The following is a 97,933-nucleotide window of genomic DNA, read 5'->3' as shown; positions in this document are numbered from 1 at the left end:
CCGGGCGCGCCGGCGGGGGGGGGGGGGGGGGGGGGGGGGGGGGGGGCGGGCGGCGGCCGCGGGCGCCCCCCCCCCGCCCGCCCGCCGCGCGCCCGCGGGGGGGGGGGGGGCCCCCCCGGCGCCGGGGGGGGCCCCCCGCCGCTCCGAACCCGCCTGCGGGCCGGGTCAGTTCCGCGCCGCGAGTCCGTTCTCCCAGAGGGAGTCGACCTGGCCGCGCTCGTTGCCGTCGGGGTACGGGTTGGTGCAGGACGGGCCGGGGCCGCCGCCCGACATCAGCTCGCTGCACGGGCCGGAGTAGTCGTCGGGCAGGCCGAGCACGTGGCCGGTCTCGTGCGCCGTGACGCGGAGCGAGCTGTACTCCTGGTTCTGCTGGTAGTCGAGGAAGACGTAGCCGTGGCCGTGGCCGTCGGTGCTGGCGTAGGAGCCGCGGCTGTCGCTGCCCTCGTAGTACGAGAAGTCGCCGCTGCCGCCGGTCTCCTGGAGCCGCACGTTGCGCACCGAGCTGTTCCAGATCTGCGCGGCCTGGGATATCTGGCCGGTGAAGGAGGGCGCGTTCGCGGTGTCGTAGGTGACGGTGACGGTCAGCAGCCACGGGTTCGCGGCCTGCCGGGCCTTGGCCGAGGCCATCACGGCGTGGAAGAAGGCCTGGTTGTCCGCGGTCTCCGCGGCCGAGCCGGCGTACGTCGAGGGGGTGTAGCCCTGGACGGCGGCCGGGGCGGCCGGGGCCGCGGCGGCCACGGTGGCGGGCAGGGTCGCGAGGCCGGCCGCGAGGGCCAGGCCCAGGGCGGCGGACAGCACGGATCGCTTCATGCGGGGGCTCCGGTTTCGCGGTGCGCCGCCGCACCGGGGCCGGTGGGGGCCGGGCCCGGGGGCGGTGCACGGTGGGGGCCGTCCCCGGCGGTGACCGGGGCGGGTTGCTGTCCCCGAGCTTCGACCCGCCCGGGGCCCTCGCGGATGATGCCAACCGGCGATAGCTCGGCCGCATAGCGGCCGGGTCCGCCGCGCGCCGCGCCGGTCGGTCCGCCGGTCGGTCCGCGGACCGGCCCTTCGGCATGCCCTTGAATGCCTGTCATGTCCTTGGCGAGGCAGTGCGGCGGCGTCTATGCTCCGGACGTGGAGCTCGACGTGAGACACCTCCGGGTGCTGTGCGCGATCGCCGACAGCGGCAGCCTCCGCAAGGCCGCGCTCCAGCTCGGCATGACCCAGCCCTCCCTCACCACCCAGCTGCACCGGATCGAACGGGCCATCGGCGGCACCCTGTTCACCCGCGAGCAGACCGGCAGCAGACCGACCGCGCTCGGTCACTCGGTGCTCTCCCGGGCCCGGCCGGTGATCACCGAGATGGCCGCCCTGGTGACCGCCGCCCGCCAGGAGGCCCGGGACGCGGCCGGGCCCGGCCGGCAGCGACGGCTGCGGATCGGCAGCGTCGGCAGCCGGGCGGTCGCGGCCTGGCTGCGCCGGGTGCACGAGCGGCTGCCGGACACCGACACCACCATCCACGTGGACGTCTCGGCCAGCGCGCTGCTGCGGATGGTCGCCGCCGACCAGCTGGACGTGGCCTTCGTGTACGAGAGCGAGGGCTTCCCGCTGCGGGTGCCGCCGGACGCCGAGCAGCGGGTGCTGATGGCCCGGGAGCCGCAGTTCGTCGCGCTCGCGGCCGGGCACCCGGCCGCCGCCCGGCCGGTCGTCCACCTGGCCGACCTCGCCGAGGACACCTGGATGGTCGACCCGACCGCCGACCACGAGTACGCGGCGATGCGCCGGGTGTTCAGCGAGGCCGGGCTCAACCCCCGGGTGGTACAGGTACGGGACAACGCCACCGCCGCCGAGCTGGTCGCCTCCGGCGAGGCCGTCCGCCCCTGCCAGCCGACCTCGCTGCCCGGGCCCGGCACGGTGGTCCGCCCGGTGCACGGGGACCCGCTGGCCGTCCGGCTGCTGTTCACCTGGCGTCCGTGCGTGCTCAGCCCGCCCGCGCTGGACGCGCTGTACGGCGAACTGCGGGCCGCCTACCTGGATCTGGCCAAGGTCAACCCCGCCTACCTGGACTGGCTGGCCCGGCACGAGCCGGTGCTGCTGGAGCGGGTCGGCTAGCGGGCGCCCACCCCGCCGGCGCCCGCACCGCCGACACCCGGCCCGCCGACACCCGCGCCGCCAACACCCGCCCGCTTGCTCTCCCGGCCGTGGATCAGCACGCCCACCGCGACCATCAGCGCGCAGACCAGGCCCGCCGCGAGCACCCCGGAGCCGCCGAGCGCGGTGCAGGCCAGCACCAGCACGGCCCCCGTCGGCGCCACCGCCTGGGCCACCGCGCCCCGCTTGGTGTGCCGGGAGTGCAGCAACCAGACCGTGAACAGATAGAGCGCGGTGGGCACGGTGACCGTCGCGGTGGCGGCGGTCTCCGAGATGTGCGCCTTGTGCACCGCCGACTCCACCGCGACCTCCAGCCCGGTGCCGATCGCCGCCGCCGAGCCGAACACCAGGTAGTGCCCGTACCCCCAGACCAGTGCCTGCCGGTTGGACCGCAGGTGCTCGTGGACGGACCGGGCGAAGTAGATCCACCAGGCCGAGAAGCAGATCAGCAGCCCGCCGACCGCGACCGGCACCAGCCGCCCCGGGCTCTCGTGCTCGTCCACCGCCGACTGCACCGCGACGGTCGCGGCCGCCACCGTCTCGCCGAGCACGATCAGGGTGAACAGCCCGTACCGCTCGGCGATGTGGTGCGGGTGCCAGGAGGTCCGCATCCGCAGCTCGGCGATCACCGGCACGGCCAGCTCGCACAGCACCCCGACCGGGATGACGTACGACCGGACACCGGGCGGCAGGAACAGCACCACCACCCAGCCGACCTGGCAGAGCGTGATCCCCGCCGCGTAGCCCAGCGCGACCCGGCGCGCCAGGCCCTGTTCGCCGGCGGCGGCGCGCAGCCACTGGGTGACCATCGCCAGGCGCATCACCACGTAGCCGACGATCGACAGCGTCAGGTCCTGGGTGGCGAACAGCCGCGGCACCCCGGCGGCGAGGATCAGCACCCCGGCGATCTGCACCAGCGTGGTGACCCGGTACGGCACGTCGTCGACGTCGTACGCGGAGGCGAACCAGGTGAAGTTCATCCAGGCCCACCAGATCGCGAAGAAGGTCAGCGTGTAGCCGTGCAGACCCTCGCCGTAGTGCCCGGCCGCCAGGGAGTGGGCCAGTTCGCGCCCGGCCTGGCCCACCGCGACCACGAAGCAGAGGTCGAAGAAGAGCTCCAGCGGGGTGGCGACCCGGTGCGGCTCGTGCCGGTCGCGCGGGACCATCCGGCGCACCGGCGGCGGGTCGACGGGGTGGCCGGGGGGTGCCGCGGCTGCGGGGTCACTGACCATCGGAGCTGCTCCGGGAGTCGGGAGGGGGGTCGTCCCGCGCATCCTGGCAGCGCCTCCGGCCCGGTGCACGCACCGGCGCGGCAGGTGTGCACGCTCGGGCAGGGCAGTGTGCACGCTCGGGCTGGGCAGGTGTGCACGCTCGGGCGCGTAGCGAGAACCCCGCGCGCCCCGGTCACGATGGCCCTGAATGTCCCTTTTTTCCTTACCGTCAGCCCCAGTTGACGCTCCGGTGCGCGAACCGGGTGACAGCGCGGCGGGTTTCCGGGCGCGCCCCGCGCGCTGCCCCGCGGGCGACCGGCGCGCCGCTAGATTCTTCCCCGGTTGGAAGAGCCCGGGCCCTGCCGGGCCCCATGACACGGGCGGCCTGCGGGCAACGCGGAAGGTCAAGGCGGGTGGCGGGACAGCGGGGGCGGCAGAGCCGATCCTCCCGCGTCCGCGCCACCGGCCTCGTGATCACCGCGCTGCTCGCCAGCGCCTGCCGTGCGGCCCGCCTCGTCCCGGCGGCGGCTACTTCTCCCAGCCGACCCTGCTGTAGTCCTCCCCCGCCAGGCCGAAGGCCCCGTAGTTGGCCAGGCCCTTGCGGGTCGCCACCACCTCCGGCCGCTGGTAGAGCTCGACGGTGTGGCCGAGTTCCCAGATCTTCGCGTCCGCCTGGTTGTAGAGCTTCGCCGCCTCCTGCGGGTCGACCGTCCCGGCCGCCTTCTTCAGCAGGTCGTCGATCTCCTGGCTGCCCAGGCGCGAGGGGTTGCTGAAGCTGTTGTCGCCCACCGGCAGCCGGAAGTTGGTCAGGCTCTTGGACAGCGGGAAGGAGTCGGTGTTGCGCCAGCTCGCGATCTCGAACTTGCCCGGGTTCACGTACTTGGTGAAGAAGTCGTTGGCCGCCACCTTGTCCAGGCTGACCTTGACCCCGACCGCCTGCCACATCGCCACCGCCGCGGTGGCCAGGTCGATCTGGGCCTGCGGCGTGGAGTCGTTGAGCACCCAGTGCAGTTCCAGCGGCCGGCCGTCCTTGGTCCGCGGCTGGCCGCCGGACTCCTTCCAGCCCGCCTCGTCCAGCAGCTTCTTGGCCGCGGCCGGGTCGAACTTCGCCCAGTCGCCGGAGGTGTCCTGGTATCCGGTCTGGTTGGGCATGAAGATGTGGTTGCCGAGCGGCTTGAACTCCACCGGCACCCCGTTGTTGGCGATCTTGATCAGCGCCGAGCGGTCCAGCGCCCTGCCGAGCGCCTGGCGGACCTTCCGGTCCTCCAGCGCGCCGGTGCCGCCGAAGGAGATGTGCACCTCGTCCCACGGGCTGGCGGCCCGGATCACGGTGTCCTTGGCGCTCTTGAGCTGCCCGTACGCGGTGGCGGTGCCGGCCGCGGCGTAGTCGATCTCGTTGTTGAGGTACGCCTGGGTCGTCGCCGCCTGGGACATCACCCGGAAGGTCACCTTGTCGACCTTGGCCCTGGTGCCCCACCAGGCCGGGTCCGGGACGAGGGTCAGGGTCTGCGCGGTCTTGTCCGCCGTGCCGACCTTCAGCGCGCCCGCGGTGATCGGGATCTTCTCCACCCAGCCCTTGTTGAAGTCGTCCGGGGTGGAGATGCCGGCCGCCGGCATCAGCGGGCGGAACAGGTTCTGCCAGTCGGCGTACGGCTCGGCGAAGGTGACCTTGACCTCGCCCGGGTCGGCGCCCTGCTCGACCGCGGAGATCTGCTCGTAGCCGGACGGGTCGGAGAGGTTGTACGCCGGGTCCTTGCCGCTCGCGGCCTGCCAGTCGGCCTTGAAGTCCAGGTAGCTCAGCGGCTTGCCGTCCGACCACTTGGCCTTGGGGTTGAGCTTGTAGGTGACCACCTGCGGCGAGGTCGAGGTGACCTTGGCGTCCACCAGGTAGTCCGGGTCGGGCAGGAAGGTGCCGGCGGCGTCCGTGGTGAAGAGCGAAGGCTCCAGGTTGCGCATGATCGAGACCGCGGAACCGTAGTAGCCGTCCACCTGCAGCGGATTCCACTGGGTGATCCACTGGTACAGCGGGAAGCGCACCTCGCCGCCGTCCTTGATCTGGTCCAGCGGCTTGGGGTTGAGGTCGTTGGAGCCCTGTCCCGGCGGCTCGCTCTTGGCCGCGCCGTCGACGGAGCCACCCCCGCCCGAGGTGCACGCGGTGACCGCGAGCGCGACGGCGACGGCGAGGGCGGCCGCCCGGCCGAGACGGCCGGCCGTGGTGGAAGCGTCCATGAGGGTCCCCTGGGATCGATGACGGGATGTGGGGCGCGCGAGGTGTGACGAGGCTTGAGCGTGGGCAGCCAATTCGGCATCGAGCGAGCAGAACGTAACAGCGGATCAGACCGACCACCAGGGGGACGAGCGCACGTCTGATCCAAAAGTCACACACGGCAACACGGACGCAACACCAGCTCAGTGCCCCGGTGCTTCACTCTGACCTGCGCTTTCCCAACTCCCTTGCCAGACCACCCGACTGACGCCCGAACGGGCCCGGACCGAAGGCCAACCGATGCCCACCAGACGCGTCGGCCCCACCCGCACCGCAGCGGGCGGCCGTTGATGCTCCGCTACCTGGCGAAACGCCTGGGCTACTACGCGGTACTGCTGATCGCCGCCGTCTTCCTGGCGTACGCGATCTCCGCGACCGCCCTGCAGCCGCGCACCTACTTCGACGCCAAGGTCCCCCGCCCGGCCGCCGAATCGGTCGAACGCCAGCTCACCGCGCTCAACCTGAACGACCGCACCCCGGTCGTCGAGCGCTTCGGCCACTGGGCCGGCGGGCTGCTCCACGGCGACCTCGGCCGGACCATCCACGACACCCCGGTCACCGACGACTTCGGCCGCCGGGTCCGGGTCTCGCTGCGCCTGCTGCTGATCGGCAGCCTGCTCGGCATGGTCCTGGGCGTCGCGGCCGGGGCCTGGAGCGCGGTGCGCCAGTACCGGGTCTCCGACCGGCTGCTCACCGTGCTGTCCTTCGTGCTGCTCTCCACCCCGGTCTTCCTGGTCGCGTTGTTCCTCAAGAACGGCGCGATCATCGCCAAGGACGCGGTCGGCCACGAGGTGATCCCGTTCACCGGCTACGAGACCCCCGGGCTCACCGGCGGCCTCGGCACCCACCTCGCCGACTGGGCGCTGCACCTGCTGCTGCCCACGATCTCGCTGGCTCTCGGCGGCCTCGCCACGTACAGCCGCTACCAGCGCGGCACCATGCTCGACGTGCTCGGCTCGGACTACCTGCGCACCGCCGAGGCCAAGGGTCTGACCCGCGGCCGGGCGCTGCTCAAGCACGGACTGCGCACCGCGGTGATCCCGATGTCGACCATGTTCGCCTACAGCTTCCTGGGCATCTTCACCGGCGCGATCTTCACCGAGACGATCTTCGGCTGGCACGGCATGGGCGAGTGGCTGATCCAGTCGATCAACGAACAGGACGTCAACTCCGTGGTGGCCGTCAACCTGTTCACCGCCGTCGTCGTCCTCGCCTCCGGCTTCCTCGCCGACACCCTGCACGCCGCCCTCGACCCGCGCGTGCGGTCCTGACCGGAGGTGACCTGAGATGACCACCACCGTCGCCGATCCCTCCGCCCCGGCCACCGGCCCCCGGACCACCGGTCGCGGACGGCTCGTGCTCAACCGGCTGCTCGCCGCCCGCGGTGCCGTCGCCGGGACCGTCGTCGTCCTGCTGCTGTTCCTGCTCGCCTTCGGCGGCCCGTACCTCACGTCCTGGGACTACGCCACTCCCGACTTCTCCGCACTGCACCAACCCCCCTCCGCCGAGCACTGGTTCGGCACCAACGGGGTCGGTCAGGACGTCTTCGCGCAGACCGTCCGCGGCCTGCAGAAGTCGCTGGTCATCGGCCTGCTGGTGGCGCTGTTCTCCACCGTGCTGGCCTCCGTGGTCGGCGCCTGCGCCGGCTACTTCGGCGGCTGGGCGGACCGGGCGCTGATGTTCCTGGTGGACCTGCTGCTGGTCTTCCCCGCCTTCCTGATCATCACCATCGTCTCGGCCCGGCTGAAGGGCGCCGGCTGGATCGCCTTCGTCCTGCTGCTCGCCCTGTTCAACTGGATGATCACCGCCCGGGTGGTCCGCTCGATGACCATCTCGCTGCGCGAGCGCGAATTCGTCCGCGCCGCCCGCTTCATGGGGGTGCGGCCGCTGCGGATCATCAGCCGGCACATCCTGCCGAACGTCGCCTCCTTCCTCATCATCGACGCCACCATCGCGGTCGGCGGCGCCGTGATGAGCGAGACCGCGCTCTCCTACTTCGGCTTCGGGGTCAAGCCGCCGGACGTCTCGCTCGGCACCCTGCTCGCCGCCGGAACCGGTGAGGCCCCGGTGTTCCCCTGGCTGTTCTACTTCGCCGCCGCCCTGCTGGTGCTGTTCGTCCTCGCCGTCAACCTGATCGGGGACGGGCTGCGCGACGCACTCGACCCCACCTCCGGGGCCGCGCCCCGCCGTTCGCCCCGTACCCGTCGTTCCGCCGGCCGTAGGAAGCACCCGTGACCGCCACCGTCGAAACCCCGCTGCTCGCCGTCCGGGACCTGCGGGTGGACTTCGCCGGGCCCGACGGCCCGGTCCCCGCCGTCCGCGGGGTGGACCTCACCCTGCGGCGCGGCGAAACCCTCGGCATCGTCGGCGAGTCCGGCTCCGGCAAATCCGTCACCGCGCTGTCCGTGCTCGGGCTGCTGCCCGGCACGGCGAGCGTCAGCGGCTCGGTGCGGCTGGACGGACGGGAACTGGTCGGGCTGCCGGGCCGGGAGCTCGCCGCGATCCGCGGCCGCCGGATCGCCATGGTCTTCCAGGACCCGCTCTCCGCCTTCACCCCGGTCTACCGGATCGGCGACCAGATCGCCGAGGCGGTCCGCATCCACCAGCGGGTGGACAAGGCCGCCGCGCGCCGCCGGGCCGCCGAACTCCTCGACCTGGTCGGCATCCCGGCGCCCGACCGGGCCCTGGACAGCTTCCCGCACGAGTTCTCCGGCGGCATGCGCCAACGCGCGATGATCGCCATGGCGGTCGCCAACGAACCCGACATCCTGCTCGCCGACGAGCCCACCACCGCGCTCGACGTCACCATCCAGGCCCAGGTGCTGGACGTGCTGCGCACCGCCCGGCAGGAGACCGGCGCGGCCCTCGTCCTGGTCAGCCACGACCTCGGGGTGATCGCCGGAACGGCCGACCGGGTCGCGGTGATGTACGCCGGACGGGTGGTCGAGACGGCCGGGGTCGACGAACTGTTCGCGGCCCCCCGCCACCCCTACTCGCTCGGCCTGATCGGCGCGCTGCCCCGGCTGGACGGGCGCGGCGGTCCGCTCGTGCCGATCCCCGGCACCCCGGCGCCGATGGCCGAACTGCCCCCGGGCTGCCCGTTCGCGGCGCGTTGCCCGCTGGCGCAGGAGCGCTGCGCCACGGCCGAGCCCACCCTGGAGGGGGCGGACGGCCACCTGTCGGCGTGCGTGCGGTCGGCGGAACTCGCCGAGCGGCGGCCCGCGCCGGCCGAGGTCTATCCCGTCCCGGAGCTGCCCTCCACCGCCGTCGGCCCCGGCGACCGCTCCGCCCGGACGCAGGTGCTGTCGGTGAGCGGCCTCGGAAAAACGTTTCCCCTGCTCAAGGGCACCGTGTTCAAGCGCAAGGTCGGCGAGGTGTACGCGGTGGACGGCGTCGACCTGGACCTGCGGGAGGGCGAGACCCTCGGCCTGGTCGGCGAGTCCGGCTCCGGCAAGTCCACCACCCTGTTCGAACTGCTGCGGCTCGGCGCCCCGGAGACCGGCCGGATCGAACTGTTCGGCCGGGACACCGCCGCCCTCACCCGGGCCGAGGCCCACCGGCTCCGCGCCCGGGTGCAGATCGTCTTCCAGGACCCGATGGCCAGCCTGGACCCCCGGATGCCGATCGGCGACATCGTCGCCGAACCGCTGCTCGCCCAGCGCACCCCGCGCGAGGAGATCGCCCGCCGGGTGCCCGAGCTGCTGCGCCAGGTCGGCCTCGACCCGGAGCACGCCGTCCGCTACCCGCACCAGTTCTCCGGCGGCCAGCGCCAGCGCGTCTCCATCGCCCGGGCGCTCGCCGTCCGGCCCGGCCTGCTGGTGCTGGACGAACCGGTCTCCGCGCTGGACGTCTCCATCCAGGCCGGCGTGCTCAACCTGCTCCAGGCGCTCAAGGCCGAGCTGGGCCTGTCCTACCTGTTCGTCTCGCACGACCTCTCGGTGATCCGGCACCTCGCCGACCGGGTCAGCGTGATGTACCTCGGCCGGACGGTCGAGCAGGGCGAGGTGGCCGCCGTCTTCGACCGCCCCCGCCACCCGTACACCCGCGCCCTGCTCTCGGCCGTCCCGCTCCCCGACCCCGCCGCCGAACGCGCCCGCGACCGCGTCCTGCTGGCCGGCGACCCTCCCCCGCCCACCGAGCGCCGCACCGGCTGCGTCTTCCGCACCCGCTGCCCGCGCTACGCCGGGCTGACGTCCCCGGCGGACCGGGCCCGCTGCGAGCGGGAACGGCCGGCCCTGGTCGAGGGCGCGCCGGGGGCGGACCACAGTGCGGCCTGCCACCACCCGAACCCCCAAGAAAACTACACAGGGTGATCACTCGAACACGATTCGGTGAATCCGGTCGGCGCCGTGTAAAGTCTTCGACGTCAGCAGGCGCCGCTAGCTCAGTTGGTTAGAGCAGCTGACTCTTAATCAGCGGGTCCGGGGTTCGAGTCCCTGGCGGCGCACATGGCAAGGTCTCAGGCCGTCCACTCCGGTGGGCGGCCTGAGGCGTTTCCGGCCCCGGTGGACCCTCTCCCCCGGACTCCTCCGGCACCCGGCCGCCGGCCGGGGACCTGCCGCCGACCTCCCGCCGCCCCGCTGCCGTTCTGCGCCGACCCGGCCGGGCGGGCGCCTGCCCGGCCGACCGCTCAGCGGGTGTCGAGCACGGCCGAGGCCACCGCGTCCGGGCGGTCGAACATCACCAGGTGCCCGGCCGGGGCGGTGATGCGGAAGTCCGCCCCCAGCAGCGCCGCCAGCTCCCGCTGCCGCGCCAGCCACTCCTCGGTGCGGCGGGTCCGGCAGCCGTCGTCGGCGGCCAGCACGGTGATCGGCAGGTCCTCCGCCAGCGGCCGGGTGCTCCGCAGCCCCTCCAGCTCGGCGGCCGTGTCGAGGTAGCGGCCGTTCTCCCGCAGCAGCGCGCGCAGGGCCCGCCCGGTGCGGTAGCAGTGCCGCACCAGCGGCGCCGGGGCGAGGTCCTCACGGCGGACGGTGGACAGCCGGGCCGTGGCCCGGCGGACGGACGGGCCCAGCAGGTAGGGCACGGCGAGGGCGGTGGCGGCGCCGGCCACCGCCCGGGCCGCGAGGTCGCGCGCGCCGGGCGCCGGGTACGGCCGGGCCGCCGCCTCCACACTGCCGTCCACCAGCACCAGCCCGGCGGCCCGCTCGGGGTGCAGCCGGGCGAAGGCCTCCACGTGGAAGCCCGCGAGCGAGTGCCCGACCACCGTGCACGGCTCCCGCAGCCCCAGGCCGTCCAGCACCGCCCGGATGCGTCCGGCCTCGCCGGCCGCCGTCGGGGCGGGCCGCCCGGTGGCGGGCTCGGGGGCGCTCAGCCCGTAGCCGGGCCGGTCGAAGCGGACCACGGTGCGGTACGGGGCGAGGAAGGGGACGACCAGGTCCCAGTCGAACCAGCTGCTGCCGAGGCCGCCGGAGAGCAGGCAGACCGGGCCGCCGCCCTCGACGCGGACGTGCAGCGGGATCCCGTCGACGCGCAGGAAGCGCGCCCGGCCGGCGGTCCGCGTTCCGGGAGCGCTCATGCCGGCCTGCGCTCCTGGAGCGGCCCGGTCGGGGGGCACCGCTCCCCGTCCCCGGCGCCCCCGCCCGACGGATCGGGCGCGCCCGCGCGGGCGGAGCGGGCGACGTCCAGGGCCAGCAGGCCGAGCCAGAGCGCGACCAGCAGCACCTGCAGCCGCTGCCCGGCCCCGAGCGCCCAGGTGCCGCGCCCGGCCTGGAAGGCGGCGATCGAGGCGAGGCTCCAGCCGGTGGCGAGCAGTTCGGCGCCCAGCAGCCAGGGCCCGAACCGGCGCACCCCCGGCCACCAGCGGTAGCGGCGGGCCGCCACGGTGAGCGAGACCAGCGCGGTGAGCGCCCCGGCCATGGCGAGGCTGCTGGTGACGGCGTGCGCGGTGTGGGTGGCGGGGACCAGCCCGGCGGTCTCCCGGGCGGCGCACATCTCGTCGCTGGTGGGGGCGCAACTGAGCGGCAGCCGGGAGTCGGCGGCGGTCGCGGCGCCGAACAGGGCCAGCGCCGACCAGCCGGCCAGAGCCCAGCGGTGCCGACGGGAGGCCCCGACCCGCCCGGTGGCGAGGGCGGTGCCGGCGGCGGCGAGCAGGCAGAGTCCGGCGGCCAGGTCGGTGGCCCGGAACAGGCCGCCCAGCGGCTGGTCCTCGGCGGCGAGTTCGCTGATGTACGCCCGCACCGGGTCGAGCCCGGTGCTCAGCACGACCTCCAGCACCCAGGCGGTGTACGCCACGGCGCTGAGCAGCAGCAGGGTGGCGACCGCCGTCCGTGCGGTGCGGTGGCCGGGCTGGAGGCGGGGCACCGTTCCACCCTAACCAGCGGCGAACTCCGGACCAACCGGAAGGAAAGGGGCAGGTCGGGCAGCCACCGTCCGGGTGGTCCGGGGGTGACCCGCAGCGGGTTCGAGGCACCCCCCGGAAGCGTGTATTGTTTTCCAGGTCAGCAAGCGCCGCTAGCTCAGTTGGTTAGAGCAGCTGACTCTTAATCAGCGGGTCCGGGGTTCGAGTCCCTGGCGGCGCACAGACAGTTGGGGAGCCTCTCGCAGCAGCGAGGGGCTCCCCGATTTTTTGGCCTCCGACGTCCGTTTTGCGTGTGATGTCGGTCTCGATCGGCGATTCACCGGAGCCATCCGGCCCATTCTGCTCGTCCAGGGCAGTAGAACCTGAATCGGGACAAAGGTCCCCAACCGCCGATGTCCCCGTCCGTGCCGGCTGCCTCGATGCGCCCGCAGGAAAGGCCGCGCATTGTCCAGAAACGCCCAGAGCGGCCGTAGCACGCCGTCGATCAGCCTCCGCCCGGTCAAACGGTTCAAGCGCTCCACCGGCCCGGCCGGCGGGTCGGGCCGCACCGGCGGGTCCGACGGATCCGGCGGCAGGAAGTCGCGTCGCCCGAAGCGCACCGGCATCCGCCGGCTGATACCCACCTGGCGGATGACCCTGCTCGGCTTCGGCACGGCGCTGCTGCTCGGCATCGGCCTGTTCGCGCTGGGGATCACCCTGGTGAAGGTGCCGGACGCGCACGCCGCCGCGACCGCCCAGAGCAACACCTGGCTCTACTCGGACGGTTCGGTGCTCACCCGCACCGGTCAGACCAACCGGCAGAACGTCTCCCTGGACAAGGTCTCCCCCGCCGCCCAGCACGCCGCGCTGGCCGCCGAGGACCGGAACTTCTACAACGAGGGCGCGGTCAACGTCCAGGGCCTGGCCCGGGCCGCGATCAAGACCGCCAAGGGCCAGGGGACCCAGGGCGGCTCCACCATCACCCAGCAGTACGTGAAGAACACGTACCTGAACCAGAAGCAGTCGATCACCCGCAAGGTGAAGGAACTGTTCATCGCCATCAAGGTGGACGCCACCGAGAGCAAGAACGACATCCTCTCCGGCTACCTGAACACCTCCTACTACGGCCGCGGCGCCTACGGCATCCAGGCCGCCGCCCAGGCGTACTTCGGCATCGACGCGTCGGCCCTCAACGCCGCCCAGGGCGCCTACCTGGCCACCCTGCTGAACGCCCCGAGCGCGTACGACGTCGCCACCGCGACCGCGGCGGGCAAGCAGAACGCCGTCAACCGCTGGAACTACGTGCTCGACGGCATGGTCAAGGAGGGCTGGCTCTCCGCGGACGAGCGGGCCGCGACCACCTTCCCGGACGTCCGGGACCCGCAGCCCAACCCGGGCCTGTCCGGCCAGGCCGGCTACCTGGTCGACGCCGCCACCCAGTACCTCACCTCCAGCGGGGTGATCAGCGAGACCGAGCTGGCCAAGGGCGGCTACACGATCAAGCTGAGCATCGACCCGGCACGCCAGCAGGCCCTCCAGGACTCCGTCCAGGCCCAGCTGCACGACAGCCTGAACCCGGACAAGCGGAAGAAGGACGCGGCCGCCCAGGCCGGCGCCGCCTCGGTGGACCCGAAGACCGGCGCGGTCGTCGCCCTGTACGGCGGCGTCGACTACGTGAAGCACTACGTCGACAACGCCACCCGGCGCGACTACCAGGCCGGCTCGACCTTCAAGGCGATCGCGCTGGCCGCGGCATTCGAGAACGAGGCCAAGACCCAGGACGGCCGCACCATCACCCCGCGCACGGTCTACGACGGCACCAGCGGCCGGAAGGTCCGCGGCGGCAAGGGCACCCCGTACGCGCCGCCGAACGAGGGCGACAAGAGCTACGGCCAGATCAGCCTCCAGCAGGCCACCGACTGGTCGGTCAACTCGGCGTTCGCACAGCTCGCGCAGGACACCGGGCTCCAGAAGGTCAAGGACACCGCGGTCGCGATGGGCCTGCCCGGCAACATCCCGGGGCTCGACCCGGTGCCGTCCATCCCGCTGGGCGCGGCCACCCCGAGCGTGCTCGACATGGCGGGCGTGTACGCCACGCTGGACAACGGCGGCAAGCAGATCACCCCGTGGCTGGTGCAGTCGGTGGACCGCGAGGGCGAGAACGTGGCACTGCCCGCGCACAAGACCACCCAGGCGATCAGCGAGGACACCGCCAACCAGGTCACCTCGATGCTCCAGGGCGTGGTGAGCGACCCGGGCGGCACCGGCTGGCGGGCGAAGGCGCTCGGCCGCCCGGTGGCCGGCAAGACCGGCACCACCGACGACCAGAAGTCGGTCTGGTTCGTGGGCTACACCCCCGAACTGGTCACCTCGGTCGCCCTGTTCGGCCAGGATCCGGGCACCGGCGCCCAGGTCAGCCTGAGCGGCGTCGGCGGCATCGACGGCGCGGCCGGCGGCCAGTTCCCGGCCCAGATCTGGACCAGCTACATGAAGGCCGCGCTCAAGGGTCAGCCGGTCGGCGACTTCCCGACCCCGGCCGGCGGCGATTCCTCGGGCGCCATCGACCTGCCGACCGCCCCGAGCACGCCGAGCGGCACCCCGTCGACGAGCGCCCCCACCGGCGCCCCGAGCGCCGGCCCCACCACGGCGCCGGGCGACGGCTCGACCTCGCCGGGCGGCACCGACGGCGGTGCGACCACCGCACCGACGGCTCCGCCGACCAGCCAGCCGACCACCCAGCCCACCCGGCCGCCCCGGCCCACCTCGAAGCCGACGGCGCCGACCACCCAGCCGACCGCGCCCCCGACCAGCCGGCCGACCACCCAGCCCACGGGCGGGGCGGACTCGCTCACGGGGGCGGGCGCCTCGGCCGGTGACTGACGGCTGACGGCCGACGGCCGGCTGGTCGGTGACCGGTGGCTGAGGGCCGGTGACCGACGACTGACGGCCGGCGGGGGCCGGCACGGTCATGGGGCCGTGCCGGAGCCGGTGATTGCGCCATTGCGCACAGTCGGGGGCAGGACCGAATGACGGAATGGCGCCTTACCCGATCACCGGTATGACTGTCACAATGCGGCGGTGCACAGATCAACGGCCTCGCCCACCCTCCCTTCGGGCAGAACCCTCGGCCTCGGCCTCGCGCTGGTCTCCGCCGTCGCCTTCGGCGGCTCCGGCACCGCGGCCAAACCGCTGATCGAGGCCGGGCTCTCCCCGCTGCACGTGGTGTGGCTCCGGGTCACCGGGGCGGCGGTGGCGCTCCTCCCGGTCGCCTACCGGCACCGGGACGCCGTCCTGCGCCGCCCCGGCCTGCTGCTCGGCTTCGGCCTGCTCGCCGTGGCCGGCGTCCAGGCCTGCTACTTCGCGGCGATCTCCCGCATCCCGGTCGGCGTCGCCCTGCTCATCGAGTACCTCGGGCCGCCACTGCTGATCGGCTACGTCAAGTTCGTCCAGCGCAAGCCGATCACCCGCGGCGCGGCCGTCGGCGCCGGCGTCGCGGTGGCCGGGCTGGCCTGCGTGGTCGAGGTCTGGAACGGCCTGGGCTTCGACGCGCTGGGCGTGCTCTTCGCCCTCGGCGCGGCCCTCTGCCAGGTCGGCTACTTCGTGCTCGCCGACGCCGGCCGGCACGGCGAGCGCCCGGTCGACCCGCTCGCCGTCAGCGCGTTCGGGCTGCTCATCGGCGCCGTGCTGCTCACCGCCCTCACCCGGCCGTGGCAGGCCGACTGGAGCCGGCTCGGCGGGTCGGTGGTGATGAACGGGCACACCCTGCCCGCGTTCCTCCCGGCCGCGTGGATGGTCCTGATCGCGACCGTGCTCGCCTACGTCACCGGCGTGGTCTCGGTCGGCTACCTCTCGCCGCCGATAGCCGGGGTGGTCGCCAACCTGGAGGCCGTGGTCGCCACCGTGACGGCCTGGGTGCTGCTCGGCGAACACCTCGGGCTGCCGCAGATCACGGGCGGCCTGCTGGTGCTGACCGGCGCCTTCGCGGCCCAGGCGAGCAAACCCGCGGAGGCGGGCGCGGGCACGGGCACGGGTTCGAAAGCCGGGACGGCCGGGACGGTCGAGGTGTTCGCGGGTCCACGGGCCGACGGGCCCGGGGCCGCCGGATCAGAGGCCGACGGGCCCGGGGCCTCCGGGGCCGGGGCTGCCGACCGGGTGACCGCCGAGCCTGGGGTCAGCGGCCGGTCCAGCCGAACCAGTCGAGGTGATTGAGCGGCCACACGACGGCCGACACCGGGCCGACCACATTGTCCACCGGCACGGCGCCACCACCCGGGCCGTGCTGGTGGTAGCGGGAGTCCGCGGAGTCGCTGCGGTGGTCGCCCTCGACCCAGATGTAGCCCGAGGGCACCTTCACCGGCCCGAAGTCCAGCCCCGCGCAGGAGTCGTCCCCGGGGTGCAGGTACGGCTCGTCGACCTTCCGTCCGTCGACGCTCAGCGTGCTGCCCTCGCACTGCACGGTCTGCCCACCGGTCGCGATGACGCGCTTGACCAGGTAGTTGTCGTCCTTCGGCGGGACCAGGCCGACGAAGCTGAGCACCGAGCCCACGGCGTTGGTGACCGGGTTCGGATCGGTCGGCTGCGGCGGCAGCCAGCCCCCCGGGTCCTTGAACACCACCGGCTGCCCCGGCTCCGGCTCCCAGCCGGTCAGCGGCGCCAGCTTGTTCACGCCGACCCGGTCGCCGATCCGCAGGGTGTTCTCCATCGAGCCGGACGGGATGGTGAACACCTGGAACAGGCAGGTCTTGATCAGCAGTGCGACCACCAGGCCGACCGCCGCCATCACCGGCAGCTCGATCCACCACGGCCGCGGCCGCCGACCCGAACCGCCGGCCTTGCGGCCCCGCGAACCGCGGGCCCGGCGGCGGGCCTCGGCGCGACCGCCGGGCACCGCGTGGGCGTTCGACGCGGAATCGCCGGGAACTCCGGTTCCGCTCGGCGTTTCGGGCAGGTTCACCGCCATCGTCGCTGCTCCACCTCTCCGGCTGGGGAAACCTGCACGCTACGCCAACCGTGGAGCCTGACGAAATCGGTCATTTAGCCGCCGCCGACATCGCCGGAGGCCCCGGGGCCACGCGGGCCCGGGGCCGCTCGGACCCGAGGATTCAGGAGCGGGCGATGGCCTCGTGGTGGCGGATGACCTCGGCGATGATGAAGTTCAGGAACTTCTCGGCGAAGACCGGGTCCAGCTTCGCCCCCGCCGCCAGCTCCCGCAAGCGCTTGATCTGGTCCCGCTCGCGCGCCGGGTCGGCCGGCGGCAGCTTGTGCTCGGCCTTGAGCCGGCCGACCCGCTGGGTCGCCTTGAAGCGCTCGGCCAGCATGTGGACCACCGCGGCGTCGATGTTGTCGATACTCTCGCGCAGGCCGGTCAGCTCGGCCCGTACGGCGTCGTCGATCCCCTCGGTCAGGCCGGCGTCGGGGGTCGTGGAGTGGTCCGTCATCGGGGCGGCTCCCGGTGTCTGCAGTGGGCGCCCGACCGTACGGCGGCCGGGCTCGGGCCCGGGCAAATCTAACAGGGCCCCCGCTCCGGCCCCGCACCGTCGAACGGAACCGTCCACGATCCGGACGGCGGGCCGGACCGGACGGTGACCCGGACCCGGACCGAACCGGATTGGACGGTGACCCGGTGCTCCGCCCGGCCCCGGCGGCGTGACGCACCGGGCCGGGAGGGCTCTGCCCGTAGGCTGGGGCGTGCATGACCGGACGTGACCGTTCGAACACTCCCTCAGTACTGGAGGAACCGATCGTGGCAACCACCCGCACCGCCACCACCGCGTGGGAGGGCAACCTCCTCGACGGAAAGGGGTTGGTGACCTTCGCCTCCTCCGGGATCGGCGAGTACCCCGTCTCCTGGCCGTCCCGCGCCGAGGCCCCCAACGGCAAAACCAGCCCGGAGGAGCTCATCGCAGCCGCCCACTCCGCGTGCTTCTCGATGGCCCTCTCGCACGGCCTGGCCGGTGCCGGCACCCCGCCGACCAAGCTGGACACCCGGGCCGACGTGACGTTCCAGCCCGGCACGGGCATCACCGGCATCCACCTCACCGTCGTCGGCGAGGTCCCCGGGCTGGACGAGGCCGGCTTCGTGAAGGCCGCCGAGGACGCCAAGGCCAACTGCCCGGTCAGCCAGGCCCTGACCGGCACCACCATCACCCTCACGGCCTCGCTGGCCTGAGCCCGCCCGTCTTCCCTCTTCTTCCTTTCCGCCCTCTTCTCTCTTCCGCCCTCTTCTCCATCACCCCCGACAGCCCCTTCCGCCCCCGGGCTCCCGGCCCGCTCCGCTCCGCATCCGGCGCGCGACCGGCGCCCAAGGGCGCGGCTTCGGCGCACGCGCCCCTGGCGCACATCATGTGATGTGCACCGGGGGCGTCCGCACGTACCGCCATTCATGATCACAAAGCGGGCGAATCACCCTGGCGGCGGTCACCGCGTGTTGTCGTCGCGGCCTATGATCGGCCGCAGCGCCCTGTCCTTCAGGCGGGTCCCCGCGCGCCGGCGCCCCACGACGGGCAGCCCCCGCAGCGGCCGACTCCGAGGACCACGACAGAGTGCGGAGCCGACCGCCGGGTCCCGACCGGCCGGCCGGACCATCGTCAAGCGTCAGCAGCGGACGGGAGCATGCCGTGCCGGGCCGGAACGAGGGGGCCGACGCACACCACCCGGGCGTGCGGCACGAGGAATCACCGCGCCACCGCCACCTCGCCTCGCCGGTCCTGGAACCGGCCGCCGACCCCGGCGGACCGGCCATCGGACCCGGCGGACCGGCCACCGCCCCCGCCGCGGGAGCCACCACCGCCCTCGGCGCCTGCGGGACGCTCGCGGAGCCGGAGCTGCTGCTCTGCCCCACCTGCTCGGCCCCGCTCTCCGACGACGCCCACCGGGACCGGGAGCTCGCCGGCGGCAGCGGCCGGGCGGCCGAGGGCACCGACCGGGAGGGCGTCGGCACCGACCGGCTGCTGGCGGCACTGCGGGCCAGCGAGTCCCGGTTCCGGGCCGCCTTCTGCGACGCCGTCATCGGCATGGCACTGATCGACGCCGAGGACCGGATCATCGAGGTCAACCCGGCCTTCGCCACGCTGATCGGACGGGGCGTCGGCGAACTGGTCCGCACCCACCTGCACGAGATCATCGACCCGGAGGGCATGCCGGACCGGCTCTTCCCCGAGCTCGTCCACGGGGAGCGGGAACGGTTCCGCGTGGAGAAGCAGCTCAAGCACCGCGAGGGCCACACCGTCTGGAGCAAGGTCACCGTCTCGCTGATCCGGGACGGCGCCGGCGATCCGCTCTACACCCTCGCCCTGGTGGAGGACATCACCGAGCAGCGGCGGCTCGGCGACCGGCTGGAGTACCAGGCCCTGCACGACCCGCTGACCCGACTGCCCAACCGGGCCTACTTCTTCGAGCAGCTCGACGCCGCCTGCCTCGCGCCGGACGACCGACCGGGCCCGGCCGAAGCCGCGGACGAACGCCGGGTGGGGGTCTGCTACCTGGACCTCGACGGCTTCGCGGCGATCAACGAGGCGCTCGGCCACCACATCGGCGACCAGTTGCTGATCGCCGTCGCCACCCGGTTGCGGCGCGGGTTCGACGGGCGGGACACCCACCTGGTGGCCCGGATGGGCGGCGACGAGTTCGCCGTCCTGGTCACCGACAGCGTGGGCAGCGAGCAGCTGACCGAGCTGGCCGCCCGGATCCTGGAGGTGCTGGAACGTCCCTTCGACGTCTCCGGGCACCGGCTGGTGATCACCGCCAGCGTGGGCGTGGTCGAGCGGTCCGTGCACGAGACCACCCCGACCGACCTGGTCAAGGACGCCGACGCCACGCTCTACTGGTCCAAGGCCGACGGCCGCGCCCGCTGGACCCTCTACGACCCGGACCGCGGCGCCCACCAGCTCACCCGGCAGCTGCTCGCCACCGCACTGCGCCCGGCCCTGGAGCGCCGTGAGTTCACCATCGAGTACCAGCCGCTGGTCGGCCTGGCCGACGGTGCGGTGCACGGCGCGGAGGCGCTGGTCCGCTGGCGCCACCCCCGCTACGGGACGCTCTCCCCGGACCGCTTCATCCCGCTCGCCGAGGAGACCGGCGCGATCGTGCCGCTCGGAACCTGGGTGCTGGAGGAGTCCTGCCGGCAGGCCCGGCAGTGGCTCACCGAGTTCCCCGACACCGAGACCTTCGTGAGCGTCAACCTGGCCGCCCGCCAGATCTGGGACTCCGACATCGTCGCCGACGTCGCCCGGGCACTCGAACGTACCGGCCTGCCGGCCCGGCTCCTCCAGCTGGAGATCACCGAGAGCGCCCTGCTCGGCCCCGGCGGCCGTCCGCTCCAGGCCCTCCAGGCGCTCGCGGACATGGGCGTGCGGATCGCGATCGACGACTTCGGCACCGGCTACTCCAACCTGGCCTACCTCTCCAGGCTGCCGGTGCACGTGCTCAAGCTCGACGGCACCTTCATCGAGGGCTTCCGCGAGCCCGCCCCGACGGACCGTCCGGGCCGCCCGGAGCTCCGCTCCCGGCGCAGCGACGCGGACGAGCAGATCGTCGGCGCGATGGTGCAGCTCGCCCACACCCTCGGCCTGACCGTCACCGCCGAGGGCATCGAGAGCGCCGCCCAGGCCGAGCGCCTGCGGCTGACCGGCTGCGACACCGCCCAGGGCTGGTACTTCGCCCGCCCCGGCGAGGCCGAGCTGGTCGCGGCCATACTCCGTGAGGGCCGCCCCGCCCTGAACGGCCGGTAGCCGCAGGACGGGCGGGCGACTGGCGGGCGCTGCAGGGCGGGCGGCACGCCGTCCGGCCGCCTCGACGGACGCGGCCGGACGGTGGGCCGTCGGTCCGGGTGCCCGGTCACGCTGCCCGGTCACGCTGCCCGGTCACGCCGGGCGCCGACGGTCCGGGTGCCGTCAGGCCGTCGAGCTCACGGCGTCGCCGTCGAGGTCACACCGCCGCCGTCAGACCGTAGGCCTCGGCGATCAGGCCGTACGAGCGGAGCCGGGCCTCGTGGCCGTGGATGTGCGAGGTGACCATCAGCTCGTCCACCCCGGTCCGCTTGCGCAGCGCCTCCAGCCCGTCGGCGACCCGGCCCGGGTCGCCGAGCACGACGTTGTCGAGCCAGCTGTCGATGAAGTCGGCCTCGACCGGGCTGTACGGGTAGTCCTCGGCCTCCTCCGGGGTGGGGATCGGGCCGGGGTTGCCGCGCCGCAGGCGGAGCATGCCGAGGGCCGCGGAGCGGGCGAGGCGCCGGGCCGAGGGCTCGTCGTCGGCGGCGACCGCGCTCACGCCGATCAGCGCGTACGGCTCGGCGAGCACGGCGGAGGGGCGGAAGGACGAGCGGTAGAGGTCCAGCGCCGGGATGGTGTTGGCGCTGCTGAAGTGGTGGGCGAAGGCGAACGGGAGGCCGAGGCGGCCCGCCAGCTGGGCGCTGAAGCCGGAGGAGCCGAGCAGCCAGACCGGCGGTCGGCCCTCGCCCCGGGGGACGGCGGTCAGCCGGGCGTACGGGTGACCGTCCGGGAAGTCGCCGTCGAGGAAGTGGGTCAGCTCGGCGAGCTGCTGCGGGAAGTCGTCCGCGCCTTCGGCGAGGCCGCGGCGCAGCGCCCGGGCGGTGGCCGGGTCGGTGCCGGGGGCGCGGCCGAGTCCGAGGTCGATCCGCCCCGGGTGCAGGGCCTCCAGCAGGCCGAACTGCTCGGCGACGGCCAGCGGGGCGTGGTTGGGGAGCATGACGCCGCCGGAGCCCAGCCGCAGCGTCGTGGTGTTGGCCCCGAGGTGGGCGAGCAGGACGGCCGGGGTGGAGCTGGCCACTCCGGGCATGCCGTGGTGCTCGGCCACCCAGAAGCGGTGGTAGCCCCACTGCTCGGCCCGGCGGGCCAGTTCGGTGGTGGCGGCGAGGGCCTCGGCGGGCGTGTGGCCGACGCCGACGGTGGCGAGGTCGAGGATCGAGAGCGGCGCGGGCGCCGTCCCGCGGGCGGTGCCGCGGATCGCCGCGCCGGCCGCCGGTCCGGCCGCCGGTCCGGTCTCCGGCCCGGTCCCGTGCTCCTGGTGGTCCTCGGTGGTCATCCCGTCCGCCCTCCTGGCCGCCGTCCTCGGGCCGGCCGTCGTGGGTGACCGCGCGGTCCCGGATGGCCCGCCGGTCGCTGTCGCCGAGGGGGGTCAACCACGGCCGGGGCCTCGCTGTTCCCGCCTCCGGAGTGTCGTCCGGCCACGGTCCGAGCGGGTTTCGGCCATTTCGCGCGGAAGTCGACCGACCGTTCGGCTGACGCAGAGCCAGCGGGCGAACACGGCTGGCGACTTCCCGCCAGCGCCGGAAGTCGCCAGCGCCAGGACTCGCGACCGGGGGCCGGCGTCCGGCAGGCTGGGGCCGGGAGCGGGTCACCGGAGCGGGATCCGCACTCCACCAGCAAGATCGTCGGGCTGGACCAGCACCGGACGATCACTGCGAGCCCTCGGCGCGGCACCCCGCCCCGGGGGCTCGTTCGGTTTCGGCGGCGGTCAGCCACCCGGGCGCCCCGGCCCCCGGACCGGCCCGGATGCGCGGTTCCCCGTCCCGGGGCGCGGCCGGAATCAGTGGCCGTGACCCATGCCATACCGGGGTGCTTCATGGCATGAAAAGTCGAGGCGCTAGCGTTGACCCCTGCAGCCACCTGCTCCCTCGGGAGGCGTGGAGGGAGTAAAGGGCCTTGAACTTCGTGGCGGCGACCGGATCCTCGTGGATCTGCGCGCTGGCGCTCGTCGCCGTGCTCGGGGACGCCCTCCTTCCGTTCATCCCCAGCGGGACGCTGGTCATCCTGGCCGTGCTCAAGACCGCGCAGATCGACGGTGCGCCCCTGATGCTCGGGCTGGGCGTGGCGGTGGCCTCCTTCCTGGGCGACCTGCTGCTGCTCAACCTGGCCCGGCGCGGCGCCCCGGTGCTGCACCGCCGGCTCGCCCGGCGCCCCAAACTGGCGGCCAGCGTGGCCCGGGTCCAAGAGGCCCTGATCGAACGCCCCCACGGGGCGGCCGCCGCGATGGTGGTGGTCGCGCGGTTCGTCCCGGCCGGGCGGACCGTCCTCGACCTGGCCATCGGCCACTCCCCCGCCCATCCGCACCGGTTCCTGCACTGGTCGGCACTGGCGGCGCTGGTCTGGGCCGCCTACATCGTGACGCTGGGCTGGCTGAACAGCCACTGGTTCAACACCGCCTGGCTGAGCCTCGTGGTCTCCTGCGCGGCGGCCACCGCCATCAGCACCGCGATCGCGCGCATGGTGCGCCGCACCCGGCGGCTCGCCGCACTCTGACGGTCCGCCCGGCGGCCGCTCCCCGGCCGGCTCTCCGCCCCCTTGCGACGGTCCCGCTGCGGCGGACCCCTTCCCCGTGGTTCCGCGCGGCTTCCGTGGTCCCGCCCGGGCCGGCACACCTCTTTCCGCACGCCCGCCCGGGCCGACCCTCCCCCTGGCGGGCTTCGGGCCGCCCGCCCCGGCAAGGGGCAAAAGTTTTCCCAAAAGGGCGACCAATCGGGCCGAACGACGACGAACTCCGGCGGCGGGCCGACCGGCCGGCGGTAGCGTACTGACCGGGCCGCACGGGGTGGGAAGCGTCACAGGACGGCAACAGTCGGCGCATCCCCGCAGCCCAGCCGGATGCGCCAGGCGTGTTGGGAGTCGTCAGCGCTCGGCGACCTTGGAAGCCGCCGCGGCGACATGACATGCTAACGGCGGAATACTCATCAATTGCCCGATTTGACCGGTGCGGCTGCGGGCCGCCCTCACCACCGGCATCGGCACCCAGGGGAGACCATGACCAGCATCTCGCGCAGGACGGTGCTCAGTGCAACCGCCGCGACCGCGGCCCTCGGCGCGGTCGCGGCCTGCTCCAGCGGCGGATCCGGCTCGGGACAAGGCGCCACCTCCCCCGGCCCCGGCGGTACCGGAACCACCCAGGGCGGCGGCCCCGACCCCCAGGCGGCGGTGCCCAAGGGCACCCCGATCGGCGACGGCTCCAACGCGGACACCGGACCGCAGCCGAACCAGCCCAAGCCCGAGAAGCTCAAGCCGGGCGAGCGGCCGCCGCAGTTCGTGGTCTTCTCCTGGGACGGCGCCGGCGGCACCGAGGACAACCAGTTCCCCCGCTTCCTGAAGCTGGCGGAGCAGCACAAGGCCACCATGACCTTCTTCCTCTCGGGCATCTACGCCCTCCCCAAGGACAAGGCCGACCTGTACCACCCTCCGAAGCACTCGGTCGGCGCCTCCGACATCCCGTACCTGTCGGACGGCGCGGTGAAGAGCACGCTCAAGCTCATCAGCCAGGCCTGGCTGGCCGGGCACGAGATCGGCACCCACTTCAACGGGCACTTCTGCTCCAGCCGTCCGGACAAGAACGGGGTCAACATGTGGACCCCCGAGGACTGGCAGAGCGAGATCGACCAGGCGGTCGGCTTCGTCACCCAGTGGCGGACCAACACCGGCTTCACCGACGTCGACCCGCTCCCCTTCGACTACAAGAAGGAGCTCATCGGCGGCCGCACCCCGTGCCTGGAGGGCCAGAAGGCGCTGCTGCCGACCATCGCCAAGCTGGGCTGGAAGTACGACGCCAGTTCCTCGGGCGGCTTGCAGATATGGCCGCAGAAGGTGCAGGACGGCAAGGTCTGGGACTTCCCGCTGCAGTCCATCCCGTTCCCCGGGCACACCTTCCAGGTGCTGTCGATGGACTACAACATCCTGGCCAACCAGTCCAGCGGCAGCACCAAGGGCGACCCGGCCAAGTACGGCGACTGGCGCACCCAGGCCACCAACTCCTACCTGGCCGGCTTCGAGCGCGCGTACAACAGCAACCGCGCGCCGTTCTTCATCGGCAACCACTTCGAGCAGTGGAACGGCGGCATCTACATGGACGCCGTCGAGGAGACCCTCAAGACCGTCGCGGGCAAGCCCGACGTCCGACTGGTCTCCTTCAAGCAGTTGGTCGAGTGGCTGGAGGTGCAGGACCAGTCCACCCTGCGCAAGCTGCGCTCGCTCAACGTCGGCCAGGCGCCGGCGGGCGGCTGGGAGAGCTTCCTCGGCACGGCGGGCTGACGCGCCGAGGGGCGCAGGAGCGGGCCACCGGGACCGGCCGGCGGGGGTCGGAGCCCTCGCCGGCCGCTGTCGTTCCAGTCGCTGTCGTCCCGGCCGTTGTCGTTCCGGCCACTGGTGTTCCGGCCCGCTCCCGAGCCCGGCCGGCTACTCGGCGGCGAGGGCGTCCGCGAGCAGGATGCGGACGATGCGGTCCGCCCCGGCCCCGCCCCAGAGGATCGAGTAGTGGTTGGTGCCGGGCACCGGTGCGGCGGGCACCCGTTCCGTGTCCAGCCGGGCCAGTTCGAGCCGCGCGTGGTCGTAGAGGCCCTGCGGCTCGTCGAGCAGGCCGCGCTCGGCCCAGAGCAGGTCGGCCGGGCAGGGCAGCCGGTGCACGGCGCCGGCCGCTTCCTCGTCCAGCAGGACCTGGGCGCCGTCGATCTGGACGGCCTCCAGCACGCAGGAGGAGCGCAGTTCGGGCTCCGTGCCGACGAGGTCGCGCTGGGTGTAGGCGTCGATCCCCTCGGTCCACTCGCCGGCGAAGGCGGGGTGCCCGCGCCAGAACTCCCGGTAGGCGTCCCGGTCCGGGAAGGTCGTGGACAGCCGGGCCAGCGCGGGGCCGAGCACCGCGGCCAGGGCGTCCTCCTCGCGGACGCCCTGCGGCAGCGGGAAGGTCACCGCTCCGTCGACCAGCAGGACGCGGCGGACCATGCCGGGGTGCCGGACGGCGGCCAGGGCGGTGACCCATGCCCCCATCGAGTGGCCGACCACCGTGACGGGCCCCGGGCCGAGGGCGCCGATCAGCGCGGCCACGTCGTCGGCGTGCCGGGCCAGCCCGTACGGTCCGGCGACCGAGCGGCTGGCGCCGCGGCCCCGCAGGTCGGGCGCGAGCAGGGTGACCCGGCCGGCGAGCCGGCGGGCGACCTCGTACCAGGCGAGGCCGTTGGCGGTGATGCCGTGCACCGCCACGATCGTGGGGGCCCGCGGGTCGTCTGCGGGCCAGCGCAGGACGGCCAGGTCCCCACCGGGCACGGGGACGGTCAACTCCTCGGGCTTCAGCGGCGACTGGCTCACGCGGGGGTACCTCCGGTGGGGTGGGCGGTTCCGAGGCCGGCCGGCACCGAGGCGGAGCGGGCGGACCGGGCGGTGCGGATGCGGGCAGGCAGTCTAGCCAGGCCGCCGGGCAGCAGGTAGACCACGGCGACGAACAGGGCGCCCAGCAGGAACAGGGGTTGGGAGAGCGGCACCCGCAGCACCGCCGGGAGGTCGGCGACGGTCGAGGAGTTGGCGAGGTCGCCGAGCCGGTGGCTCGCCCAGGTGTACAGGACACCGCCGAGCAGCGGTCCCCAGCGGGTGCCGGAGCCGCCGAGGACGACCATCACCAGGAGCGCGAGCGTGGCGTCCGAGGTGGCGGCCTGCGGGGTGGCGCCACCGGTCAGCAGCAGGTAGACCACCCCGCCCAGCCCGGCGAGCCCGCCGGCCAGCACGAAGGCGACCAGCTTGTAGCCGTAGGGCCGCAGTCCGAGCACCTCGACCCGGCGCTCGTTCTCCTTGATGCCCTCCCAGACCCGGCCCATCGGCGACTTGACGGCCCAGTGGACCGCGGCGACGGTCAGCACCAGGTAGCCGACGGCGATCCAGTACAGGTTGGCGGTGTTCTCGATCCCGAGCAGGCCGGCGGGCAGCAGGTCGGCCGGGGCGGAGCGGCCCTCCTCGCCGCCGGTGACCCCGCCGGGGTTGCGCTGGACGAGGATCGAGCCGGCCTGGGCGAAGGCGAGGGTGACCATGGAGAACCCGATGCCCGTGACGCGCAGGCTGACCGAGCCGAGCAGCAGGGCCAGCAGCACGGAGCAGGCGACGCCGAACACCGCGGCGGCGGCGAACGGCAGTCGCAGCTCCAGCATGCCGAGATCGGTGGCGTACAGGCCGGTCGCGAAGTAGAGCGCGTGGCCGAAGGAGAGCAGTCCGGTCCGACCGAGCAGGAGGTCGTAACCGGTGGCGAGGGCCCCGTAGAGCAGGCACAGGGCGAGCAGCTGGAGGCTGCCGGGGCTGCCGAGCGGGCCGTCGAGCAGTCCCGGGACGGGAAGCGCACTGTATGGGGCGACAAGGAACGTGATCAGCAGGGCGATCGGCCACCAGCGTAGCGCTCTGTGCACGCCTGTCCAGCGGTTAGTGACTGAATCACCTGTTCGAGGGATGGCGCCGGGCCCGCTCCTGTGTTCACAATGGGTCTCGGCAGGGCCGGTGTCAGTCCCCCTTGCCACAGTGGCGGTGTCGGCGGAGCTGGTGTCAGTCCCCTCTTCCGGCACGGCGGTCACGGCAGGGCCGGTGTCAGTCCCCCCTGCCGGAGCGGCGGCGCTGCGGCTCGCCGCGGGGCCACCGGTGCTCGTGATCGGTGTTTCGGCGCTCACGCGAGCCTCCCGGTGAGTCCACGGGGTCGGACGAGAAGCAGGACGGCGAGCAGGACGACGACCGAGAGGTCGCCGAGACCGGCGCCGGTGTAGTAGTTGGCGAACTGCTGGACGAGGCCGACGCCCACCGAGGCGACGGCGGCTCCGGTCACGGAGCCCATGCCACCCATGACCACGACGACGAAGGCGAAGATGAGCAGGCCGGTCCCCTGGCCGGGATTGACCGAACCGAAATAGAGGCCGCCGAGGGCGCCGCCGAGCGCGGCGGCCGCCCCACCGAGGGCGAAGACGAGGGTGAACGCCCTCCGGACGTCGATGCCGAGCGCCGTGACCATCGCCCGGTCCTCGACGCCGGCCCGGACGATCAGCCCGTAGCGGGTGCGGGCGAGGAACAACCGAAGAGCGAGCAGCAGCAGTGCGGCGGCGGCCACCAGCACGAAGCGGTTGACCGGGACGGTCGCCCCGAGCACGTGCCAGGTGCCGGACAGCAGTTCCGGCTGAGGGAAGGGGCGGGAGTCCGCGCCCCAGACCCCCATCAGCAGGGCGGGTACGGCGAGCCCGACCCCGACGGTGGCGAGGATCTGGTCGCGCGGGCGGCTGTAGAGCGGCCGGATCAGGAAGAGCTCCAACAGGACGGCGGCGGCCGTCCCGACCAGGGTGCCGAACGGCACCGCGAGCCAGAAGGAGAAGCCGGCCTCGGCGCCGGCCCACCAGGTGGCGTAGGCGCCGATGGAGAGCAGGGCGCCGTGCGCGAAGTTGAGCACGTCCATCAGACCGAAGATCAGCGACAGACCGGAGGCGACCAGGAAGTACAGCGCACCGAGACCGAGTCCGGTACAGGAGAGGAGGACGACGGTGTCCATCAGGGCTTCACCTCGGCGGTGACGACGGGGGCGGCCGGGGAGGCGGCGGGCCGGGGCCCGCCGGCGAGCGGGTGGCGGGAGCCGACGCCGAGCAGGCGGCGGGCGGCTTCCTCATCGGCCAACAGCTCGGCGGTGTCGCCGCGGTGGGCGGTACGGCCGTCGGCCAGGACGGCGCAGGTGCCGGCCAGTCGGCGGACGAGGGCGAGGTTCTGCTCGACCAGCAGGACGGGCACGGCCTCGGCCGCGCGCGCCAGCACCTCGGCCACCTCGGCGACGATCTTCGGGGCCAGGCCCTTGGTGGGCTCGTCGGCGATGATCAGCCGGTTGCGGTTGAGCAGCGTCCGGCCGATCGCCACCATCTGCTGCTGGCCGCCGGAGAGCGTCCCGGCCAACTGACCGGCCCGCTGCTTGAGTTCGGGGAAGAGCTCGTGGACGAGTGCGTAGTCCGGTTCACCGGCCGCGCCCCCGCTCCCGGCGGCGCGCTCGGCGAGGCGGAGGTTCTCGGCGACCGTCAGGCCGGCGAAGATCCCCCGGTCCTCGGGCGCGTAGCCGATGCCGTGACGAACGACCAGATGCGTGGGAAGGGAGGAGAGCTCGGATTCGGAGAGCCGGATGCTGCCGGTGCGCGGCACCAGGCCCATGACGGCCTTGACGGTGGTGGTCTTGCCGGCGCCGTTGCGGCCCAGGAGCGCGGTCACTCCGGCGGGAGCCACGTCGAAGTCGACCCCGTGCAGGATGTGCAGCCCGTCGATGACCACCCGCAGATCGCGGACGGAGAGGAGGGGGACGGCGTCGGAGGACGGCGAGGAGGCGGAGCGCCCCGAAGGAGTGGAGCGCTGAGCGGAGAACGGAGAGGAGGTCACAACGCCTCACCCAGGTAGGCCTGTTGCACGGTCGGGTCGGCCATCACGGCCTCGGGAGTGTCCAGGGCGAGCAGCGTGCCGTGGTGCATCACCGCGAGTCGGTCGGCCAGGCCGAGCAGGACGTCCATGTGGTGCTCGACCATCAGGACGGTCCGGCCCAGGTCCCGGTGCACGGAACGGATCAGCTCGGTGAGGGCGGGCACCTCCTCCGCGCTGACACCGGCCATCGGCTCGTCCAGCAGGATCAGCCGGGGCTCGGAGACCAGCAGGACGGCCAGCTCCAGCTTGCGCTTCTCCCCGTGCGAGAGCGCACTGGCGAGGGTGTCGGCGCGGTGGGTCAGGTCGGTGCGTTCCAGGGTGTCGGCCAACTGCTGCTCGTAACGGTCGGCGCGGCGCCAGAGCCGGTACGAGGCGCGCGGCCCGGCCGCCGCCTGGGCGGCCAGGCGGACGTGGTCGGCGACCGTCATCCCCGGCCAGAGGGAGGAGGTCTGGAAGGTGCGGCCGAGCCCGCGGCGGGCCCTGGCGTGCACCGCCTCGGTGGTGACGTCCGCGCCGTCGAGGTGGAGGCTGCCGTGGGTCGCCGGGTAGATGCCCGAGATCAGGTTGAAGAGGGAGGTCTTGCCGGCGCCGTTGGGCCCGATGAAGGCGATGAACTCGCCTTCGCCGACCGAGAAGGAGACGTCCTCGACGATCGGCACGCCGCGGACGGCCCAGCCGAGCCCGTCCAGACGCAGCACCGGGGAGGAGGACGCGGAGGAACGCACGGACGAGGAGCCCTGAGCGGAGGAGGCGGAAGGAGTGGAGGCGGTACGGGCGGGCATCGGGATCAGCCCGCCATCGGGGTGACCGGGGGCGCTGCCTCGTCCGCGGTCAGGGTCTTCTCCACCGAGGGCTTGGCGGCGGCGCCACTGCCGGTCAGCCGTACCTGGAACATCGGCTGGAGCAGGGCGTGGTCCTCGGCGCGGACCGTGGTCTTCCCCTTGACCCCGTCGAAGCTCCAGCCCTCCAGGGCCTTGACCAGGGCCGAAGTGTCGTCGGCGGAGCCGTGGTTGGACTCGACGGCGTGCACGATCATCTGGGCGGCGGTGAAGCCGTCCGGGGTGAAGATGTCCGTCTTCCCTCCGGCGGCGGTGACGGCTTCGGTCATGGCCTTCTCCACCGGGGTGCCGGCGGCGCCGTCGAAGTAGTGGTTCAGGAAGGAGATCTTCTCGCCGGCCGGGCCGAACAGCGGGTAGGAGGCGGCCAGGTCGAGGCCGGTGACGACCTTGGTGTCGGCGAACACGTCCTGCTGGTTGAGCGCCGTCCACAGGGCCGAGGCGGTGTCGCCTGCCCAGGCGACGAACAGCAGGTCGGGCTTGGCGCTCCGGGCCTGGGTGGCGAAGGGGGTGAGATCGGTGGCGCTCGGCGGGGCGAGCACCTGGTCGACGGTCGCGCCCTCACCGCCGAGCACCGCCTTCACGGCGGCCACGTTGGCCTGGCCGAAGGCGTTGTCCTGAGCGAGCACGGTGACCTTCTTGCCCTTGGCGTCACCGACGAACGAGGCCGCGGTCTTGATGTCCTGGTAGGACTGGCGGCCGGAACGGAAGGTGTACTTGTTCAGACCGGTGGCCTTGTCCGCGGCGGCCGGGCCGCTGATGAAGAGCACCTTGTTCTGCGCGGCGATGGGGCCGACCTGGAGGGCCACGCCGGAGGCGGTGGAGCCGGCCAGCACCTTGTAGCCCTTGCCGATCAGGTCCTTGGCTGCGGACACCGCCTTGGCCGGGTCGCCGGCGTCGTCCTGCTCCTCGAACTCGATCTTGTGCCCGTCGACCGCGCCGGTGCCCTTGGTCGCGTAGCTCAGGCCGGCCTTGAAGCCCTCCAGGTACTGCTTGCCGTAGGCGGCCAGCGGCCCGGTCCTGGAGTACACCAGGCCGACCTTGATCGGGCCCTTGGCGCCACCGTCCGCCGCGCTCGTCCCGGCCGTTCCGGCCTTGGCGCAGCCCGAGGCGAGCAGAACGCAGGCCGCGAGGGCGGCGAGCTTCCGGGCCGGGCCGCCGGTCAGGGAGTCGCCCGGACGGGCGCCGGCGGCGGTCCGGGAGGGGGCTGTCGAGCTGCGCATGGTGACCGACTCCTGAGGTGCGGCGGGGTGAATGCGGGAACCGTAGGTGTGCGATGGGAGTGGCGACATGTGCCCAGTTGACGCATCGGCCCGTCCGGATGTGGCTCCGGCCGACATACCGCCGGGCCCCCGTCGCCCTCCGGGCACCCGGATGTGGCCCGTCGACACGACTCCGCACCCACCCATGGGGGTGGCCGCCATGGTTGCGGCGGCCCCCGCCCGGTGACGGTGGAGGGGCGCGGAGCCCGTCCGGCGGCAGCCACCCCAGCGGCGTGCCCGCCCGGTCCGGCCCAGGCAGGACCCCAGCCCGGCCTGGTACGGCCACGGGCTCCGCGCGGTTCCCGGGCCCGCCGGCCGTCCCTCCCCCGCTCCCCGTCGCCTCCTGCCCCGCTGCCCCCTCCCCTGCCCCGCCGTTCCGCCCCCTCCCCTCTTCTCCCACTCCCCTCCTACGACTCCCCTCCTACGACTCCCCTCCTCCCACTCCCTCATGAGGTGACCCCTTGGACAAGGTCCTGGACTCCCCCGCCGACGCGGTCGGGGACATCCCCGACGGCGCGGTGCTGGCCGTCGGCGGCTTCGGCCTCTGCGGCATCCCGAGCACGCTGATCGGCGCCCTGGCCGACTCCGGCACCACCGGATTGCGGGTGGTGTCGAACAACTGCGGGGTGGACGACTGGGGACTGGGCCTGCTGCTTCGGGCCGGCCGGATCGCCCGGATGACCTCCTCGTACGTCGGGGAGAACAAGGAGTTCGCCCGGCAGTACCTCTCCGGCGAGCTGGAGGTGGAGCTGACCCCTCAGGGCACGCTGGCCGAGCGGCTGCGGGCGGGTGGCGCCGGCATCCCCGCGTTCTTCACCCCGGCCGGGGTCGGCACCCAGGTCGAGGAGGGCGGGCTGCCCTGGCGCTACGCGGCCGACGGCTCGGTGGCCCTGGCCTCCCCGCCGAAGGAGGTCCGGGAGTTCGGTGGCCGCCGGTACCTGCTGGAGGAGGCGATCACGGCGGACTTCGCACTGGTCCGGGCCGAGGTGGCGGACCGGCACGGCAACTGCGTGTTCCACGCCGCCGCCCGGAACTTCAACCCGCTCTGCGCGGCGGCGGGCCGGATCACCCTGGTCGAGGCGGACCGGATCGTCGAGCCCGGCGAGCTCCCCCCGGACGCGGTGCATCTGCCCGGGGTGTACGTCGACCGGGTGGTGGCCGCCGACCCCGAGGACCGCCGCATCGAGCGCCGCACCGTCCGCCCCGCACTCCAGGAGGCCTGACCCGATGCCCACCGAGACCGCCGCCCCCACCCCGGCACCCACCTCCGCCCGCACCTCCGCACCCACCTCTGCGCCCGCCCCCGCCCCCGCGCCCGCCCTCGACCCGCGCAACGCCCTGGCCGCCCGCGCCGCCCGCGAGTTGCGCGACGGCCAGTACGTGAACCTGGGCATCGGCCTGCCCACCCTGATCCCCAACCACCTCCCGCCGGGCGTCGAGGTGGTGCTGCACTCGGAGAACGGCATCCTCGGCGTCGGCCCGTACCCGGAGGAGGGCGCCGAGCACGCCGACCTGATCAACGCCGGGAAGGAGACGGTGACAGTTGCTCCCGGCGCCTCGTACTTCGACTCCGCCTTCTCCTTCGGCATGATCCGGGCCGGGCGGATCGACGTCTCGGTGCTCGGCGCGATGCAGGTGTCGGCCACCGGGGACCTCGCCAACTGGATGATCCCCGGCAAGATGGTCAAGGGCATGGGCGGCGCGATGGACCTGGTGCACGGGGCCCGCCGGCTGATCGTGGTGATGGAGCACACCGCCCGGGACGGCTCCCCGAAGATCGTCGACGAGCTGTCACTTCCGGCGACCGGTCGCGGAGTCGTGGACCGGATCGTCACCGACCTCGCGGTGATCGACGTGACCCGGGAGGGGCTTCGGTTGGTGGAGACGGCGCCGGGCGTGGACTTCGCGGAGGTCCGGGCCGCGACCGGCGCCGCCCTGCTGCCCCCGCGCTGACCGGCCCGACCCCGGGCGCAACGGCCGGATCGCCCGTGGGGCGGTCCGGCCGTTGCGCTGTCCCCACTCCCGCCCCCGCTACCGTGACCGCCCCCACAAGCGCCCCTCTCAACAGGCCGCCGCCGCCCCCGAGTTCCACGGATCGCCGCCCGGGCCCGGGCGAATTCACCGCAATAGCACCAACGCCCGCCGGACCGGCCGGGAACCGTGGCATCTTCATGCTTGGGCGGCGGCGATCTCCCGGATTGGTTGCGATCACCGGTGCACTCGGGGAGAGTTGATGAGGCCAAGGATCCCGGAGCGCCCGGAGGGGAAGCTGGAAAGTGCATCGGGATCCCGGATTCGAAGCCCCCGTACCGACGCGCGACAGAACCGGCGGAACCCGGCGAATGTGCTGGACGGCCCGGGAACTGCCTGAGAAGCGCAGTTCACCCGGTCCCGTTCCGGCCGATTCCGGCCGGTTCCACCGAGTTCCACCCGGACGGCTCCGAGTCGAGGCAGGCCCACGCGAAGGCCGAGCGAGCCGAGCACGGAGCGAACTCCGGGGGGAGCAGCCATGACCACGCCGTTCTCGCGGCGAAAGGGCGCCGGAACGGCCGGCGGGCGAGGTGCCGGGCAGCTGGACGAGGCCGCCCTCAGTGCCGTTCCCGCACCCGAAGCCCCGTACGACTACGGCCACTTCAGTCGTCTCGCGGGCCCGGCGTACGACCCGGACGAGGACGACGACCTCGGTGGCGGCGTCTACTGGCCCGAACCGGCCGCCCCGTACGGCCCCGCGTCGGCGAGCGCCCCGTACGGCCCCGCGTCGGCGAGCGCCCCGTACGGCCCCGCGTCGGCGAGCGCCCCGTACGCCTCTCCCCCGTACGAGCCACCGCCCGCGGCCCCCTACCGCGTCCGGTACCGCAGCCTGCTGCGCCGCGAGCCGCACCGGATCCGCGCCGCGCTGCTGATGGTCGCCGCCCCGGTGGTGGAGGTGGTGCTGCTGGTCTGGCTGCTGCTGCCGGAGCACTGGCCCGAGCGGCTGGACGAGACGAACGCCCTGGTGCTGCTCGGCGACAAGGTGATGATCGGCATCATCGCCGTCGTCGAGGTGTTCCGGCTGGTCAACGTCGTCTCCAACACCCACGCCACGCTGGTCGCCCGTGACCCGGTCCCGGTGACGCCGGTGCCCGGCACCCGGGTCGCCTTCCTCACCACCTGCGTGCCGGGCAAGGAGCCGCCGGAGATGGTCCGGGCCACGCTGACCGCGGCCCGCGCCGTTCGGCACAACGGACCCTACGACGTCTGGCTGTTGGACGAGGGAAACGATCCTGCAATGCGGGAGCTCTGCGCCGAGCTGGGCGTGCGGCACTTCAGCCGCGCCGGCCGGCCGCAGTGGAACCGGCCGAAGGGCAGGTTCCGCGCCGGCACCAAGCACGGCAACTACAACGCCTGGCTCCAGGCCCACGGCGACGACTACGAGTTCTGGGTGTCCGTGGACACCGACCACGTTCCGCTGCCGGACTTCTGCGAACGGATGCTCGGCTACTTCCGCGACCCCGACGTGGCATTCGTGGTCGGCCCCCAGGTGTACGGGAACTACCGCAGTTCGGGCTCGGCCGTCACCAAATTCTCCGAGAGCCAGCAGTACCTCTTCCACGCCCTCGTCCAACGCGCCGGAAACCGTTACGGCGCACCCATGTTCGTGGGCACCAACAACGCCGTCAGAATCAGCGCGCTCCAGTCGATCGGCGGGTTGTACGACTCCATCACCGAGGACATGGCGACCGGTCTGGAGTTCCACCGCAGCCGTAACCCGGAGACCGGGGAACGCTGGAAGTCCGTGTACACCCCGGACGTGCTCGCGGTCGGCGAAGGACCGTCCTCCTGGACCGACTTCTTCTCCCAGCAACTGCGCTGGAGCCGCGGCACCTACGAGACCCTCTTCACCCAGTACTGGCGGGTGCTGTGGCAGCTGTCCCCCGGGCGGTTGCTCAACTACACGCTGATGGTGGGCTTCTACCCGATGGCGGCGCTCACCTGGCTGCTCGGCGGCCTGTCCAGCGTCCTCTACCTGGGCTTCGGCGCATCGGGCGTGCACGTCTCCTCGGAGATCTGGATGATGCTCTACAGCGACGCCGCCGCGCTCCAGCTCCTGCTCTACACCTGGAACCGCAAGCACAACGTGAGCCCGCACGAGCCGGCCGGCTCCTCCGGGGTCGCCGGGATGGTGATGTCGGCGCTCTGCGGCCCGGTCTACGCGGCCTCGCTGCTCCAGTCGCTGCTGCGGGTGCGCAGCCGCTTCGTGGTGACGCCCAAGGGCCGCTCGGCCAGCACCGACCGGCTCGGCACCTTCCGCTTCCACCTCTTCTGGACGCTGGTGTTCGGCGCCGCGATCACCGCCTCCTACCTCACCGGCTACGACCACGCCGCGATGCGCGCCTGGGCCTGGATCGCCCTGGTGCTCACCCTCCTGCCGGTCCTGATCACCGCCGGCGACGCCGTCCGCCGCCGCCGGACCCGCCCCACCGCCAACCTCACCGTCACCGGCGACCCGACGGCCACCCCGACGGTCCTCCTGGAGAAGCGCCGCCCGCGCCACGCCCGCGACCCCCGGACCTCGCCGCCCGCACGCACGGCACCGGACCCGTCGCCCACCCGACCCGCACCCGACCGCCCCGCACCCGACCGCGCCGGCAGCGGCACGTCCCCCCACTGAGAACACCCACGGACAGCACCCACGGACGCCCGCCCACCGACCCCCGCCCACCGAACAGAGCCCACCCCGAGCGGCCCCAGTCCCCAGCCCAGCCCCAGCCCAGCCCCAGCCCGGCACCCGACCGCCTCCCGAGGGGAGCACCCACCGTGAAGATCCACAAGGCCGGCCGCACCAAGCGCCTCGCCCTCGGCAGCACCGTCGCGCTGACCGTGGCCGGGATGAACGCTCCGGCCGTCCTCGGCTTCGCCTCCGAGCAGTACCACCACTACGTGATCAACCGCCCCGAGTACAAGGCGCAGTACGGCCACTGGCAGACCCTGTCGCTGCCCGCCGAGTTCCGGGTCAACGCCGTACACGCGACCCTGCTGCGCACCGGCAAGGTCCTGATCGTGGCCGGCTCCGGCAACGACGAGAAGCAGTTCAACGCGGGCACCTTCAAGAGCCTGCTCTGGGACCCGGCCGCGAACACCTACAAGCTGGTCCCCACCCCGGCCGACATGTTCTGCGGCGGCCACACCTCGCTGCCGGACGGCCGCGTCCTGGTGGCCGGCGGCACCCAGCGCTACGAGAAGCTGGCCGCCGCCGTGAAGAAGGCGGCCGGCATCATGCGGGTGCGCAACGAGAGCCCGGAGCGCGACCGGACCTTCCCCAAGGGCACCGTCTTCGTCGCCCCGAACGGCCACGAGTACGCCAGCACAGCCCCGGTGACCGTCCCGGCCGCGACCAAGACCGGCTCCGGCCGCGAGACCGTGGTCACCGCCGGCGAGCAGCGGGTGTACGTGGAGGCGGTCGGCCCGGGCCCGGACTACGTCTCCGACTCCCCCGCCCAGTACCGGATCAAGGGCCTGAGCGGCACCGACGCCCACAACCTGTACGGGCAGAACGAGAAGCTCACCCTGGACAAGCAGGAGTACCAGGGCATCCGCTCCGCCTTCGAGTTCAACCCGGACACCGAGCTCTACGAGCCGGTCACCGACATGGCCCACGCCCGCTGGTACCCGACGCTGACCGGGCTGGGCGACGGCCGGGTGGTCACCGTCTCCGGCCTGGACGACACCGGGGAGATCCTCAACGGCAACGACAACGAGGTCTACGACCCGAGGACCAAGTCCTGGTCCAAGGGCCCCGACCACTACTTCCCGACCTACCCGGCGATCTTCCTGACCGCCTCCGGCAAGCTCTTCTACTCCGGCTCCAACGGCGGCTACGGCCCCGGCGACAAGGGCCGCGAGCCCGGCTTGTGGGACGTGTCGACCGGGGCCTTCCAGCCCGTCCCCGGCCTGCGCGACCCCAATCTCACCGAGACCTCCTCCTCGGTGCTGCTGCCGCCCGCGCAGGCGCAGAAGGTGATGGTGCTCGGCGGCGGTGGCGTCGGCGAGTCCCCGCTGTCCACGGCCCGCACCGACATCGCGGACCTGTCCTCCGCCGCACCCGCTTTCACCCCGGGCCCGGACCTGCCGGCCGGCGGCACCCGCTACCTCAACAGCGTGATCCTCCCGGACGACACCGTCTTCACCACCGGCGGCTCCAGCGGCTACCGCGGCCGGGGCGACAGCGACCTGCTCAAGGCGCAGGTGTACCACCCGGACACCAACAGCTTCAGCACCGCCGCCGAGCCGGCCGTCGGCCGCGACTACCACTCCGAGGCGCTCCTGCTGCCGGACGGCCGGGTCGCCGTGCTGGGCTCCAACCCGCTCTTCGCCGACAAGGCCGAGACCAGGCCGGGCGGCTTCGAGCAGCGCATCGAGATCTACACCCCGCCGTACCTGTACCACGGCGAACGCCCGCAGGTCGGTGCCGTTCCGCAGGCGGCCGGGCTCGGCGGCACGCTGGCCGTCGGCACCGCACGGCCGGAGGCGGTCGCCGGCGCCAGGCTGATCCGGCCGAGTTCGGTCACCCACGTGACGGACGTCGAACAGCGCTCGGTGGCCCTGGACATCACCGGACGGACGGCGGACGGCGTCTCGCTGACCCTGCCCCGCAACCCCGACCTGCTGCCGCCGGGCTGGTACATGCTGTTCCTGACGGACGCCGCCGGCACCCCGTCGGTCGCCCGCTGGATCCAGGTCACCGCGTAGCCGCAACGGCCCGCGCCGTGCGGGCCCGGGCCGGCCCGGGCGGCGTCAGCGCGCCGCCTGCGCCAGCCCGAGCGCGTACGGCAGCCAGAACTCGCCCGCCCGGGGCTCGCCCCGGCCGCAGTCGCCGTCCGACTCCCCCGGGTTCTTGATCCACAGGTAGGCGTCCACCCCGGGCCGGCCGGTCTCGGTGGTCGGCCGCTCGCCGAGCGCGCGCCCGGGCGGGTTGCACCAGGAGTCGCCGCCCAGGGCCCCGTTGCCGCTGCGGCTGGTGTCGATGACGAAGTTCTTCCCGCCCAGGGCCGCGGAGAGCCTGGCGCCGTACGCCGCGTTCCGCGCGGTGTCGTAGAAGTTGGCGACGTTCACGGCGAAGCCGTCCGCCGCCGCGATGCCCGACTTGCGCAGGGCGGTGGCCAGTTCCTCCGGGTCCTGCGCCCAGCCGGGGTTGCCCGCGTCCAGGTAGACCCGCGCGTTCGGGTTCTTCTTCAGCTCCTGGACGGCGAAGGCCAGCAGGCCGTACCGCTCGGCGGCCAGGTCGCCCTTGATCCCGCAGGTGTCCAGGGTGTGCGCGACGGCGTCCGGCTCCAGCACCACCCAGGCCTTGCGGTCGCCGAGGGCCTGGGCGACGCCGGTGATCCAGGCCCGGTAGGCGGCCGCGTCGGGGGCGCCGCCGGCCGAGTACTGGCCGCAGTCGCGGTGCGGGATGTCATAGGCGACGAAGACCGCCGTCCGGCCCGCCTCGGCGGCCCGTCGGCTCACCTGCTCGGCGATCTCCCCGGCGCCCTGCTCGCCGAGCCACTGCGAGGAGGGCTGGGCGGCGATCCGCAGCAGTTCGTCGGCCTCCGCCGTCCGGCCCTGCCCGCGCAGCGCGGACACCTGGTGGGCGGCGTTGGTCCGGTCGGAGACGTAGAAGGCCTGGCCGGGAAGCTGGGCGAAGCCCGCGCCCGCCGCCGCGCCACCGGCCGCACCCGCGGCGGACGGAGCGGACCCGGTTCGCGGCTCGCCGCCGTCCGACCCGCTGCAGCCGGACACGGCCGCCAGTACCACCCCGGCCAGCAGCGCCCCCACGGCCCCGCGCAACGCCCCTGCCCGCCCCAGCCCGTGCACGTACCGCTCCTCCCCGGGACCGGTCCGGCGACCGGTCGGCACCAGCTAAGCACACCCGGCACCGGTCGACGCCCACCGTCGGTGAACGCCAAGTGGCCGTGGGCGGACGGGACATCGAACCCGTCCGGTCCACGGCCACCGGCGCCCGGAAGTGCTCAGGAACGCGCGGCGGCGCTCCGGCGGGGGCTCACGCCTCCTTCAGGTTCGGCACCTGCCAGTCGATGGCCTCGGCGCCGAAGGAGTCCAGCGCCGCGTTGATCTGCGAGAACGGACGGCTGCCGAAGAACAGCTTCGCCGACAGCGGCGACGGGTGCGCCCCCTGCACCACCACGTGCTTGGCGGTGTCGATCAGCGGCAGCTTCTTCTTCGCGTAGTTGCCCCACAGCACGAAGACCACGGGCTCCTCGCGGTCGCTCACCGCCTTGATCACCGCGTCGGTGAACTTCTCCCAGCCCTTCGCCTTGTGCGAGTTGGCCTCGTGCGCGCGGACCGTGAGCACCGCGTTGAGCAGCAGCACACCCTGCTCGGCCCAGTGCATCAGGTAGCCGTTGTCCGGGGCGGGGATGCCCAGGTCGGCGTCCAGCTCCTTGAAGATGTTGCGCAGCGACGGCGGCGTCCTGGTGCCCGGCAGCACCGAGAAGCTCATGCCGTGGGCCTGCCCGTTGTCGTGGTACGGGTCCTGGCCGAGCACGAGCACCCGGACCTTGTCGTACGCGGTGGCGTCCAGCGCGGCGAACTCCTGGCCGCTCGGCGGGAACACCTCGTGCTCCGCGCGCTGGGCCGCCACGAAGGCCGCCAGCTCCGCGAAGTACGGCTTCTCCGTCTCGGCGCCCAGCACCCCGCGCCAGGACTCGGGCAGCTCCAGCCCGCCGCCCTCGCCGGCCTCGACCACGCCCGCCTCGACCGTGTCCGTCACGACATCTACCTCCAACACCGCGGCTGCTGCGCCGCACGCCCTCTTTCACCCCGAACGCTACACAGCCCCACCGACAACTCACGCCCGCGGAGCGGGTTCCGGGCTCCGGCCGGCGCCCGCCCGCCCCCTCCCCGGGTACGCAGCGGCCCCGCCCCGGGTACGCCGCGACGCCTCCCCCGGATACGCAGCGGCCCCGCCCCGGCGACCGGCCGGAACGGGGCCCACGACAGCACCGCGGAGGTCAGACCAGCTCGACCAGGTCCGCGATCGACTGGACCACGCGGGTCGGCCGGTACGGGAACCGCTCCACGTCGGCCGCGGCGGTCAGCCCGGTGAGCACCAGGATCGTCTCCATGCCGGCCTCCATGCCCGCGACGATGTCGGTGTCCATCCGGTCGCCGATCATCACCGCCGTCTCGGAGTGGGCCCCGGCGGTGTTCAGCGCCTCGCGCATCATCAGCGGGTTGGGCTTGCCGACGAAGTACGGCTCGACGCCGGTCGCCTTGGTGATCAGCGCCGCGACCGATCCGGTGGCCGGCAGCACGCCCTCCGGGGAGGGGCCGGTCTCGTCCGGGTTGGTGCAGATGAACCGGGCGCCCTGGTTGATCAGGCGGATCGCCTTGGTGAGCGCCTCGAAGGAGTAGGTGCGGGTCTCGCCGAGCACCACGTAGTCGGGGTTGTTGTCGGTCAGCACGTAACCGGCCTGGTACAGGGCGGTGGTGAGCCCCGCCTCGCCGATCACGTACGCCGTGCCGTTCGGCCGCTGGCTCTTGAGGAACTTGGCCGTGGCCAGGGCGGAGGTCCAGATGCACTCCTCCGGCACCTCCAGCCCCATCCCGGCCAGCCGGGCGCTGAGGTCGCGCGGAGTGTAGATGGAGTTGTTGGTGAGGACCAGGAACGGCTTGCCGGACTCCCGCAGCTTGCGCAGGAACTCCTCCGCCCCGGGAATCGGCGTGCCCTCGTGGATGAGGACCCCGTCCATGTCGGTCAGCCAGGACTCGATGGGCTTGCGGTCTGCCACGTGCGTGTCTCCCGAAGTGTTGCAGCGTCTTGCGTCGTACGAGGGCCCTGACCCGGCACAGCCTAATCCGCCCGGGTGTGCGGGAACAGGACGTCCCGCCCACCGGACCGGCGCCGACCCGGCCTCCCGCACCCGCGTCACCTGCCGCTTCCACCGGCCCGGCGGGCACGCCGAGGCCCCACCCCGACGACCCTCCCCGACGACCCACCCCGAGGACCCTCCCGCCCGGGCGCCCTCCGTACTGCCCGGCGCCGTTCACCGAACCGGGAGCAATCAGGCACCTCGTGATTGAGTAGGCGCATGAACCCGAAGACGACCCCCGGCCCGTTCCGCGTCGGCCTGATCGGCTACGGCCTGGCCGGCTCCGCGTTCCACGCGCCGCTGATCGCCACCACCCCGGGGCTGCGGCTGGACGCCGTGGTCACCGCCAACCCGGACCGGCGCGCCCAGCTCGCGCGCGAGCACCCCGGCGCCCGCGCCGTGGACACGCCCGAGCAGCTGCTCGCCGACCCGGACGCGCTCGACCTGGTCGTCATCGCCTCGCCCAACCGCACCCACGCGCCGCTCGCCCGCGCCGCGCTGCGGGCCGGCCTGGCCACCGTGGTGGACAAGCCGCTGGCCGGCACCGCCGCCGAGGCACGGGAGCTGTGCCGGCTCGCCGAGGAGCGGGGCGTCCTGCTCTCCGTCTTCCACAACCGGCGCTGGGACGGCGACTTCCTCACCGCGACCCGGCTGGTGCGCGGCGGCGCGCTCGGCCGGGTGCACCGCTTCGAGTCCCGTTTCGAGCGCTTCCGCCCCAAGCCCAAGCCGGGCTGGCGGGAGCTGGCCGACCCGGCCGAGGTCGGCGGCACGCTGTACGACCTGGGCAGCCACCTGGTCGACCAGGCGCTCACCCTGTTCGGACCGGTCGAGACGGTGTACGCGGAGATCGACGTGCGGCGCGACGGCGCGGTGGTTGACGACGACGCCTTCCTCGCCCTCACCCACACCTGCGGCACCCGTTCGCACCTGTGGACCAGCGCCGTCACCCCGCTGATCGGGCCCCGGCTGAGGGTCCTCGGCGACACCGCCGGCTACGTCAAGACGGGCATGGACCCGCAGGAGGCCGACCTGCGGGCCGGCCTGCGCCCCGACGGCACCCACCCCTGGGGCGCCGACCGGCCCGCGCACTACGGCACCCTCGGCACCGACGAGTCCGCGATCTCGCTGCCCACCGACCCGGGCGACTACCCCGCCTTCTACACGGGCATCGCCGCCGCCCTGACCGACCCGGGCACCCCGCCCCCGGTCGACCCGCGCGACGCGGTGGCCGCCCTGGCCGTACTGGAGGCCGCCCGCACGTCCGCCGCGACCGGCACGGCGGTCCGTCCGGGCTGAGGAACGCCTCGCCGGAACCTGCCGCCCCCACGGACTCGCCTCCTACGATGAGCGGATGAGCAGTCAACGGGGGCGGCAGATCGGCGCCGACGAGCGTCGCGATCGCGAACGGGCGTGGACCGCCGAACAGAAGAAGCGCGAGAGCGCGTGGACCGCGGAGTTCGAGGCGCGGCAGAAGGCACAGCAGGCCGAGGCGCGGGAACGCGAGCTGGCCACCTCCATCGCCGCGAACCGGACGGCCTGGGCGGAGGGCCGCCGGACCGGAGCCGACGCCCTCGGCTACGTCGACGCCACCGGGCCCGACGCCGTGACCGTACGGATCGCGGTGGTGTGGCTCGGGCGGTTCAGGGCGACCCGGAAGCGGCTGAACGACTACAACCCGTTCCGGAACGTCGATCCGGGCAGCGGCGAAGGACTGATCGTCCTCATTCCGTACGCCGTGCTCGTGGGCCTGGACTCCGGGCTCCGCTGGCTCGTCCTGCAGCTGCTCGGCCGCCCGCTCTGGGCCGTCGCCGCCAAGGCGGGGAGCGACCGGGACAAGCGCGGGGGCAACACCGTCCTGCTGCGCACCCGGGACCGGGCGGTGGCACTGCGGCACGCGGCCGCCCTGGCCGACCGGGTCGAGCAGGAGGGAGCCGCCGCCCTCACACCCCGATGACCTCCACCGCCGAGCCCAGCCCCCGGAAGTCCGCGACGTTGCGGGTGTACAGCGGCAGCCCGTGGGCCGAGGCGACCGCGGCGATCATCAGGTCTATCCGGCGCGGGCGCGGCTGCCGCCCGGCGGCGATGGTGAGGGTGACCAGCGTCCCGTAGCGGGCGGCGGCCGCCGCGTCGAAGGGCAGCGGGTCGAAGTCCGCCATCGCCGCGCCCAGCACTTCCAGCCGGGCGGCCCGGCTGGCCGGGTCCCGGGCCATCGACACGCCCTGCTGCAGTTCGGCGAAGGTGATCGCGGTCAGCTCCGGCACCGCCGGCAGGTCGGACGCGTTGAGCAGCGCCAGGTCGATGTAGACGCAGGTGTCCAGCACCCCGGCCGGCCGCCTCCGGGACGCCCTGCGGCGCTCAGCCACGCCGCCGCTCGAACGGGTCGTCTCCCTCGTCCCCGACCAGTTCCTCGGGCCCGAAGTACTCCTCGGCCTCCTTGCGCATCTGCTGGTGGTCCACCCGCGGCAGCTTCACGTGCCGCGCCACCAGCTCCTCCGCCGTGAGCCGCCGACGCCCGGACACCGGCCGCAGCTCGGCGACCTCGACCCCGTTCCTGGTGATGTGGAAGGTCTCGCCCGCCTCCACCGCGTCCATCACCGCGGCGGAGTTGTTCCGGAACTCCCGCTGGGTAATCGTCTTCACCCTTCCAAAGTAGCCCCGCGTAGCCCCGCCGGCTACACCCCGAACGGCCCCCGCCCGTTCCCCCCGAAACCCACCCCCGCCCGCGCCCGATCGGCTAGGTTCGACCACCGATCATTCGAACAGAGGGGGGCTTCTGTCGTGTCCGGAACCAGCGAGAAGGACCTGAATCCCTGGCTCTACGGCCAGGACGCGCCACCACCACAGGATCCGTTCAGCCCGCCCCGCACGGCCGGGCCCTGGACGGGCACCGCGGGCCCGTCCGTCCTGGTCCAGCCGGCCGTGCTCCAGCAGGCCGCCGGCGAATCGCGGCGGATACGGGGTGAGCTGCAGTTCTCGGTCGGCCACGTCGAACCCGACACCGCCGCGGCGGTCCAGGCTCTGGCCGGCGGATTTGCCGGCGGACCCGCGCTGTCGCAGGCGCTCACCTGGTGGAAGGCCCGCTGGACCAGCCTCGACAACCGGCTCGGCCTGACCGCGGACCGCCTCGACGCCACCGCACGCGGCTACCGGGCGGCCGACGGCTCCGCCGCGGCCGGCTTCAAGGGGCCGTGAACCATGGTGACCTTCGCCCTGCTCCGCCACGCTTCCTTCGCCTCCCTCGACCACGCGGGCGGCACCTGGAACGGCGTCTCCGGCCACCTGGAGCACCTCGCCGGCCGGCTGCGGTCCGGTGTGCTCCATCCCCTCTCGGGAGGCGGCGGCCCGTACGCGCCTCCGGCCGCCGGAAGCCGGCCCTGGACCGGCGCGGCCGCCGATGAGGCCGTACGGGAGATCGGCTTCCTGGCCGACGAACTGCACGCGTTCCACTACGAGGCGCTGGCCGTCGCCGCCGCGCTGCACCGTGCCCGGAAGGCCTTCACCGAGGCCCAGCAGAAGCTGCTGCGAGCGATCGGCGATGCCGAGGGCCTGGGCGCCACCGTGGCCGACGACGGCACAGTCACCCTGCCCGCCCTGCCGCCCGAGGAGCACAACGACCCCGAGGCGATCGCCTACCGGAAGCGGAAGTGGGACGAACTGCAGCACCACGTCCAGGACATGACCGCGGCACTGACGGCGGCCACCGAGGCCGACAACGCCGTGGCCGCGGCCCTGCGCGCGCTCAACCCGGAGGAGGTCGACCCGGCGACGCATCCGGACGGGGCCGCCAACGCCCTGAGCGATCTGGAAACGGCCATGGGCATGCCCACCGATCCCGCGGCACGGAAGGCCTGGTGGGCCGCACTCGACCCCGCGCTACGGGCCGGGTTGCTCTCGGCCGATGCGGACAACCTGATCAAGGCCGGGATCCTGGGGCCGACGGAGTACGAGTGGTCGTCGCCGGACAAGGGGGCCGGACCGTGGGGAGTCCGGGAACCGGGCATCGCCGACCAGGTGATGCGGGTGGAGGTCGCGAGCATGGTCGGCGGCGGTGCGCTCGCCGGCTACCCCGATGCCGCCCGCAACATGGCGCACTACCTGGACGGCAACGGAAAGCCCCTGATTCTGGCCGTCGAGCCCATGCTTCGCGACGACGCCGGCTTCCGGGCGAGCGCGGATGCTCAGCTGGCCGCCAACAGGGACAAATGGCGTCAGGCCGCAGTGGAGGCGTTCGAGAAGTCGGGGGGAGTGCCGGTCGCGATCCCCGTCGAGAGTCCGGTCGGCACCCGGAGGTTCGATGATCTCAACTGGTACCGCGCAATCGGAGGCCACCAGTACCTCACGTCCGGAGTGGTGACGGCCGTCCCAGGGCCGGACGGCAAGCCCCAGGTGTCACTGCAGTACCAGGTCAATGTCTGGGACCGCTACAACTGGGACGAGGGCAAGAGCACGCCGATCGCCGGAACCACCGTCACGGACCACGACATGGCGACCTTGCACCAGACGGGACTGGCCCAGGAGTTCGACATCGTCGGCAGGACCAAGCCGATCACCGTCCGACTCGACGAACCCACCGCACCTGGGGGAAGGACGCCATGACGCGGAAGCAACGGTGGGTGGTGCTGCTGGCGATCGTGGTGCCGCTGGTGCTGGCGGGGGCCGCCGCGGGAGGGCTCCACTGGCTGCGGGAGTGGGACCGGCATCCGGCGCCGGACAGCGGGCGGCCCGGGTCGTGGATGACGGTCTCGTCGGAGTTCGTCGGGGAGTTCTCGCGCGTGCGGCCGCCCGCGTCGGCGGGCGAGGTGCGTTGGGCCTACCAGAAGGGGTTCCAGGACGACACCGCGTACCTCTCGTTCCGGCTGCCGCCGGGCGAGGAGGAGCGGTTCCTGGCCGATCTCGGGACGGCGGTGGAGCCGAGCGTCGAGAGCCCGGTCGACAGCGGTGCGCTGGAAGGGTTCCGGCACGCGGGTGCACCGGATCCGGGGGCGGCGGGCCCCTTGCGGGAGGGTTCCTTCCTCGCCGAGCCGCTGCCGGGGCACAACAAGCGGCTCGCGGCGAAGCTGTGGCTGGCGACGGAGGCGGACGGGGGCGCGCGGGTGTGGGTGTACGGGATGGATGCGCCGTAGGGGATTTCCCCGATGGAGCGGGAACCCGGTGCGCCGTAGGATCGTCCTGCTGGTACGTCAGGAAGCCGATGGGGCACCGGGAGGGGGAGCGCGCCGTGACCGTCGTCGCGATGCTGCTGGGCCTGCTCCGGGTGCTGACCGGGGAGTTGGTGGCCGACAGCGGGACGTTGGCGTCGGTGGCCGCCGTCGCGGCCGTGGCGCTGGTGGCCGGGGCGGTCGCCGGGGCGCTGGCCGGGGCGCGGCTGCTGGGGGCGCGGGCACCGGCGGCGGTGCGCAGCGGGGTGCTGCGGCGTCGGGCGTTCGGTACGGCGTTCCTTCCGCAGCGTGATCCGGACGCCCGGGGCAGGCGACGCCCGAGGGCGCCGGGGGCGGCCCTGGCGGCCGCGTGAACCCCCTTCTTCCGTAGGCAGTTCTTCGCAGCCGTCCTCCGCCGTTCACTCATTCCTGAGACCCCGGAGGGCTCGCTCCACCATGTCCGTACTCGCCGTTCTCGACCCGGCCGTCGCCCTGGCGCACGCCGTCGTCGCCGCTGTCGCCCATCTGGTGCCGACCGCGCTCGCCATCGTCCTGTTCACCGTCGCCGTCCGGCTGGCGCTGCACCCGCTGACGCGGGCGGCGGCGCGCGGGGAGAAGGCCCGGGCGCGGCTGGCGCCGAAGGTCGCCGCGCTGCAGAGGAAGCACAAGGACCGGCCGGAGCGGCTGCGGGAGGCGCTGGCCGAGATGTACCGCAAGGAGCAGGTGTCGCCGTTCGCGGGGTGTCTGCCGCTGCTGGTGCAGGTGCCGTTCTTCTCGGTGATGTACCGCTTGTTCACCACGCCGAACGATCTGCTGGACCACACCCTGTTCGGTGTGCCGCTGGGCCTGCATGTCACGGGTGCGCACGGCGCCGGGCAGTGGGCGGTGTTCGGGGTGCTGTTCGCCGGGCTGGCGGCGGTCGGGTTCGTCAACTTCCGCCGGGCCCGACGCACGGCCGCGGCCGCGAAGGCGACGGCGCAGCCCGCCCCGCAGCCGGGGGCGGGACTGCTGCCGTACCTGTCGTTCGGGTCGGTGCTGTTCGCGGCGCTGGTGCCGGCGGCCGCCGTGCTGTACCTGCTGACGGCCGGTGTCTGGTCGGCCGCCGAGCGGGCCTGGCTGTACCGGGACGGCACGCCGGTGCCGGCGGCCGCGCTGCTGGCCTGACGGGCGATGACCCGACGGGCGATGACCCGACGGCCCGGTCGTCAGAAGTGGCGCAGCAGCTCGGGGAAGGTCCCGAGCTGCAGCGTCGCCTCGTCCGGGCCGAGTTCCGCGTGCTCCAGCACCCAGGTGTGCTCGTGCGGGATGAAGACGGTGCGCAGGCCGGCCCGGCGGGCGGGGGCGATGTCGGACTTGGGCGAGTTGCCGATCATCCAGGTCCGGCCGGGGTCGAGGCCGAGGTCGGCGGTGAGCTGCCGGTAGGTGTCGACCGACTTCTCGGCGACGATGTGGATGCCGCGGAAGTGGTGGTCGATGGTGGACTCGGTCACCTTGCGCTGCTGTTCGCCCTGGTCGCCCTTGGTGAGCAGCAGCAGGTGGTGGCGGTCGGCGAGGGCGGCCAGGGTGTCGGCGACGCCGGGGATCAGTTCGACGTCGCGGCTGGTCAGCGGGGTGAGCAGGTCGTCGATCCGGGCCTGCTCGGCGCTCGTGGGGGTGCGGCTGTTGAGCTGCTCCAGGCAGTCGGCGAGGCTCTGCCGGAAGACGGTGGCGCCGTAGCCGAGGGTGGCGGAGTTGGCGGCCTCGATCCGGTTCAGCAGGGCCCTGGTGTGCTCCTGCTCGGCCGGGGTGGCGGTGACCCAGTCCAGGAAGCCGTCGATGACCCGCTCGAAGAGGACGTTGTTCTCCCAGAGCGTGTCGTCGGCGTCGAAGATCAGGGTCTGGTCGGTGTGCATCATCCGGTGGTCTCCAGGGGAAGTCGGTCGGGCGGCAGGGAACGGCGGCAGGGAACGGCGGCACGGAACGGCTGCAGGGAACGGCGGCGGGAAAGGGCGGCGGTGGAGGCCGGTCAGGCGGCGGGCGGCAGCAGGCGGGCCGCGCGGTGGAGGGTCTCGCGGAGGTTCTCCTCGGTGGTCCGCCGCCCGGCCTCCTCGACGGTGAGCCACTCCAGTGGGGACGCCGGGTTCTCCGGCCGGGCCTGCTCCGGGGTGTCGGTGGCCAGCAGGAAGCGCAGGTCGGCGTGCTCGTGCGCGGGTTCGGCGGGCGAGGCCGGGACGGGCACCACGGCGAGGTGGACGAGGGCGGGGCCGGGCCAGGGGGTGAGGTCGGTCAGGCCGGTCTCCTCCAGGCCTTCGCGCAGGGCGATGTCCAGCGGCCGGGTCTCCCCCGGGTCGCCGTGCCCGCCGACGTGCAGCCAGGCCTGCTGGCGGACGTGCCAGCGCAGCAGGACGCGGCGGGTCGGCGGGTGGACGATCAGGGCGGAGGCGGTGAAGTGCAGCGGGAAGGTGCTTCTGTTCCAGGCGTCGGCGACGCCGAGGAGGCGGCGGGCCCGCTCGTGGTCGGCGGTCTCCGCCGGGCCCTGCGGGCGGTGGTCGTCCAGCAGTCGGGCCAGGTCGGGGCTCTGTGACGGGCTGCCCGTGGTCACCATGGGTCTGCGCTCCTCGTTCCGTTCCGGGAGACCGTTCGGGCCGCGCGGACCGCGTCAACCGGCGTGCGGGAGCGGGAGGTCGGGGCGGGCGTTCGGCCCCGGGGCTTCGGGTTCCGGCGAACCCGCGCAGCCTAGCCCGGGGGCGCTCGGGCGGCCCACCGGTTTTCCCCGCGGCCCGCACGCGCCCACCGCCGCCCGCGTCCGGCCCGCCGCCCGCCCGGGCCGCACCCGGCCCGCGGACGTCCGCGGCAGACGTTCCCCCGGAGGACACCTCCCGTACCGCCGGCGGCATACCGGCTGGTCCGGGCGTTTCCCCGGAGGCCGTAGCCTGTGGTGATCGTTTCGGGACAGGTGGAGGGATGTCGTCATGGTGGCTGCTCCGGCGCTCGCCGAGCTGCGCGAGGTGTGCCAGCCGCAGGCCAAGCTTCAGAGCCGCAACGGCGAGCACTGGGCGGGCCGGCTGTACATGCGGGCCGTCTCGCTGCGGACCACCCGGCAGCTGGTGCGCACCTCGGTGTCGCCGAACACCCTCACCTGGGTGATGGTGGTGTGCGGGGTCGGCGGCGGCGCGGCCCTGCTGATCCCGGGTGTGACCGGTGCGGCGCTGGCCGTCGTGCTGTTCCAGCTGTTCCTGCTGTTCGACTGCGTGGACGGCGAAGTGGCGCGCTGGAAGCGCCAGTTCAGCATGGCCGGGGTGTACGTGGACCGGCTCGGCGCCTACCTGGCGGACGCCGCGCTGATGATCGGCGCGGGCGTACGGGCGGCGCGCGGCGGCTCGGAGCTGTGGGTGTCGGCGGGGCTGGCGGCCGCGCTGGGCGTGGTGCTGCTCAAGGCCTCGACGGACCTGGTGGACGTGGCCCGGGCCCGCAGCGGGCAGCTTCCGGCCACCGAGGAGTCGACGCAGCCGCGCTCCCAGGGCATCGCGACGGCCCGCAAGGTCGCCTCGCTGTTCAAGATCCACCGGGTGACCAACGGCATCGAGGCCTCGCTGGTGCTGCTGGCGGCGGCCGTGGTGGACGCCGGGCTCGGCAACCTGGACGCCACCCGGTGGACGCTCGCGGGCATCACGGTGATCACCTGGGGCATGGTGGTCGCGCACCTGGCGTCGATCCTGTCCTCCTCGCGGCTGCGCTGAGCGGCCGGGGCGCATCCACGGCGGGCTGACGCGCCCCTCCCCCGCCCGCCCGGGGGAGGGTCCGGCGCCGAGCCCGTCGCCGGGCGGACGTGGCGGGCCGCCACTACCGCCGCCACTACCGCCGCCGCGACGCCGCCGCGCGAGGTCGTGCCGGACTTCGCGGCGACCGGTCGGCCCGGACGGATCCCAGGAACCACCCCTTCTTCGGAACCAGTCGGACTACATATGCAGTCCATCGACATATACAGTCGTCCGACAGTCCGACAGAAGGGGGCACTCCCATGTCACCCCGCACGACGACCCGGCCGCACCCTCCCCGGCCCGCCCAGGACCGGCCCGCCCAGGACCGGCCCGCCCCGGCCCTGCTCGCCACCGCCCGCGCCGCCGCCGTCCGGACGGCCGCCACCCGGCCCGCCGCCGTGCTGCTCGCCGGCTACCTCGCCGAGCTGCTGTTCCGGCTCGTCCTCGTCCGGTCCATGAGCTTCCCGTCGGTCCACCCCGACGAGGACTCCTATCTCGCCCTGGCCCGGGTACTGGCCGGCGGCTCGGCCACCGAGATCCCGGTCGGCGTGGTCGTCCCCGGCGGCTACCCCCTGCTGATATCCCCCGCCCTGCGCCTGGCCGACGACCCGGCGACCGCCTACCACCTGGTCATGGGCGTCAACGCCGCCGTCAACGCGCTGGTCTTCCCGCTCGCCCACGTCGCACTGCGCCGCCTCGGCCTGAACCGCCGCCGCTCGTACGCCTTCGGCGCCGCGACCGCGCTGCTGCCGCCGGTGGTCTTCTACTCGCAGTTCGTGATGACCGACGCCGTGCTGCCCGTCCTGGTGCTCGCCTGGCTGCTCTGCCTGCACGGCTGGCTGGCCGACGGCCCACTGCGGCGCCGCACCTGGCACGCCGTCGGGGCGGGGGCGTCGGCCGGTTGCGCGATGGCGGTGCACGACCGCGGCGGCGTGGTGGTCGCGCTGACCGCCGCCGTCCTCCTCGGCGTGCTGCTGCTGCGCCGGGCGCCGTGGCGCGCCACGGCGCCCGGGCTCGCGGCGCTCGGTCTCGGCGTGCTCGGCGCCGAGCTGCTGTCGGCCTGGCTGCACGCGCAGTTCACCGTCCCGGACAGCGATGTCGGCGGCTCCCTCTGGAAGGGCCTGACCGATCCGGCGATCGCCCTGCAGACCCTCGCCCGGGCCGCCGGCCAGGTCTGGTACTTCATCGCCTCCACCTGGGGCATCGGCGGACTCGCCGTCGTCGCCTGCCTGGGCGCGGCGTTCGACCGCCGCCCGCCGCGGGCGCTGCGCATCACCGGCGGCGTGCTGGTGGCGCTGCTGTTCGGCACGGCCCTGGCCGCCTCCGCCGCGCTACCGCTGGACGGCCGGGTCGACGACTGGGTGTACGCCCGCTACACCTCCTACCTCGTCCCGTCGGCCTTCGTGGCGGGCGTCGCGGTGCTCGCCGGGTACGGGCGCCGGGCACTGGTCCGGACGGCGGCGGTGGCGGCCGGGCTCGTCCTGCTGCTCGCCGGGGTCGTGGCGCTGGAGGCCGGCGAGCGGCTGCACACGTCGATGTTCATCCCCTGGACCCTGCCCGACGTCTCGTTCCTGGCCGCGGACTGGGGCCGGATCGACCTGCCCCGCACCTGCGCCGCCGTGGTGTTCGCGCTCGGCGCGGTGGTGCTGGTCCGCAACAGCGGGGGGCGCCGGGTGCTCGGGGCGCTCGGCGTCTCGCTGGCGCTGTTCGCCGCCTTCGCGACCTCGACGATCACCGCGCAGGTCGCCCGGCCGCACGCGGTGGGGCGGGAGGGCCTGGCGACCGGCTTCACCCGCGCCTCCGGGATCACCGCGGACGACAACGTGGTGTTCGCCTGGGATGTCGACTGGTCGCTGCGCGCCGCCCAGACCTTCGAGGTCTACCGCGGTCGGGTCTGGTTCCGTGACCCCCGCTGGCAGCCCGTCCCGGCGGAGGCGAACGTCATGGTCCTCCCGCTGCCCGGGGCGGGGAGGCCGCCGGAGGCCTACTGGCCCGGGCACCCCGCCGACTGGTACATCGAGCGGTTCGACGCCGGGCAGAACTGGGCCGTCTGGCACCGTCGTTGAGCGGGCGCCGGACGCCCGGGGCCGGGCAGGCACCGAACACCCGCCGCCGGACAGGCGCCGAACGCCCGGGCCGGGCAGGCGCCGAGCGCGCCCCGGCCGCTAGCCCGCCGTACGGGCGTGCGCGGCGAGCACGGTGTCGAGCAGGCCGGGGAAGCGCCGCTCCAGGTCGACGGTGCGCAGGGCGGAGAAGCGCCGGTTGGCCTCCTCGCGCTGGGCGATCAGGCCGGACTCGCGCAGCACCTTGAAGTGGTGGCTCAGGGTGGAGGGCGCGACGTCCACCGGGAAGGTGCCGCAGGCCCGCTCGGGCTCGGTGCGCAGGATGCGGACGATGGTCATCCGGGTGGGGTCGGAGAGCGCGTGCAGGACGTCGAAGAGGTCGATCTCCTCGGTCTCGGGGTGCGCGAGCGCCGGTCGGCGGCGGGTGCTGCGGGGCATGGGTCGACCTCTCCGATCTGCGATGTTCGACATCCATGGAAACGGCGTGGTACCACTGACCCGCACCAACTTCGTCGTTCGTCGAACATCGTAGTCGAGGGGGACCGACATGCGCGCACTGGTGATGACCGCACCCGGTGGAGCCGAGAACTCGCAGATCCAGGAGATCGCGGCGCCGCACCCCGGACCGGGGCAGGTGGCGATCGACGTCGCCTACGCCGGACTGAACTTCGTGGACGTGATGACCCGCCGCGGGGACGCCGCGTACGCCGCCGACTGGCCGTACCGGCCCGGCAAGGAGGTCTCCGGCACGGTCCGCGCGCTCGGCGCGGGCGTCACCGGACTGGCGGTGGGCGACCGCGTGGTCGCCGCGCCGGTCGGCGCCGGCCTGGCCGAGGCGGTGGTCGCGGAGGCCGCGCTCACCGTGCCGCTCCCGGACGGGGTGGCGCTGCGCGAGGCCGCCGCCGTCCCGCTGGGCCTGGCCACCTCGGTGCTGCTGCTGACCGACGCGGGCCGTTTCACCGCCGGGGACACCGTCCTCGTCCACTCGGCGGGCGGCGGGATCGGCAACGCCGTCGCCAGGCTCGTCCCGCTGCTCGGCGGCGGCCGGCTGATCGGCACGGTCGGCCGGCCGGAGAAGGCCGCGGCGGCGATCGCCTCCGGCTACGACCACGCCTTCGCCCGTACCGACGAAGCGGCCGAGGCGATTCGCGCCGCCGCCGGCGGCCGGGGCGTCGACCTGGTGCTCGACCCCCTGGGCACCGCGGCGCTCGACCTCGACCTCGCCGTGGCGGCGCCCGGCGCGCGGATCGTGCTGTTCGGCAACGCGGGCGGCGGCACCGTCGCCGACCTGCCCCCGCTCGGCCGCCTGATGGCGGGCAACCTGACCGTCACCGGCTTCAGCCACCGCGGCCTGGCCGCCACCGACCCCGAGCGGCTGGCCCGCGCCATCCGCCGGGTCCTCGACCTGCTCGCCGACGGGGGCCTCGAACTTCCGGTCACCGAACTGCCCGGCCTCGACGCCGTTCCGGCCGCCCACGACGCCATGCAGGACGGGCTGGCGACCGGCAAGTACGTGGTGCGCGTCGACGGCTGAGCCCGGCCGCCCGGAGAATCCGCATGACGCTCCGTGCCCGGTCTGTTTGACTCACCGCCATGAGCACCTCGCACGTCCTTCCGGTCCTGCGCACCACCAACCGGTGGGTCGCCTACGACGCCGCCCAACGGCTGCTGGGCATCACCGTGCACCGGCGATCGACGGAGGCGAACGCGTACGCGGACGAGCTCACGGCGGCGGAGGCCCGGCGGCTGTTCGAGGCCTTTCCCGACCACGTGCACCCGGGCGGCCAGGCGCGGCCCGTCGGGACCGACGAGCTCCGACGGCTGTTCGAGGCGGGCGATCCCCGGGTGGACGCACTGGCCCCGTTCTCGTTCCATCTGGACGAGCGGCCCGTCGGGTCGATCGAGGACAGGTTCCTCGCCCTCCTCGGCTCCTCGCCCGCTTCACTGTCCTGGGACGGCTTCGCCTGGCCGGCCGCCCCTGAACTCGGCCTCGACGTCCGCGCCAAGGACGCCGGCGTCCAGATCGTCCTCAGCAGCGACAACGTCGACTTCGACCGGCCCGCGGACGACCACACCCTGTTCATCCACTTCCGCCAGGGCGACGTCGAGCGCGCCAAGTGGCTGGCCCGGCAGGTCGGGCTGGCACCCGTCGGGCCGGTGGCGCCGGGCTGGTAGTCCCCGGGCACAGCCCCCGCCCGGTCGGCGTTGGGCCGGGCGCTCACCGAGGACGGGCACGAGGGCGCCAGGTACGTGGTCACCGGCCCGGAGTCGCTCTCGCACACCGAGCCGGCCGGGATCATCGGCGAGGAGCCGGGGGTCGCGGTGCGGTGGGAGGAGCTGCCGCCGGAGACGGCCCGCGAGCGGCTGACGGCGGCCTGGGGGAACGCGGCGTTCGTGGACGCCCGGCTGCGCGCCTGGGAGTCGTTCACGCGGGAGCCGGAGCGGGTGACCGGCACCGTGCGGGAGGTGCTCGGGCGTCCGCCGCGCGACGTCCGCGAGTGGGTGCGGGATCACGTGGCGGACTTCCGGTAGCCCGGCGGCCGTGTGCCGGGCCGTCGGGCCGTCGGGCCGCACCGTGGGACGTCAGTAGCGGACGGCCCTGACCACCACGGGCGTCAGCGGCTGGTCGGCCGGCTGCCGACTGAAGGCGACGGGCTGGGCCTTGCCGTTCGCCGGGACGTTCTCGGCGCCGACGATCGAGCTGTCCACGGCCTTGCCGCTGGAATCGGTGAAGTCGACCTGGACCGCGTAGGAGGCCGCATTGGGCCCCGGGTTCTGGATCGTGACGACCACGGCGTGCAGGCCGCCGGTGCTCTGCCGGGGAAGGCCGGTGATGGTGACGTCGTTCAGCGCGTTGCCGCCGTCCGTCACCCCGCTGAGCACCGAGGCGGCCTTCTCCCGGGTCGCCGCCTGCTGCGCCGACACGGACGCCTGGAAGGAGGACGCCGCCGCGGAGAGGGAAGCGGCGGCTTCGGAGGCGGCCGCCGACGCCGAGACCGCCGCGGCCGACGCCGAGGCCAGCAGCGACTGCGCGGCGGAGGCGATGGCGGAGGGCGGCTCGCCGGAGAAGGCGCTGGCGTTGGGCAGGGTGGCGGACGGCGAGCCGGTCGACGTGCCCGACGAGCTGCTGCTGCAGGCCACGAGCACGACGGCGCCGGACGCCGCCGCGATCAGCGCGATCGTGCGCTGCGGGGTCCAGCTCCGGCCAGGTCGCCGGTCGCCGCCCTGGGAACGGCCGAGCGGCGGACGCCCCGGCAGCGGACGGTGGCCGGGGCCGTGGCTGGGGGGACTGTGGAGTTCACGCACCGAGGATCCCTCTCCTGGTCGGTGTTCGGCGGCCGAGGGGCCCGTACGTCCCCATGCTTGGCAACATCGCGCTCCACAGCGACAGCTCCTGACCCGTCCGAGTGGGCGGGGCCGCGCACGGGCGGTGCGGCGCGGCCCCGGACGGGTCGGGCGCGGCGGCCCCGGACGGGTCGGGCGCGGCGGCCCCGGACGGGAGCCGGACGGGAGCCGGACCGGGCCCGAGGGAGGCCTCAGGCTCCGATGGTCAGCACCGCCTTGCCGTGCAGCCGCCGCCCGAGCAGGGTGTCGACCGCCTCGGCCGCGTCGTCCCAGTCGCCGCGCCAGGTGATACCGGGGTCCAGCTCGCCCGCCGCCACCCGGTGGGCGAGCCACCCGAGGTCGCGGCCGAGGCCGGTGCAGCCGAGCAGGTAGAAGGAGACCACCGCGCGGTCGTGCCTGTTCGCGTCGCCGAACAGGGCGCCGAACGCGAAGTCCTCGCCCCGGCCGGAGCTGTGGCCGGTGGCGACCAGGACGCCGCCGGGGCCCAGGGCCTCGTAGGCCTCGACCAGTTGGGGGCCGCCGACGACGTCGACCACGCCGTCGACCGGCCCGGCGGTCTCCTTCGGCGAGGCGACCACCTCGTGGGCGCCGAGGCGGCGCAGCACCTCGCCGTTCCGGTCCGGCGAGCCGGTGGACGCGACCACGTGCGCGCCCGCCGCCCGGGCGAGCTGGACGGCGTACCGGCCGACGCCGCCGGTGGCACCGGTGACCAGGACGCTGCGGCCGAGCAGCGGGCCGATGCGGTGCAGCGCGCGCAGGGCGCTGAGGGCGGCGACCGGGATGGTGGCGAGGGCGGCGAGGTCGGCACCGGCGGGTGCGGCGCCGATCAATCCGGTGTCCACCGCCCGGAGTTCGGCCCAGCCGCCGGCCGGCATCAGGGTGACCACCGGGGTCCCCTCGGCGGGGCCGGAGCCGTCGGCGGCGGCGCGTTCGACGATGCCGGCGGCGTCCCAGCCGAGGACGGTGCCGTCGGGGGCCGTGTCGAGGCCGAAGGCGACCTCGCCGTAGTTGAGCGAGGTCGCGGTGACCCGGACCAGTGCCTGGTGGGGCGCCGGCTCGGGGTCCGGGGCCGTACCGAGGCGCAGGCCGCCGGGGGCCGAGCGGTCGACCAGGAGTGCGCGCATGGAGGATCCTCCCCAAGATTCTGCCACTGAGTGGCATAAGCCTACAGGTGGCATTACGGCCCCGACTAGACTGACCGCGATGACTCCCGAGAAGGCCACCGCCACGGCACCGGAGCGGGGTGCCGAACAGGCCCCCGAAGCGCCGGGCGCCGCGCTCCCGCTGCGCGAGCGCAAGAAGCTGCGCACCCGTCAGGCGCTGATCGACACCGCCCTGGAGCTGTTCGGCGAGCACGGCTTCGACGGGGTGACGCTGGACCGGCTGTGCGAGGCCGTCGAGGTCTCCAAGCGGACCTTCTTCCGCGCGTTCTCCAGCAAGGAGGACGTCGCGATGGCGCCCACCCAGGACCTGTGGACGACGTTCCTGGAGGTGCTGGAGCGCCGGCCGTCGGACGACGGCCGGCTGATGGCCCTCCTGGAGGGGACTCTCACCGAGGCCATCGACCGGATGCCGGCCGACGGCTGGGCCGAACGCGCCCTGGCGAGCCGCCGACTGGCCGCCCGGACGCCCTCGATGGACGCCCACGGGCTGGCCTTCTGCGAGCGGGCGACCCGGGAGGCGGTGTCGACGGTCACCCGCCGGTTCGCCCTCGACGGCCCCGAGGCGGGTGCCGCGCTGCGCGCCCGGCTGGCGACGGACATGCTGGTCGCCGCGTTCCACCAGGCGATGGACGGCTGGGTGGCGCAGCCGTCCGGGCACACCCGCGCCGACCTCGCACGACGGCTCCGGACGGCCTGCGCCGAACTGCCGGGCGCGCTCGCGGCATCGGTCGAACCGCGGCGGGCCTGAGCCGCGGCGCCGGCCGAGCCACCGCGGGCCCGAGCCTCGGCGGCCCTGAGCCGCGGTGGCCTGGGCGCGGCGCCGTCGAGCCACGGCGGGCCCGAGCGCGGCCCGGCACCGCCGCAGCGAGGGCCGCCGTCAGTCCGCGGCGGTGAGCCGGGCGAGCACGAGCCCGGCCACGATCAGCGCCAGCGCGGCCGCCCGGCCCGCGCCGAGCGACTCGTGCCGCAGGACGGTCCCGAGCGTGATGGCGCCGACCGTGCCGATGCCGGTGAACATCGCGTAGGCGAGGCCGGCCGGGAGGTCGCGCATGGCCCGCGACAGCAGGTAGACGGACAGCGCGCCGAGCAGTACGCACAGCGCGGTGGGGCCGGGGCGGGTGAAGCCGTCGGTCGGCTTGATGCTCTGCGACCAGACGACCTCGACCAGGCCGGCGGCGAACAGGAGGAGCCAGGACACGGCCGCCTCACCCCCGCCCGCCGGTACGCGCCCCGGCCGCCGCGCCCGCCCCGACCGCCTCGCATGCCAGCCGCCGGCCGGCCTCGGCGGCCTCGGCCAGGGCGGCGGCCAGCGACTCCTCGTGCTGCGGGAGCCGTTCGGCCAGTGCCGGGTCCACGGTCGCGTTCGCCAGTTCGGCGCCGATGACCAGGGTGTCCTCGACGGCGTAGTGCCCGTGGAAGAAGTCCACCAGGTAGCGCGTCTGGTGGTCGAAGGGCGCGCGCGGCATGCCCGGCCGGTAGGAGCCGCCCTGGGCGGAGGCGACCACGAAGCGCCGCGGCCGCAGGTTCATCTTCGGGAAGGTGACCTGGTCGATCCAGAGCTTGAGCTGGGCCGGGACGCCGAAGTTGTACATCGGCGAGCCGATCAGGACGACGTCGGCGGCGAGCAGTTCGGCGAGCAGCGGTTCGAGGACCGCCCACGCGGCGCGCTCGGCGTCGGTGCGGACCGCCTCGGCGTAGCGGTCGGGCTCGACGATGCCCTCGCGGAGCAGGGTGTCGCAGATCGTCGTCCAGGCCTCGCCGATCGGCGGCACGGGCTCGGCCGCGAGGTCCCGGTAGGTGCAGGTGCCCTGCGGCGCTTCGGCGCGCCAGGCCTCGGCGAAGGCCGCGCCGATCCTGCGGGAGAACGAGCTGCGGCGGGCGCTGGCGTCGAGGTGGAGGAGCTGCGGCATGACGGTACCCCCGGGATTCCGCAAGCGGACACGGCGTCCGCTTGACTGGTGACGATGCTAGCCATCAAGTGGACAGAGCGTCCACTTGTTAGAATCGGCCCATGCCACCGACCGAACGCGCCGACGCCGCCCGCAACCGACTCAAGGTGCTCCGGGCGGCCGAGCAGCTGTTCACGACCCGCGACCCGGCCGCCGTGACCATGGAGGACATCGCCCGGGCGGCCGGCGTCGGCCGCGGCACGCTCTACCGCCGCTACCCGGACCGCGCCTCGATCGCGCGCGCCCTGCTGGACGCCCACGAGCACGAGATCCAGGAGCAACTCCTGCGTGGGGAGGGCCCGTTGGGCCCGGAGCCGGTGGCCGCCCCGGCCGAGCGGCTGAGCGCCTTCTACTCGGCGATGGTCCGCCTGCTGGAGCGCCACTCCCACCTGCTGCTCGGCGCCGAGACCGGCCCGGCCCGGCTGGCCACCGGCGCCTACGGCTTCTGGCGCGCACACGTCCGGATGCTGGCCGCGGCGGCGCGGGCCGAGGACCCGGACGTCCTCGCCGACCAGTTGCTGGCACCGCTCGCCCCGGAGCTGTACCGCCACCACCGCGACCGGGGCGTGTCCGCCGAACGCATCGAGGCGGGGCTCCACCTGCTCGCCCACCGCATGCTCGGCGACTGAGGCCCGGGCCCGCCGGGCCTGCCCGAGGGTGGACCTGCGGAGAGCGGGCCTACGCGACCCGCAGGGAGTCGAGCCAGCGCAGCAGGCGGCCCCCTTCGCGCGTCATGACCTCCGGGTCGCGCAGCGCGTTGGCGAGCAGCGACATGCCCTGGTAGCCCGCGACCAGGGTGAGGGCCAGGCCGTCCGGGTCGGGCAGGCCCAGCTCGCGGAACTGGCCCGCGGCCCAGTCGAGCAGCCGCCGGATCACCGCGCCGGCCTCCGCGTCGAGGCCCCCCTCGGTGCGCTTGTCGAGTTCGACGGCCAGGGTGCCGGTCGGGCAGCCGTGCCGGGCGGCGAGGTCGCGCTGTCCGACCCAGGCCTCGACCAGCGCCTTGAGGCGGTCCAGCGGGTCGGGCAACCGCTCCAGCCGCTCGGTGAGTTCGTCGAGGTGCGCGCTGTGCTCGGAGAGCGCGGCGCGGACCAGCTCGTCCTTGGTCTTGAAGTAGTAGTAGACGTTCCCGACCGGGACGTCGGCCTCGCGCGCGATGTCGGCGAGGGTGGTCCGCTCGACGCCCTGCTCGTGCAGGACCTTGGCCGCGGCCGCGGTGAGCCGTCGGCGCTTCTGCGACGCCGCCGTGCGCCGGTTCACTGAGTCAGTCACCCGACTGACTATAGACAGCCGCCCCGGAAGGCGGCTATGGTCTTTCTCAGTCAGCCAACTAACTCACTGGCTCGACCGCACATCTCACTCCTGACTTCTCACTCCTGGGGGCGGAAATGATCACAGTGACGGGCGCGACCGGCAACATCGGCCGGACGCTGGTGGAGCTGCTGGCCGAGGCGGGCGAACAGGTGGTCGCCGTGTCCCGGCAGCCGCAGCCCGACCACCCGGCGGCCGGAGTCCGCTGGGCCCGGGGCGGCCTTGGCGACGCCGCCGGCCTGCGCCCGGCCCTCGAAGGGTCCCGCGCGCTGTTCGTCCTGCTGGGCGGCGAGCTCAACAGTCACGGCGAGAGCCCGGAAGCCCTGCTGAGGACGGTCGCGGACGCCGGGGTGGAGCGGATCGTCCTGGTCTCCTCGCAGGTCGGCGCCACCCGGCCGGACGCCCCCTCGCACGCCCGGCTGCGGGAGTTCGAGGCCGCCGTGCGCGCCTCCGGACGGGACTTCACCGTCCTGCGCCCCGGCGGCTTCGCCTCCAACGCCTTCGCCTGGGCCGGGACGGTCCGGGCGGAGCGGACCGTCTTCGCGCCGTTCGGCGGGGTGGCGCTGCCCGTGGTCGACCCGGCGGACATCGCGGCGGTCGCCGCCGCCGTGCTGCGCGAGGACGGCCACGGCGGCCGCACCTACGAGCTGACCGGACCGGAGGCGATCGGACCGCGCCGGCAGGCCGAGGTCATCGCCGAGGCCCTGGGCGAGGAGGTGGCCTTCGTGGAGCTGTCCCGGGAGCAGGCCCACGCCCACCTGGCGCGGTTCATGCCGGAGCAGGTGATCGCCGGGACGCTGGACGTCCTCGGCCTCCCGCTCCCCGCCGAGCAGGCGGTCAGCCCCGACGTGGCGGCCGTGCTGCACCGCCCGGCCGCGCCCTTCCGGGCCTGGGTCGAGCGCAACCTGCCGGCCTTCCGGTAGCGCCGACGCGCCCGCCCCGGACGCGCGAGCACAACGCGCCCGGGGCGGGCCGCCCGCAGGCGGGCCCAAGCAGGCGGGCCCCGCGCAGGCAGACGGGCCCCACCCGACCGGGCCTCAGGCCGTGGCCGGCCTGGCCGCCTCGGCGTCCCCCGCCTCCGGGGCGGGAACGGCGCGCAGTTGGGGAGCGGGCGGCGCGGGGATGACGGCGGCGACGGCGGCCGCGATCAGCGCGACGCCGCAGCCGATCACCAGGCCGACCCGGAAGCCGCCCTCCGAGGGCAGGGCGTGCCCGCCCAGGTTGACGGTCATCTGCGACAGCACCACACCCATCACGGCGGCGGACACCGAGGTGCCCAGCGAGCGCATCAGGGTGTTGAAGCTGTTCGCCGAGGCCGTCGCGGACAGCGGCACCGCGCTCATGATCAGTGCGGGCATCGCGCCGTAGGCCAGGCCGACACCGCTGTTGCAGACGATCGTCACGATCAGCACGCCCCAGGTGGAGCCCATCAGCGGCAGCGCCAGCCCGTAGCCGACGGCGATCGTCAGCGCCCCGGCGGCCAGGGTGAACTTCGGTCCGCGCGCGGCGGACAGCTTGCCACCGAACGGGGAGACGACCATCATCATCAGCCCGCCGGGCGCCATCCACAGGCCCATCGCCAGCATCGACTGCCCCAGCCCGTAGCCGGTGAGCTTCGGCAGCATGAGCAGCTGCGGCACGATCAGCGCCTGGGCGTACATGCCGAAGCCGACCAGGACGGAGGCGGCGTTGGTCAGCAGCACCCGCGGGCGGGCGGTGACCCGCAGGTCCACCAGCGGTTCGGGGACGCGCAGCTCCCAGCGGGCCCAGAGCATCAGGATCGCGGCGGAGGCGGCGAACAGGCCGAGGGTGCGGGTGCTGCCCCAGCCCCAGTCCCCGCCCTTGGAGACGGGCAGCAGCAGGCAGACCAGGCCGACGCTGAGGCCGATCGCGCCGACGAAGTCGAAGCGGCCGCCGACGGGGCGGCCGTCCGCGGCGGGGGCCGGGATGACGGTCCAGAGCATGCCGATGATGACGACGGTCAGCACGGCGGTGCCCCAGAACAGCACGCGCCAGCTGGCGTAGTCGGCGACGCCGGCCGCGATCGGCAGGCCGAGGCCGCCGCCGATGCCCATGGAGGCGCTGACCAGGGCGATCGCCGAGCCGAGCCGCTCGGGCGGCAGGACGTCGCGCAGCAGGCTGATGCCGATCGGCACCAGGCCCATGCCCATGCCCTGCAGCGCCCGGCCGGCGATCATCGGCACCACGGAGTCGGCCACCGCGCACAGGACCGAGCCGAGCAGCAGCGGGACGCAGGAGGCGATGAGCATCGTCCGCTTGCCGAGCAGGTCACCGAGGCGGCCGCTGATCGGGACGAAGACGGCGGCGGAGAGCAGGGTCGCGGTGATGACCCAGGAGGCGTTGGACGCGCTGGTGTGCAGGAGTTGCGGGAGCTCGCTGATCAGTGGGGTGACCAGGGTCTGCATGATCGCGGCGACGGTGCCGGTGAAGGCGAGCACCGCCACGATCGGACCGGTGCGGGGAGTGGGGGCGGGGCCGTTGATGACGGGCCTCCTCGGGCAGTCGAAGAGCAGGAGTGTGCAGAAAACACACAATGTGCATGGAACACAGAATGGTCAGCTTACACATGATGTGCGCCGTGCACATCATGTGGGCCACGCATACCTCTGGCATACTGAAAGGTGATCCACGGAGAAACCGCAGGTCGAAGCGGTGATGAAGGGACTTCGACATGACCAGCCCCACGCACGAGGTCGCCCTCGAATTCCTGGTGTTCGCCCGGCACCGCGACCTGAGCCAGGTCAACGCCCGCCCCGAGGGCAGCCAGCTCGAACGCAGTTCCTACATCCTGCTCAGCCGGGTCGACGCCGAGGGGCCCATGTCCATCGGGCAGTTGAGCGACGCCTTCGCCCTGGACGTCTCCACCCTCAACCGGCAGACCGCGGCCCTGAAGAGCGCGGGCCTGCTCGAACGCATCCCGGACCCGGACGGCGGCATCGCCCGCAAGTTCCGCCTCACCGAGGAGGGCCGGAACCGGCTGGAAGCGGAACGCGAGGCCCACGTACGGGCGCTGAACCTCGTGATGACGGACTGGCCGGAGGAGGACATAGCCTCCTTCGCCGGCTTCCTGCGCCGCTTCAACACCGGCATCGAACGGCTCGACGGGCGGCCCTGGCCCCGGGACTGAGGCCTCGGCGTCGACGCGCGGCACGCGCCACGCGGGAACACCCGGCCCGCGAGGCGACTTGCAAGTGGCATGAGAGCCATAGGAATTGAGGAGTTCGGCGGCCCGGACGTCCTGCGCGTCCTGGAGCTGCCCGAGCCGCAGGCCGGCCCCGGTGAGGTCCGCATCCGGGTGCACGCGGCCGCCGTGAACCCGACCGACGCGGTACTGCGGCGCGGCGGCCACGCCGCACGGATGCCGGGCAGGCGGCCCCCGTTCGTGCCCGGCATGGACGCGGCCGGGGTGATCGACCAGCTCGGGCCCGGGACGGACGGACGACTCGCCGTCGGCCAACGGGTGGTCGCCGTCGTGCTGTTCATCGGCGAGCACGGTGGGGCGTACGCCGAGCAGGTCGTGGTGCCCGCCGCCTCGGTGGTCCCGGCACCGGAGGGGGTGGACCACCCCGCGGCGTCCACGCTGCTGATGAACGCGATGACCGCACGCCTGGCCCTGGACGCACTGGCCGTGCCACCCGGCGGGACCGTCGCCGTGACCGGAGCGGCCGGGGCCGTCGGCGGGTACGCGGTCGAGCTGGCCAAGGCCGACGGGCTGACCGTCATCGCGGACGCCGCTCCGCAGGACGTCGAGCGGGTACGGGGGTTCGGCGCCGACCACGTGGTGGAACGCGGCCCCGACGTCGCCGACCGCATCCGGGCGCTGGTGCCCGACGGCGTCCCCGGCCTGGTGGACGGTTCCCACCAGACCACCGAGCTCGTACCCGCCGTGGCCGACGGCGGGACCCTGGCCGAGCTGAAGGGCTGGTCCGGCCCCGCCGAACGCGGCGTCCTGGTGCGCCCGGTGATGGTGACGGACGCCATCACGGACACCGTGCGGCTGGACGCCCTGCGCCACCAGGCCGAGGCGGGCGTCCTGACCCTGCACGTCGCCGACGTGCTGCCCGCCGAGGAAGCGGCCCGGGCCCACCGCCTCCTGGAGGCCGGCGGCCTGCGCGGCCGGCTGGTCCTGGACTTCTCCTGACGCCGCCTGCGCGGGAAGTCGGCCGGGCCGACTTCCCGCGCGGGCTACCGGGAGCGCCCCGTCAGTGGGCCGGGGTGAGTTCGGCGAGGAGGGCGGGGCCGGTCCAGCCGGGGCCGGTGCCGGGGGCGGCCGCCTCGGCCTCGTGGACGAGGGTGATCAGGCGGGCGTTGGCGGGCGCCGTGAGGCCGTGGCGCTCGGCGAGGGCGACGACCTCGCCCTGCAGCGAGTCGATCTCGGTGGGGCGGCCCCGCTGGAGGTCCTCCCACATCGAGGAGCGGGCCGTCGCGTCGATCTGCAGGCTGGCCCCGGCCAGCTCCTGGAACTGCGCGTCCGGCAGTTCGAGCACCTGCGGCATCACCTCCGGCGGCACCGGGCCGAGCTGGGCCGGCGCCATCCCGGCGGCCCGGAACACCGCCAGCGCCTCCAGCTGGCAGCGCGCCACGCACTGCCGGTACGCCAGCTGCCCGACCTGCTCGCGCAACGGAAGCCCGGAGAGCGCGTTGACCGCGTTGTTGAGGTTCATCAGCAGCTTCGCCGCCTGGACGGCCGGCATGTCCGTCCGCAACTCCAGCAGCAGACCGCCCGCCCGGGCGGCGTCGGCGAGGGCGTCCGCCCCCTCCTCGGCGGCCAGCATCAGCGAGCCGCCGCTGCCCTGGTGGAACGCCGCGGTCCCGGTCCGCACCACGTTGTACGGGACCATGCCGGCCAGCACCCGGTGGGACGGCAGCGCGGCCGCGAGCACGTCCACGTTGCGCAGACCGTTCTGGAAACTCACCACCACCGTGTTCGGACCGAGGTGCGGGGCGAGTTCCCGGGCGGCGGTCGCGGTGTCGGCGGACTTCACCGTGACCAGCACGTAGTCGGCGCCGGCCGCGGCCTCCGGGTCGGCGGCGGCGGTCAGGTCCCGCACCTCGCGGCGGGCCCCGCCCGGGCCGGTGAGGGTCAGCCCGTCCGCGTCGATCGCCGCCATCGCCGCCGGCCGGCCGATCAGGGTGACGTCGGCGGTCGGGGCGAGCATGCCGCCGAGGTGGCAGCCGATGGAACCGGCGCCGAACACGGCGATCCGGAGCCTGCGCTGGGCGGGGGTGGTGGGCACGGGGCTGCTCCAGGGGGAAGGCGGACGGCGGCGGGGATCGTCAGTCGAAGAGGTCGGGGTCCGAGAGGGTGATCTGGTCCCACAGCGGGCGGGCCTGGAACCAGCCGGCCAGCGAGGTCCCGATCTGGTTCCGGGCGATCAGCGCGGTCTCCCGGTCGATCGACTTCGGGGTGCCGGCCGCCATCGCCAGCAGCTGCGCCTGGCAGGAGCGCTCCATGGTGATGAACCACCAGACCGCCTCGGCCACCGACTGGCCGACCGTCAGCAGGCCGTGGTTCTGCAGGATCACGGCCTTGTGGCCGCCCAGTGCGGCGGCCACCCGCTTGCCCTCCTCGGTCTCGGTCACGACACCCCGGTAGTCGCTGTACAGCCCGTGGTCCTCGAAGAAGACGCAGGCGTCCTGGGTGATCGGGTCGAGCGGGATGCCGAGGCTGGAGAAGGCCTTGCCGTACAGCGAGTGCGAGTGCGCGGCCGCGACCGCGTCCGGGCGGGCGGCGTGCACCTGGGAGTGGATCGCGAAGGCGGCCCGGTTCACCGGACGCTTGCCGTGCAGCAGGGTGCCCTCGTGGTCGACCAGGATCAGGTCGGAGGCCTTGATCTGGTTGAAGCTCATGCCGAACGGGTTCACCCAGAACCAGCCCGGGTTCTCCGGGTCGCGGACGGTGATGTGCCCGGCGACGCCCTCCGAGAAGCCGAACCGGCCGAACAGGCGGAACCCGGCCGCCAGTTGTTCCTTCCGGTACTGGCGCTCCTCCTCCACCGAGTCGAACACCGGCGGCAGCGGCAGGGTCACCCCCTCCGGGGCCGGTCCCACGACACCGGTCGCCGCGTACGGGTCTTCGGGCTGCTGCGGTGCGGACATGGCGACTCCCGGGGCTGCTGCGGTGGGGCGAGGGGCTGGGGCTGAGGGCCGGCTGGGCGGGGGCAAATCAAAGATGCGTTCGAAAGATACATACCTTTGGCACCGGCCCTGTGGCTATGATCAATCTGATCATCGATCAGGGGGAGGGGCAATGATGCGCAGGGTATTGGCCACGTGGGCAGTTGGAATCGCCGCAGGTGCGGCACTGCTCGTCGGCACCACGGCGATCCTGGCGGCAGCACCCGCGCCCAGCACTGTCGCCAAGCAGCTGAACGAGCCGAACCAGTCGGTCGTCGGGCAGCTCAACGAGCCCAACCAGTCGATCACCGGGCAGCTCAACGAGCCCAACCAGTCGGTCATCGGGCAGATGAACGAACCCAACCAGTCGGGCCAGTGACCATCCCGCTGTTTCGCGACACCACATCCGCCCTCGCCCCCTTCCGGGACCCGGACAAGACCTTCGGGCAGTTCCTGGAGGAGAAGTGGACAGCCGTCTGCCGGGGCCTGGGGATCAGCGGGTCGGAGACGGCCCGCGTCCTGCAGGACCTGCGGGACGTGCTCAGCCCGTGGGGCGCGCGGCCCATCGGGACCCGGTGCAATCCGCCGTCGTTCGTCTCGACCGACGGCTTCCCCGCCGAGCTTTCCGTCAGCTGGAAGGCGGGGAGGCCGGAGGTGCGCATCCTGTTCGAGTCGCTGAGTTTCGACCGCACTCCGCTCGGATGCCAGGAAGCCGGACGGGAGTTGACGCTTCGGCTAGCCGAACGGCCGGGGGTGAGCATCGAGCGGCACCTCGACGTCGAGGACCTGTTCGTCACGCCCCGTCCCGGTCTCAACCGGCCCACCGTCTGGCACTCCCTGGCCTGGCAGCCCGGCGAGCGGCCGCACTACAAGGTCTACCTCAACCCGCAGGCGCACGGCCCGGACCACACCCACGAGGTCATGGCCGAGGCCATGCACCGGCTGGGGCTAGCCGAGGCCTGGGAACCGGTGGGACGGCGGTGCGGGGAGCTCGCCCGACGCGGGCATGAGGTGGAGTTCTTCGCCCTCGACCTGGACGGCGGAAGCGCCTCCCGGGTGAAGGTCTACTTCCGCCACCTCCCGATGCCGATGGACGAGTTGGACACCGTTGCCGCACTGTCGCACCGCCACGATTCGGCCCGGGCGGCCCGAGCCCGTGCCGTGATCTACGGGCGGGACGGCGGCACGGTGGACAACGAGCCGATGACCTGCCTGGCGTTCCGGGAGGGTGCGACGGGACCCGAGGAGGCCAACGTCTACCTGCGGCTTCCCGGTAACACCCGCAGCGACGCCGAGGCCGCCGGGCGGATAGCGGAGCTGATGCGGATCGAGGGCGTCGATCCGCGCCCGCACGCCGAGGTGCTGCGGCAGCTGACGGCCGGACTGCCCGGAGGCGAGAGCGGGGTGCAGGAGCTGTGCAGCTACCGCACCATCGCGCCGGGGACTCCGGCGCACATCGGGCTGTACCTGCGCTTCAACACCTACGGGACTGTTCCTACGGCTCCTACGGCCTGAGGTCGCGGTTGCGCCTGAACTCGCGGATGAGCGCGAGGAGGTTGACCAGCGTGCTCGCCGGGACGTTGCCGATGTCGACCAGGCGCCGGCCGTGGAGGTTGATGTCGCCGGGGCCGGCGGAGGGCCAGAGGAGGCCGAACTCTCGGCCTTCCGTTCGGAGTTCGACGATGAGTTGGGCGACCTGGCGCGAGGTGAGGTGCAGCAGCGCCGGGTCGGCCGGGTGGATGGGGTGGTGGGCGCTCACGCGACACCGTCCTGCTGCAGCTCGAACCAGACGGTCTTGCCGAGGTGTTGGGGGTCGACGCCCCAGCGGTGGGTGAGGCCCGCGACCAGTTGGAGGCCCCGGCCGGTCTCGGAGAGGAGGGCGAGGGGGCCCTGTTCCGGGAGGAGGGGGCTGCGGTCGGAGACCGCGACGCGCAGGGTGTCGGCGCGGTGGTGGATCAGGATGACCGGGGAGGTCGTCTCACCGTGGCGCCAGGCGTTGACGATCAGTTCGACCATCGCGAGTTCGGCGTCCGCGATGAGGGAGGGCGGCCAGCCGGCACTGGTCATCCCGTCGCGGAGGGCGTCGCGGGAGAGGGTGAGGGAGGGGGAGTTGAGGTTACGCACAGCGTCTCCCGGAGGGGGAAGGGTGAGACCGGCGGATGCGTCGCCGTGAACGAACCCACTGGACATGGGTGTTCTTCGGTGCCCGAGCAGCGTTACTGACGATCCGTTCGGTGATCGGTGCATCACAGACTGTAGGGCATGCGATAGCAAATTTGCTAGCAGCCTCTAGAAGATGTGCCTATCTGTTCGCTGGACTCGTCACGCACACGCGGTGGATGCTGGGGAGATGCCACCTACCCCAACCGCACGCCGGAAGCGCGTCGGCATCGAGCTGCGAAAGATGCGAGAGACCGCCGGACGCACGGCCGGAGACGCTGCCGCCGTTCTTGGGCTGGACCGCAGCAAGGTCACGCTGATCGAGCAGGGCTCCTATCCGATCAGCGCCGAGCGGGTCCTTGCGCTCGCCACCGAGTACGAGGAGGCCGACTCCGCGTACATCGACGCCGTTGCCGAGATGGCCGCCGACCGGACGAAGGGGTGGTGGGAGGAGCACAGAGGCCTCGTCCCGGCCGGAATTCTTGAGATTTCCGAGGTCGAGCACTATGCCGGCGCGCTGGTGACGTACCAGATCTGCCATGCTCCCGGGCTCATGCAGACCGAGGAGACAGCTCGGGCGATCTTTCGAGAGGTCTATCCGCCTCTACGACCGCTGAACATCGAAGCACGGGTCGAGAACCGGATGCGACGAGCTGAGCTCCTGACGCGAAGCGATCCACTCGACTACGAAGCGATCGTGCACGAGGCAGCGCTTCGCATGGAGTTCGGAGGGGCAACTGTCGCCAGGGAACAGCTGAAGCACTTGTTGTCGCTCTCAGAAGCTCCCCACGTGACGCTGCGCGTGCTGGAGTTCAAGGCCGGCGGTTTCAAGGGGGCAGGCCAGGCTGTGCTGTACGCCAGCGGGCCCGTGCCCCGCCTCGATACGGTGCAGTTGGACTCCGTAGGATCGCCAGCGTTCCTGACCGAGATGAATCAGCTGGAGAACTACCGGAGCATCCTCGGGGCGATGCGTGATCGCGCACTCGATCCATCGGCCTCCCGTGACGCGATCTCCAGCATCATGAATAGCCTGTGAGGCCTCTGTGGAAGAACTCGCTTGGCGAAGGCCCAGCGCCTGCGGCGATGGCAACAATTGCCCCGAGGTAGCCATAGCCCCCGATGCCGTCTACGTCCGCAGCAGCCTCCTGCCCGACGCCATCGCCCAGCTCACCCCCGACGAATGGCGCGACCTCGTCTCCGCCATCCGCGCCGGCGAGTTCGACGCCTGACTCCGCCGGCGCACCGGCCGGGGCCGCGATTCGGCGCACGGGTGTTGAGCTGCTAATATTCCTGACGTCGCGAGGGAGATGATCTCTCGTCAGGCGTCAGCGGTGCTACCAGAGCACGTCCTACTTTCAGTAGGAAGAGTCCGTGCAACCCGGGCCTGGCGCTCCACAGTCGGAAGGGTCCGGCATCCACACGGATGCCGGGCCCTTCCGCGTTGATGCGACCGAACCGATTCAGGCGGCGAGGGAGCCCTGCGCGACAACCAGCCAACACGGCGCCCCCGGGCGTCCGGCAGCACGATTCGGCGCACAGGCGTTGAGCTGCTAATATTTTCGACATCGCGAGGGAGATGATCTCTCGCCAGGCGTCAGCGGTGCTACCAGAGCACGTCCTACTTTCAGTAGGAAGAGTCCGTGCAACCCGGGCCTGGCGCTCCACAGTCGGAAGGGTCCGGCATCCACACGGGTGCCGGACCCTTCCGCGTTGCAGCCCCACCTTTCCACTGCGCTGATCCCATGAACGCACAATCAGGCAAAGGCCTGATCTCATCGTCGGCGAACTTCCTGAGCGGAAGCCGGTTTTCCGCCGCCGGGGGCCGGGGTAGGGCGGAGGCGTTCGCACCCTGACCGTTCCGGTGCTCATGAGGGAGCGAATCCGTGACGCTTTTCTTGTCGGAAGGACACCCTCATGCACAGGTCCCTTCGGAACGCCTTCGCGACCGTCCTCGTGACGGGTGCGCTCACCACCGCTGCCGCTCCGGCCGCCGTCGCCGCCGAACAGGCGCCGTCGGCGGCCGGGGTGCGGGCGGAGCTCCGCAACCCGAAGACCGTCAAGGTCGCCGACTACAACCAGGCCCGCAACACCCTGATCAACGCGGGCAGCAGGACGGCCGCCAAGTCCCACCCGGCGCACGGCACCAAGGACGTCCCGGTCTCCCACGGCACCAGCCTGCTCGCGGAGGCCCGCGACGAGTTCCGCGCCGCCGACAGGAGCCTGCCGGCGGGCCAGAAGAAGTCCGACATGTCGATCCCGCACTACAACGCCGTCCACAGCGCGGCCAGGACCATGGGCATCGACCGCTGGTGAGGCCTTCCCGCCGAGGCGGACGGTCGGGCCCTCCCCCGTCCCCCGGCGGAGGGCCGGACCGTTTCACTGCTTCGGGGGCAGGGGCTCCTCCCGCGGGGCGCTCAGGCTGCCGTCCGGAAGGACGTCGAAGACCGTGAGCTTCTTGCGCCCGGTGATGGTGATCCGGTCCGTCCCGGACCAGTCGATGCGGACCAAGTCGCCGTACTGGGTGTTCCAGATGCCCATGCTCCAGTGGCGGGCGGACCAACCGGTACCGGACACCAGCTCCACCCGGTAGATCGGGTCGATCGAGAAGGCGACATTGGTCATGGTCAGCACCCGGTCCGGGCGGCCCGGGGAGACCTCCCGGTCGGTCCGCCCCGGGAAGCCGGTGGTCGCCAACACCGTGAACACGGTCATCGGCGCGCCGAAGATCAGCGCCACCAGGCCGGCGGCGCAACCGATCTGCGACACCCGGGTACGGAACTCCAGCTCGATGATCAGCGAGGCCACGACCAGCACGACCGCCGCGCCGACCAGCAGCACCGGGTGGTTGAGCCACTGATCGACCACCACCAGCCCGCCCGGTCGGGACGCGTACCAACCCGCCAGGTACGCCAGCAGCGCCGCGAACGCCACCCCTCTGAGCCTCCACGCGATCTGCTTGCGACGTGCCGCTGACATGCCTCGCTCGCCCCCCCGGCGGTTCACCGATCTTCGGCACGGACCTTACGACAGCTCTAGCGGGGCCGGGGCATGGCCGAGGGGCCGCCCAGCGTCCCGTCCTCGTCCACGGTGAAGACCTCGATCTCCTCCCGCAAGGTCACCGTGATCCGGCCCGGGGCGGACCATTCGGCCTTGACGAAGCCGTCGCCCTCCTCCCAGGTGCCGAGGCCCCAGTGGCGGGCCGACCAGCCGCTGCCCGTCAGCAGCTCCACCCGGTAGACCGGGTCGATCGAGAAGGCGATGTCGGTGACGCGCAGCACGTGGTCGGAGCGGTTCGGGTCGGGCTTGCGGTCGACCAGCCGGCCGTCGCCGCCGAAGATGTACGCCACGGCTCCGACCCCCGCCCCGATGACGAGGAGCGGTGACAGGACGGCCGCACAACCGATCTGCGCCCATCTGGTGCGGAACTCGAACTGGGCCACCGCCGAGGCCACGGCCAGCGCGATCGCCGTCCCAAGCAGCAGCACCGGGTGGTTCAGCCAGCGCTCGACCTCGACCAGCCCGCCCTGGCGGGAGGAGAAGTAGCCCGGCAGGTACACCAGGAGGGCCGCCAGCGCCGCGCCCCGGAGCCACCACACGACCTGCTTGCGGCGCGTCACCGTCATTTGCTCCCCCCGGAGTTGTCCTTTGCCGGGACTTTACTACGGGGATGCCGGACGGCCCGGACGACGGGTGCTCCGTCGTCCGGGCCGCCGGGTGCACCGGCCGTACCCCCGTCACCGCCGGTAGAAGACGCTCCGCGACCAGAAGTAGCCGACCAGCGTCAGCACGGTGCACCAGGCCAGGGCGCTCCAGGCACTGGTGCCGATCCCGGTCCCCATCAACAGCCCGCGCAGGGTCTCGATCATGGGGGTGAAGGGCTGGTACTCGGCGAACCAGCGCAGTGCCGTCGGCATGGAGTCGGTCGGCACGATGGCGCTGCCGATGAAGGGCAGGAACTGCAGCGGCATCGGCATGTTGCTGGCGCTCTCGACCGTCTTGGCCACCAGGCCGATGCCGGCCGATATCCAGGTCAGGGCGATCGTGAGGAAGAGCAGCAGGCCCATCGCGGCCAGCCACTCCACCGGTCCGGCGTTCGGCCGGAAGCCCATCGCGAGGGCCGTGCCGATCACCAGCACCAGCCCGATCATGGTCTGGATGACACTGCCGACCACGTGCCCGGCCAGGAAGGCGGAGCGCGATATGGCCATCGTGCGGAAGCGGTTGACGATGCCCTCGGTCATGTCGGTGCAGATGCCGATCGCGGTGACCAGCGCCCCGGAGGTGGCCGCCATCAGCACGATGCCGGGCGTCACGTAGTCGATGTAGTTGCCGCCGCCGATGCCGGCGCCCAGGGTGCTGCCGTAGGCGTAGTTGAAGAGCAGCAGCATCATGACCGGCATCACCACGACCGCGAAGGTCAGGGACGGGTACCGCAGCGCGTGCTTGAGGTTGCGGCGCAGCATGGTCAGCGAGTCGCTGAGCGCGTGGCCGGCCGTGCCCGTGGCCATGCTCATCGCACGCCCTCCCCGGTCAGTTGAAGGAACGCGTCGTCCAGGTCGGCCGTCTCCACGACCAACGACTCGGCCTGCACGGACGCGTTGTCGAGCACGTCCAGCACGGCCTTCACGGTGAGGACGGAGTTGTCCCCCGGGATCTCCAGCCGCAGCGCCTCGGTGTCGGCCGTGGCGTATTCGAACAGTGCGGCGGCGGTGGCCAGCGAGCCGGCGTCCGCGAACCGGAGCCGGATCCGCCCGCCGGGGGCGAACCGCTTCAGCTCCTCGGCCGTGCCCTCGGCGACGATCCGGCCGCCGTCCAGGACGGCGATCCGGTCGGCGAGCTGGTCGGCCTCCTCCAGGTACTGGGTGGTGAGGAGGACCGTCACCCCGTGGTCGGCTACCAGGCTTCGGATGATCTCCCACATGGTGCGCCGGCTGCGCGGGTCCAGCCCGGTGGTCGGCTCGTCCAGGAAGATCACCTTCGGGTCCCCGACCAGGGTCATCGCGAGGTCGAGCTTGCGCCGCATGCCGCCGGAGAAGGTGGTGACGGCCTTGCGCGAGGCCTCGGTGAGATCGAAGCGCCGCAGCAGTTCCTCCGTCCGCCTCCGCCCCTCCCGACGGCGGAGGTGGTTGAGGTCGGCCATCAGCATCAGGTTCTCCTCGGCGGTGAGCAGGTTGTCCACCGCCGAGAACTGGCCCGTCACCCCGATCGCCTTCCGCACCGAGTCGGCCTCGCGTGCCACGTCGTGCCCGACCACCCGGGCCGAGCCGCCGTCCGCGGGGATCAGGGTGGAGAGGATCTGCACGGTGGTGGTCTTGCCGGCGCCGTTGGGCCCGAGCAGGGCGAACACGCTGCCCGCCGGGATCTCCAGGTCGATGCCCCTCAGGACCGCCTTGTCCCCGTAGGACTTGGTGAGTCCGGTCGCCGAGATCGCCGGGACCGCGGAGTCGGCCGCCATCAGGCCCTCCGGACGACGACGTTGCCGACCTGGGTGCGGCCGCGGACCTCGACCGTCTCCACCGCGTCGCCCGGGCCCTGGGTGGGGCCGAGGTCGTTGCGGACGCCGCCGACCTTGCTGTGCACGTCGAGCCAGGCCGCGGTGCCCTCCGCGATGCCGACCTCGACGTCCCCCACGCTGGTCTGGAGGGTGACCTTGCCGCGGACGACCCGGCCGACCCGGATGTGGCCGTGCGCCGACTTGGCGTCCACGTTCCCCTCGGCGAGGCCGACGTGGATCCGGCCGTTGGAGGCGTTGGCGTGGAGTTCGCCGTGCACCTCGTCGACCTCGGTGTCGCCGTTGCTGTTCTTCACCGTCAGCCGGCCCCCGACGGATCCGATCTCGATCCGGCCGGCCCCCGTCACCTCGGCGTCCCCGGTCGTCGCGCCGAGCCGGACGTCGCCGAAGCCGCTGTCGAGCCGGGCGCTCTCGGCGCTCTCGACCTGGATCCGGCCGAGCGAGGTCTTCAGTCGGCAGGCACCGAGCGGGCCCTCGGTGACGAACTCGGCCATCGGCGACTCGCTGTGGACCTCGGAGCCGGCCGGCAGCTCGACCAGGACCTCGACGGCGCCCTTCTTGCCGCTGAAGACGCTGCGCTGCTTGGGGGCCTTGATGCCGAGCCGGCCACCGGAGAAGTCGACCTGGGTCTGCTCGGCGGCCTTGACGTCCGCCTCCTTGGCCGGATTGGCGGGCCGGACCTCGACCACCGTGTCGGTGTGTTTGCCCGCCTTGATCCAGACCGAGCCGATGTCGAACTCGAGGATGGCGGAGATCGGTCCGTCGGTCTCGTACGTAGGCATGGCTGTCCCGTCCTTTTGACTCGTGTGGGTGTTCCCGCTGGTCGGAGCGGGGGTGACGTCGAAGGTGCAGAAGGTGGTGCGGGAGGTGGAGCGAGCGGTCGTACGGATGCTCGGGGTACTGCGGAGGCCTCAGTGGACCCAGCCGGTGAAGCCCTGGCCGCCGACGCTGCGCGCGACCCGGCTGCCCGGATCGGCCACCGGCCGGCGGGCCGGCTCGCCGCCCTCCAGGGCGCCGGCCAGGGCCCGGACCAGCCAGGCGTTGAGCGAGAGGCCGGCCTCGGCGGCGGCCTCCTCCGCCCTGGCCTTGAGGTGGGCGGGCAGGCGGAAGTTGATCCGGGCGGTGCCGGTCTCGTCCGGCTCCGGCGCCGCCGAAGGTGCCACCGGCGGCGCCACCGGTGGCGCGAGTGGTGCCATCGGTGCCGGCTGTGGCGCCGTATCGCCGTGGAAGGCGTCCGAGCCGGGCGGCGCCGTCACCACGAACTCGGGGTCGAGCCCGCGCAGGCGCACGTCCACCGAGCCGGGGGCGAGGTCACGGGTGACTTCGCCCATGGCGGCCGAGAGCGCGTTGAGCAGGGTGAGCCGCACGGCCGACTCCAGCGGGAGCGTCAGCCGCTCGGCCAGCGCACGCGCTTCGTCCCCGCCGGTGGCGGCGGCCACCGCGAGCTCGTTCCGGAGGTTTTCCACGTACGGCGTGAGGTCCATGGCCGTAAGCATGGCACGGCCGTGGTGCCATGTCGAGCCATTTGTGGCACCACTTTGGCGCCATAGTCCGAACGGGGATGGCGCCGGTCGGCGCCGGAACGCGGAACCGCCCCGCCGACCGAGGTCGACGGGGCGGTTCACCAGGGGAAACGCGACAGCGGGAAACGCGACGGCGGGAAGGTCAGGCCTGCTGCCAGCCCGCCAAGTAGGCGTCGATCTCCCCGGTCAGCCGGGTCTTGCCCGCCCGGTCCAGGAAGGAGGCCTCGACGGCGTTGCGGGCCAGCCCCGCCACCCCGGCCTCGTCCAGGCCCAGCAGTCGCGCCGCCACCGCGTACTCGGTGTTGAGGTCGGTGCCGAACATCGGCGGGTCGTCGCTGTTGACCGTCACCAGCAGCCCGGCGTCGACCATCCGCTTGATCGGGTGGTCCTCGATCCGCTCCACGACCCGGGTGGCGATGTTGGAGGTCGGGCAGACCTCCAGCGGGATGCGGTGCTCGCCCAGGTAGTCGACCAGCGCCGGGTCCTTCACCGCCTGGGTGCCGTGCCCGATGCGCTCGGCGCCGAGCGCCCGGATCGCGTCCCAGACCGTCTCCGGCCCGGTGGCCTCGCCCGCGTGCGGGACGCTGCGCAGGCCGGCCGCCCGGGCCCGGTCGAAGTACGGCTTGAACTGCGGGCGCGGCACGCCGATCTCCGGGCCGCCCAGGCCGAAGCTGACCAGGCCGTCGGGGCCCAGCTCAGTGGCCAGCCGGGCGGTCTCCTCGGCGGACTGCAGCCCGGCCTCGCCCGGGATGTCGAAGCACCAGCGCAGCACCACGCCGAGCTCCTTCTCGGCGCGCAGCCGGGCGTCCTCGATCGCCTCCATGAAGGCGACCTCGGGGATGCCCCGGCGGACCGAGGAGTACGGGGTGATGGTCAGCTCGGCGTACCGGATGTTCTGCCGGGCCATGTCCTCGGCCACCCCGTAGGTGAGCGAGCGGACGTCCTCGGCGTCCCGGACCAGGTCCACCACGCTCAGGTAGACCTCGATGAAGTGCGCGAAGTCGGTGAAGGTGAAGTACTCGGCGAGCGCCGCCGGGTCGGCCGGCACCTTGGAGTTCCCGGCGTGCCGGGCGGCCAGTTCCGCGACGACGCGCGGCGAGGCCGAGCCGACGTGGTGGACGTGCAGTTCCGCCTTGGGCATCCCGGCGATGAACGCCTCGATGCTCCGCTCCACAGGCTCGATCCGACTGACACTGGGGCCGATCCGACTTCCGTCCGGCTGGACCACGGTGGTTCCCTTCTTCCTTCTACGCGCGTACCGAAGACAGTTGCTGGCAAGGATAGGCCGTGCCCGGGGTCACCCTCCGAGCGCCACCGCCAGGGTGTGGATCAGCAGCCCGGCCAGGGCGCCGACCACGGTGCCGTTGATCCGGATGAACTGGAGGTCGCGGCCGACGTTGGCCTCGATCTTGCGGGAGGCGTCGTCGGCGTCCCAGCCCGCCACCGTCTCGGAGATCAGCGAGGTGATCTCGGTGCGGTAGGTGTCGACCAGGTACTGGGCGGCGTCCTGGAGCCAGCCGTCCACCTTGGCCTGGAGCTTGGGGTCGGTGGCCAGGCGCTCGCCGAAGCGGCGCACGCCGTCGCGGATGCGCCGGCGCAGTTCGCTGTCCTCGTCCTCGGCCGCGCCCATCACCAGGGTGCGCACGGCCGCCCAGGTGGAGTTGATCAGGTCCTGCACCTCGGCGCGGGCCAGCAGCTCGCCCTTGGCCCGCTCGACCCGGGCGATGGTCTCCGGGTCGGTCTGCAGCTCGGTCGCGAAGTCGGCGAGGAAGTTGTCGATCGCGCCGCGGGCCGGGTGGTCCGGATCGTCCCGGATGTCGGTGACGAAGCGCAGCAGCTCCTTGTAGACCCGCTCGCCGACCTGGTGGTCGATGAACCGGGGCGTCCAGCCCGGGGTCTTCTGGGTGACCTTCTGGACCACCTCCTCGTGGTTGGTGGTCAGCCAGCCGTGCGCCCGGACGGCGACCAGGTCCACCACCCCGTGGTGCCCGCCGTCCGCGACCACCTTGCCGAGCATCCGGCCCATCGGCTCGGCCACCGAGGTGGCCGCGGCCCGCCTGGTCACCGCCTCGGCGACCACCGCCCGCACGTCGTCGTCGCGGAGCACCGCGAGCAGGCCGCGCAGCGCCGCCGAGGCCTCCTTGGTGACCCGCTCGGCACTGCCCGGCGCGGCCAGCCACTCCCCCAGCCGGCGGCCGATGCCGAGTGCCGCCAGGCGGCCGCGGACCACGTGGCCGGAGAGGAAGTTCTCGCCGACGAAGTCGCCGAGCGAGCGGCCGAAGGCGTCCTTCTTGGTCGGGATGATCGCGGTGTGCGGGATCGGCAGGCCGAACGGCCGGCGGAACAGCGCGGTCACCGCGAACCAGTCGGCCAGCGCGCCGACCATGCCCGCCTCGGCGGCGGCCGCCACGTACCCCGCCCAGGGGCCGGCGCCGGCCGCCTTGGCCCAGGTGGCCAGGGCGAAGACCAGGGTCGCGAAGGCCAGCAGGCCGGTCGCGATGGTCTTCATCCGGCGGACGCCACGTCTCTTCTGCTCGTCGGCCGCGGTGAACCGGACCCCGGGACCGGTCCCGCTGAAGGCATCGTCACTCACCCCGCCAGTCTGCCCGTTGCCCGGCGCGGACGGGGGCGCGCCTCGCGATCACACGCCCCCGCCAGGCGTGACGCACCGAACAGCCCGGGCCTCACACGCCGAACAGCCCGGGCCTCACGCCCCGCCCAGCACCATCCGCCGCACCTCCGCGCCCGCCCAGCGCTTCGGGTCCGTGCACCGCCGCCCGTCCAGCAGCACCCGCACCCCCGGCAGGTCCGCCGGCGTCAGGTCCCGGTACTCCGGGTGGTCGGCCTGCAGCACCGCCGCCACCACCGGCTCCCCGCCGTACGGCGGCAGCCCGAGCGCCGCCAACTCCTCCGCCTCGTACAGCGGGTCGCTGACGTACGGCCGCGCACCCGCCGACCGCACCGCCTCGACCAGCGGGAACACCCCGGAGTACGCCGTCTCCTTGACCCCGCCCCGGTACGAGGCGCCGAGCACCAGCACGCCCTGCCCGGCGATCCCGCCCGGCACCGCCCCCGCCAGCACGCCCACCGCGTACCCCGGAACCGCCAGGTTGGCCTCGCGCGCCGCCCGGACCACCGTCGCGCCCGGGTCGTTCCACAGGTAGAGCCGCGGGTACACCGGGATGCAGTGCCCGCCGACCGCGATGCCCGGCCGGTGCAGGTGGCTGTACGGCTGCGAGTTGCAGGCGTCGGCGATCTCCGCGAAGTCCACCCCGACCTCGTCCGCGTACCGGGCGAACTGGTTGGCCAGCGCGATGTTGACGTCCCGGTACGTGGTCTCGGCGAGCTTGCTGAACTCGGCCGCCTCCGCCGAGGCCAGTTCCCAGACGCCGTTGGGCCGGGGCAGGTCCGGGCGCGGGTCGAAGTCCAGCACCGCCCGGTAGAACTCGGCGCCGCGCCGGGTGGAGGACGCGTCCAGGCCGCCGACCAGCTTGGGGTAGCGCCGCAGGTCGGCGAAGACCCGTCCGGTGCGCACCCGCTCCGGGCTGAACACCAGCGCGAAGTCCCTCCCGGCCGCGAGCCCCGACCGGGACGCCAGCCGGGGCGCCCAGCGCTCCCGGGTGGTGCCGACCGGCAGGGTGGTCTCGTAGCTGACCAGGGTGCCCCGGCGCAGCCCGGCCGCGACGGCGTCGGTGGCCGCGTCGAGCAGGGCGAAGTCCGGGCTGCCGTCGGCGGCGGTGACCAGCGGGACGACCAGTACGACGGCCTCGGCCCGGGCCACCGCGGCCGTGGTGTCGGCGGTGGCCCGCAGCAGGCCCTCGGCGACGACCCGCTTGAGCGCCTGGTCCAGACCCGCCTCCCGGGGGAACGGCGGCACGCCCCGGTTGACGCTCTCCACCACGCCGGGAGCGGTGTCCGCGCCGGTCACCCGGTGGCCCTTCAGCGCGAACTGCACCGCCAGCGGCAGGCCCAGCTTGCCCAGGCCGACCACGCAGACGTCCAGGCTCATCCCCGTCCTCCGTTCACCGAGTCGGCCAGCCGGCGCCACGCCGGGTGGCGCCGCAGCCGGCGCCGCAGCTGTTCCGGGACGAGCCCGCGCCACAGCTGCCGGGCGAGGTCGAGCCGCGGGGCGGCCTTCCCGACCGCCTCGGAGGCGGCCTCGGAGGCGGCCTCGTCCTCCGGCAGCAGGAACAGCTCGTCCGGCAGGCCGAGCCGGGCGTCCCGGAACGCCGGGAAGCCCGCGTACCGCCGCCCGCCGTCCACCACCACGGGTGGATCGCCGTGCGCCGCCTCGTAGCGGATCTGGTCGCGCAGCGCCTCCGGCCGCACCGCGCAGGCGAGTTCGAGCCGCACCCGCTCGGCGGGCGGCAGCCGGTGGTACACCTCGCGGGCGCCGAACCGCTCGACCAGGCGCGCGGCCTCGACGCACACCCGCTCCTGCACGTCCTCGGCCAGCAGCAGGAAGCCCTCCTGCAGCAGGCGCGGCACGTCCCAGCCGAAGCTGCGGGCCCGGATGGCGTCCAACTCCTCTCCGGGATCGGCCAGTTCCGCCGCCACCTGCTGCAGCGCGGCGATCCCGCGCAGCCGGTCCAGCACCCCGGCCCGCTCGGTGACGTTGCCCCGGTCCTCGCGCAGCACCAGGAAGTAGCAGTCGTAGGAGGCGAGGACGGACACCCGGGCCGCCCGCAGGCAGGCCTCCAGGGTGAACGGCTGGTCCGAGAAGACCTTCAACCGCTCGTCGCGGCGCAGCCCGTGGCGCCGGAGGAGGTCGAGCCGGAACAGCTTGGTGTCGGCCAGCGCCCAGGCCAGCGCGGAGTCGGTGAAGTCCACGGACTCGGCGTCGGCGTGGAAGATCCCCTGCGGGACCAGCCGCCCGTTCACCCCGATCTGCTTGGGCACCACCACGTCCGAGCCCCAGGCGTCGGCGGCCGTGACCAGCCGCTCCAGCGCCTCCTCGCCGAGCCGGTCGTCCGCGCCGAGGAACAGCACGTAGCGGCCGCGGGCCAGCTCCAGGGCGCGGTTGGTCGGGACCGCCGGGCCGCCCGAGTTGGGCTGGTGCAGCACCGTGAACAGCCCTGGGTGGCGGGCGGCGTACTCGTCCAGCAGCTCCCCGCCGCCGTCGGTGGAGCCGTCGTCCACGGCCACCACCTCCAGCCGCCCCGGCGCCAGGGACTGCCCGACCAGCGAGTCCAGGCAGGCGGTGAGGTACGGCATGGTGTTGTAGACCGCGACCACCACGGTCACGTCGGGTACGGCCATCGGGGAGCGGGCCTCCGGTTCCGGCATCGGCGAGTGATGCCGGGTCAACTCACGGTGGGGGCCAGGGGTCACGATGATCACCCGCACCGGCGACGGGGAACCGAACGCGCTCCCGGTTGTGGCACTGGCGTACGACGGCCGGGCGGCGGCCGGGCGGCGGCCGGAGCGCCCCCGGCCGCCGCGCGTCCGTCCCGTCAGCCGATCGCGACCTCCGCGTACATCCGGGCGATCACGTCCTCGATGGCCGGTTCGCGCACCGACAGGTCCACCAGGGGGTAGCGCGCGGCGACCGCCGCCACGATCGGCGCGGCGCTCTCCTGGGCCGGGAAGGCCAGCCACTGGCGCGGCCCCTCGACCCTGGTGACCCGGGCCCCGGGCACCTCGACCGGGTCCGCGAGTTCCTGCGCGAGGTCCACCACCAGCGTCCGCTCGCTGCGGCCGGTGGCGTGCAGGCCCTCCAGCCCGCCGTCGTAGACCACCCGGCCGTGGTCGATCACCATCACCCGGCCGCAGAGCTGCTCGATGTCGGTCAGGTCGTGGGTGGTGAGCAGCACGGTGGTGCCCCGGTCCCGGTTGACCTCGCGCAGGAACTCCCTCACCCGCCCCTTGCTGACCACGTCCAGGCCGATGGTCGGCTCGTCCAGGTAGAGCACCTGGGGGTCGTGCAGCAGCGCCGCGGCGAGGTCGCCGCGCATCCGCTGGCCGAGCGAGAGCTGGCGCACCGGGGTGTCCAGCAGTCCGCCGAGGTCGAGCAGTTCGACGCAGCGGCCGAGGTTCTCGCGGTACCGGGCGTCGGGGATGCGGTAGATCCGGCGGGCGAGTTCGAAGGAGTCGCGCAGGGGCAGGTCCCACCAGAGGGTGGTGCGCTGGCCGAAGACGACGCCGATCCGGCGGGCCAGTGCGACGCGTTCGCGCGCCGGGTCGACGCCGGCCACCCGCAGCCGTCCGGAGCTGGGGACGAGGATGCCGGTGAGCATCTTGATGGTGGTGGACTTGCCGGCCCCGTTGGGCCCGATGTAGCCGACGCACTCGCCGGCCTCGACGGTGAAGCCGAGCCCGTCCACCGCCCGGACCTCGCGTTTGGCCCGGCTGAACCGGCCCGTGCGGGTGCGTACGGTGAAGGTGCGGTGGACGTCGTGGAGTTCGATCAGTGCCATGGGAGCTCCTTCGGGATGGGAGGGGTTCGTGCGAGGGGTTCAGCTGCCGGTGCCGCGGTAGGCGCGCAGTCCGGCCCGCCAGGCGAGCCCGGCGGCGAGGACGCAGAGCGCGGCGACGACCGGCGAGGCGAACTGGAAGGCGGTGGGCAGGCCGAGCGGGTCGGGCCGGTCGAGGATGCGCAGCGCGGGCAGCCAGTTGACGAAGGCCAGCGGGACGCCGAAGACCGCCCCGGCGACCAGCTCCTTGGCGAAGACCGTCGGCGGGTAGTGCAGCAGCGTCGCGCCGCCGTAGGTGAAGGAGTTCTGGATCTCCTTGGACTCGCCCCACCAGAACTGGACGGTGGCGCCGCCGATGTAGATCGCGCCGAAGATGACGGTGCCGCAGAGCAGCAGGGCGGGCACCAGCAGCACCCGGTCCCAGGTCCAGTGGACGTCCAGGGCGGCCAGCGACCAGGCCAGCACCGCGACGGCCTGGAGCGGGCGGCCGAGCCGGCGCAGCGTGAAGCGTTCGGCGCACAGCTGGGAGAGCGCGGGCGCGGGCCGGATCAGCATGGTGTCCAGCGAGCCGCTGCGGATCCGCGCGCCGAGCCCGTCGGCCGAGCCGACCAGCAGGTTGGCGACGCCGAGCGAGAAGGTGGCGGTGGCGTACAGGAAGGCGATCTCCGGCAGGCTCCAGCCGCCGAGCCGGTCGGTGTGCAGGAACATGATCACCAGCACCGCGAAGTCGAGGGAGTGGGTGACCAGGCTCGCCGCCAGGTTGAGCACGAAGGAGGCCCGGTAGGCCATCATCGAGCGCATCCACATCCGGGCGCAGAGCCACCAGGAGCGCAGCGCCCAGGCGGTGCGGGCGGCGAGGGGCTCCCGGCGGAGCCCGACGAGCTGCTCAGCCACCCTGCACCACCACCTTGCGGGTGGCCAGCCACTGGGCGCCCCGCCCGGCGGCGAGCAGCACCACCGCCCAGCCGAGCTGGAAGCCGAGCGCCCCGAACAGGGCGGTGCCGCCGGTCCGTTCCAGGAAGACGTCGGTGGGGACGTTCACCAGCGCCGACCAGGGCAGCGCCCGGCCGAGGTCGCCGAGCAGGCCGGGGAACAGCGCGACCGGCAGCAGCATCCCGGAGAAGAACATCGAGACCACCAGCATCACCGAGCGCACACCCTCCGAGTCGTGCAGCCAGAAGCCGGTGATCGAGACCAGGAAGCGCAGCCCGAAGCTGACCACGACCGCCAGCAGTACCGAGAGCAGGAAGAACGCCCAGGTCAGTGGGTGTTCGGGCAGTCGGATGCGGAACACCAGCGCGCCGATCAGTATCGGCACGGTGCCGCGCACCAGCGCCTGGAAGCCGGCCCGGCCGAGGTCGGAGGCCAGCCACCAGGCCTGGAAGTCGACCGGGCGGTAGAGGTCGACGGCGATGTCGCCGCTGCGGAAGCGGTCTTGGATGTCGTCCTGGAAGCCGCCGCCCCAGACCGCGACGGTGACCAGCAGGCTCTGGCTGACCCAGATGTAGGTGACGGCCTGGCTCTGGTCGTAGCCGCCGAGGCCGGGGCGGGCCTGCCAGAGGGCGAGGAAGGTGGAGGCCAGGATGATGCCGAAGACGGTGTTGGTGAAGGTGCCGGCCACGGTGGCGGCCCGGTAGGTGGAGTAGCGGCGGAAGGCGCCGCGGGCAACGGCGGCGTAGAGCATATTGTCTCCTTGTCGACAAATATGGGCAGAGGGAGATGGACCTCGACATCCGCGCACGCCCCAGCGGCTCCGACCGGCCGTACCCGGGGGTGCCGGGCCTGGCGGGCGGAGCTGCGGAAGTGGGTGCGCTATGTGGTTTGCACCTTTCACCGTACCTCTGGCCCGCACCACCCGCACCCGGTTTTCCCCGCCTGATCCGACGTCAAATAGCAGATAATCTCGGCATGACCTTGAGCACCCGCCGCCAGGCCAAACGGGCCGCCCGCCGCGAGGCCCGCCGCGCCCTCCCGCTCTGGCGCCGGCTCCTGCCCACCTGGCGGGTCACCCTCGGCACCCTCACCCTGCTGTTCCTGCTCGCCGCCGGCGGCTTCGCCGTGCTCTACGTCATCGTCCCGGTACCCGACCCCAACGCCCACGCCGTCGCCCAGAACAACATCTACCTCTACGCCGACGGCACCACCGAGATCGCCCGCACCGGCGCCGTCAACCGCACCGACGTCACCATCGACCAGATCCCGCTCCCGACCCAGCAGGCCGTCGTCTCCGCCGAGGACCGCACCTTCTACCAGAACCGCGGGATCGACCTGAAGGGCATGCTCCGGGCCGGCTGGAACACCCTGCTCGGCAAGGGCATGCAGGGCGGCTCCACCATCACCCAGCAGTACGTCAAGAACTACTACCTCACCCAGGACCGCACCATCGAGCGCAAGGGCCGCGAACTGCTCATCGCCCTCAAGGTCGACCAGCAGCGCGACAAGCGCGAGATCCTCGCCGGCTACCTCAACAGCAGCTACTTCGGCCGCGGCGCCTACGGCATCCAGAGCGCCGCCCACGCCTACTACGGCGTCGACGTCTCCGGGCTCACCCCCGCCCAGGGCGCCTACCTCGCCTCCCTGCTCCAGGCCCCCAGCCTCTACGACGTCAAGACCGCCACCCCCGCCAACCGCGAGAAGGCCGTCGCCCGCTGGAACTACACCCTCGACGGCATGGTCCAGCTCGGCTTCCTCACCCCCGCCGACCGCGCCGCCACCACCTTCCCCGACCCGATCGACCCCCAGCCCGCCACCGGCCTCGCCGGCCAGGCCGGCTACCTGGTCGGCGTCGCCGACGACTACCTCGTCTCCTCCGGCACCCTCGACGCCGCCACCCTCAAGGCCGGCGGCTGGCGCATCACCACCACCTTCGACAAGCCCCGGCAGGACGCCTTCGTCAAGGCCGTCCAGGACCGGCTCACCGGCGAACTCGACCCCCGGGCCCGCCCCGCCACCGACACCGACGTCCGGGTCGCCGGCGCCTCCGTCGAACCCGCCACCGGCCGGGTCGTCGCCGTCTACGGCGGCCCCGACTACGCCAAGCAGCCCTACAACGACGCGCTGCGCCAGGACAACCAGATCGGCTCCACCTTCAAACCGATCGACCTCGCCGCCGGCCTGCTCGCCCAGCACACCCTCGACGGCGTCCCGATCACCACCGAATCCCGCTACGACGGCAGCAGCGAACGCCCCGTCACCGGCGGCCCCACCCCCTACGCGCCACCCAACGAGGACGACGTCGACTACGGCAGCATCACCCTGCGCTACGCCATGGTGAAGTCCGTCAACTCCGTGTACGCGCAGGAGGGCGTCGACGCCGGACTCGCCCGCGTCCGGGAGACCGCCGTCAAACTCGGCATCCCCGACAGCGTCCGCGGCATGGACCCGGCCAACACCTCGATGACGCTCGGCACCGCCACCCCCAGCGCCCTCGACCTGGCCGGCGTCTACGCCACCCTCGCCGACCACGGCCGGGCCCGCACCCCCTGGTCCGTCGTCAAACTCGAACGCGTCAACCCCGGCGGCGCCGTCGACGTCCCCAAGATGCCCGAACACGACCCCACCGAGGCCCTCGACCGGGAGACCGCCGACTCCGTCACCGACGTGCTGCGCGACGTCGTCAGCCCGCGCGGCACCGGCGCCGCCGCCCTCGACCTGAACCGCCCCGCCGCCGGCAAGACCGGCACCACCGACTCCAACCTCTCCGCCTGGTTCGCCGGCTACACCCCCGAACTCGCCACCACCGTCGGCCTGTTCCGGGAGAACCCGAAGACCCACGCCAAGGAGCCGCTGGCCGGCACCGCCGGACTCACCCGGATCAACGGCGGCACCTTCCCCACCCGGATCTGGACCGCCTACATGGCCGCCGCCCTCGACGGCACCCCCACCCAGGACTTCGACCTCAAGACCGGACACGGCACCCCCGCCGCCACCCCCTGGCCCACCGCCCCCGCCGGCACCACCCCCAGCGCCACCACCCCGACCACCGCCCCCGCCGCCGGCGGCGAACCCGCCAACGCCGGCCCGGCCCCCGGCACACCGCCCGGCCACGAGCCCAGCACCCCCGCCGCCACCGGCCGACCCGCTCCCGGCCCGATCACCCCCAGCCCGCAGGCGCCCAAGCCCACGACGGAGCCGGAACAGCCCAGCCCCACCCCCCGGCCCAGCCAGGTCCAGCCGACCCGCCCCACCGCCCCGCCCAGCGCCACCGGCGGCCCCGCCAGCCGCCCGGCGGCCCCGCCCACGCCCTGAAGCTTTGTCCCCGGACTTCCGGAACAAGCTTCAGGACGCGCCCCGGGCCACCAGTTCGCGCTCCAGCGGGGTGCGGAACCGCGGCGTCACCCGCACCTCCCCCAGCCAGCCCGCCAGCCGCTCGGCCCGCTCCGCGACGGCCCGCTCCGCCGCCGCCCCGACGTCCCGGAACAGCCGCCACACCACCTCGCCGTCGGGGCGCTGCGCCCAGCCGCCCACCACCTCGCCGCACCACCACACCGTCGGCCCGGCGTTGCCCGCCCGGTCGAACAGCGCCGGCACGTCCTCCGGCCGCAGGTACCAGTCCCGCCCGCGCCAGCCCATCACCGCCGGGTCCAGCGCGGGCAGCAGCGCCGCCCACGGCTCCGGCTCCGCCGCCGGCGCCTCGTCCCCCGGCAGCACCAGCGCCGGCGCCCCGCCGGCCAACGCCACGTCCAGCGCCCCGAGATCGGCCAGCGCCCGGCGGACGTCCCCCAGCGTCCAGCCCGTCCACCACTTCACGTCCTCGACCGTCGCCGGTCCGTACGCCGCCAGCCAGCGCCGCACCACCTGGGCCTTCGCCTCCCGCACCGGCACCTCCGGCCACTGCGGCACCGGCGCCCACGGGTAGCTGCTGCTCAGCCACGAACCGCGCGGGCGGGAGCGGCGCACGTGCCCGTCGGAGGCCAGCAGCCGCAGCAGGCGGCTGCCCACGCTCTGCTTCGCCTCGTACGCCTTGCCCGCCGACATCAGCATCGTCTCGCGCAACTGCGGTACGTCCTCGGAGAGTTCCCTGGTCGTCGCCTCGCCGCGGACGGCCAGCGCGGCCAGCACCTCGCGCTCCGTCTCCGCCAGCCGGGCCTCCCCCCAGCCCTCGGCGAAGTCCCGCAGGTGCTTCAGCAGCGTCGCCCGTTCCTTCGCCGCGATCGCCCGCGCCGCGGCCGAACTCACGTACGGGGCGAGGCCCTCCGTCACCGCGAAGATCGTCCGCCGCATCGACAGCAGTTTCACCAGCGAGACGTCCTCGTACAGCGCCCGGTCCACCTCCGCCGCCGAGGGCTCCGCCAGCCGCGCGCAGGCCGACAGGTACACCGTGGCCGCGTCCGTCGCGTGCAGCCCGACCACCGCGTCGGCCACGTCCTCCACCCGCGCCGCCCGCAGCGACGGCACCAGCAACTGCCGCCGTCCCAGCCTGGCCCGACGCTCCGCATCCCCGATCACCGGCACACCCATGCCGGGACCCTAGCGCGTGTCCGCCGCGCGGCACCGACGACGCCCGGGCGGCGCGGGCGGCCCGGCCCGCCTCCCGCGCCGGAAGCGGGGGGCCCCGACCCGTGTCGGGGCACCGCGGGGCACCGGGCGGATCAGGCCGTCACAGGTACAGCCCGGTCGAGCCCTCCGTGTCGCCGAAACGGGTCGCGGCGACGGCGTGCAGGTCGCGCTCGCGCAGCAGCACATAGGTGGCGCCGCGGACCTCCACCTCCAGCTTGTCCTCCGGGTCGTACAGCACCCGGTCCCCCGGTTCCACCGAGCGCACGCTCTGGCCCACGGCGACGGCCTCCGCCCAGGTACAGCGCTTGGACAGCTCCGCCGTGGCCGGGATCAGGATGCCGCCGGTCGAGCGGCGCTCGCCCTCGCCGCCCTCGATGCGCACCAGCACGCGGTCGTGCAGCATCCGGATCGGCAGCTTCTCGCCGAGCCGGTCGTGGCGGGCGGGCTCCTGCGCGTACTCGGAGCGGGTCGCTTCGTCGTTCGTACTCACGGTCCCGAAGGTACCTCCCCCGGGCGCGGGGCGTGACGCTGGCCCGGTACGCGGAAGGCCGGGCACGCGGCGCGCCCGGCCCTCCGTCCCGCGGTGCTCAGCCCTTGCGGCGCTTGCGGGCCGAGGCGACCAGCAGCACCAGGCCCACGCCGACCAGCGCGGCCGGGACGATCCGCTCCCGGCGCGGCTGCCCCTTCTCGTCCACGAACTGCGCCCGGACCTTCTCCACCACGCCGCTGGCGGCCACGTACGCCCGGGCCGCCCGCTCCTCGACGGCGGCCGCCGCCTTGGCCTTGACCTGGGCGGAGATGGTGCTCGGGTGGACGCGGACGGCCAGCTCGTCGAGGGTCCCTGCCAGCCGGTCACGCGTCCGCTCGATGTCCGCCTCGATCTGGGCGGTCGTCCGCGCCGACTTGTCCTGCGTGCTCGCCTCGCCCACTCGGGCCACCCCATTCACTCGCCGATGTCGTTCCGTCCGATCCGTGCGATCGGTGCGACTGACCCAGTGTGTCAGCTGCCGAACACGGCCGCGCGGCCCCACCCACCATCGGAGGTAAGTTTGCCGTGGTACAGCCGCCCGTCCCAGCCTTCAGGAGAGTACGACCGTGTCTGAGCGCCTCCAGCCCGGCGACACCGCGCCCGCCTTCAGCCTGTCCGACGCCGACGGCAACCAGGTGTCCCTCGCCGACCACGCCGGCCGCAAGGTCATCGTCTACTTCTACCCGGCCGCCCTGACCCCCGGGTGCACCAAGCAGGCCTGCGACTTCACCGACAACCTGGAGGTCTTCGCGGGCGCCGGCTACGACGTCATCGGCATCTCCCCGGACCAGCCGGAGAAGCTCGGCAGGTTCCGCGAGGCCGAGAACCTCAAGGTCACGCTGCTGTCCGACCCGGACAAGGAGGTGCTGGAGGCGTACGGCGCCTTCGGCGAGAAGCAGAACTACGGCCGCACCTACCTGGGCGTGATCCGCTCCACGATCGTCGTGGACGAGCAGGGCAAGGTGGAGCACGCGTTCTACAACGTGCGGGCCACCGGCCACGTCGCCAAGCTGCTGCGCGACCTCAAGGTCGGCGCCTGACCGACCGCGGTACGGGAGAACGACGAAGCGGTGGCGGCACACCCCCCGACCGGGTGCACCGCCACCGCCGTTCCTCACCTCAGCGGACCGGCTTGATCAGCAGGTCCCGAGGTCGCTCCAGACGCCCCACGAGCCGCCGGCCGCGGGGTCGTCGCCCTTGGTCCACCACTTGTTCTGGTAGTAGTGGCCCTTCCAGGAGACCTTGGTGGGGGTCGCGTAGGTGGTGCCCGCGTCCCAGCCCGGGGCGGCCGTGCAGGCGCCCGAGGTCGGGGTCGGCGTCGGGGTCGGGGTCTGCGTCCCGGTCGCGGTGGGCGTCGGGGTCGGCGTCGGGGTGGCCGTCTGCGTCGGGGTCGGGGTCGGGGTCGGCGTGCCGCCGTCCACCGCACCGCGGGTCAGGTCGCCCTTGATCCCGTACAGCGTGCCGCCCACGTTGACCGTCCAGTTGGAGGGCGTGGACACCGGCAGGTAGTAGACGAAGTCCATGTCGATCGAGGCGCCCGGCGCCAGCGACTGCCAGCCCGGCAGCTTGACCGACACCCGGTTGTAGGTGCCCTTCAGGCCGCCCACGTTGCCCGGGCCCGGGTTGTCCTGCTTGATGACCTGGAGGCCGAAGCCGGACTGGTCCTTGGCGTTGCCCGGGGCCGAGTTGCCGTAGTCGAACTGGAACTCGGTGCCGCCCGGCAGGGTCAGCGTCGAGTTGTTGACGATGTGCAGCTTCGGGTTGATCGGGTAGTTCGAGTCGCCCAGCGCGAAGTTGGTGAACGACACGTCGATCGGCAGGGTCTGCTGCGGCAGCGCGGTCGTCGAGCGGATCGCGCCGTACGGGGCCGCCGACTTGAACTTGTCGTACATCAGCGAGGTCAGCGTCGAACCGGGGACGTACTCGCCCTTGCCGCCGTTGGCGGCGGCGTCCCACTTGTAGTCGCCCGCGAGCTCCCAGATCATCGCGCCGCCGGCGCCCTGGTTGACGATGTAGTCCGCCTTGGCGCCCACCGACTGCTCGTCCTCGGTGGAGAGGAACACCTTCTTGGTGTCGTTCCACAGCCACGGCGCCACCAGGGCGGAGCTGTAGTTGCGGGTGTAGGTGCCCTGCAGGGCGGTGTCGGACACGCCGTACTTGGCCAGGTAGTCGGGCAGGATGCCCTTCTCCAGGTTCTTGGCGTGCCACATCGGGTTCGACCCGGCCGGGGACTCCTTGCCCGCGTCGTCCTTGTCGTTCCAGATGTTGTCGATGCCGACCGCGCCGTCACCGCAGGCGGTCAGGCCGGAGCCGGCCGGGCAGGTGGTCGCCGAGGCGGTGCCCCAGAGGCCGTTGGTGCCGCCCTGCACGTTCTTGAAACCGCGGGAGTAGTACGGCAGGCCGACGTTGATCCGGCCGCCGGGCATCGAACCGCGGAAGTAGTGGTACGACCAGTCGGCGTTCAGGTAGCCGATGCCGCCGTACTGCCCGGTGCCGTAGACGTTGGCGGCGGCCAGCTCGCCGTCCTTGCCGTCGTCGAACAGCGAGGCGTTCGGGCCCACGTACTTGTTCCAGGCGCCGTGCAGGTCGTACGACATGATGTTGACGTAGTCCAGGTACTTGGCCACCTGGAAGGTCTCCATGCCGCGCAGCAGGTAGCCGGAGGACGGGGCGGCGACCGACAGCAGGTAGTGCTTGCCGTCGGCGGCGCCGGCCTTGTCCAGGTTCTCGCGCAGGGTCTTCATCAGCGCCGCGTAGCCCTTGGCCAGCGAGCCGCGCTTGGCGTTGGCGAGCTGCCAGTCCAGCGGGTTGCCGGCGTCCTTCATCGAGGTCGGGTACTCGTAGTCGATGTCGACGCCGTTGAAGCCGTACTTGCGGATGAAGTCGACCGAGGAGGCGGCGAAGGTGTCGATGCCGGCCTGGTTGACGCTGCCGTCCGCGTTGACGGTCATCGAGTAGAAGCCGCCGGAGTCGACGCGCTTGCCGTCGTCCCCGAAGTAGCCGCCGGTCTCGGTCCAACCGCCCACCGAGATCAGGGTCTTGACGTTCGGGTACTGCTTCTTGAACTTCGTCAGCAGGTTGAAGTGGCCCTTGTACGGCAGGCTCGGGTCCAGCTCGGCACCGGGGACGCCGGGGAAGGAGATCCCGGTGGCCTCGTTGGTCGGGCCGTCGGTGCCGACCGAGAGCTTGTTGTCGCCGCCGACGTGGCCGAAGGCGTAGTTGAGGTGGGTGACCTTGTCCCAGGGGATGTCGTTCACCAGGTACGGCGCGTCGCCGTTCTTGCCGGTGCGCCAGCCGGTGAAGTAGCCGATGATGCGGCGCTGGTGGTCGGCGCCCATCTTCTCGCGCCCGCTGGTGTCGTAGACGGAGCAGTACGGGACGTCCGCCCCGGGGGTCTGGTACAGGCCGTCCGGCCGACAGGCCGCGTTGTCGACCGCCGCCGACGCCTGCGAGGGCGCCGCACCCAGCGTCGCCATCAGCAGTCCGGCCAGCGAGGCCGCGGCGAGCGAGGCCACGCCGGCCCGGGCGGCCGGGTTCTTCCGGCGGTGGGCGGCGGTGGGACGCCGCTCCGCCGTGTTTCGGATCAACACTCGGTCCTCCAGGAGAGAGTGTCGGCGCGTGCCTGTGGGGGAGCACGCACGTGGGGGATTGCAATTGGCGCAGAAGCTATGTGGTCTGAACCACATAGGTCAATAGGTCTGTACCAATTGGTAATCAAAAGCCAAACATCACAGGTCGGAGCCGCTCGACAATCGGTCAGCCCCCTGGCCGAAACCCGCCCACCCGTGACCGAACCCCACCCCGACCGCTTGCATACCGGGGGACGGGCACACGACTGCCCACAGGGGGACGACCATGCCGGTCAAGTACACCCGCGAACTGCCGGCCTCGCTCGCGGCCGAGTCCAACAGCGTGAACGAGATGCTGATCGCACTCGACCGCGAGCCGAACGAGTACAACCGCAAGTACCTGCGGCAGCGGCTCAGGGCGTACGGCATCGACGCCACCCACTTCCCCACGCCCGGGACCGCCTACACGAAGGAACTGCTTCAGGAGGCCGTGGCCGCATCGCGCAGCGCGGCCGGTGTCGTACGCCACCTCCGCAAGCGCCAGGCCGGCGGTACCCAGGCCCACATCGGGCGGAGGATCAAGGCCCTCGGCATCGACACGTCGCACTTCACCGGGCAGGCCCACAACCGCGGCAAGCAGGCTCCGACGCGAGTCCCGGCCGATCGGTTGCTGATTCAGCGCCCTCCGGGCGCCAAGCGGGTCCCGGGCCTGCGGATCCGTCGCGCCCTCACCGAACTCGGCCGACCCGAGCTGTGCGAGGGCTGCGGCACCGGCCCCGCATGGCGCGGGCGCCCGATGACCCTGGAGGTCGACCACATCAACGGCGACTGGTCGGACAACCGGCCGGACAACCTCCGGCTGCTCTGCCCCGACTGTCACGCCACCACCCCGACCTACTGCAGGCGGAAGAAGGGCAGTGCCCCAGTCCGGGGCAAAGCCCTAGACTGAAGGCCATGCGGCCTTGGCGTAATGGCAGCCGCGCGGGTTTTAGGTGCCCGTGGGAGTAATCCCGTGAGGGTTCGAGTCCCTCAGGCCGCACTTGCCTTGGAATCGAAGGCCCACCCCGAGAACAAGCTCGGGGTGGGCCTTCGGTTTTCCGACTTCCCGTCAGGCCAGCAGGTCCTTGACGACCGGGGCGAGGGCGCGGAAGGCCTTGCCGCGGTGGCTGATGGCGTTCTTCTCGGCCGGGGTGAGTTCGGCGCAGGTGCGGGTCTCGCCGAGCGGCTGGAGGATCGGGTCGTAGCCGAAGCCGCCGTCGCCGGCCGGGGCGGTGCGCAGGGTGCCGAGGAGGCGGCCCTCGACGACGCGCTCGGTGCCGTCGGGGAACGCGAGGGCGGCGGCGCAGAAGAAGTGGGCGCCGCGGTGCGGCTCGGCGATGTCGGAGAGCTGGGCGAGCAGCAGGTCGAGGTTGGCGGTGTCGTCGCCGTGCTTGCCGGACCAGCGGGCGGAGAAGATGCCGGGCGCGCCGTTCAGCACGTCCACGCAGAGGCCGGAGTCGTCGGCGACGGCGGGCAGGCCGGTGGCACGGGCCAGGGCGTGCGCCTTGAGCAGGGCGTTCTCCGCGAAGGTGACCCCGGTCTCGGGGACGTCCGGGATCTCCGGGTAGGCGTCGGCGCCGACGAGTTCGACGTCCAGGCCGGCGTCCGCCAGGATGGCGCGGAGCTCGGTGACCTTGTGCTGGTTACGGGTGGCGAGAATCAGGCGGGTGGACATATCGCCCACCCTACCGAGGGGCCGGGGACGATCAGCCGGTGCAGACCGAGGTGAGGTTGCCGGCCGCGGCACCGAGCGGCTTGAGGTCCGGGACCTCGTTGCGGTCCGCGGCCCGCTGCACGTTCTCGACCTGCTTCTGCAGATCGGTCACGGCCTTGGCGACGTCGGTGTTCTTGGAGTTCTTCCCGACCTGGTCGAGGTCGTTCTTGAGCTTCTGCAGGGCCTTCCCCGCCGCGGCCGCGTCGTTGCTCGCGTTGTCGTAGGCCTGGGTGACGTCGGCGATGTCTCCGGTGATCCGCACCGCGGTGTTGCCGCAGTCGAGCGCCTTCTGCGCGGCGGAGCAGCTCACCATGCTGAGCGGGAGGATCGCGATGAGTCCGGCCACGGCGAGGGCGGCGGGGCGGGCGATGCTCGACGGCATCCGATCCTCCTGTGGGGCGCGGGTTCCGTGATGGGGGACGCGCGCCGGGAGGTGCGCGGTTCCCGCAGCGGGAGTGCTGCGGGAACCGTACGGTCTCCGGGCCCGGCCTGTACAGCAGGCCGACCGGTTCGGCGGGCCGTTCGCCCGCGGCCCGCACGCGTGTCCGCGCCGCGGCCCGAACGGCCGTCCGCGCCCGCGGGCTGACCGTGCGTCCGCTCCGGTCCACGGCTGCGGGACCCGCGCGGGTTCAGCCCTCCAGGGCCTTGCGCTGGATCGCGTCCAGCTCCGCGCAGCCGAGGCTGCCGAGGTCGAGCAGCCGGTCGAGCAGCTCGCGGTCGAACGGGGCGCCCTCGGCGGTGCCCTGGACCTCGACGAAGCGGCCGTCGGAGGTGCAGACGATGTTCATGTCGGTCTCGGCGCGCACGTCCTCCTCGTACTGGAGGTCGAGCATCGGGACGCCGTCGATGATGCCGACGCTGACGGCGCTGACGCCGCCGGTGATCGGCTGGCCCTTGGCGCGCAGCAGCTTCTTGTCGCGGGCCCAGGCGACGGCGTCGACCAGGGCGACGTACGCGCCGGTGATGGCGGCGGTGCGGGTGCCGCCGTCGGCCTGGAGGACGTCGCAGTCGAGGACGATGGTGTTCTCGGCGAGCGCCCGGTGGTCCACGACGGCGCGCAGCGAACGGCCGATCAGCCGGCTGATCTCGTGGGTGCGGCCGCCGATGCGGCCCTTGACGGCCTCGCGGTCGCCGCGGGTGTTGGTGGCGCGCGGGAGCATGGAGTACTCGGCGGTGACCCAGCCCTCGCCGCTGCCCTTGCGCCAGCGGGGCACGCCCTCGGTGACGCTGGCGGTGCACAGCACCTTGGTGTCGCCGTAGGAGATGAGGACGGAGCCTTCGGCGTGCTTGCTCCAGCCCCGTTCGATGGTGATCGGGCGGAGCTGTTCGGGGGTGCGGCCGTCGATGCGTGACATAGGCACTGAGCGTAGTCGCTCCGGGGGGCCGGTCCGGGAAGCGGCGGGGAGCCGGTCCGGGAGCCGACGGGGATGCGCCGCGGCCCGCCGTCCCCCTGAGCGGGTCGGCGGGCCGGGCGGGCTGAACCCGGGTGGCTCAGCTCACATCATGTCCTCGATGTCGGCGGCGATCGGGTCGGCGTCGGTGCCGATGACGACCTGGATCGCGGTGCCCATCTTCACGACGCCGTGGGCGCCGGCGGCCTTGAGGGCGGCCTCGTTGACCAGGGAGGCGTCCTTGACCTCGGTGCGCAGGCGGGTGATGCAGCCCTCGACCTCTTCGATGTTGTCGATGCCGCCCAGACCGGCGACGATCTTCTCAGCCTTGCTGGCCATCTGGTTTCTCCCTCTGTCTCGGCCCTTCGGCGGCTCTGCCGGGTGCCGTCCTGCGCTGGTGCTGGGGTGTCCCTCGACCGCCGGGCGGTGAGGTCCGTGCCGGTGGCTGACGCGGGTTCGGCTGCGGTCGTGCCGGCGAGCAGCGCGACCAGCATCACCCGTGCCGGTCCGGTCCGCCACGTTAGTCCACTTTTGGCCCATTCCGGCGGGCAGGCGTCCGATCGTCGCCCGAGGATGACGATCAGCGGGGCTCGCACCTCCGGAGTACGGCCTGCTTCCAAGTGGTCTACACCAATATATGTGTACTCCGAGGAACGCGGTAACGGACCCGGGTGTTCCCGAACCCCGCCCGAGGGTCCCGCAGGGGCCCACCGGTCGGCAACCGCACGCGGAGGGCGAAGGATGAGTTCGGCAGGCGCCACGGCCCCGCAGACCACGTGGTGGCACACCTTCTACGGCGGCCTCCAGAAGATGGGCCGCTCCCTGCAGCTCCCGGTGGCGGTGCTCCCCGCCGCGGGCATCCTCAACCGGCTCGGCCAGCCGGACGTGTTCGGCAAGGACGGACTGGGCTGGGACGACGTCGCGAAGGTCTTCGCCGCCGCGGGCGGCGCACTGCTCGACTCGGCCTTCGGCCTGCCGATGCTGTTCTGCGTCGGCGTCGCGATCGGCATGGCGAAGAAGGCGGACGGCTCGACGGCGCTGGCCGCCGTGGTCGGCTTCCTGGTCTACTTCCGGGTCCTGCACGCCTTCCCGGAGCACTGCAAGCCGCCGACGGTGCTGATCAGCGACCAGTGCGTGGACTACACCTCGGCGAAGGCGGCGGCCGCGACGTACCAGAACCCGGGCGTGCTGGGCGGCATCCTGATCGGCCTGATGTCGGCCTGGCTGTGGGTCCGCTTCCACCGCACCAAGCTGGTCGACTGGCTCGGCTTCTTCAACGGCCGCCGCCTGGTTCCGATGATCACCGCCCTGGTCGGCATGCTGACCGCCGTGGTGGCGATCTGGGTCTGGCCGCCGATCGGCCGCGGCCTGAACGACTTCTCGCAGACCCTCGCCGACCTGGGCGCGGCCGGCGCCGGCATCTTCGGCGTCTTCAACCGCGCGCTGCTGCTGATCGGCATGCACCAGCTGCTGAACACCTTCGTCTGGTTCCAGTTCGGCGAATTCGTCAAGCCGGACGGCACGATCGTGCACGGCGACATCCCGCGCTTCCTGGCGGGCGACCCGACGGCCGGCCAGTTCCAGTCCGGCTTCTTCCCGATCATGATGTTCGCGCTGCCGGCCGCCGCCCTCGCGATGGCGCACTCGGCGAAGCCGCACCGGCGCAAGGAGATCTACGGCCTGATGCTCTCGGTCGGCCTGACCTCCTTCGTGACGGGCGTCACCGAACCGATCGAGTACTCCTTCGCCTACCTCGCCCCCGCCCTGTACGCCGTGCACGCGCTGCTGACCGGCGCCTCGATGGCGGTGACCTGGGGCCTCGGGGTGCACGACGGGTTCAGCTTCTCGGCCGGCCTGATCGACTACGCGATCAACTGGGGGCTGGCCACCAAACCGTGGCTGATCATCCCGATCGGCCTCTGCTTCGCCGCCGTGTACTACGCGCTCTTCCGGTTCATCATCGTCAAATTCAACCTGAAAACACCCGGGCGGGAGGACGACGACCAGGTCGAGGACGTCACCAAGGCCTGAGCCCGAGCATCACGGGGGTTATCCCCGCAATGGCCCCCGGACCCGACGGTCCGGGGGTCTTCGGCATTTCGGAAAGCCCGGTCGCCCCGGCCCAACGCGCCTGGCAGGGCCCACCGGAGCAGGCTGTGCTTTTGTTGCGCGATTAGCCAAAATCGATTTTGTTGCGCGGTCGGCCAAAATGCCGATCGCAGCCGCGACCATGATCGCCATTCGGTAACTAGGTTTCGATTTCATAGCGCTTCCCGGCGACACCGCTTTCCGGGGTTCCTCGACTTCTCCACCCGTGCTACAAAACTGGTCTACACCACGTGTGGTGTAGACCAGTTCGCGGTTCGGCCCCTGTGCCTTCCCCCCGACCGACCGCCATGCCGTTAGGAACCCACCCCCATGAGTCAGTCTGCGCAGGCACCGGCGCCCGCCACGGCTCCGGCCCCACCCAGCCCCGCCAAGAAGTTCGGCCAGAACCTCCTCCAGGGTCTGCAGAAGATCGGTCGCAGCCTCCAGCTGCCCATCGCCGTGCTCCCCGCAGCCGGTCTGCTGATGCGTCTCGGCCAGGACGACGTGTTCGGCAAGGACGGCCTCGGCTGGGACAAGGTCGCCGCGGTGTTCAACACCGCCGGCACCTCGGTCTTCGACGCTCTGCCGATGCTCTTCGCGGTGGGTATCGCGATCGGCTACGCCAAGAAGGCGGACGGCTCCACCGCCCTCGCCGCACTGGTCGGCTACCTGGTGTACAAGAACGTGCTCACCGCGTTCCCGATCACCGAGTACAAGATCCTCCCCGGCAAGGACGAGGCCGCCACCTACCAGAACCCGGGTGTGCTCGGCGGCATCGTGATCGGTCTACTGGCCGCGGTGCTGTGGCAGAAGTACCACCGCACCAAGCTGGTCGACTGGCTCGGCTTCTTCAACGGCCGCCGCCTGGTCCCGATCATCATGGCCTTCGTCGGCACCGCCGTCGGCGTCTTCTTCGGTCTGGCCTGGGGCCCGATCGGCGACGCCATCAAGAGCCTGAACGACACCCTGATCGGCGCCGGCGCGTTCGGTGCGGGCGCCTTCGGCCTGGTCAACCGCGGTCTGCTGCCGGTCGGCATGCACCAGTTCGTGAACTCCTACGCCTGGTTCCAGACCGGTGACTTCACCAAGCCCGACGGCACCGTCGTGCACGGCGACCTGACCCGCTTCTTCGCCGGCGACCCGACCGCCGGACAGTTCATGTCGGGCTTCTACCCGATCATGATGTTCGCGCTGCCCGCCGCCGCGCTGGCCATCGCCCACGCCGCCAAGCCGCACCGCCGCAAGGCCGTCACCGGCATGATGGTCTCGCTGGCCCTGACCTCCTTCGTCACCGGTGTCACCGAGCCGATCGAGTTCGCCTTCGTCTTCATCGCCCCGGTCCTGTACGTCATCCACGCGCTGCTCACCGCCGTCTCGATGACCGTCACCTGGGCGCTCGGCGTGCACGACGGCTTCACCTTCTCCGGCGGCCTGATCGACTACGCGCTGGCCTGGAACAAGGCCACCGACCCGTGGATGATCATCCCGCTCGGCCTGGCCTTCGCCGCGGTCTACTACTTCCTCTTCCGCTTCGCGATCGCCAAGTTCGACCTCAAGACCCCCGGTCGCGAGGACGACGACGAGATCGAGGACGTCACCAAGGCCTGACGCCCGCGTCACCGCCCCACCCCGAAGG

Annotated in this window: 94 protein-coding genes and 3 tRNA genes; 44 read left to right on the top strand and 53 right to left on the bottom strand. The window is 73.0% G+C overall.

Annotated features, from left to right (window positions below):
• Nucleotides 1-165: 165 nt before the first annotated feature.
• Complete coding sequence (gene snpA, locus ACFWJ4_RS04525) at nucleotides 166-810, bottom strand: snapalysin (protein WP_380539062.1); 645 nt, start codon at nucleotides 808-810, stop codon at nucleotides 166-168.
• Between the two features lie 261 nt (nucleotides 811-1,071).
• Here snpA and ACFWJ4_RS04520 point away from each other — a divergent pair, with 261 nt between their 5' ends.
• Nucleotides 1,072-2,091, top strand: coding sequence for a LysR family transcriptional regulator (locus ACFWJ4_RS04520; RefSeq protein WP_380539059.1), 1,020 nt, complete (start codon nucleotides 1,072-1,074; stop codon nucleotides 2,089-2,091).
• On the opposite strand, the gene ACFWJ4_RS04515 is transcribed toward ACFWJ4_RS04520, so the two are convergent.
• Together ACFWJ4_RS04515 and ACFWJ4_RS04510 are read right to left on the bottom strand one after the other, a co-directional pair.
• Nucleotides 2,088-3,362 carry a low temperature requirement protein A gene (locus ACFWJ4_RS04515; RefSeq protein WP_380539056.1) on the bottom strand — a complete coding sequence of 425 codons (1,275 nt, stop codon included), beginning with the start codon at nucleotides 3,360-3,362 and terminating at the stop codon, nucleotides 2,088-2,090. The genes ACFWJ4_RS04520 and ACFWJ4_RS04515 overlap by 4 nt on opposite strands.
• Before the next feature lie 507 nt (nucleotides 3,363-3,869).
• On the bottom strand, nucleotides 3,870-5,570 hold the full coding sequence (locus tag ACFWJ4_RS04510; protein ID WP_380539053.1) for an ABC transporter family substrate-binding protein: 1,701 nt from the start codon (nucleotides 5,568-5,570) through the stop codon (nucleotides 3,870-3,872).
• A gap of 327 nt (nucleotides 5,571-5,897) precedes the next feature.
• Between ACFWJ4_RS04510 and ACFWJ4_RS04505 the strand changes: the two genes are divergently transcribed.
• The 4 genes from ACFWJ4_RS04505 to ACFWJ4_RS04490 all read left to right on the top strand — a co-directional run bounded on the left by ACFWJ4_RS04505 (nucleotide 5,898) and on the right by ACFWJ4_RS04490 (nucleotide 10,054).
• Nucleotides 5,898-6,878, top strand: a complete 981-nt coding sequence (locus tag ACFWJ4_RS04505) for an ABC transporter permease (RefSeq protein WP_380539050.1) — start codon at nucleotides 5,898-5,900, stop codon at nucleotides 6,876-6,878.
• A gap of 16 nt (nucleotides 6,879-6,894) precedes the next feature.
• Nucleotides 6,895-7,842, top strand: a complete 948-nt coding sequence (locus ACFWJ4_RS04500) for an ABC transporter permease (RefSeq protein ID WP_380539047.1) — start codon at nucleotides 6,895-6,897, stop codon at nucleotides 7,840-7,842.
• Nucleotides 7,839-9,920: a dipeptide ABC transporter ATP-binding protein gene (locus ACFWJ4_RS04495; protein ID WP_380539044.1), complete on the top strand. Its 2,082-nt coding sequence runs from the start codon at nucleotides 7,839-7,841 to the stop codon at nucleotides 9,918-9,920. The genes ACFWJ4_RS04500 and ACFWJ4_RS04495 overlap by 4 nt, the downstream gene beginning before the upstream one ends.
• A 60-nt stretch (nucleotides 9,921-9,980) precedes the next feature.
• Nucleotides 9,981-10,054 (top strand) — tRNA-Lys (locus ACFWJ4_RS04490).
• Between the two features lie 183 nt (nucleotides 10,055-10,237).
• On the opposite strand, the gene ACFWJ4_RS04485 is transcribed toward ACFWJ4_RS04490, so the two are convergent.
• Complete coding sequence (locus ACFWJ4_RS04485) at nucleotides 10,238-11,122, bottom strand: alpha/beta fold hydrolase (protein WP_380539041.1); 885 nt, start codon at nucleotides 11,120-11,122, stop codon at nucleotides 10,238-10,240.
• Complete coding sequence (locus ACFWJ4_RS04480) at nucleotides 11,119-11,907, bottom strand: DUF998 domain-containing protein (RefSeq protein WP_380539038.1); 789 nt, start codon at nucleotides 11,905-11,907, stop codon at nucleotides 11,119-11,121. The genes ACFWJ4_RS04485 and ACFWJ4_RS04480 overlap by 4 nt, the downstream gene beginning before the upstream one ends.
• A 144-nt stretch (nucleotides 11,908-12,051) precedes the next feature.
• Here ACFWJ4_RS04480 and ACFWJ4_RS04475 point away from each other — a divergent pair.
• The 3 genes from ACFWJ4_RS04475 to ACFWJ4_RS04465 all read left to right on the top strand — a co-directional run bounded on the left by ACFWJ4_RS04475 (nucleotide 12,052) and on the right by ACFWJ4_RS04465 (nucleotide 16,093).
• Nucleotides 12,052-12,125, top strand: a tRNA-Lys gene (locus tag ACFWJ4_RS04475).
• Nucleotides 12,126-12,349: 224 nt separating this feature from the next.
• Complete coding sequence (locus ACFWJ4_RS04470; protein ID WP_380539035.1) at nucleotides 12,350-14,764, top strand: transglycosylase domain-containing protein; 2,415 nt, start codon at nucleotides 12,350-12,352, stop codon at nucleotides 14,762-14,764.
• Nucleotides 14,765-14,962: 198 nt separating this feature from the next.
• Nucleotides 14,963-16,093: a DMT family transporter gene (locus ACFWJ4_RS04465; RefSeq protein ID WP_380539032.1), complete on the top strand. Its 1,131-nt coding sequence runs from the start codon at nucleotides 14,963-14,965 to the stop codon at nucleotides 16,091-16,093.
• Here ACFWJ4_RS04465 and lepB read toward each other — a convergent pair.
• Both lepB and ACFWJ4_RS04455 read right to left on the bottom strand, forming a co-directional pair.
• Nucleotides 16,056-16,844, bottom strand: a complete 789-nt coding sequence (gene lepB / locus ACFWJ4_RS04460) for a signal peptidase I (protein WP_380539029.1) — start codon at nucleotides 16,842-16,844, stop codon at nucleotides 16,056-16,058. The genes ACFWJ4_RS04465 and lepB overlap by 38 nt on opposite strands.
• A 142-nt stretch (nucleotides 16,845-16,986) precedes the next feature.
• Nucleotides 16,987-17,322: a chorismate mutase gene (locus ACFWJ4_RS04455; RefSeq protein ID WP_359901835.1), complete on the bottom strand. Its 336-nt coding sequence runs from the start codon at nucleotides 17,320-17,322 to the stop codon at nucleotides 16,987-16,989.
• Between the two features lie 305 nt (nucleotides 17,323-17,627).
• On the opposite strand from ACFWJ4_RS04455, the gene ACFWJ4_RS04450 reads away from it, so the two are divergent.
• On the top strand, nucleotides 17,628-18,053 hold the full coding sequence (locus tag ACFWJ4_RS04450; protein WP_359901838.1) for an OsmC family protein: 426 nt from the start codon (nucleotides 17,628-17,630) through the stop codon (nucleotides 18,051-18,053).
• A gap of 448 nt (nucleotides 18,054-18,501) precedes the next feature.
• Nucleotides 18,502-20,613 carry a putative bifunctional diguanylate cyclase/phosphodiesterase gene (locus ACFWJ4_RS04445; protein WP_380539026.1) on the top strand — a complete coding sequence of 704 codons (2,112 nt, stop codon included), beginning with the start codon at nucleotides 18,502-18,504 and terminating at the stop codon, nucleotides 20,611-20,613.
• 196 nt (nucleotides 20,614-20,809) lie between these two features.
• On the opposite strand, the gene ACFWJ4_RS04440 is transcribed toward ACFWJ4_RS04445, so the two are convergent.
• Complete coding sequence (locus ACFWJ4_RS04440) at nucleotides 20,810-21,925, bottom strand: LLM class flavin-dependent oxidoreductase (protein WP_380539023.1); 1,116 nt, start codon at nucleotides 21,923-21,925, stop codon at nucleotides 20,810-20,812.
• 629 nt (nucleotides 21,926-22,554) lie between these two features.
• Between ACFWJ4_RS04440 and ACFWJ4_RS04435 the strand changes: the two genes are divergently transcribed.
• Together ACFWJ4_RS04435 and ACFWJ4_RS04430 are read left to right on the top strand one after the other, a co-directional pair.
• Nucleotides 22,555-23,142 carry a VTT domain-containing protein gene (locus ACFWJ4_RS04435; protein ID WP_359901955.1) on the top strand — a complete coding sequence of 196 codons (588 nt, stop codon included), beginning with the start codon at nucleotides 22,555-22,557 and terminating at the stop codon, nucleotides 23,140-23,142.
• 498 nt (nucleotides 23,143-23,640) lie between these two features.
• Nucleotides 23,641-24,915, top strand: coding sequence for a hypothetical protein (locus tag ACFWJ4_RS04430; RefSeq protein ID WP_380539020.1), 1,275 nt, complete (start codon nucleotides 23,641-23,643; stop codon nucleotides 24,913-24,915).
• Nucleotides 24,916-25,059: 144 nt separating this feature from the next.
• Here the strand turns inward: ACFWJ4_RS04430 and ACFWJ4_RS04425 are convergent, their stop codons facing one another.
• The 6 genes from ACFWJ4_RS04425 to ACFWJ4_RS04400 all read right to left on the bottom strand — a co-directional run bounded on the left by ACFWJ4_RS04425 (nucleotide 25,060) and on the right by ACFWJ4_RS04400 (nucleotide 31,126).
• Complete coding sequence (locus ACFWJ4_RS04425) at nucleotides 25,060-25,965, bottom strand: alpha/beta fold hydrolase (RefSeq protein WP_380539017.1); 906 nt, start codon at nucleotides 25,963-25,965, stop codon at nucleotides 25,060-25,062.
• Nucleotides 25,962-27,089: a branched-chain amino acid ABC transporter permease gene (locus ACFWJ4_RS04420; RefSeq protein ID WP_380351481.1), complete on the bottom strand. Its 1,128-nt coding sequence runs from the start codon at nucleotides 27,087-27,089 to the stop codon at nucleotides 25,962-25,964. Before ACFWJ4_RS04420 ends, ACFWJ4_RS04425 begins: the two co-directional genes overlap by 4 nt.
• A gap of 209 nt (nucleotides 27,090-27,298) precedes the next feature.
• Nucleotides 27,299-28,165 carry a branched-chain amino acid ABC transporter permease gene (locus ACFWJ4_RS04415; protein WP_380539014.1) on the bottom strand — a complete coding sequence of 289 codons (867 nt, stop codon included), beginning with the start codon at nucleotides 28,163-28,165 and terminating at the stop codon, nucleotides 27,299-27,301.
• Entirely contained in the window at nucleotides 28,165-28,929 is a 765-nt protein-coding gene (locus ACFWJ4_RS04410) for an ABC transporter ATP-binding protein (RefSeq protein WP_380539137.1), read from the bottom strand. Before ACFWJ4_RS04410 ends, ACFWJ4_RS04415 begins: the two co-directional genes overlap by 1 nt.
• A 95-nt stretch (nucleotides 28,930-29,024) precedes the next feature.
• The gene (locus ACFWJ4_RS04405; RefSeq protein ID WP_380539011.1) at nucleotides 29,025-29,849 is read right to left on the bottom strand and encodes an ABC transporter ATP-binding protein; all 825 of its coding nucleotides are present in this window, start codon (nucleotides 29,847-29,849) and stop codon (nucleotides 29,025-29,027) included.
• Between the two features lie 5 nt (nucleotides 29,850-29,854).
• Entirely contained in the window at nucleotides 29,855-31,126 is a 1,272-nt protein-coding gene (locus ACFWJ4_RS04400; RefSeq protein ID WP_380539008.1) for a substrate-binding domain-containing protein, read from the bottom strand.
• Nucleotides 31,127-31,626: 500 nt separating this feature from the next.
• Here ACFWJ4_RS04400 and ACFWJ4_RS04395 point away from each other — a divergent pair, with 500 nt between their 5' ends.
• The 4 genes from ACFWJ4_RS04395 to ACFWJ4_RS04380 all read left to right on the top strand — a co-directional run bounded on the left by ACFWJ4_RS04395 (nucleotide 31,627) and on the right by ACFWJ4_RS04380 (nucleotide 37,894).
• Nucleotides 31,627-32,388 carry a CoA transferase subunit A gene (locus ACFWJ4_RS04395; RefSeq protein WP_359901863.1) on the top strand — a complete coding sequence of 254 codons (762 nt, stop codon included), beginning with the start codon at nucleotides 31,627-31,629 and terminating at the stop codon, nucleotides 32,386-32,388.
• Nucleotides 32,389-32,392: 4 nt separating this feature from the next.
• Nucleotides 32,393-33,118, top strand: a complete 726-nt coding sequence (locus ACFWJ4_RS04390) for a 3-oxoacid CoA-transferase subunit B (protein WP_380539005.1) — start codon at nucleotides 32,393-32,395, stop codon at nucleotides 33,116-33,118.
• Nucleotides 33,119-33,674: 556 nt separating this feature from the next.
• Nucleotides 33,675-35,816 (top strand): glycosyltransferase family 2 protein, encoded by a 2,142-nt coding sequence (locus ACFWJ4_RS04385; protein WP_380539002.1) that lies wholly within the window; start codon nucleotides 33,675-33,677, stop codon nucleotides 35,814-35,816.
• A 146-nt stretch (nucleotides 35,817-35,962) separates the two neighbouring features.
• On the top strand, nucleotides 35,963-37,894 hold the full coding sequence (locus tag ACFWJ4_RS04380) for a galactose oxidase-like domain-containing protein (protein ID WP_380538999.1): 1,932 nt from the start codon (nucleotides 35,963-35,965) through the stop codon (nucleotides 37,892-37,894).
• A gap of 45 nt (nucleotides 37,895-37,939) precedes the next feature.
• On the opposite strand, the gene ACFWJ4_RS04375 is transcribed toward ACFWJ4_RS04380, so the two are convergent.
• The 3 genes from ACFWJ4_RS04375 to ACFWJ4_RS04365 form a co-directional block, all read right to left on the bottom strand.
• Nucleotides 37,940-38,998: a glycoside hydrolase family 6 protein gene (locus ACFWJ4_RS04375; RefSeq protein ID WP_380538996.1), complete on the bottom strand. Its 1,059-nt coding sequence runs from the start codon at nucleotides 38,996-38,998 to the stop codon at nucleotides 37,940-37,942.
• Nucleotides 38,999-39,185: 187 nt separating this feature from the next.
• On the bottom strand, nucleotides 39,186-39,914 hold the full coding sequence (locus tag ACFWJ4_RS04370) for a uracil-DNA glycosylase (RefSeq protein ID WP_359901874.1): 729 nt from the start codon (nucleotides 39,912-39,914) through the stop codon (nucleotides 39,186-39,188).
• A 241-nt stretch (nucleotides 39,915-40,155) separates the two neighbouring features.
• Nucleotides 40,156-40,935 (bottom strand): HAD-IIA family hydrolase, encoded by a 780-nt coding sequence (locus tag ACFWJ4_RS04365; protein ID WP_359901877.1) that lies wholly within the window; start codon nucleotides 40,933-40,935, stop codon nucleotides 40,156-40,158.
• 300 nt (nucleotides 40,936-41,235) lie between these two features.
• On the opposite strand from ACFWJ4_RS04365, the gene ACFWJ4_RS04360 reads away from it, so the two are divergent.
• Nucleotides 41,236-42,312, top strand: a complete 1,077-nt coding sequence (locus ACFWJ4_RS04360) for a Gfo/Idh/MocA family oxidoreductase (RefSeq protein WP_380538993.1) — start codon at nucleotides 41,236-41,238, stop codon at nucleotides 42,310-42,312.
• A gap of 55 nt (nucleotides 42,313-42,367) precedes the next feature.
• A complete protein-coding gene (locus ACFWJ4_RS04355) occupies nucleotides 42,368-42,970 on the top strand; it encodes a hypothetical protein (protein ID WP_380538990.1) in 603 nt (200 codons plus the stop codon).
• Here ACFWJ4_RS04355 and ACFWJ4_RS04350 read toward each other — a convergent pair.
• Nucleotides 42,957-43,337 carry a type II toxin-antitoxin system VapC family toxin gene (locus ACFWJ4_RS04350; RefSeq protein ID WP_380538988.1) on the bottom strand — a complete coding sequence of 127 codons (381 nt, stop codon included), beginning with the start codon at nucleotides 43,335-43,337 and terminating at the stop codon, nucleotides 42,957-42,959. The two genes, ACFWJ4_RS04355 and ACFWJ4_RS04350, sit on opposite strands and share 14 nt — an antisense overlap.
• A 34-nt stretch (nucleotides 43,338-43,371) precedes the next feature.
• The gene (locus ACFWJ4_RS04345; protein ID WP_359901889.1) at nucleotides 43,372-43,656 is read right to left on the bottom strand and encodes a type II toxin-antitoxin system Phd/YefM family antitoxin; all 285 of its coding nucleotides are present in this window, start codon (nucleotides 43,654-43,656) and stop codon (nucleotides 43,372-43,374) included.
• A gap of 138 nt (nucleotides 43,657-43,794) precedes the next feature.
• Between ACFWJ4_RS04345 and ACFWJ4_RS04340 the strand changes: the two genes are divergently transcribed.
• The 5 genes from ACFWJ4_RS04340 to ACFWJ4_RS04320 all read left to right on the top strand — a co-directional run bounded on the left by ACFWJ4_RS04340 (nucleotide 43,795) and on the right by ACFWJ4_RS04320 (nucleotide 47,318).
• Nucleotides 43,795-44,208: a hypothetical protein gene (locus ACFWJ4_RS04340; protein ID WP_380538986.1), complete on the top strand. Its 414-nt coding sequence runs from the start codon at nucleotides 43,795-43,797 to the stop codon at nucleotides 44,206-44,208.
• Between the two features lie 3 nt (nucleotides 44,209-44,211).
• Nucleotides 44,212-45,612 (top strand): hypothetical protein, encoded by a 1,401-nt coding sequence (locus tag ACFWJ4_RS04335; protein ID WP_380538984.1) that lies wholly within the window; start codon nucleotides 44,212-44,214, stop codon nucleotides 45,610-45,612.
• Complete coding sequence (locus ACFWJ4_RS04330; RefSeq protein WP_380538981.1) at nucleotides 45,609-46,139, top strand: hypothetical protein; 531 nt, start codon at nucleotides 45,609-45,611, stop codon at nucleotides 46,137-46,139. Before ACFWJ4_RS04335 ends, ACFWJ4_RS04330 begins: the two co-directional genes overlap by 4 nt.
• 95 nt (nucleotides 46,140-46,234) lie before the next feature.
• A complete protein-coding gene (locus ACFWJ4_RS04325; RefSeq protein WP_380538978.1) occupies nucleotides 46,235-46,528 on the top strand; it encodes a DUF6412 domain-containing protein in 294 nt (97 codons plus the stop codon).
• An 82-nt stretch (nucleotides 46,529-46,610) separates the two neighbouring features.
• Nucleotides 46,611-47,318 (top strand): YidC/Oxa1 family membrane protein insertase, encoded by a 708-nt coding sequence (locus ACFWJ4_RS04320; protein WP_380538975.1) that lies wholly within the window; start codon nucleotides 46,611-46,613, stop codon nucleotides 47,316-47,318.
• A 41-nt stretch (nucleotides 47,319-47,359) separates the two neighbouring features.
• On the opposite strand, the gene ACFWJ4_RS04315 is transcribed toward ACFWJ4_RS04320, so the two are convergent.
• Together ACFWJ4_RS04315 and ACFWJ4_RS04310 are read right to left on the bottom strand one after the other, a co-directional pair.
• The gene (locus ACFWJ4_RS04315; RefSeq protein ID WP_380538972.1) at nucleotides 47,360-48,049 is read right to left on the bottom strand and encodes an HAD family hydrolase; all 690 of its coding nucleotides are present in this window, start codon (nucleotides 48,047-48,049) and stop codon (nucleotides 47,360-47,362) included.
• 110 nt (nucleotides 48,050-48,159) lie between these two features.
• Nucleotides 48,160-48,738, bottom strand: a complete 579-nt coding sequence (locus tag ACFWJ4_RS04310; RefSeq protein WP_380356505.1) for an NUDIX hydrolase — start codon at nucleotides 48,736-48,738, stop codon at nucleotides 48,160-48,162.
• A gap of 367 nt (nucleotides 48,739-49,105) precedes the next feature.
• On the opposite strand from ACFWJ4_RS04310, the gene ACFWJ4_RS04305 reads away from it, so the two are divergent.
• Nucleotides 49,106-49,873, top strand: coding sequence for a CDP-alcohol phosphatidyltransferase family protein (locus ACFWJ4_RS04305; protein WP_359901911.1), 768 nt, complete (start codon nucleotides 49,106-49,108; stop codon nucleotides 49,871-49,873).
• A gap of 281 nt (nucleotides 49,874-50,154) precedes the next feature.
• A complete protein-coding gene (locus ACFWJ4_RS04300; RefSeq protein ID WP_380538969.1) occupies nucleotides 50,155-51,960 on the top strand; it encodes a hypothetical protein in 1,806 nt (601 codons plus the stop codon).
• A 99-nt stretch (nucleotides 51,961-52,059) separates the two neighbouring features.
• Here ACFWJ4_RS04300 and ACFWJ4_RS04295 read toward each other — a convergent pair whose 3' ends face one another.
• Nucleotides 52,060-52,395 carry an ArsR/SmtB family transcription factor gene (locus ACFWJ4_RS04295; protein ID WP_380538966.1) on the bottom strand — a complete coding sequence of 112 codons (336 nt, stop codon included), beginning with the start codon at nucleotides 52,393-52,395 and terminating at the stop codon, nucleotides 52,060-52,062.
• Between the two features lie 109 nt (nucleotides 52,396-52,504).
• On the opposite strand from ACFWJ4_RS04295, the gene ACFWJ4_RS04290 reads away from it, so the two are divergent.
• Genes ACFWJ4_RS04290 through ACFWJ4_RS04280 form a run of 3 tightly spaced genes read left to right on the top strand, consistent with a single transcriptional unit; the run spans nucleotide 52,505 to nucleotide 54,489 of the window.
• Nucleotides 52,505-53,491 (top strand): zinc-binding alcohol dehydrogenase family protein, encoded by a 987-nt coding sequence (locus ACFWJ4_RS04290; RefSeq protein WP_380538963.1) that lies wholly within the window; start codon nucleotides 52,505-52,507, stop codon nucleotides 53,489-53,491.
• A gap of 59 nt (nucleotides 53,492-53,550) precedes the next feature.
• Complete coding sequence (locus ACFWJ4_RS04285; protein ID WP_380538960.1) at nucleotides 53,551-54,132, top strand: hypothetical protein; 582 nt, start codon at nucleotides 53,551-53,553, stop codon at nucleotides 54,130-54,132.
• A 30-nt stretch (nucleotides 54,133-54,162) separates the two neighbouring features.
• Complete coding sequence (locus tag ACFWJ4_RS04280) at nucleotides 54,163-54,489, top strand: hypothetical protein (protein ID WP_380538957.1); 327 nt, start codon at nucleotides 54,163-54,165, stop codon at nucleotides 54,487-54,489.
• A 51-nt stretch (nucleotides 54,490-54,540) separates the two neighbouring features.
• On the opposite strand, the gene ACFWJ4_RS04275 is transcribed toward ACFWJ4_RS04280, so the two are convergent.
• Nucleotides 54,541-55,263, bottom strand: coding sequence for a hypothetical protein (locus ACFWJ4_RS04275; protein WP_380538954.1), 723 nt, complete (start codon nucleotides 55,261-55,263; stop codon nucleotides 54,541-54,543).
• Between the two features lie 230 nt (nucleotides 55,264-55,493).
• Nucleotides 55,494-56,426: a zinc-binding dehydrogenase gene (locus tag ACFWJ4_RS04270; protein WP_380538951.1), complete on the bottom strand. Its 933-nt coding sequence runs from the start codon at nucleotides 56,424-56,426 to the stop codon at nucleotides 55,494-55,496.
• A 79-nt stretch (nucleotides 56,427-56,505) separates the two neighbouring features.
• Here ACFWJ4_RS04270 and ACFWJ4_RS04265 point away from each other — a divergent pair, with 79 nt between their 5' ends.
• Nucleotides 56,506-57,213 carry a TetR/AcrR family transcriptional regulator gene (locus ACFWJ4_RS04265; protein WP_380538948.1) on the top strand — a complete coding sequence of 236 codons (708 nt, stop codon included), beginning with the start codon at nucleotides 56,506-56,508 and terminating at the stop codon, nucleotides 57,211-57,213.
• A gap of 129 nt (nucleotides 57,214-57,342) precedes the next feature.
• On the opposite strand, the gene ACFWJ4_RS04260 is transcribed toward ACFWJ4_RS04265, so the two are convergent.
• On the bottom strand, nucleotides 57,343-57,663 hold the full coding sequence (locus ACFWJ4_RS04260; RefSeq protein ID WP_380538945.1) for a DMT family transporter: 321 nt from the start codon (nucleotides 57,661-57,663) through the stop codon (nucleotides 57,343-57,345).
• A 7-nt stretch (nucleotides 57,664-57,670) separates the two neighbouring features.
• Nucleotides 57,671-58,375, bottom strand: a complete 705-nt coding sequence (locus ACFWJ4_RS04255; RefSeq protein WP_380538942.1) for an NAD(P)H-dependent oxidoreductase — start codon at nucleotides 58,373-58,375, stop codon at nucleotides 57,671-57,673.
• A 101-nt stretch (nucleotides 58,376-58,476) separates the two neighbouring features.
• On the opposite strand from ACFWJ4_RS04255, the gene ACFWJ4_RS04250 reads away from it, so the two are divergent.
• The gene (locus ACFWJ4_RS04250; RefSeq protein ID WP_380538939.1) at nucleotides 58,477-59,043 is read left to right on the top strand and encodes a TetR/AcrR family transcriptional regulator; all 567 of its coding nucleotides are present in this window, start codon (nucleotides 58,477-58,479) and stop codon (nucleotides 59,041-59,043) included.
• Between the two features lie 49 nt (nucleotides 59,044-59,092).
• Here the strand turns inward: ACFWJ4_RS04250 and ACFWJ4_RS04245 are convergent, their stop codons facing one another.
• Nucleotides 59,093-59,683 carry a TetR/AcrR family transcriptional regulator gene (locus tag ACFWJ4_RS04245; RefSeq protein ID WP_380538936.1) on the bottom strand — a complete coding sequence of 197 codons (591 nt, stop codon included), beginning with the start codon at nucleotides 59,681-59,683 and terminating at the stop codon, nucleotides 59,093-59,095.
• Between the two features lie 116 nt (nucleotides 59,684-59,799).
• Here ACFWJ4_RS04245 and ACFWJ4_RS04240 point away from each other — a divergent pair, with 116 nt between their 5' ends.
• Nucleotides 59,800-60,645, top strand: coding sequence for an SDR family oxidoreductase (locus ACFWJ4_RS04240; RefSeq protein ID WP_380538933.1), 846 nt, complete (start codon nucleotides 59,800-59,802; stop codon nucleotides 60,643-60,645).
• 114 nt (nucleotides 60,646-60,759) lie between these two features.
• Here the strand turns inward: ACFWJ4_RS04240 and ACFWJ4_RS04235 are convergent, their stop codons facing one another.
• Nucleotides 60,760-62,226 carry an MFS transporter gene (locus ACFWJ4_RS04235; RefSeq protein ID WP_380539134.1) on the bottom strand — a complete coding sequence of 489 codons (1,467 nt, stop codon included), beginning with the start codon at nucleotides 62,224-62,226 and terminating at the stop codon, nucleotides 60,760-60,762.
• 188 nt (nucleotides 62,227-62,414) lie between these two features.
• Between ACFWJ4_RS04235 and ACFWJ4_RS04230 the strand changes: the two genes are divergently transcribed.
• On the top strand, nucleotides 62,415-62,870 hold the full coding sequence (locus tag ACFWJ4_RS04230) for a MarR family transcriptional regulator (protein WP_359901949.1): 456 nt from the start codon (nucleotides 62,415-62,417) through the stop codon (nucleotides 62,868-62,870).
• A 69-nt stretch (nucleotides 62,871-62,939) separates the two neighbouring features.
• A complete protein-coding gene (locus ACFWJ4_RS04225) occupies nucleotides 62,940-63,884 on the top strand; it encodes an NADP-dependent oxidoreductase (protein WP_380538930.1) in 945 nt (314 codons plus the stop codon).
• A gap of 61 nt (nucleotides 63,885-63,945) precedes the next feature.
• Here the strand turns inward: ACFWJ4_RS04225 and ACFWJ4_RS04220 are convergent, their stop codons facing one another.
• Both ACFWJ4_RS04220 and ACFWJ4_RS04215 read right to left on the bottom strand, forming a co-directional pair.
• A complete protein-coding gene (locus ACFWJ4_RS04220; protein WP_380538927.1) occupies nucleotides 63,946-64,980 on the bottom strand; it encodes a 2-dehydropantoate 2-reductase in 1,035 nt (344 codons plus the stop codon).
• Nucleotides 64,981-65,020: 40 nt separating this feature from the next.
• Complete coding sequence (locus ACFWJ4_RS04215) at nucleotides 65,021-65,842, bottom strand: class II aldolase/adducin family protein (RefSeq protein ID WP_380538924.1); 822 nt, start codon at nucleotides 65,840-65,842, stop codon at nucleotides 65,021-65,023.
• 154 nt (nucleotides 65,843-65,996) lie between these two features.
• Here ACFWJ4_RS04215 and ACFWJ4_RS04210 point away from each other — a divergent pair, with 154 nt between their 5' ends.
• Both ACFWJ4_RS04210 and ACFWJ4_RS04205 read left to right on the top strand, forming a co-directional pair.
• The gene (locus ACFWJ4_RS04210) at nucleotides 65,997-66,239 is read left to right on the top strand and encodes a hypothetical protein (RefSeq protein ID WP_380538921.1); all 243 of its coding nucleotides are present in this window, start codon (nucleotides 65,997-65,999) and stop codon (nucleotides 66,237-66,239) included.
• The gene (locus tag ACFWJ4_RS04205; RefSeq protein ID WP_380538918.1) at nucleotides 66,236-67,375 is read left to right on the top strand and encodes a tryptophan dimethylallyltransferase family protein; all 1,140 of its coding nucleotides are present in this window, start codon (nucleotides 66,236-66,238) and stop codon (nucleotides 67,373-67,375) included. Before ACFWJ4_RS04210 ends, ACFWJ4_RS04205 begins: the two co-directional genes overlap by 4 nt.
• Here ACFWJ4_RS04205 and ACFWJ4_RS04200 read toward each other — a convergent pair.
• Nucleotides 67,365-67,619: a hypothetical protein gene (locus ACFWJ4_RS04200; protein WP_359915417.1), complete on the bottom strand. Its 255-nt coding sequence runs from the start codon at nucleotides 67,617-67,619 to the stop codon at nucleotides 67,365-67,367. The two genes, ACFWJ4_RS04205 and ACFWJ4_RS04200, sit on opposite strands and share 11 nt — an antisense overlap.
• Nucleotides 67,616-67,984: an ATP-binding protein gene (locus tag ACFWJ4_RS04195; RefSeq protein WP_359915415.1), complete on the bottom strand. Its 369-nt coding sequence runs from the start codon at nucleotides 67,982-67,984 to the stop codon at nucleotides 67,616-67,618. Before ACFWJ4_RS04195 ends, ACFWJ4_RS04200 begins: the two co-directional genes overlap by 4 nt.
• A 172-nt stretch (nucleotides 67,985-68,156) precedes the next feature.
• Here ACFWJ4_RS04195 and ACFWJ4_RS04190 point away from each other — a divergent pair, with 172 nt between their 5' ends.
• The 3 genes from ACFWJ4_RS04190 (at nucleotide 68,157) to ACFWJ4_RS04180 (ending at nucleotide 70,333) form a co-directional block, all read left to right on the top strand.
• The gene (locus ACFWJ4_RS04190; protein ID WP_380538914.1) at nucleotides 68,157-69,056 is read left to right on the top strand and encodes a helix-turn-helix domain-containing protein; all 900 of its coding nucleotides are present in this window, start codon (nucleotides 68,157-68,159) and stop codon (nucleotides 69,054-69,056) included.
• A gap of 7 nt (nucleotides 69,057-69,063) precedes the next feature.
• Nucleotides 69,064-69,249: a DUF397 domain-containing protein gene (locus tag ACFWJ4_RS04185; protein WP_380538911.1), complete on the top strand. Its 186-nt coding sequence runs from the start codon at nucleotides 69,064-69,066 to the stop codon at nucleotides 69,247-69,249.
• Between the two features lie 685 nt (nucleotides 69,250-69,934).
• A complete protein-coding gene (locus ACFWJ4_RS04180; protein ID WP_380538908.1) occupies nucleotides 69,935-70,333 on the top strand; it encodes a hypothetical protein in 399 nt (132 codons plus the stop codon).
• Nucleotides 70,334-70,396: 63 nt separating this feature from the next.
• Here ACFWJ4_RS04180 and ACFWJ4_RS04175 read toward each other — a convergent pair whose 3' ends face one another.
• From ACFWJ4_RS04175 to ACFWJ4_RS04115, 13 genes are all read right to left on the bottom strand, one after another.
• Nucleotides 70,397-70,951 (bottom strand): hypothetical protein, encoded by a 555-nt coding sequence (locus ACFWJ4_RS04175; protein WP_380538905.1) that lies wholly within the window; start codon nucleotides 70,949-70,951, stop codon nucleotides 70,397-70,399.
• A gap of 101 nt (nucleotides 70,952-71,052) precedes the next feature.
• The gene (locus tag ACFWJ4_RS04170) at nucleotides 71,053-71,643 is read right to left on the bottom strand and encodes a hypothetical protein (RefSeq protein WP_380538902.1); all 591 of its coding nucleotides are present in this window, start codon (nucleotides 71,641-71,643) and stop codon (nucleotides 71,053-71,055) included.
• Between the two features lie 111 nt (nucleotides 71,644-71,754).
• On the bottom strand, nucleotides 71,755-72,534 hold the full coding sequence (locus tag ACFWJ4_RS04165; RefSeq protein ID WP_380538899.1) for an ABC transporter permease: 780 nt from the start codon (nucleotides 72,532-72,534) through the stop codon (nucleotides 71,755-71,757).
• The gene (locus ACFWJ4_RS04160) at nucleotides 72,531-73,475 is read right to left on the bottom strand and encodes an ATP-binding cassette domain-containing protein (RefSeq protein ID WP_380538896.1); all 945 of its coding nucleotides are present in this window, start codon (nucleotides 73,473-73,475) and stop codon (nucleotides 72,531-72,533) included. The genes ACFWJ4_RS04165 and ACFWJ4_RS04160 overlap by 4 nt, the downstream gene beginning before the upstream one ends.
• On the bottom strand, nucleotides 73,475-74,314 hold the full coding sequence (locus tag ACFWJ4_RS04155; RefSeq protein WP_380538893.1) for a DUF4097 domain-containing protein: 840 nt from the start codon (nucleotides 74,312-74,314) through the stop codon (nucleotides 73,475-73,477). Before ACFWJ4_RS04155 ends, ACFWJ4_RS04160 begins: the two co-directional genes overlap by 1 nt.
• Before the next feature lie 129 nt (nucleotides 74,315-74,443).
• Complete coding sequence (locus ACFWJ4_RS04150; RefSeq protein ID WP_380538890.1) at nucleotides 74,444-75,016, bottom strand: toxin-antitoxin system HicB family antitoxin; 573 nt, start codon at nucleotides 75,014-75,016, stop codon at nucleotides 74,444-74,446.
• Nucleotides 75,017-75,197: 181 nt separating this feature from the next.
• Nucleotides 75,198-76,229 carry an adenosine deaminase gene (locus ACFWJ4_RS04145; protein WP_359914296.1) on the bottom strand — a complete coding sequence of 344 codons (1,032 nt, stop codon included), beginning with the start codon at nucleotides 76,227-76,229 and terminating at the stop codon, nucleotides 75,198-75,200.
• A gap of 123 nt (nucleotides 76,230-76,352) precedes the next feature.
• Nucleotides 76,353-77,648 carry a DUF445 family protein gene (locus ACFWJ4_RS04140; RefSeq protein WP_359914293.1) on the bottom strand — a complete coding sequence of 432 codons (1,296 nt, stop codon included), beginning with the start codon at nucleotides 77,646-77,648 and terminating at the stop codon, nucleotides 76,353-76,355.
• Nucleotides 77,649-77,762: 114 nt separating this feature from the next.
• A complete protein-coding gene (locus ACFWJ4_RS04135; protein ID WP_380539131.1) occupies nucleotides 77,763-79,058 on the bottom strand; it encodes a nucleotide sugar dehydrogenase in 1,296 nt (431 codons plus the stop codon).
• A gap of 2 nt (nucleotides 79,059-79,060) precedes the next feature.
• On the bottom strand, nucleotides 79,061-80,341 hold the full coding sequence (locus ACFWJ4_RS04130) for a glycosyltransferase family 2 protein (RefSeq protein ID WP_380538887.1): 1,281 nt from the start codon (nucleotides 80,339-80,341) through the stop codon (nucleotides 79,061-79,063).
• 167 nt (nucleotides 80,342-80,508) lie between these two features.
• Complete coding sequence (locus ACFWJ4_RS04125) at nucleotides 80,509-81,471, bottom strand: ATP-binding cassette domain-containing protein (protein WP_380538884.1); 963 nt, start codon at nucleotides 81,469-81,471, stop codon at nucleotides 80,509-80,511.
• Between the two features lie 39 nt (nucleotides 81,472-81,510).
• Nucleotides 81,511-82,362 carry an ABC transporter permease gene (locus ACFWJ4_RS04120; RefSeq protein WP_380538881.1) on the bottom strand — a complete coding sequence of 284 codons (852 nt, stop codon included), beginning with the start codon at nucleotides 82,360-82,362 and terminating at the stop codon, nucleotides 81,511-81,513.
• The gene (locus ACFWJ4_RS04115; protein ID WP_380538878.1) at nucleotides 82,355-83,152 is read right to left on the bottom strand and encodes an ABC transporter permease; all 798 of its coding nucleotides are present in this window, start codon (nucleotides 83,150-83,152) and stop codon (nucleotides 82,355-82,357) included. The genes ACFWJ4_RS04120 and ACFWJ4_RS04115 overlap by 8 nt, the downstream gene beginning before the upstream one ends.
• Before the next feature lie 224 nt (nucleotides 83,153-83,376).
• Here ACFWJ4_RS04115 and ACFWJ4_RS04110 point away from each other — a divergent pair, with 224 nt between their 5' ends.
• The gene (locus ACFWJ4_RS04110; protein ID WP_380538875.1) at nucleotides 83,377-85,716 is read left to right on the top strand and encodes a transglycosylase domain-containing protein; all 2,340 of its coding nucleotides are present in this window, start codon (nucleotides 83,377-83,379) and stop codon (nucleotides 85,714-85,716) included.
• A 30-nt stretch (nucleotides 85,717-85,746) separates the two neighbouring features.
• On the opposite strand, the gene ACFWJ4_RS04105 is transcribed toward ACFWJ4_RS04110, so the two are convergent.
• The 3 genes from ACFWJ4_RS04105 to ACFWJ4_RS04095 all read right to left on the bottom strand — a co-directional run bounded on the left by ACFWJ4_RS04105 (nucleotide 85,747) and on the right by ACFWJ4_RS04095 (nucleotide 87,896).
• Nucleotides 85,747-86,928 carry a winged helix DNA-binding domain-containing protein gene (locus ACFWJ4_RS04105; protein ID WP_380538873.1) on the bottom strand — a complete coding sequence of 394 codons (1,182 nt, stop codon included), beginning with the start codon at nucleotides 86,926-86,928 and terminating at the stop codon, nucleotides 85,747-85,749.
• A gap of 139 nt (nucleotides 86,929-87,067) precedes the next feature.
• Complete coding sequence (locus ACFWJ4_RS04100) at nucleotides 87,068-87,370, bottom strand: co-chaperone GroES (RefSeq protein WP_049655715.1); 303 nt, start codon at nucleotides 87,368-87,370, stop codon at nucleotides 87,068-87,070.
• A gap of 184 nt (nucleotides 87,371-87,554) precedes the next feature.
• The gene (locus ACFWJ4_RS04095) at nucleotides 87,555-87,896 is read right to left on the bottom strand and encodes a DUF3618 domain-containing protein (RefSeq protein WP_380538871.1); all 342 of its coding nucleotides are present in this window, start codon (nucleotides 87,894-87,896) and stop codon (nucleotides 87,555-87,557) included.
• 166 nt (nucleotides 87,897-88,062) lie between these two features.
• Between ACFWJ4_RS04095 and bcp the strand changes: the two genes are divergently transcribed.
• A complete protein-coding gene (gene bcp / locus ACFWJ4_RS04090) occupies nucleotides 88,063-88,536 on the top strand; it encodes a thioredoxin-dependent thiol peroxidase (protein ID WP_359915197.1) in 474 nt (157 codons plus the stop codon).
• 96 nt (nucleotides 88,537-88,632) lie between these two features.
• Here bcp and ACFWJ4_RS04085 read toward each other — a convergent pair whose 3' ends face one another.
• The gene (locus ACFWJ4_RS04085; RefSeq protein ID WP_380539128.1) at nucleotides 88,633-90,972 is read right to left on the bottom strand and encodes a chitinase C-terminal domain-containing protein; all 2,340 of its coding nucleotides are present in this window, start codon (nucleotides 90,970-90,972) and stop codon (nucleotides 88,633-88,635) included.
• A gap of 379 nt (nucleotides 90,973-91,351) precedes the next feature.
• Between ACFWJ4_RS04085 and ACFWJ4_RS04080 the strand changes: the two genes are divergently transcribed.
• Entirely contained in the window at nucleotides 91,352-92,014 is a 663-nt protein-coding gene (locus ACFWJ4_RS04080; protein ID WP_380538869.1) for an HNH endonuclease signature motif containing protein, read from the top strand.
• Between the two features lie 7 nt (nucleotides 92,015-92,021).
• A tRNA-Leu gene (locus ACFWJ4_RS04075) sits at nucleotides 92,022-92,104 on the top strand.
• A gap of 69 nt (nucleotides 92,105-92,173) precedes the next feature.
• Here ACFWJ4_RS04075 and rdgB read toward each other — a convergent pair.
• The 4 genes from rdgB to ACFWJ4_RS04055 form a co-directional block, all read right to left on the bottom strand.
• Nucleotides 92,174-92,779 carry an RdgB/HAM1 family non-canonical purine NTP pyrophosphatase gene (gene rdgB, locus ACFWJ4_RS04070; RefSeq protein WP_380538867.1) on the bottom strand — a complete coding sequence of 202 codons (606 nt, stop codon included), beginning with the start codon at nucleotides 92,777-92,779 and terminating at the stop codon, nucleotides 92,174-92,176.
• Nucleotides 92,780-92,810: 31 nt separating this feature from the next.
• Nucleotides 92,811-93,200, bottom strand: coding sequence for a hypothetical protein (locus ACFWJ4_RS04065; RefSeq protein WP_359915201.1), 390 nt, complete (start codon nucleotides 93,198-93,200; stop codon nucleotides 92,811-92,813).
• A gap of 247 nt (nucleotides 93,201-93,447) precedes the next feature.
• Complete coding sequence (gene rph, locus ACFWJ4_RS04060) at nucleotides 93,448-94,173, bottom strand: ribonuclease PH (protein ID WP_359915203.1); 726 nt, start codon at nucleotides 94,171-94,173, stop codon at nucleotides 93,448-93,450.
• Nucleotides 94,174-94,314: 141 nt separating this feature from the next.
• Entirely contained in the window at nucleotides 94,315-94,548 is a 234-nt protein-coding gene (locus ACFWJ4_RS04055) for a glucose PTS transporter subunit EIIB (RefSeq protein ID WP_063349220.1), read from the bottom strand.
• Nucleotides 94,549-94,950: 402 nt separating this feature from the next.
• On the opposite strand from ACFWJ4_RS04055, the gene ACFWJ4_RS04050 reads away from it, so the two are divergent.
• Both ACFWJ4_RS04050 and ACFWJ4_RS04045 read left to right on the top strand, forming a co-directional pair.
• Entirely contained in the window at nucleotides 94,951-96,240 is a 1,290-nt protein-coding gene (locus ACFWJ4_RS04050; RefSeq protein WP_380538865.1) for a PTS transporter subunit EIIC, read from the top strand.
• A 387-nt stretch (nucleotides 96,241-96,627) separates the two neighbouring features.
• Entirely contained in the window at nucleotides 96,628-97,905 is a 1,278-nt protein-coding gene (locus ACFWJ4_RS04045) for a PTS transporter subunit EIIC (protein WP_380538863.1), read from the top strand.
• The last annotated feature ends 28 nt before the right edge of the window (nucleotides 97,906-97,933 follow it).

Source organism: Kitasatospora sp. NPDC127067, from assembly GCF_042724755.1.
GTDB lineage: Bacteria > Actinomycetota > Actinomycetes > Streptomycetales > Streptomycetaceae > Kitasatospora > Kitasatospora lactacystinica.
This window is presented reverse-complemented; position numbering and strand designations above follow the sequence as displayed.

Excerpts from the sequence above, each read along its gene's own strand:
- snpA (WP_380539062.1), bottom strand. The coding sequence starts at position 810 with ATGAAGCGATCCGTGCTGTCCGCCGCCCTGGGCCTGGCCCTCGCGGCC.
- ACFWJ4_RS04520 (WP_380539059.1), top strand. The coding sequence starts at position 1,072 with ATGTCCTTGGCGAGGCAGTGCGGCGGCGTCTATGCTCCGGACGTGGAG.
- ACFWJ4_RS04515 (WP_380539056.1), bottom strand. The coding sequence starts at position 3,362 with ATGGTCAGTGACCCCGCAGCCGCGGCACCCCCCGGCCACCCCGTCGAC.
- ACFWJ4_RS04510 (WP_380539053.1), bottom strand. The coding sequence starts at position 5,570 with ATGGACGCTTCCACCACGGCCGGCCGTCTCGGCCGGGCGGCCGCCCTC.
- ACFWJ4_RS04505 (WP_380539050.1), top strand. The coding sequence starts at position 5,898 with ATGCTCCGCTACCTGGCGAAACGCCTGGGCTACTACGCGGTACTGCTG.
- ACFWJ4_RS04500 (WP_380539047.1), top strand. The coding sequence starts at position 6,895 with ATGACCACCACCGTCGCCGATCCCTCCGCCCCGGCCACCGGCCCCCGG.
- ACFWJ4_RS04485 (WP_380539041.1), bottom strand. The coding sequence starts at position 11,122 with ATGAGCGCTCCCGGAACGCGGACCGCCGGCCGGGCGCGCTTCCTGCGC.
- lepB (WP_380539029.1), bottom strand. The coding sequence starts at position 16,844 with ATGGCGGTGAACCTGCCCGAAACGCCGAGCGGAACCGGAGTTCCCGGC.
- ACFWJ4_RS04455 (WP_359901835.1), bottom strand. The coding sequence starts at position 17,322 with ATGACGGACCACTCCACGACCCCCGACGCCGGCCTGACCGAGGGGATC.
- ACFWJ4_RS04440 (WP_380539023.1), bottom strand. The coding sequence starts at position 21,925 with ATGACCACCGAGGACCACCAGGAGCACGGGACCGGGCCGGAGACCGGA.
- ACFWJ4_RS04430 (WP_380539020.1), top strand. The coding sequence starts at position 23,641 with ATGACCAGCATCTCGCGCAGGACGGTGCTCAGTGCAACCGCCGCGACC.
- ACFWJ4_RS04415 (WP_380539014.1), bottom strand. The coding sequence starts at position 28,165 with ATGGACACCGTCGTCCTCCTCTCCTGTACCGGACTCGGTCTCGGTGCG.
- ACFWJ4_RS04405 (WP_380539011.1), bottom strand. The coding sequence starts at position 29,849 with ATGCCCGCCCGTACCGCCTCCACTCCTTCCGCCTCCTCCGCTCAGGGC.
- ACFWJ4_RS04400 (WP_380539008.1), bottom strand. The coding sequence starts at position 31,126 with ATGCGCAGCTCGACAGCCCCCTCCCGGACCGCCGCCGGCGCCCGTCCG.
- ACFWJ4_RS04390 (WP_380539005.1), top strand. The coding sequence starts at position 32,393 with ATGCCCACCGAGACCGCCGCCCCCACCCCGGCACCCACCTCCGCCCGC.
- ACFWJ4_RS04385 (WP_380539002.1), top strand. The coding sequence starts at position 33,675 with ATGACCACGCCGTTCTCGCGGCGAAAGGGCGCCGGAACGGCCGGCGGG.
- ACFWJ4_RS04360 (WP_380538993.1), top strand. The coding sequence starts at position 41,236 with ATGAACCCGAAGACGACCCCCGGCCCGTTCCGCGTCGGCCTGATCGGC.
- ACFWJ4_RS04355 (WP_380538990.1), top strand. The coding sequence starts at position 42,368 with ATGAGCAGTCAACGGGGGCGGCAGATCGGCGCCGACGAGCGTCGCGAT.
- ACFWJ4_RS04335 (WP_380538984.1), top strand. The coding sequence starts at position 44,212 with ATGGTGACCTTCGCCCTGCTCCGCCACGCTTCCTTCGCCTCCCTCGAC.
- ACFWJ4_RS04330 (WP_380538981.1), top strand. The coding sequence starts at position 45,609 with ATGACGCGGAAGCAACGGTGGGTGGTGCTGCTGGCGATCGTGGTGCCG.
- ACFWJ4_RS04320 (WP_380538975.1), top strand. The coding sequence starts at position 46,611 with ATGTCCGTACTCGCCGTTCTCGACCCGGCCGTCGCCCTGGCGCACGCC.
- ACFWJ4_RS04315 (WP_380538972.1), bottom strand. The coding sequence starts at position 48,049 with ATGATGCACACCGACCAGACCCTGATCTTCGACGCCGACGACACGCTC.
- ACFWJ4_RS04310 (WP_380356505.1), bottom strand. The coding sequence starts at position 48,738 with ATGGTGACCACGGGCAGCCCGTCACAGAGCCCCGACCTGGCCCGACTG.
- ACFWJ4_RS04305 (WP_359901911.1), top strand. The coding sequence starts at position 49,106 with ATGGTGGCTGCTCCGGCGCTCGCCGAGCTGCGCGAGGTGTGCCAGCCG.
- ACFWJ4_RS04300 (WP_380538969.1), top strand. The coding sequence starts at position 50,155 with ATGTCACCCCGCACGACGACCCGGCCGCACCCTCCCCGGCCCGCCCAG.
- ACFWJ4_RS04295 (WP_380538966.1), bottom strand. The coding sequence starts at position 52,395 with ATGCCCCGCAGCACCCGCCGCCGACCGGCGCTCGCGCACCCCGAGACC.
- ACFWJ4_RS04290 (WP_380538963.1), top strand. The coding sequence starts at position 52,505 with ATGCGCGCACTGGTGATGACCGCACCCGGTGGAGCCGAGAACTCGCAG.
- ACFWJ4_RS04285 (WP_380538960.1), top strand. The coding sequence starts at position 53,551 with ATGAGCACCTCGCACGTCCTTCCGGTCCTGCGCACCACCAACCGGTGG.
- ACFWJ4_RS04270 (WP_380538951.1), bottom strand. The coding sequence starts at position 56,426 with ATGCGCGCACTCCTGGTCGACCGCTCGGCCCCCGGCGGCCTGCGCCTC.
- ACFWJ4_RS04265 (WP_380538948.1), top strand. The coding sequence starts at position 56,506 with ATGACTCCCGAGAAGGCCACCGCCACGGCACCGGAGCGGGGTGCCGAA.
- ACFWJ4_RS04255 (WP_380538942.1), bottom strand. The coding sequence starts at position 58,375 with ATGCCGCAGCTCCTCCACCTCGACGCCAGCGCCCGCCGCAGCTCGTTC.
- ACFWJ4_RS04250 (WP_380538939.1), top strand. The coding sequence starts at position 58,477 with ATGCCACCGACCGAACGCGCCGACGCCGCCCGCAACCGACTCAAGGTG.
- ACFWJ4_RS04240 (WP_380538933.1), top strand. The coding sequence starts at position 59,800 with ATGATCACAGTGACGGGCGCGACCGGCAACATCGGCCGGACGCTGGTG.
- ACFWJ4_RS04230 (WP_359901949.1), top strand. The coding sequence starts at position 62,415 with ATGACCAGCCCCACGCACGAGGTCGCCCTCGAATTCCTGGTGTTCGCC.
- ACFWJ4_RS04225 (WP_380538930.1), top strand. The coding sequence starts at position 62,940 with ATGAGAGCCATAGGAATTGAGGAGTTCGGCGGCCCGGACGTCCTGCGC.
- ACFWJ4_RS04215 (WP_380538924.1), bottom strand. The coding sequence starts at position 65,842 with ATGTCCGCACCGCAGCAGCCCGAAGACCCGTACGCGGCGACCGGTGTC.
- ACFWJ4_RS04210 (WP_380538921.1), top strand. The coding sequence starts at position 65,997 with ATGCGCAGGGTATTGGCCACGTGGGCAGTTGGAATCGCCGCAGGTGCG.
- ACFWJ4_RS04190 (WP_380538914.1), top strand. The coding sequence starts at position 68,157 with ATGTGCCTATCTGTTCGCTGGACTCGTCACGCACACGCGGTGGATGCT.
- ACFWJ4_RS04180 (WP_380538908.1), top strand. The coding sequence starts at position 69,935 with ATGCACAGGTCCCTTCGGAACGCCTTCGCGACCGTCCTCGTGACGGGT.
- ACFWJ4_RS04170 (WP_380538902.1), bottom strand. The coding sequence starts at position 71,643 with ATGACGGTGACGCGCCGCAAGCAGGTCGTGTGGTGGCTCCGGGGCGCG.
- ACFWJ4_RS04165 (WP_380538899.1), bottom strand. The coding sequence starts at position 72,534 with ATGAGCATGGCCACGGGCACGGCCGGCCACGCGCTCAGCGACTCGCTG.
- ACFWJ4_RS04160 (WP_380538896.1), bottom strand. The coding sequence starts at position 73,475 with ATGGCGGCCGACTCCGCGGTCCCGGCGATCTCGGCGACCGGACTCACC.
- ACFWJ4_RS04155 (WP_380538893.1), bottom strand. The coding sequence starts at position 74,314 with ATGCCTACGTACGAGACCGACGGACCGATCTCCGCCATCCTCGAGTTC.
- ACFWJ4_RS04150 (WP_380538890.1), bottom strand. The coding sequence starts at position 75,016 with ATGGACCTCACGCCGTACGTGGAAAACCTCCGGAACGAGCTCGCGGTG.
- ACFWJ4_RS04130 (WP_380538887.1), bottom strand. The coding sequence starts at position 80,341 with ATGCCGGAACCGGAGGCCCGCTCCCCGATGGCCGTACCCGACGTGACC.
- ACFWJ4_RS04125 (WP_380538884.1), bottom strand. The coding sequence starts at position 81,471 with ATGGCACTGATCGAACTCCACGACGTCCACCGCACCTTCACCGTACGC.
- ACFWJ4_RS04115 (WP_380538878.1), bottom strand. The coding sequence starts at position 83,152 with ATGCTCTACGCCGCCGTTGCCCGCGGCGCCTTCCGCCGCTACTCCACC.
- ACFWJ4_RS04110 (WP_380538875.1), top strand. The coding sequence starts at position 83,377 with ATGACCTTGAGCACCCGCCGCCAGGCCAAACGGGCCGCCCGCCGCGAG.
- ACFWJ4_RS04105 (WP_380538873.1), bottom strand. The coding sequence starts at position 86,928 with ATGGGTGTGCCGGTGATCGGGGATGCGGAGCGTCGGGCCAGGCTGGGA.
- ACFWJ4_RS04100 (WP_049655715.1), bottom strand. The coding sequence starts at position 87,370 with ATGCTGCACGACCGCGTGCTGGTGCGCATCGAGGGCGGCGAGGGCGAG.
- ACFWJ4_RS04085 (WP_380539128.1), bottom strand. The coding sequence starts at position 90,972 with ATGGCGACGCTGGGTGCGGCGCCCTCGCAGGCGTCGGCGGCGGTCGAC.
- ACFWJ4_RS04080 (WP_380538869.1), top strand. The coding sequence starts at position 91,352 with ATGCCGGTCAAGTACACCCGCGAACTGCCGGCCTCGCTCGCGGCCGAG.
- rdgB (WP_380538867.1), bottom strand. The coding sequence starts at position 92,779 with ATGTCCACCCGCCTGATTCTCGCCACCCGTAACCAGCACAAGGTCACC.
- ACFWJ4_RS04065 (WP_359915201.1), bottom strand. The coding sequence starts at position 93,200 with ATGCCGTCGAGCATCGCCCGCCCCGCCGCCCTCGCCGTGGCCGGACTC.
- rph (WP_359915203.1), bottom strand. The coding sequence starts at position 94,173 with ATGTCACGCATCGACGGCCGCACCCCCGAACAGCTCCGCCCGATCACC.
- ACFWJ4_RS04055 (WP_063349220.1), bottom strand. The coding sequence starts at position 94,548 with ATGGCCAGCAAGGCTGAGAAGATCGTCGCCGGTCTGGGCGGCATCGAC.
- ACFWJ4_RS04050 (WP_380538865.1), top strand. The coding sequence starts at position 94,951 with ATGAGTTCGGCAGGCGCCACGGCCCCGCAGACCACGTGGTGGCACACC.
- ACFWJ4_RS04045 (WP_380538863.1), top strand. The coding sequence starts at position 96,628 with ATGAGTCAGTCTGCGCAGGCACCGGCGCCCGCCACGGCTCCGGCCCCA.